Origin of the sequence: Sulfitobacter sp. 1A13496, assembly GCF_043557225.1 — a bacterium.
Classification (GTDB): Bacteria; Pseudomonadota; Alphaproteobacteria; order Rhodobacterales; family Rhodobacteraceae; genus Sulfitobacter; species Sulfitobacter faviae.
Window position 1 is genome coordinate 227,092 of sequence record NZ_JBIFFP010000003.1, and the last position, 110,908, is coordinate 337,999.

General features: G+C 60.9%; 114 protein-coding genes, 2 tRNA genes and 1 pseudogene (2 of these 117 running past the window's edge). 54 read left to right on the top strand and 63 right to left on the bottom strand.

Going from position 1 to position 110,908, the window contains the following annotated elements:
- A protein-coding gene (locus ACGYLX_RS09795; RefSeq protein WP_394449089.1) for an amidohydrolase family protein crosses the window boundary here: on the top strand, positions 1-928 show its 3' portion. Its footprint begins 353 nt before the window's first position; only the last 928 of its 1,281 coding nucleotides appear in the window; its start codon lies off the left edge, out of view; it ends in the stop codon at positions 926-928.
- A 147-nt stretch (positions 929-1,075) separates the two neighbouring features.
- Positions 1,076-2,077 carry a type I glyceraldehyde-3-phosphate dehydrogenase gene (gene gap, locus ACGYLX_RS09800; protein ID WP_271689316.1) on the top strand — a complete coding sequence of 334 codons (1,002 nt, stop codon included), beginning with the start codon at positions 1,076-1,078 and terminating at the stop codon, positions 2,075-2,077.
- A 39-nt stretch (positions 2,078-2,116) separates the two neighbouring features.
- On the opposite strand, the gene ACGYLX_RS09805 is transcribed toward gap, so the two are convergent.
- Positions 2,117-2,644, bottom strand: coding sequence for a winged helix DNA-binding protein (locus ACGYLX_RS09805; protein WP_394419125.1), 528 nt, complete (start codon positions 2,642-2,644; stop codon positions 2,117-2,119).
- A gap of 198 nt (positions 2,645-2,842) precedes the next feature.
- Between ACGYLX_RS09805 and ACGYLX_RS09810 the strand changes: the two genes are divergently transcribed.
- Complete coding sequence (locus ACGYLX_RS09810; protein ID WP_394449091.1) at positions 2,843-3,910, top strand: Hint domain-containing protein; 1,068 nt, start codon at positions 2,843-2,845, stop codon at positions 3,908-3,910.
- Positions 3,911-3,940: 30 nt separating this feature from the next.
- Here ACGYLX_RS09810 and ACGYLX_RS09815 read toward each other — a convergent pair whose 3' ends face one another.
- Positions 3,941-4,510 (bottom strand): TlpA family protein disulfide reductase, encoded by a 570-nt coding sequence (locus ACGYLX_RS09815; RefSeq protein ID WP_394449094.1) that lies wholly within the window; start codon positions 4,508-4,510, stop codon positions 3,941-3,943.
- 23 nt (positions 4,511-4,533) lie between these two features.
- On the opposite strand from ACGYLX_RS09815, the gene argH reads away from it, so the two are divergent.
- Genes argH through ACGYLX_RS09845 form a run of 6 tightly spaced genes read left to right on the top strand, consistent with a single transcriptional unit; the run spans position 4,534 to position 10,457 of the window.
- On the top strand, positions 4,534-5,925 hold the full coding sequence (gene argH, locus ACGYLX_RS09820) for an argininosuccinate lyase (RefSeq protein ID WP_394449097.1): 1,392 nt from the start codon (positions 4,534-4,536) through the stop codon (positions 5,923-5,925).
- Positions 5,922-6,101, top strand: a complete 180-nt coding sequence (locus ACGYLX_RS09825; RefSeq protein ID WP_271689320.1) for a hypothetical protein — start codon at positions 5,922-5,924, stop codon at positions 6,099-6,101. Before argH ends, ACGYLX_RS09825 begins: the two co-directional genes overlap by 4 nt.
- 8 nt (positions 6,102-6,109) lie before the next feature.
- Positions 6,110-6,259 (top strand): hypothetical protein, encoded by a 150-nt coding sequence (locus ACGYLX_RS09830; RefSeq protein WP_394449100.1) that lies wholly within the window; start codon positions 6,110-6,112, stop codon positions 6,257-6,259.
- Positions 6,259-6,576, top strand: coding sequence for a DUF2834 domain-containing protein (locus tag ACGYLX_RS09835; protein ID WP_067262174.1), 318 nt, complete (start codon positions 6,259-6,261; stop codon positions 6,574-6,576). The genes ACGYLX_RS09830 and ACGYLX_RS09835 overlap by 1 nt, the downstream gene beginning before the upstream one ends.
- A gap of 27 nt (positions 6,577-6,603) precedes the next feature.
- On the top strand, positions 6,604-7,869 hold the full coding sequence (gene lysA, locus ACGYLX_RS09840) for a diaminopimelate decarboxylase (protein ID WP_394449103.1): 1,266 nt from the start codon (positions 6,604-6,606) through the stop codon (positions 7,867-7,869).
- Positions 7,870-7,904: 35 nt separating this feature from the next.
- Positions 7,905-10,457 carry a DUF4175 domain-containing protein gene (locus ACGYLX_RS09845; protein ID WP_394449105.1) on the top strand — a complete coding sequence of 851 codons (2,553 nt, stop codon included), beginning with the start codon at positions 7,905-7,907 and terminating at the stop codon, positions 10,455-10,457.
- 6 nt (positions 10,458-10,463) lie between these two features.
- Here ACGYLX_RS09845 and ACGYLX_RS09850 read toward each other — a convergent pair whose 3' ends face one another.
- Positions 10,464-11,444 carry a zinc-ribbon domain-containing protein gene (locus ACGYLX_RS09850; protein ID WP_394449108.1) on the bottom strand — a complete coding sequence of 327 codons (981 nt, stop codon included), beginning with the start codon at positions 11,442-11,444 and terminating at the stop codon, positions 10,464-10,466.
- A gap of 162 nt (positions 11,445-11,606) precedes the next feature.
- On the opposite strand from ACGYLX_RS09850, the gene ACGYLX_RS09855 reads away from it, so the two are divergent.
- Genes ACGYLX_RS09855 through ACGYLX_RS09865 form a run of 3 tightly spaced genes read left to right on the top strand, consistent with a single transcriptional unit; the run spans position 11,607 to position 13,923 of the window.
- Positions 11,607-12,284 carry a cell division ATP-binding protein FtsE gene (locus ACGYLX_RS09855; protein WP_394449111.1) on the top strand — a complete coding sequence of 226 codons (678 nt, stop codon included), beginning with the start codon at positions 11,607-11,609 and terminating at the stop codon, positions 12,282-12,284.
- A complete protein-coding gene (locus ACGYLX_RS09860; protein ID WP_271689330.1) occupies positions 12,281-13,189 on the top strand; it encodes an ABC transporter permease in 909 nt (302 codons plus the stop codon). Before ACGYLX_RS09855 ends, ACGYLX_RS09860 begins: the two co-directional genes overlap by 4 nt.
- Positions 13,186-13,923 carry a lysophospholipid acyltransferase family protein gene (locus tag ACGYLX_RS09865; protein ID WP_394441801.1) on the top strand — a complete coding sequence of 246 codons (738 nt, stop codon included), beginning with the start codon at positions 13,186-13,188 and terminating at the stop codon, positions 13,921-13,923. Before ACGYLX_RS09860 ends, ACGYLX_RS09865 begins: the two co-directional genes overlap by 4 nt.
- Positions 13,924-14,309: 386 nt before the next feature.
- On the opposite strand, the gene lpdA is transcribed toward ACGYLX_RS09865, so the two are convergent.
- The 15 genes from lpdA to ACGYLX_RS09940 form a co-directional block, all read right to left on the bottom strand.
- The gene (gene lpdA / locus ACGYLX_RS09870; protein WP_394449114.1) at positions 14,310-15,698 is read right to left on the bottom strand and encodes a dihydrolipoyl dehydrogenase; all 1,389 of its coding nucleotides are present in this window, start codon (positions 15,696-15,698) and stop codon (positions 14,310-14,312) included.
- 94 nt (positions 15,699-15,792) lie between these two features.
- The gene (locus ACGYLX_RS09875; protein WP_067261925.1) at positions 15,793-16,188 is read right to left on the bottom strand and encodes an MAPEG family protein; all 396 of its coding nucleotides are present in this window, start codon (positions 16,186-16,188) and stop codon (positions 15,793-15,795) included.
- Positions 16,185-16,448, bottom strand: coding sequence for a hypothetical protein (locus tag ACGYLX_RS09880; RefSeq protein ID WP_394449117.1), 264 nt, complete (start codon positions 16,446-16,448; stop codon positions 16,185-16,187). Before ACGYLX_RS09880 ends, ACGYLX_RS09875 begins: the two co-directional genes overlap by 4 nt.
- A gap of 11 nt (positions 16,449-16,459) precedes the next feature.
- The gene (locus ACGYLX_RS09885) at positions 16,460-16,843 is read right to left on the bottom strand and encodes an MAPEG family protein (RefSeq protein WP_322329214.1); all 384 of its coding nucleotides are present in this window, start codon (positions 16,841-16,843) and stop codon (positions 16,460-16,462) included.
- Positions 16,840-17,061 (bottom strand): hypothetical protein, encoded by a 222-nt coding sequence (locus ACGYLX_RS09890; protein ID WP_271689337.1) that lies wholly within the window; start codon positions 17,059-17,061, stop codon positions 16,840-16,842. The genes ACGYLX_RS09885 and ACGYLX_RS09890 overlap by 4 nt, the downstream gene beginning before the upstream one ends.
- A gap of 130 nt (positions 17,062-17,191) precedes the next feature.
- Entirely contained in the window at positions 17,192-18,775 is a 1,584-nt protein-coding gene (gene odhB / locus ACGYLX_RS09895; RefSeq protein ID WP_394449120.1) for a 2-oxoglutarate dehydrogenase complex dihydrolipoyllysine-residue succinyltransferase, read from the bottom strand.
- A gap of 3 nt (positions 18,776-18,778) precedes the next feature.
- Positions 18,779-21,739 (bottom strand): 2-oxoglutarate dehydrogenase E1 component, encoded by a 2,961-nt coding sequence (locus ACGYLX_RS09900; RefSeq protein ID WP_394449123.1) that lies wholly within the window; start codon positions 21,737-21,739, stop codon positions 18,779-18,781.
- A gap of 305 nt (positions 21,740-22,044) precedes the next feature.
- Positions 22,045-22,932 carry a succinate--CoA ligase subunit alpha gene (gene sucD / locus ACGYLX_RS09905; RefSeq protein WP_067261915.1) on the bottom strand — a complete coding sequence of 296 codons (888 nt, stop codon included), beginning with the start codon at positions 22,930-22,932 and terminating at the stop codon, positions 22,045-22,047.
- 52 nt (positions 22,933-22,984) lie between these two features.
- Complete coding sequence (locus ACGYLX_RS09910; protein WP_168613029.1) at positions 22,985-23,671, bottom strand: hypothetical protein; 687 nt, start codon at positions 23,669-23,671, stop codon at positions 22,985-22,987.
- Positions 23,672-23,744: 73 nt separating this feature from the next.
- On the bottom strand, positions 23,745-24,038 hold the full coding sequence (locus ACGYLX_RS09915) for a hypothetical protein (protein ID WP_168613030.1): 294 nt from the start codon (positions 24,036-24,038) through the stop codon (positions 23,745-23,747).
- Positions 24,039-24,170: 132 nt separating this feature from the next.
- Positions 24,171-25,364, bottom strand: a complete 1,194-nt coding sequence (gene sucC, locus ACGYLX_RS09920) for an ADP-forming succinate--CoA ligase subunit beta (protein ID WP_168613028.1) — start codon at positions 25,362-25,364, stop codon at positions 24,171-24,173.
- Positions 25,365-25,587: 223 nt separating this feature from the next.
- The gene (locus ACGYLX_RS09925) at positions 25,588-26,619 is read right to left on the bottom strand and encodes a MaoC family dehydratase (protein WP_168613027.1); all 1,032 of its coding nucleotides are present in this window, start codon (positions 26,617-26,619) and stop codon (positions 25,588-25,590) included.
- Positions 26,619-26,822 carry a DUF1737 domain-containing protein gene (locus ACGYLX_RS09930; protein WP_067261906.1) on the bottom strand — a complete coding sequence of 68 codons (204 nt, stop codon included), beginning with the start codon at positions 26,820-26,822 and terminating at the stop codon, positions 26,619-26,621. Before ACGYLX_RS09930 ends, ACGYLX_RS09925 begins: the two co-directional genes overlap by 1 nt.
- Positions 26,823-26,836: 14 nt before the next feature.
- Positions 26,837-27,394: an NnrU family protein gene (locus tag ACGYLX_RS09935; protein ID WP_168613026.1), complete on the bottom strand. Its 558-nt coding sequence runs from the start codon at positions 27,392-27,394 to the stop codon at positions 26,837-26,839.
- Positions 27,391-28,257, bottom strand: a complete 867-nt coding sequence (locus ACGYLX_RS09940) for a CoA ester lyase (RefSeq protein WP_168613025.1) — start codon at positions 28,255-28,257, stop codon at positions 27,391-27,393. The genes ACGYLX_RS09935 and ACGYLX_RS09940 overlap by 4 nt, the downstream gene beginning before the upstream one ends.
- A 303-nt stretch (positions 28,258-28,560) precedes the next feature.
- On the opposite strand from ACGYLX_RS09940, the gene ACGYLX_RS09945 reads away from it, so the two are divergent.
- The 10 genes from ACGYLX_RS09945 (at position 28,561) to ACGYLX_RS09990 (ending at position 37,247) form a co-directional block, all read left to right on the top strand.
- Complete coding sequence (locus ACGYLX_RS09945) at positions 28,561-28,887, top strand: hypothetical protein (protein WP_067261901.1); 327 nt, start codon at positions 28,561-28,563, stop codon at positions 28,885-28,887.
- 177 nt (positions 28,888-29,064) lie between these two features.
- A complete protein-coding gene (locus tag ACGYLX_RS09950; RefSeq protein ID WP_168613024.1) occupies positions 29,065-30,180 on the top strand; it encodes a PRC-barrel domain-containing protein in 1,116 nt (371 codons plus the stop codon).
- Between the two features lie 154 nt (positions 30,181-30,334).
- Positions 30,335-31,297 carry a malate dehydrogenase gene (mdh, locus tag ACGYLX_RS09955; protein WP_067261933.1) on the top strand — a complete coding sequence of 321 codons (963 nt, stop codon included), beginning with the start codon at positions 30,335-30,337 and terminating at the stop codon, positions 31,295-31,297.
- Positions 31,298-31,549: 252 nt separating this feature from the next.
- Entirely contained in the window at positions 31,550-31,933 is a 384-nt protein-coding gene (gene sdhC, locus ACGYLX_RS09960) for a succinate dehydrogenase, cytochrome b556 subunit (protein ID WP_067261898.1), read from the top strand.
- Between the two features lie 11 nt (positions 31,934-31,944).
- Complete coding sequence (sdhD, locus tag ACGYLX_RS09965) at positions 31,945-32,316, top strand: succinate dehydrogenase, hydrophobic membrane anchor protein (RefSeq protein WP_132446572.1); 372 nt, start codon at positions 31,945-31,947, stop codon at positions 32,314-32,316.
- Between the two features lie 28 nt (positions 32,317-32,344).
- The gene (gene sdhA / locus ACGYLX_RS09970; protein ID WP_322329225.1) at positions 32,345-34,150 is read left to right on the top strand and encodes a succinate dehydrogenase flavoprotein subunit; all 1,806 of its coding nucleotides are present in this window, start codon (positions 32,345-32,347) and stop codon (positions 34,148-34,150) included.
- Positions 34,150-34,485, top strand: coding sequence for a hypothetical protein (locus ACGYLX_RS09975; RefSeq protein WP_168613312.1), 336 nt, complete (start codon positions 34,150-34,152; stop codon positions 34,483-34,485). Before sdhA ends, ACGYLX_RS09975 begins: the two co-directional genes overlap by 1 nt.
- Before the next feature lie 10 nt (positions 34,486-34,495).
- The gene (locus ACGYLX_RS09980) at positions 34,496-35,275 is read left to right on the top strand and encodes a succinate dehydrogenase iron-sulfur subunit (RefSeq protein ID WP_067261891.1); all 780 of its coding nucleotides are present in this window, start codon (positions 34,496-34,498) and stop codon (positions 35,273-35,275) included.
- A gap of 54 nt (positions 35,276-35,329) precedes the next feature.
- The gene (locus tag ACGYLX_RS09985; protein WP_067261889.1) at positions 35,330-35,545 is read left to right on the top strand and encodes a hypothetical protein; all 216 of its coding nucleotides are present in this window, start codon (positions 35,330-35,332) and stop codon (positions 35,543-35,545) included.
- Positions 35,546-35,597: 52 nt separating this feature from the next.
- Positions 35,598-37,247, top strand: coding sequence for an FAD-binding dehydrogenase (locus tag ACGYLX_RS09990; protein WP_168613313.1), 1,650 nt, complete (start codon positions 35,598-35,600; stop codon positions 37,245-37,247).
- 191 nt (positions 37,248-37,438) lie between these two features.
- On the opposite strand, the gene deoD is transcribed toward ACGYLX_RS09990, so the two are convergent.
- The 3 genes from deoD to ACGYLX_RS10005 all read right to left on the bottom strand — a co-directional run bounded on the left by deoD (position 37,439) and on the right by ACGYLX_RS10005 (position 40,738).
- Positions 37,439-38,143 carry a purine-nucleoside phosphorylase gene (gene deoD, locus ACGYLX_RS09995; RefSeq protein WP_394449131.1) on the bottom strand — a complete coding sequence of 235 codons (705 nt, stop codon included), beginning with the start codon at positions 38,141-38,143 and terminating at the stop codon, positions 37,439-37,441.
- 199 nt (positions 38,144-38,342) lie between these two features.
- The gene (locus ACGYLX_RS10000) at positions 38,343-38,687 is read right to left on the bottom strand and encodes an H-NS histone family protein (protein ID WP_271689351.1); all 345 of its coding nucleotides are present in this window, start codon (positions 38,685-38,687) and stop codon (positions 38,343-38,345) included.
- Between the two features lie 83 nt (positions 38,688-38,770).
- Positions 38,771-40,738: a methylmalonyl-CoA mutase family protein gene (locus tag ACGYLX_RS10005; protein WP_394449134.1), complete on the bottom strand. Its 1,968-nt coding sequence runs from the start codon at positions 40,736-40,738 to the stop codon at positions 38,771-38,773.
- Positions 40,739-40,903: 165 nt separating this feature from the next.
- Here ACGYLX_RS10005 and ACGYLX_RS10010 point away from each other — a divergent pair, with 165 nt between their 5' ends.
- From ACGYLX_RS10010 to ACGYLX_RS10030, 5 genes are all read left to right on the top strand, one after another.
- Positions 40,904-42,301 carry a 1-acyl-sn-glycerol-3-phosphate acyltransferase gene (locus tag ACGYLX_RS10010; protein WP_394449137.1) on the top strand — a complete coding sequence of 466 codons (1,398 nt, stop codon included), beginning with the start codon at positions 40,904-40,906 and terminating at the stop codon, positions 42,299-42,301.
- 125 nt (positions 42,302-42,426) lie between these two features.
- Positions 42,427-43,707 carry a crotonyl-CoA carboxylase/reductase gene (ccrA, locus tag ACGYLX_RS10015; RefSeq protein ID WP_209217441.1) on the top strand — a complete coding sequence of 427 codons (1,281 nt, stop codon included), beginning with the start codon at positions 42,427-42,429 and terminating at the stop codon, positions 43,705-43,707.
- Positions 43,708-43,898: 191 nt separating this feature from the next.
- Positions 43,899-44,105, top strand: a complete 207-nt coding sequence (locus ACGYLX_RS10020) for a hypothetical protein (RefSeq protein ID WP_082851964.1) — start codon at positions 43,899-43,901, stop codon at positions 44,103-44,105.
- The gene (locus ACGYLX_RS10025) at positions 44,053-44,772 is read left to right on the top strand and encodes a LuxR family transcriptional regulator (RefSeq protein ID WP_067261877.1); all 720 of its coding nucleotides are present in this window, start codon (positions 44,053-44,055) and stop codon (positions 44,770-44,772) included. Before ACGYLX_RS10020 ends, ACGYLX_RS10025 begins: the two co-directional genes overlap by 53 nt.
- Before the next feature lie 80 nt (positions 44,773-44,852).
- Entirely contained in the window at positions 44,853-46,391 is a 1,539-nt protein-coding gene (locus ACGYLX_RS10030; RefSeq protein ID WP_394449140.1) for an ATP-dependent RecD-like DNA helicase, read from the top strand.
- Here the strand turns inward: ACGYLX_RS10030 and ACGYLX_RS10035 are convergent.
- The 12 genes from ACGYLX_RS10035 to ACGYLX_RS10090 all read right to left on the bottom strand — a co-directional run bounded on the left by ACGYLX_RS10035 (position 46,388) and on the right by ACGYLX_RS10090 (position 56,587).
- Positions 46,388-47,155 (bottom strand): TIGR02186 family protein, encoded by a 768-nt coding sequence (locus ACGYLX_RS10035; RefSeq protein WP_394449143.1) that lies wholly within the window; start codon positions 47,153-47,155, stop codon positions 46,388-46,390. The two genes, ACGYLX_RS10030 and ACGYLX_RS10035, sit on opposite strands and share 4 nt — an antisense overlap.
- A complete protein-coding gene (locus tag ACGYLX_RS10040) occupies positions 47,152-48,066 on the bottom strand; it encodes a sulfite exporter TauE/SafE family protein (protein WP_067261874.1) in 915 nt (304 codons plus the stop codon). Before ACGYLX_RS10040 ends, ACGYLX_RS10035 begins: the two co-directional genes overlap by 4 nt.
- A gap of 114 nt (positions 48,067-48,180) precedes the next feature.
- Positions 48,181-49,149: an ABC transporter permease gene (locus ACGYLX_RS10045; protein ID WP_394449146.1), complete on the bottom strand. Its 969-nt coding sequence runs from the start codon at positions 49,147-49,149 to the stop codon at positions 48,181-48,183.
- Between the two features lie 35 nt (positions 49,150-49,184).
- Entirely contained in the window at positions 49,185-50,321 is a 1,137-nt protein-coding gene (locus ACGYLX_RS10050) for an ABC transporter permease (protein WP_271689359.1), read from the bottom strand.
- Position 50,322: 1 nt separating this feature from the next.
- Entirely contained in the window at positions 50,323-51,924 is a 1,602-nt protein-coding gene (locus tag ACGYLX_RS10055; RefSeq protein WP_394449149.1) for an ABC transporter ATP-binding protein, read from the bottom strand.
- 136 nt (positions 51,925-52,060) lie between these two features.
- Positions 52,061-53,062 carry a BMP family ABC transporter substrate-binding protein gene (locus ACGYLX_RS10060; RefSeq protein ID WP_322329236.1) on the bottom strand — a complete coding sequence of 334 codons (1,002 nt, stop codon included), beginning with the start codon at positions 53,060-53,062 and terminating at the stop codon, positions 52,061-52,063.
- A gap of 107 nt (positions 53,063-53,169) precedes the next feature.
- Positions 53,170-53,625, bottom strand: coding sequence for a GNAT family N-acetyltransferase (locus ACGYLX_RS10065; protein ID WP_394449154.1), 456 nt, complete (start codon positions 53,623-53,625; stop codon positions 53,170-53,172).
- Positions 53,622-54,245, bottom strand: a complete 624-nt coding sequence (tsaB, locus tag ACGYLX_RS10070; RefSeq protein WP_394449157.1) for a tRNA (adenosine(37)-N6)-threonylcarbamoyltransferase complex dimerization subunit type 1 TsaB — start codon at positions 54,243-54,245, stop codon at positions 53,622-53,624. The genes ACGYLX_RS10065 and tsaB overlap by 4 nt, the downstream gene beginning before the upstream one ends.
- The gene (locus ACGYLX_RS10075; RefSeq protein ID WP_067261530.1) at positions 54,238-54,798 is read right to left on the bottom strand and encodes a NifU family protein; all 561 of its coding nucleotides are present in this window, start codon (positions 54,796-54,798) and stop codon (positions 54,238-54,240) included. The genes tsaB and ACGYLX_RS10075 overlap by 8 nt, the downstream gene beginning before the upstream one ends.
- Positions 54,799-54,911: 113 nt before the next feature.
- On the bottom strand, positions 54,912-55,370 hold the full coding sequence (locus tag ACGYLX_RS10080) for a universal stress protein (RefSeq protein ID WP_040700546.1): 459 nt from the start codon (positions 55,368-55,370) through the stop codon (positions 54,912-54,914).
- A 97-nt stretch (positions 55,371-55,467) separates the two neighbouring features.
- Entirely contained in the window at positions 55,468-56,346 is an 879-nt protein-coding gene (locus ACGYLX_RS10085; protein WP_394449160.1) for a branched-chain amino acid aminotransferase, read from the bottom strand.
- Positions 56,347-56,356: 10 nt separating this feature from the next.
- Positions 56,357-56,587: a hypothetical protein gene (locus ACGYLX_RS10090; protein WP_394449162.1), complete on the bottom strand. Its 231-nt coding sequence runs from the start codon at positions 56,585-56,587 to the stop codon at positions 56,357-56,359.
- 132 nt (positions 56,588-56,719) lie between these two features.
- Here ACGYLX_RS10090 and ACGYLX_RS10095 point away from each other — a divergent pair, with 132 nt between their 5' ends.
- Complete coding sequence (locus ACGYLX_RS10095; RefSeq protein WP_394449165.1) at positions 56,720-57,445, top strand: M48 family metallopeptidase; 726 nt, start codon at positions 56,720-56,722, stop codon at positions 57,443-57,445.
- A 4-nt stretch (positions 57,446-57,449) separates the two neighbouring features.
- Positions 57,450-57,806, top strand: coding sequence for a YigZ family protein (locus ACGYLX_RS10100; RefSeq protein WP_394449168.1), 357 nt, complete (start codon positions 57,450-57,452; stop codon positions 57,804-57,806).
- Here the strand turns inward: ACGYLX_RS10100 and ACGYLX_RS10105 are convergent.
- From ACGYLX_RS10105 to ACGYLX_RS10115, 3 genes are all read right to left on the bottom strand, one after another.
- A complete protein-coding gene (locus ACGYLX_RS10105) occupies positions 57,803-58,423 on the bottom strand; it encodes a hemolysin III family protein (protein WP_394449171.1) in 621 nt (206 codons plus the stop codon). The two genes, ACGYLX_RS10100 and ACGYLX_RS10105, sit on opposite strands and share 4 nt — an antisense overlap.
- 69 nt (positions 58,424-58,492) lie before the next feature.
- Positions 58,493-58,876 carry a hypothetical protein gene (locus tag ACGYLX_RS10110; RefSeq protein ID WP_394449173.1) on the bottom strand — a complete coding sequence of 128 codons (384 nt, stop codon included), beginning with the start codon at positions 58,874-58,876 and terminating at the stop codon, positions 58,493-58,495.
- Between the two features lie 138 nt (positions 58,877-59,014).
- The gene (locus ACGYLX_RS10115; RefSeq protein ID WP_394449176.1) at positions 59,015-59,905 is read right to left on the bottom strand and encodes a LysR family transcriptional regulator; all 891 of its coding nucleotides are present in this window, start codon (positions 59,903-59,905) and stop codon (positions 59,015-59,017) included.
- A gap of 95 nt (positions 59,906-60,000) precedes the next feature.
- On the opposite strand from ACGYLX_RS10115, the gene ACGYLX_RS10120 reads away from it, so the two are divergent.
- The gene (locus ACGYLX_RS10120; protein ID WP_067261541.1) at positions 60,001-60,495 is read left to right on the top strand and encodes a lactoylglutathione lyase family protein; all 495 of its coding nucleotides are present in this window, start codon (positions 60,001-60,003) and stop codon (positions 60,493-60,495) included.
- 18 nt (positions 60,496-60,513) lie between these two features.
- Here the strand turns inward: ACGYLX_RS10120 and rimO are convergent, their stop codons facing one another.
- Positions 60,514-61,887, bottom strand: a complete 1,374-nt coding sequence (gene rimO / locus ACGYLX_RS10125; protein WP_394449179.1) for a 30S ribosomal protein S12 methylthiotransferase RimO — start codon at positions 61,885-61,887, stop codon at positions 60,514-60,516.
- Between the two features lie 62 nt (positions 61,888-61,949).
- Here rimO and ACGYLX_RS10130 point away from each other — a divergent pair, with 62 nt between their 5' ends.
- The 6 genes from ACGYLX_RS10130 (at position 61,950) to ACGYLX_RS10155 (ending at position 67,259) form a co-directional block, all read left to right on the top strand.
- A complete protein-coding gene (locus ACGYLX_RS10130; RefSeq protein WP_394449182.1) occupies positions 61,950-63,887 on the top strand; it encodes an AsmA family protein in 1,938 nt (645 codons plus the stop codon).
- 96 nt (positions 63,888-63,983) lie between these two features.
- Positions 63,984-65,216, top strand: coding sequence for a tryptophan synthase subunit beta (gene trpB / locus ACGYLX_RS10135; protein WP_394449185.1), 1,233 nt, complete (start codon positions 63,984-63,986; stop codon positions 65,214-65,216).
- Between the two features lie 434 nt (positions 65,217-65,650).
- The gene (locus tag ACGYLX_RS10140; RefSeq protein ID WP_394449189.1) at positions 65,651-65,899 is read left to right on the top strand and encodes a tryptophan synthase subunit beta; all 249 of its coding nucleotides are present in this window, start codon (positions 65,651-65,653) and stop codon (positions 65,897-65,899) included.
- A gap of 51 nt (positions 65,900-65,950) precedes the next feature.
- Positions 65,951-66,217: a tryptophan synthase subunit beta gene (locus ACGYLX_RS10145; RefSeq protein ID WP_271689370.1), complete on the top strand. Its 267-nt coding sequence runs from the start codon at positions 65,951-65,953 to the stop codon at positions 66,215-66,217.
- A 39-nt stretch (positions 66,218-66,256) separates the two neighbouring features.
- Positions 66,257-66,523: a tryptophan synthase subunit beta gene (locus ACGYLX_RS10150; protein ID WP_271691952.1), complete on the top strand. Its 267-nt coding sequence runs from the start codon at positions 66,257-66,259 to the stop codon at positions 66,521-66,523.
- A gap of 202 nt (positions 66,524-66,725) precedes the next feature.
- Positions 66,726-67,259: a LuxR C-terminal-related transcriptional regulator gene (locus tag ACGYLX_RS10155; protein ID WP_209217422.1), complete on the top strand. Its 534-nt coding sequence runs from the start codon at positions 66,726-66,728 to the stop codon at positions 67,257-67,259.
- Between the two features lie 15 nt (positions 67,260-67,274).
- On the opposite strand, the gene ACGYLX_RS10160 is transcribed toward ACGYLX_RS10155, so the two are convergent.
- From ACGYLX_RS10160 to trpA, 8 genes are all read right to left on the bottom strand, one after another.
- Positions 67,275-67,853 carry a DUF4893 domain-containing protein gene (locus ACGYLX_RS10160; RefSeq protein ID WP_394449192.1) on the bottom strand — a complete coding sequence of 193 codons (579 nt, stop codon included), beginning with the start codon at positions 67,851-67,853 and terminating at the stop codon, positions 67,275-67,277.
- 2 nt (positions 67,854-67,855) lie between these two features.
- Positions 67,856-68,239: a DUF2237 family protein gene (locus ACGYLX_RS10165; protein ID WP_394449195.1), complete on the bottom strand. Its 384-nt coding sequence runs from the start codon at positions 68,237-68,239 to the stop codon at positions 67,856-67,858.
- A gap of 16 nt (positions 68,240-68,255) precedes the next feature.
- Entirely contained in the window at positions 68,256-69,431 is a 1,176-nt protein-coding gene (locus tag ACGYLX_RS10170; protein WP_394449198.1) for a serine hydrolase domain-containing protein, read from the bottom strand.
- Between the two features lie 102 nt (positions 69,432-69,533).
- Entirely contained in the window at positions 69,534-70,232 is a 699-nt protein-coding gene (pth, locus tag ACGYLX_RS10175) for an aminoacyl-tRNA hydrolase (protein WP_394449201.1), read from the bottom strand.
- A 175-nt stretch (positions 70,233-70,407) separates the two neighbouring features.
- Positions 70,408-71,061, bottom strand: a complete 654-nt coding sequence (locus ACGYLX_RS10180; RefSeq protein ID WP_271689377.1) for a 50S ribosomal protein L25/general stress protein Ctc — start codon at positions 71,059-71,061, stop codon at positions 70,408-70,410.
- Between the two features lie 113 nt (positions 71,062-71,174).
- On the bottom strand, positions 71,175-71,795 hold the full coding sequence (locus ACGYLX_RS10185) for a hypothetical protein (RefSeq protein ID WP_394449204.1): 621 nt from the start codon (positions 71,793-71,795) through the stop codon (positions 71,175-71,177).
- The gene (locus ACGYLX_RS10190) at positions 71,789-72,979 is read right to left on the bottom strand and encodes an L-lactate dehydrogenase (RefSeq protein WP_394449207.1); all 1,191 of its coding nucleotides are present in this window, start codon (positions 72,977-72,979) and stop codon (positions 71,789-71,791) included. The genes ACGYLX_RS10185 and ACGYLX_RS10190 overlap by 7 nt, the downstream gene beginning before the upstream one ends.
- Before the next feature lie 139 nt (positions 72,980-73,118).
- Positions 73,119-73,910 (bottom strand): tryptophan synthase subunit alpha, encoded by a 792-nt coding sequence (gene trpA / locus ACGYLX_RS10195; RefSeq protein ID WP_271691945.1) that lies wholly within the window; start codon positions 73,908-73,910, stop codon positions 73,119-73,121.
- Between the two features lie 156 nt (positions 73,911-74,066).
- On the opposite strand from trpA, the gene ACGYLX_RS10200 reads away from it, so the two are divergent.
- Positions 74,067-74,258: a hypothetical protein gene (locus tag ACGYLX_RS10200; RefSeq protein WP_394449210.1), complete on the top strand. Its 192-nt coding sequence runs from the start codon at positions 74,067-74,069 to the stop codon at positions 74,256-74,258.
- A gap of 59 nt (positions 74,259-74,317) precedes the next feature.
- The gene (gene ychF / locus ACGYLX_RS10205; RefSeq protein ID WP_394449213.1) at positions 74,318-75,415 is read left to right on the top strand and encodes a redox-regulated ATPase YchF; all 1,098 of its coding nucleotides are present in this window, start codon (positions 74,318-74,320) and stop codon (positions 75,413-75,415) included.
- Positions 75,416-75,500: 85 nt separating this feature from the next.
- On the opposite strand, the gene ACGYLX_RS10210 is transcribed toward ychF, so the two are convergent.
- On the bottom strand, positions 75,501-75,803 hold the full coding sequence (locus ACGYLX_RS10210) for a hypothetical protein (protein WP_394410728.1): 303 nt from the start codon (positions 75,801-75,803) through the stop codon (positions 75,501-75,503).
- A 434-nt stretch (positions 75,804-76,237) separates the two neighbouring features.
- Between ACGYLX_RS10210 and ACGYLX_RS10215 the strand changes: the two genes are divergently transcribed.
- Positions 76,238-76,327, top strand: a tRNA-Ser gene (locus ACGYLX_RS10215).
- A gap of 587 nt (positions 76,328-76,914) precedes the next feature.
- A complete protein-coding gene (locus ACGYLX_RS10220; RefSeq protein ID WP_394449217.1) occupies positions 76,915-78,501 on the top strand; it encodes a gamma-glutamyltransferase family protein in 1,587 nt (528 codons plus the stop codon).
- Between the two features lie 60 nt (positions 78,502-78,561).
- Here ACGYLX_RS10220 and ACGYLX_RS10225 read toward each other — a convergent pair whose 3' ends face one another.
- Positions 78,562-78,951 (bottom strand): DoxX family protein, encoded by a 390-nt coding sequence (locus ACGYLX_RS10225; protein WP_271689384.1) that lies wholly within the window; start codon positions 78,949-78,951, stop codon positions 78,562-78,564.
- A gap of 276 nt (positions 78,952-79,227) precedes the next feature.
- Between ACGYLX_RS10225 and ACGYLX_RS10230 the strand changes: the two genes are divergently transcribed.
- The 4 genes from ACGYLX_RS10230 (at position 79,228) to ACGYLX_RS10245 (ending at position 81,650) form a co-directional block, all read left to right on the top strand.
- A tRNA-Asn gene (locus ACGYLX_RS10230) sits at positions 79,228-79,302 on the top strand.
- Between the two features lie 124 nt (positions 79,303-79,426).
- A complete protein-coding gene (locus ACGYLX_RS10235; RefSeq protein ID WP_394449220.1) occupies positions 79,427-80,683 on the top strand; it encodes a tyrosine-type recombinase/integrase in 1,257 nt (418 codons plus the stop codon).
- A gap of 204 nt (positions 80,684-80,887) precedes the next feature.
- On the top strand, positions 80,888-81,337 hold the full coding sequence (locus ACGYLX_RS10240; protein ID WP_394449222.1) for a hypothetical protein: 450 nt from the start codon (positions 80,888-80,890) through the stop codon (positions 81,335-81,337).
- A 4-nt stretch (positions 81,338-81,341) separates the two neighbouring features.
- Positions 81,342-81,650: a hypothetical protein gene (locus tag ACGYLX_RS10245; protein WP_394449225.1), complete on the top strand. Its 309-nt coding sequence runs from the start codon at positions 81,342-81,344 to the stop codon at positions 81,648-81,650.
- Positions 81,651-81,862: 212 nt separating this feature from the next.
- Here the strand turns inward: ACGYLX_RS10245 and ACGYLX_RS10250 are convergent, their stop codons facing one another.
- The 4 genes from ACGYLX_RS10250 to ACGYLX_RS10265 all read right to left on the bottom strand — a co-directional run bounded on the left by ACGYLX_RS10250 (position 81,863) and on the right by ACGYLX_RS10265 (position 85,302).
- Positions 81,863-82,531, bottom strand: a complete 669-nt coding sequence (locus tag ACGYLX_RS10250; protein ID WP_394449228.1) for a hypothetical protein — start codon at positions 82,529-82,531, stop codon at positions 81,863-81,865.
- On the bottom strand, positions 82,518-83,003 hold the full coding sequence (locus ACGYLX_RS10255; protein ID WP_394449231.1) for a hypothetical protein: 486 nt from the start codon (positions 83,001-83,003) through the stop codon (positions 82,518-82,520). Before ACGYLX_RS10255 ends, ACGYLX_RS10250 begins: the two co-directional genes overlap by 14 nt.
- A 262-nt stretch (positions 83,004-83,265) precedes the next feature.
- Positions 83,266-83,880: a hypothetical protein gene (locus tag ACGYLX_RS10260; protein WP_394449234.1), complete on the bottom strand. Its 615-nt coding sequence runs from the start codon at positions 83,878-83,880 to the stop codon at positions 83,266-83,268.
- Between the two features lie 966 nt (positions 83,881-84,846).
- Positions 84,847-85,302, bottom strand: a complete 456-nt coding sequence (locus ACGYLX_RS10265; RefSeq protein WP_394449237.1) for a hypothetical protein — start codon at positions 85,300-85,302, stop codon at positions 84,847-84,849.
- A gap of 176 nt (positions 85,303-85,478) precedes the next feature.
- Here ACGYLX_RS10265 and ACGYLX_RS10270 point away from each other — a divergent pair, with 176 nt between their 5' ends.
- Together ACGYLX_RS10270 and ACGYLX_RS10275 are read left to right on the top strand one after the other, a co-directional pair.
- On the top strand, positions 85,479-85,805 hold the full coding sequence (locus ACGYLX_RS10270) for a hypothetical protein (protein WP_394449240.1): 327 nt from the start codon (positions 85,479-85,481) through the stop codon (positions 85,803-85,805).
- The gene (locus ACGYLX_RS10275) at positions 85,792-87,321 is read left to right on the top strand and encodes a hypothetical protein (protein ID WP_394449243.1); all 1,530 of its coding nucleotides are present in this window, start codon (positions 85,792-85,794) and stop codon (positions 87,319-87,321) included. Before ACGYLX_RS10270 ends, ACGYLX_RS10275 begins: the two co-directional genes overlap by 14 nt.
- 332 nt (positions 87,322-87,653) lie before the next feature.
- Here ACGYLX_RS10275 and ACGYLX_RS10280 read toward each other — a convergent pair whose 3' ends face one another.
- The gene (locus tag ACGYLX_RS10280) at positions 87,654-88,295 is read right to left on the bottom strand and encodes a recombinase family protein (RefSeq protein WP_394449246.1); all 642 of its coding nucleotides are present in this window, start codon (positions 88,293-88,295) and stop codon (positions 87,654-87,656) included.
- A gap of 452 nt (positions 88,296-88,747) precedes the next feature.
- On the opposite strand from ACGYLX_RS10280, the gene ACGYLX_RS10285 reads away from it, so the two are divergent.
- Positions 88,748-89,218 (top strand): hypothetical protein, encoded by a 471-nt coding sequence (locus ACGYLX_RS10285; RefSeq protein WP_394449249.1) that lies wholly within the window; start codon positions 88,748-88,750, stop codon positions 89,216-89,218.
- Between the two features lie 1,043 nt (positions 89,219-90,261).
- Here ACGYLX_RS10285 and ACGYLX_RS10290 read toward each other — a convergent pair.
- Complete coding sequence (locus ACGYLX_RS10290; protein ID WP_394449252.1) at positions 90,262-91,758, bottom strand: hypothetical protein; 1,497 nt, start codon at positions 91,756-91,758, stop codon at positions 90,262-90,264.
- Positions 91,703-94,270 (bottom strand): hypothetical protein, encoded by a 2,568-nt coding sequence (locus ACGYLX_RS10295; protein ID WP_394449255.1) that lies wholly within the window; start codon positions 94,268-94,270, stop codon positions 91,703-91,705. The genes ACGYLX_RS10290 and ACGYLX_RS10295 overlap by 56 nt, the downstream gene beginning before the upstream one ends.
- A gap of 760 nt (positions 94,271-95,030) precedes the next feature.
- Between ACGYLX_RS10295 and ACGYLX_RS10300 the strand changes: the two genes are divergently transcribed.
- A complete protein-coding gene (locus ACGYLX_RS10300; RefSeq protein ID WP_394393574.1) occupies positions 95,031-97,016 on the top strand; it encodes a DUF6538 domain-containing protein in 1,986 nt (661 codons plus the stop codon).
- A 292-nt stretch (positions 97,017-97,308) separates the two neighbouring features.
- On the opposite strand, the gene ACGYLX_RS10305 is transcribed toward ACGYLX_RS10300, so the two are convergent.
- The 5 genes from ACGYLX_RS10305 to ACGYLX_RS10325 form a co-directional block, all read right to left on the bottom strand.
- Positions 97,309-97,761, bottom strand: coding sequence for a hypothetical protein (locus ACGYLX_RS10305; RefSeq protein ID WP_394449258.1), 453 nt, complete (start codon positions 97,759-97,761; stop codon positions 97,309-97,311).
- 163 nt (positions 97,762-97,924) lie between these two features.
- On the bottom strand, positions 97,925-98,194 hold the full coding sequence (locus ACGYLX_RS10310; protein WP_394393579.1) for a hypothetical protein: 270 nt from the start codon (positions 98,192-98,194) through the stop codon (positions 97,925-97,927).
- Positions 98,191-99,516 carry a hypothetical protein gene (locus ACGYLX_RS10315; RefSeq protein ID WP_394393582.1) on the bottom strand — a complete coding sequence of 442 codons (1,326 nt, stop codon included), beginning with the start codon at positions 99,514-99,516 and terminating at the stop codon, positions 98,191-98,193. Before ACGYLX_RS10315 ends, ACGYLX_RS10310 begins: the two co-directional genes overlap by 4 nt.
- Positions 99,513-99,881: a hypothetical protein gene (locus tag ACGYLX_RS10320; protein WP_394393585.1), complete on the bottom strand. Its 369-nt coding sequence runs from the start codon at positions 99,879-99,881 to the stop codon at positions 99,513-99,515. The genes ACGYLX_RS10315 and ACGYLX_RS10320 overlap by 4 nt, the downstream gene beginning before the upstream one ends.
- Before the next feature lie 418 nt (positions 99,882-100,299).
- Positions 100,300-101,190, bottom strand: coding sequence for a LysR family transcriptional regulator (locus tag ACGYLX_RS10325; RefSeq protein ID WP_394393588.1), 891 nt, complete (start codon positions 101,188-101,190; stop codon positions 100,300-100,302).
- A gap of 90 nt (positions 101,191-101,280) precedes the next feature.
- On the opposite strand from ACGYLX_RS10325, the gene ACGYLX_RS10330 reads away from it, so the two are divergent.
- The 6 genes and pseudogenes from ACGYLX_RS10330 to ACGYLX_RS10355 all read left to right on the top strand — a co-directional run bounded on the left by ACGYLX_RS10330 (position 101,281) and on the right by ACGYLX_RS10355 (position 106,431).
- Positions 101,281-102,468: an MFS transporter gene (locus ACGYLX_RS10330; protein ID WP_394393591.1), complete on the top strand. Its 1,188-nt coding sequence runs from the start codon at positions 101,281-101,283 to the stop codon at positions 102,466-102,468.
- An 11-nt stretch (positions 102,469-102,479) separates the two neighbouring features.
- A complete protein-coding gene (locus ACGYLX_RS10335; RefSeq protein WP_394393594.1) occupies positions 102,480-102,614 on the top strand; it encodes a hypothetical protein in 135 nt (44 codons plus the stop codon).
- A gap of 15 nt (positions 102,615-102,629) precedes the next feature.
- Positions 102,630-103,085: pseudogene (locus ACGYLX_RS10340) on the top strand (aldo/keto reductase); the annotation flags it as partial.
- Positions 103,086-103,116: 31 nt separating this feature from the next.
- Positions 103,117-103,404 carry a hypothetical protein gene (locus tag ACGYLX_RS10345; protein WP_394393597.1) on the top strand — a complete coding sequence of 96 codons (288 nt, stop codon included), beginning with the start codon at positions 103,117-103,119 and terminating at the stop codon, positions 103,402-103,404.
- A 676-nt stretch (positions 103,405-104,080) separates the two neighbouring features.
- Positions 104,081-104,659: a YceI family protein gene (locus ACGYLX_RS10350; RefSeq protein ID WP_394393599.1), complete on the top strand. Its 579-nt coding sequence runs from the start codon at positions 104,081-104,083 to the stop codon at positions 104,657-104,659.
- 218 nt (positions 104,660-104,877) lie between these two features.
- Entirely contained in the window at positions 104,878-106,431 is a 1,554-nt protein-coding gene (locus tag ACGYLX_RS10355) for an ISL3 family transposase (protein WP_394393602.1), read from the top strand.
- Between the two features lie 368 nt (positions 106,432-106,799).
- Here the strand turns inward: ACGYLX_RS10355 and ACGYLX_RS10360 are convergent, their stop codons facing one another.
- From ACGYLX_RS10360 to ACGYLX_RS10375, 4 genes are all read right to left on the bottom strand, one after another.
- A complete protein-coding gene (locus ACGYLX_RS10360) occupies positions 106,800-107,771 on the bottom strand; it encodes an alpha/beta hydrolase family protein (protein WP_394393604.1) in 972 nt (323 codons plus the stop codon).
- A 422-nt stretch (positions 107,772-108,193) separates the two neighbouring features.
- Positions 108,194-109,780 (bottom strand): tripartite tricarboxylate transporter permease, encoded by a 1,587-nt coding sequence (locus ACGYLX_RS10365; protein ID WP_394393606.1) that lies wholly within the window; start codon positions 109,778-109,780, stop codon positions 108,194-108,196.
- A gap of 10 nt (positions 109,781-109,790) precedes the next feature.
- Entirely contained in the window at positions 109,791-110,414 is a 624-nt protein-coding gene (locus ACGYLX_RS10370; RefSeq protein ID WP_394393609.1) for a hypothetical protein, read from the bottom strand.
- A protein-coding gene (locus ACGYLX_RS10375; protein WP_394393612.1) for a tripartite tricarboxylate transporter substrate binding protein crosses the window boundary here: on the bottom strand, positions 110,411-110,908 show its 3' portion. 441 nt of this gene lie beyond the right edge of the window; only the last 498 of its 939 coding nucleotides appear in the window; the start codon falls outside the window, past its right edge; it ends in the stop codon at positions 110,411-110,413. The genes ACGYLX_RS10370 and ACGYLX_RS10375 overlap by 4 nt, the downstream gene beginning before the upstream one ends.

Sequence of the window (110,908 nt, forward strand, 5' to 3'; positions counted from 1 at the left end):
CGACACCTGCGACGACCGGCTTCTGGGCGTCGAAGCCCTGCTCGACGTGCGCGAGACGGTGAAGGACTACATCGACCTGCAACTCGTCGCCTTCCCGCAAGACGGCCTCTACCGCGACCCGACGGCGCATGAGAACACCATCCGCGCGCTGGACATGGGCGTCGACGTGGTGGGCGGCATCCCGCATTTCGAGCGTACCATGGCCGACGGCGCGCGCTCCGTCACTGCCCTATGCGAACTCGCCGCCGAGCGCGGCCTCATGGTCGACCTGCATTGTGACGAGACCGACGACCCCCATTCGCGCCACATCGAGACGCTGGCTTATGAGACTCAACGCCTCGGGTTGCAGGGCAGGGTGGCCGGATCGCATCTGACCTCAATGCATTCGATGGACAATTACTACGTCTCGAAACTGCTGCCGCTGATGGCCGAGGCGCAGGTCGCGGCGATCCCCAACCCGCTGATCAACATCACTCTCCAGGGTCGCCACGACACCTACCCGAAACGCCGTGGCCTGACCCGCGTGAAAGAGATGCAGGCCATGGGCATCGACGTGGGCTGTGGGCAGGACTGCGTGATGGACCCGTGGTATTCCATGGGCACGGGCGACATGCTCGACGTGGCCTTTATGGGTCTGCACGTGGCGCAGATGACCTCGCCCGAGGAGATGCGCCGCTGCTTTGACATGGTGACGAATGTGAACGCGCGGATCCTCGGCTTGCAGGACTACGGGCTGCGCGTTGGTGCGACCGCCTCGCTGGTGGTCCTCGACGCAGGCAACCCGATCGAAGCGCTGCGCCTGCGGCCCGATCGGCTCTGCGTCGTGGCCAAGGGGCGCGTGATCTCACGCCAAGCGCGCAACGACGCGCGGCTCAGCCTGCCGGGGCGGCCCGACAGCGTGCGCCGCCGCCATAGCGCGCATTCGTAAAACCGGGCTGAAAACAGGCCCAAAATCGGCGCCTTGAAACCGGGTGCCGATTTCCTACCTCAGGCCAATTGAACTCCGTCGCACCCGATGCTATGTTAGCGCTAACCGCGCCAATCCGCCCGAAACCGGGCCACCGGAGGACTCACCATGACCACTAAAATCGCCATCAACGGCTTTGGCCGCATCGGACGCTGCGTGCTGCGCGCGCTGATCGAGAACGGCTTTGACGGGATCGAAGTCGTTGCCATCAACGACCTGACCGATGCCGAGAACCTGCTGCACCTGCTGAAATACGACTCCGTCCATGGCCGCCTGCCGGTGGATGCGGAATTGAAGGACGGCACCCTGCATGTGGCGGGCCAGAGCATCCGCATGACGGCAGAGCGCGATCCGGCGAAGCTGCCTTGGGGCGACGTCGATGTGGCCTATGAATGCACCGGTTTCTTCACCGCCCGCGACGCGGCGGCGAAACATCTGGAGAATGGCAGCAAACGCGTGTTGATCTCGGCCCCCGGCAAGGGTGTGGACCGCACCGTGGTCTACGGCGTCAACCATGATGAGTTGACCGGTGAAGACGTGATCGTCTCCAACGCGTCCTGCACCACCAACTGCCTCGCCCCCGTGGCCAAGGTGCTGGACGATACTTTCGGGATCGAAACCGGCTATATGACCACGATCCACGCCTATACCGGCGACCAGCCGACCCACGACAGCCCGCACCGCGACCCGTATCGTGGCCGCGCCGCCGCCCTGTCGATGGTGCCCACCTCAACCGGGGCCGCCGCCGCGATTTCCGAGGTGATCCCGCACCTTAAAGGCGTGCTCGAAGGGTCCGCTGTGCGGGTGCCGACGGCCAATGTCTCGCTCGTGGACCTGTGCATCATGCCCAAGAAACCCGCCACGGCAGAGGCGGTGAACGCCGCGATGCAAGAGGCGGCCGATGGCGCGTTGAAAGGCGTGCTGGCCTATGAGCCCGCGCCGCTGGTCTCGACCGATTTCAACCACGATCCGCATTCCTCGACCCTCGCGCCCGATCAGACGCGGGTGACCGATGGCGGCATGATCCGCGTGGTCAGCTGGTATGACAATGAATGGGGTTTCTCGAACCGCATGAACGACACCGCGCGCGCCATTGCCGCGCTGATTTAAGCTATTGCCGGCGCGGGGGGCAGCCCTCGCGCCCGCGCTCTACAGCGAGGCTGCCGCGCGGCTCGCTTGGTCATATTGCCCCGACATCGCCCGAAGCTGCGCCGCAATCTTGCGCAGTTCCTCGCCCGAGATATCGGTGCGCGGCAAGCCATCCAGAAAGCACGCCTGACGGATCGCGCGATAGGCTTCGCACAGCTCGGCGCCCGCAGGCGAGGTGCGATAGAACACCTCCTTGCCGCGCTTCTCTGCGGTCAGCAATTCGGCCTTCACCAGCTTTCGAAGGGCGTAGTTCACCGTATGCGTGTCTTCGATGTTGAGCAGGAAGCAGATATCCGTCAGCCGCTTCTCCCGGCCCCGGTGGTTGGCGTTGTGCAGCACGAGGATTTCCAGCGGCGTAAGATCGCCGTTCCCCGCCGCCGCCATGCAACGCGACATCCAGCGCGTGAAGGCGTTATAGGCAATGATCATGCCATATTCGAGTTCGGAGGCCTCCCAGCCATCGCCCTCGGCCAAGTGACGCGAAGAGACGATCCGGCGTGACGGGGTGGGGGGTACTTCTTCCGACATGCGGTGCCTCCGGCTGATTGACCCCCCTGACGTTACCAAGACGCTGACAATTTACAAGCGTTTCGCGGCGCTTCGCCGGTCCGGCGGGGACAAAGATCAATTTGCAACAGGTTGCGCCGCCACATTTGCTCCATCTTTCGCGCGGCCCCCGGCTTTGCTAGGCTGCTGGCAATAATAAACGAGGCAGGCAGAGCAGTTATGAAAACGGGCTTTCGAGGCACGTTTGTCATCAGCTGGTCGCAAACAGAGATCGACGGTCTGGAGGCCGCGCCGGTGCAGTCGCTCGAACTGGGCTCGGCCTGGGCGTGGCGCGGGGATACCATCCGGGTGGATGGGCCGAATGATGTGCTGCGGCTGGATATGTCGGACGGGGCAGAGCGGCTGCGCAAACGCGCGGCCCGCAAGGTGCAGCGCCTGATCGGGGCAGCGCTTGAGGAGGGGGGCATGATGCCGCCCGCGCCGCGGCGCGATCTGGGCACGGCCCCGCTGCCCGACGACAGCTTCATGGTCACCAATGGTGCGCGGACCTACACCGTCACCCTGATTGACGCAGGCCCGGGGCGGATGCCGCTGCTGATGTTCGTCGATGAGCTGCCCCCGCGCGACAGTGAACTTTGGGTGATGCACAGCACCCTGACCCCCGCGCGCGCTGACCGGCCCGAGCGCGGTGGGGTGATCTGTTTCACCCCCGGCACCCGCATCCGCACCCCCAAGGGCAGCGCCCTGATCGAAGAGTTGCGCGAGGGCGATCTGATCCAGACCAAGGACAATGGGGCACAGCCGCTGGAGTGGATCGGCAGCCGCCGGATGACCGGCGCGCGGCTGCATGCCATGCCGCATCTGCGCCCCGTGCGCTTCCGCCCCGGTGCCTTAGGGCTCGCCCGGCCCGACGCCCCGCTGCTGGTCTCGCCCGACCACCGGATCGTGCTGCAAGGCGCTCAGGCCCGTAATCTGTTCAACTGCGACGAAGTGCTGGTCGCAGCCAAAGATCTGATCAACGGCCACAGCGTGGCCAGCGATATGTCCCTGCGCGAGGTGACCTATGTCCATGTGTTGCTGGCCGAACATCAGGTGATGTGGGCCAATGGGATCGAGACGGAAAGCTTTCACCCCGCCTCCGCCCCCCTGACCAGCCTTGGCGCGCAGGACCGGGCGCGGCTGCTGGCCGCATATCCGCAGCTTGAGACGGATCCGCACAGCTATGGCGGTTTCGCGCGGCGCAATCTCAGCACATCGGAGGCGGCGATCCTGCGGCATGTGGCGTGAGAGCCGGGCGCGGGCGCCCGACTTGGCCGCTTAGCTATCGGCGCCTTCTTCGATCAGGGCCGCGATGATCGCCCGCGCGCTGTCGGAATCCCATTTTGCATCGCCCTGCAACCGGGCAATCTCGCGCCCCTCGCGGTCTAGGATCACGCTGATCGGCAGGCCGAACACGCCCATCTGGCTGGCAAGCTTTTGCTTCGGGTCTTGGTGGCGGGGCAGGCTGTCGACGCCCGCTTCCTCGAAGAACCGTTTGATCCCTTCCTCAGAGTTGCGCCCCGTGGCGATGGTCAGCACCTGAAAGTCATCGCCGCCGAATTCCTTTTGCAAGGCGTTCAACTGCGGCATCTCCTTGCGGCAGGGCGCGCACCATGTGGCCCAGAAGTTCACCAGCACGACCTTGCCTTCGTAATCCGCCAGCGACATCGCCTCGCCATCGTCCTCACGCTCAAAGGTCACGTCAGACGCTGCCTGCGGCGCGTCATGGATCACGAGTTTCTTCATGTCCCCTTCGCGCAGCCCCGCGATGTCAGCCGTTCCGGCAAGGGCGGGGTTTGCACCTGCGACAAGCAGCGTATAAACGAGGCCGAGCACAAGATTTTTCATACGTCCCTCCAAGGGTATTCAACATGACCGACACGACCTCGAACAAAATGTGGGGCGGGCGTTTCGCCGCCGGACCGGATGCGATCATGGAGGCGATCAACGCCTCGATCGGGTTCGACAAACGGATGGCCGCGCAAGACATCAAAGGGTCGCGTGCCCATGCCGCCATGCTGGCAGCCACAGGCATCCTGACTGATAACGACGCTGACGCGATACGGGAAGGGCTTCTCACAATCTTGTCAGAGATCGAAGAGGGCCGGTTCGAATTCTCCGCCGCGCTGGAAGACATCCACATGAACGTGGAGGCACGGCTGAAAGACCTGATTGGTGAGCCCGCAGGCCGCCTGCACACGGGCCGCAGCCGTAATGACCAAGTCGCCACCGATTTCAAACTCTGGGTGCGCGACCAATTGGACGCCGCCGACGAGGGGCTGCAAGCCCTGATCCGCGCGCTTTTGTCTCAGGCCGAAGCGGGGGCCGATTGGGTCATGCCGGGCTTTACGCATCTGCAAACCGCGCAGCCCGTGACATGGGGCCACCACATGATGGCCTATGTGGAGATGTTTGGCCGTGACCTGTCGCGCATCCGCGATGCGCGGGCGCGGATGAACGAATGCCCGTTGGGGGCCGCCGCACTGGCGGGCACCTCCTTCCCGATCGACCGCGAGATGACGGCAGAGGCGCTTGGTTTCGACCGCCCCGCCGCGAACTCCCTCGACGCGGTGAGCGACCGCGACTTCGCGCTGGAATTCATGTCAGCCGCCAGCATCTGCGCCATGCACCTGTCGCGCTTCGCCGAGGAACTGGTGATCTGGTCCTCCGCGCAGTTCCGTTTCGTGGCGCTGTCGGATCGTTTTTCGACCGGCTCCAGCATCATGCCGCAAAAGAAAAACCCCGACGCTGCCGAGCTTATCCGCGCCAAAGTGGGCCGCATCTTTGGCGCCAACACCGCGCTGATGATGGTGATGAAGGGGCTGCCGCTGGCCTATTCCAAGGACATGCAAGAGGACAAAGAGCAGGTCTTTGACGCCGCCGACAACCTGATGCTGGCGCTGGCCGCGATGACCGGCATGGTGGGCGACATGACCGCCGAGCGTGAGAACCTCGCCGCCGCCGCAGGCTCGGGCTTTTCGACCGCCACCGATCTCGCCGACTGGCTGGTGCGCGTGCCGAACCTGCCGTTCCGCGACGCGCATCACGTCACCGGCACGCTGGTCGCCATGGCCGAAGCGCAGGGTTGCGATTTGCCGGACCTGACGCTGGAGCAGATGCAATCGGTCCATGCCGAGATCACTGCGGATGTTTTTGGTGTGCTTGGCGTCGAAAAATCGGTAAACTCGCGCATGTCTTATGGCGGCACCGCGCCTGTGCAGGTGCGTGCCCAGATCGCGCGTTGGAAGGGAATCCTGAAGTGAAACGCCTCCTTGCGGCCCTTTCCCTGTTGAGCCTTGCCGCCTGTGGCGCGGATGGCGAACCGGTGCGGCCCACGGCGAGCAGCAGCATCACCATGTCCTCGTCGGGCGTCTCGGTAGGCACAGCGGTGGGGCTGCGCCGGGGGCCGTTCTCCGTCTCGCTTGGGGCCGGGTCGTGAGGCCGCTGTTGCAGATCACACTGGTGGCCGGGGCGCTTGCCTTGGCCGCTTGCACCCCGCCGCAGTCCAGCCCACGGCAGGCCGCGCCGACACCGCCGACCGAGCCGGGGATCAGCCTGTCGGGCTATGCCACCGTCGGCGTGGTCAAGAGTTTCTGATGTCGCTTTTGCGGATGCTCTACCTCGCCCTCGCGGTCTGGGGGGCGGTGCATCCGATGTATTACTTCGTCACATGGTTCAACGCCGAAGGCTGGAGCCTGAGCGCCATGGTGGACGCATGGCACGCCAATGCCGCCGCCAGCGGGCTGGTCTGGGACCTGACCATCGCCGCCGTCACTTTGACCATCTGGATCATTGCCGAGGTCGCCGTGCGGCGCAATTTCCTCAGCCTGATTGCCATTCCCGCCACGTTCTGTATTGGGGTGAGCTGTGGCCTGCCGCTCTATCTTTTCCTGCGGACAGCGCCCATCAGATAAGCGGCGACGACATGGGGCCAAGCGCAGATGGATCATTTTCTCTATAAAGACGGTGTGTTGCACGCCGAAGACGTAAGCCTGGCCGAGATTTCCGCCGCCGTGGGCACGCCTGTCTATGTCTATTCCACCGCCACGCTGCTGCGCCATTTCCACCTTTTTGACGACGCGCTGTCGGGGATGGACCATCTGGTCTGCTATGCGATGAAGGCGAACTCCAACCAAGCCGTCTTGCGCACGTTGGCGCAGGCGGGCGCGGGGATGGATGTGGTCTCGGGCGGGGAATACCGTCGGGCGAAAGCAGCAGGCGTGCCGGGCGATAAGATCGTCTTTTCCGGCGTTGGCAAGACCCGGGAAGAGATTGAGCTGGCGCTGACGGGGGGCATCCGCCAGTTCAATGTCGAGAGCGAGCCGGAGATGATCCTGCTGGATGTCGTGGCGCGTGAATTGGGCAAAGTGGCCCCGATCACCATCCGCGTGAACCCGGATGTGGACGCGAAAACCCACGCCAAGATCGCCACCGGCAAGAGCGAGAATAAGTTCGGCATCCCCATCGCCCGCGCCCGCGAAGTCTATGCCATGGCGGCCAAACTGCCGGGGCTCAATATCGTCGGCATCGACGTGCATATCGGCAGCCAGTTGACCGATCTCGCCCCCTTTGAGCAAGCCTATGGCAAGGTCGCGGAACTGACCGAGGTGCTGCGCGCCGATGGCCATGACATCCGGCGGCTCGACCTTGGCGGCGGCTTGGGGATCCCTTACGAGCGGTCGAATTCCGCCCCGCCGCTGCCCACGGATTACGGCGCGATGGTGCAGCGCACGCTGGGGCATCTGGGCTGCGAGGTCGAGATCGAGCCGGGCCGCCTGATCGCGGGCAACGCAGGTGTGCTGGTGAGCGAGGTGATCTATCTTAAATCCGGCGAGGGCCGCGATTTCTTGATCCTTGATGCCGCGATGAACGATCTGATCCGCCCCGCGATGTATGACGCATGGCATGACATTGTGCCGCTGAACGAACCCGCCCCGGGAGCCGAGCCGCGCCCCGTCGATATCGTGGGCCCGGTCTGCGAATCCGGGGATACTTTTGCGAAACAGCGGATGATGCCGGTGCTGGGCTCAGGCGATCTGGTGGCCTTCCGCTCTGCCGGGGCTTACGGCGCGGTGATGAGCAGCGAGTATAATTCGCGGCCCCTGATCCCCGAGGTGCTGGTGAACGGCGATCAATTCGCGGTTATCCGCCCACGGCCAAGCTTTGACGAAATGATAAACCGCGATACCATCCCTGAATGGCTTTGACGGCATCCCGCCGCCGGGCCACCGGAGCGTGACGCATGGAGACTTCCACTGACAGGACAGACGGGCTGCGCGCTTTGCGTTGGCCCCTGCGGCTGACCTGGGCGGGGATGCTGGCCGAGGCGCTGGTGCAGGCGCTTTGGCCCATGTTGGCGCTAGTGCTGGCGGTGCTGGCGGCGCTGATGATGGGGGCGCAGGATGCTCTGGCAGGCGGCGCGCTTTGGACCGTGCTTGCCGTCATCGGTCTTGCGGCCCTCTTTGCTTTGTTCTTTGCCCTGCGCCGTTTCCGCCTGCCATCCCGCGCGGCGGCGCTGGCGCGGTTGGATGCCAGCCTTCCGGGGCGGCCCATTCGGGCGCTCTTGGACGATCAGGCGATTGGCGCGGGCGATGCCGCCTCGGCGGCGGTCTGGCAAGCGCACCAGCGGCGCATGGCCGCGCGGGCGGCTGCGGCGAAACCGGTGAAGGGCGACCTTCGGGTCGCGCAGGCCGATCCCTATGCGCTGCGCTATGTGGCTTTGCTTGGGTTCATCGTGGCGCTTGTCTTTGGCTCCGTCTGGCGGTTGGGCGAGGTGACGCATCTGGCCCCCGGCGGGGCGGGCGGCACGCTCGCCTCCGGCCCCGTTTGGGAAGGCTGGGCCGAGCCGCCGCGCCATACCGGCAAGCCGACGCTCTACCTCAACGATCAGAAGGCCGGCGCGCTGTCGCTGCCTGAGGGCACGCTGATCACCCTGCGGCTCTATGGGGAATTGGGCGCGCTGACGGTGGCGGAGAACGTCTCGGGCCGGGAAGTGGCGGCATCCTCGGAACCCGCGCAGGATTTCACCCTGCGCCAAAGCGGTGAGATCAGCATCGACGGGCCGGGGGCGCGGGCGTGGCAGATCACGCTTTTGCCCGATGCCGTGCCGCAGGTCGAACGGCTCGGCCCGCCTGAGGTGACCGCCTTGGGAGAGATGAGCCTGCCGTTCCTTGCGCGCGACGACTATGGCGTCGAAGCCGGAGAGGCGCGGATCAGCCTCGATCTGGCCTCCGTCGACCGACGCTATGGTCTGACCGTCGACCCCGAGCCGCGGCCTGAGATCGTCGTGCCGCTGCCCATGCCGATCAGCGGCGACCGGCGCGATTTCGAAGAGACGTTGATCGAGAATTTCTCGAAACACCCATGGGCCAATCTCCCGGTGTCGCTGCAACTTTCGGTCTTGGACGCCTCCGAACAGCAGGCCGTGACCGAGGTGAGCCGGTTGACCCTGCCGGGGCGGCGTTTTTTCGATCCGGCGGCGGCGGCGGTGATCGAGATGCGGCGCGATCTTTTATGGTCGCGCGCAAATGCGCCGCGCATTGCGCAGGTGCTGCGCGCGGTGAGTTATGCCCCCGGCGATGACCTGCGCTCGGAGGTGACGGCGCTGCGGCTCAAGCAGGTGATCCGGCGGCTGGAACTGCGGGCGCGCTACGGGCTGGACGAAGAGCTGCAGACCGATCTGGCCGAAGACCTTTGGGCGCTGGCGATCGAGTTGGAAGAAGGCGTGCTGGCCGATGCGCTTGAGCGGATGCGCCGCGCACAGGACCGGCTGAACGAGGCGATGAAGAACGGCGCCTCTCAGGCCGAAATCGCCGAGCTGATGGACGAGCTGCGCCGCGCCACCGAAGACTACCTTGAGCAACTCCAGCGGCAGCAGGCGCAGGAGGGCGCGGGCGAAGACCAGCAGCCGCAGGGCGAGGCGATGCAGATGACCCAAGACGATCTGCAACGCATGATGGACCGCATTCAGGAGTTGATGGAGCAGGGCCGCATGGCCGAGGCCGCCGAGGCGCTGCGCCAGTTGCAGGAAATGATGGAGAACATGCGCGTCACCGAAGGCCAGCCGGGTCAGGGCGGCAATTCGCCCGGTGAGCAGGCGATGGAGGGGCTGTCGGACACGCTGCGCGAACAGCAGGGGCTGAGCGATCAGGCCTTCCGCGATCTGCAAGAACAGTTCAATCCCGGCACCGGCGCGGGCGAGAGTGACGGCAACGAAGGCCGCAACGGCGGGCAGGGGCGCGGCGAGAGCCATGAAGGCCAGCGCGGGCAGGGCGGCCCCTCTGGTGAAGAAGGGGGCGAGGAAGGGCTGGCCGGACGCCAGCAAGCACTGCGCGACGAGCTGCGCCGCCAGCAGGGGCGTTTGCCCGGGCAGGGCACGGCTGAGGGGGACGCGGCCCGCGACGCGCTGGACCGCGCGGGCGAGGCGATGGACCGCGCCGGAGAGGCGCTGCGCCGCGATGAACTGGCCGAGACGATCGACAATCAGGCGCAGGCGATGGAGGCGCTGCGCGAGGGCATGCGCGCCCTCGGTGAAGCAATGGAGCAGGAGCAACGCGCAGGCCAGCCGGGCCAAGGCACGGCAGAGGGCGGGGATCAGCGTGGCGAGGGGCGCGATCCGCTTGGGCGAGAGCAGGGCGGCAGCGGGGCCAACAGCTCGGACGCGCCGCTGGCGCAGGGGCCGGATGATCAGGGCCGCGCGCGGCGGTTGCTGGACGAAATCCGCCGCCGCTCGGGCGAGGCGGAGCGGCCCGAGGTCGAGCGGGATTACCTTAACAGGCTGTTGGATCGGTTCTGATCGGGGTTAGCCCTGAGATTGGGTCGCCACGGTGTCGAGCCAGACCAGCAGGTCTTGCAACTGCCCGTCGAGCCAGAGCCGCGCATCGTCCATCCATGCCACATAGGATGACAGATAGGGATCGGCCTGCGGCAGGGACTGCGCGATCTCGGGCGCGTAGACATAGACCGCCGCGAGCAGGGCCGCTAAAACGATCATTATGGTGAACCCCCGCATGAACCCGCCGGATTTCTGCGGCTTTTCGGGGCGGTCGAGCGCGGCGGTGGGGGTGGGCCCGGCCTGCGCGCCCTCTTGCCCGTCATGGCGCAGAGTCGAGTTAATCTCTTCGATATCGGGCAGAAGATCGCGGCGCGAGGCGCTGCCATAGGCGTCAACCTCGCTTTCCGGCACCGGCTCTCCGCGCATTTTGGCCATGCGCAGCCGGGCCTCATGGGCGCGGCGGGCGTCTTCATCCTCGGGCACATGGTCGTCCGCGGCGATCTCGGGCGTGCGCTGCGGCTGGGGCCGGGGCGCGTCATCAAGGCCGAGGTCCGGCTGGCTTTCCAGCGGTTCCGACTGGCGGCGGCGGCGGGCTTCTTGCTCTGCCGCGGCCTCTTGACGGAGGATCTCTGCGATGGCGGGGTCGAGGGGGCGGCGCACCGGCGCGGCGGGGGCGGGCTGGGGCGTTTCCTCCTCGGGGTCGAATTCGTCTTCGAAGTCGTCGTCTTGATCGTCTTCAAAGGGCGCGTCTTCCTCTTCATCGCCGAAGGGCTGCAAATCGGGCAGGCTGGCCGCTGCGGCGGCTTCCGTGTCCTCATCCGGGCCGCGCTGCTTCATCCGCATCACGTCGTCGGCGAAATCATCCTCTTCGGCCTCTGGCGCATTGTCGGGGTGATGCTGGAACCAAGTCTGCCCGCAGTTGGAACATTGCACATCACGCCCCGCTGCCGGCATCACATCGTCGGGGACTTCGTATTGCGCGTCGCAGTTGGGGCAGATCAGCCGCATGGTCATTCCTGGGTTCGTTCGGTGCTCTGAGATCGTAACGGGCAGCATATGTCCTAGAATAACGTAGGAAAAGTGATATCTGGGCAGGGTGCTGGGGTTCTGAGTGATTGAATCCTTTCCGGTGCTGAGGCACAACAGGTCGAAGTTTTTTAAGGTGGATGCGTGATAGAGCTCGAAAATGTGGCCTACAGCTATGGCGGGGGCGAATTGCTGTCCGACATCACGCTGAAACTCGCCCCCGGATCGTTCCATTTTCTGACCGGCCCTTCGGGCGCGGGCAAGACCACCTTGATGAAGCTCTGCTACGGGGCGCTTTTGCCCACGGCGGGGCATCTGCGGATGTTTGGGCAAGACGTGCGCGGGCTGGGGCGCGATGACATCGCGCTGATGCGCCGCCGTGTCGGCGTGGTGCACCAAGACGTAAAATTCCTCGACCATCTCCCCCTGACCGAGAATGTGGCCCTGCCGCTCAATGTCTCGGGCCGCGGGGCCGAGGCGGGGGGCACGGATCTGGAAGAATTGATGTCTTGGGTTGGCCTCACTAACCGCGTCGATGCCTTGCCGCCTGAGCTTTCGGGCGGGGAGCGGCAGCGGGCCGCATTGGCGCGCGCGGTGATCATGTCCCCCGATGTGATCTTGGCGGATGAGCCGACAGGGAACATCGACTGGGACATGTCCCAGCGGCTGCTCCGGCTGCTGATCGAGTTGAACCGCATGGGCAAGACCGTGTTGATCGCCACCCATGATCTGGGCCTCATCCGCGCCACCAAGGCGCATGTGCAGGCCCGCGTGCTGCGCATCGCGAACCGGCGCATCCAACTGGCGGGGGCGGATCTGTGAAGCGCTTCGATCTGGGCGCCCTGCGCGCGATTTTCAAAGGCGACCGGCAGGCCGACCGCGTGGTGCCGCCTTCGGGGTTCACCGCGCAGTTGACGCTTTTCGCAGCGGGGGCGATGGCCTTTCTGGCGGTCTTTGCCTTGGCGCTGTCGCTGGCCTCGGGCCGGTTGGCGCAGGTCTGGGGGCAGGAGTTGGCGCAGTCGGCGACGGTGCGGATCGTGGCGCCGCTGGACCAACGGGCGGCCCAGACGGAGGCAGCTTTGAAGGTGTTGCAGACGACCAAGGGTGTGGCCTCGGCCCGTGCGCTGACGGATGCGGAGCAGGAAGAGCTGCTCGCCCCGTGGTTCGGCCCGGAACTGGCGATGGAGAACCTGCCGGTGCCGCGCCTGATCGAAGTGGTCGAGGAGGGTGAGGGGTTGGACCCCGTGGGCCTGCGCCTGCGTCTCTCGGCTGAGGTGCCGGGCGCGGTGTTGGACGATCACAGCCGTTGGCGCGCGCCGCTGGTGGCGGCAGCGAGCCGCCTGCGCCTCTTGGGCTGGATTTCGACCCTGCTGATCGGGGCTGCAGTGGCCGCGATGGTGACGCTTGCCGCGCAGGCGGCGCTTGCGGCCAATGCGCAGGTGATCGCGGTGCTGCGGCTGGTGGGGGCGACCGATGATTATATCGCGCGGGCCTTCATCCGCCGTTTCACCCTGCGCGCGCTGCTGGGTGCGGCGGCGGGCACGGCTTTGGGCATGATCGCGGTGGTGTTGCTGCCTGACGCGGGCGAGGCAGGCGGATTTCTGACCGGCTTGGGCTTCCAAGGCTGGCATTGGGCCGTGCCGCTGATGGTGCCGCTTCTCGTCGGCGCGGTCGCCTTTGCCGCCACCGGGGCCGCCGCGCGGCGTACATTGAGGGAGTTGACATGAAGCTGCTGCAATGGGTCCGCTCGATCCTTTATATCGTGCAGGTGACCGTGGCGATGCCGGTGATCGGGCTGGCCTTCGCGCCTTGGGCGATGTTTTCCAAACGCGGGGCCTATGCGGGCTGCAAAGCCTATGCCGCTTGGGCTATGTGGACGGCGCGTTGGCTGATCGGCTTGCGCTGCGAAGTGCGCGGCCAAGTCCCCGAGGGTGAGGTTCTGATCGCGGCCAAACATCAATCGTTCCTCGATATCATCATGATCTTCCACGCCCTGCCGCGGGCCAAGTTCATCATGAAGCGCGAGGTGCTTTGGACGCCGGTGATCGGGCAATACACCAAGCGGATGCAAATGATCGCCGTGAACCGGGGCAAGCGCGGGCAGGCGATTACCAAGATGATGGAAGACGTAAACGCGGGCCGGGTGGAGCCGGGGCAGATTGTGATCTATTCCCAAGGCACCCGCGTCGCCCCGGGGCTGAGCGCGCCTTACAAAGTTGGCACGGCGGTGCTTTACGATCAACTGGGGCAGGTCTGCGTGCCTGCGGCGACCAATGCGGGCTACTTCTGGCCACGCCGGGGCCTCTACCGCCGCCCGGGCTTGGCCGTGGTGGAGTTTCTGGAGCCGATCGAGCCGGGGCTGGACAAGCGCACCTTCATGGCGCGGTTGGAGCAGGAAGTGGAGAGCCATTCCGACGCGTTGCTGCGCGAGGCGGGGTGGCGGCCTGCGGAGGCAGGGTAGGCGCGGGGCGCTCGTCTTTTTGGTCTGAGGCCTCTCGGAACGACCCGCCCGGCCGCAGGCCGGGCAGCGCCGACCCGCCCCCGCCGGTCGGCGCTGCCCTTTGCGATTTGTCGGCATGCCGTAGTGCCCGCTGAAACGATGGCTTCGCGGGCTGCAATCTTAGAAATTTAGGAAGCCGTTCGAAAGTGGCGGCGCCGCCGAGGGTGGTGGAAAAGACAGGCGTCACCCTGCATGTCTCTACGTATCGACATGACCCGCGAGGGGCCTCGTCTTCCGTGAATGTCGCGACGGGGGCGGTTGTAGGGCAGGGATGTTAACGCGCGATAGCCGCGGCGTGCGCCGCCTGCGCAACGAAAAGGGGCGGACCCTTGGCCCGCCCCTCTGTCTTACATGTGGATCGGCCCGTCGCCGCAGGCCAGCGCGGCTTCGCGCACGGCTTCGGAATAGGTTGGGTGCGCGTGGCAGGTCATCGCCAGATCCTGCGCCGAGGCGCCGAATTCCATGGCCACACAAACCTCATGGATCAGATCGCCCGCGCCGGGGCCGATGATGTGGCAGCCGAGGATGCGGTCGGTCTCCTTATCCGCGATCAGCTTGACGAAACCGTCGCCGGCAAAGACCGCCTTGGCCCGCGCGTTGCCCATGAAAGAGAACTTGCCGACCTTATAGGCCCGGCCCGCTTCCTTCAGCGTCGCCTCGGTCTCGCCCACGCTGGCGACTTCCGGGTGGGTGTAGATCACGCCGGGGATCACGCCGTAGTTCACATGGCCATGCTTGCCCGCGATGACTTCGGCGGCGGCCATGCCTTCGTCCTCGGCCTTATGGGCCAGCATCGGGCCTTCGATCACGTCGCCGATGGCATAGACGCCTTTGACGGAGGTCTCCCAATGCTCGTTGACGGCGATCTGGCCGCGCTCGGTCATCTTGATGCCGAGATCGTCGAGCCCCATGCCTTTGATCACCGGCTTGCGGCCTGTGGCGACGAGCACGGCATCGGCTTCAATCTCATGTTCGCTGTCGTCCTTGCGCAGCTTGTAGCTGACCGTGGCCTTGCCTTTGGCGACTTCGGTCTTCTGCACGGCAGCGCCCATGACGAAGTTCAGCCCCTGCTTTTTCAGCATGCGTTGGAAGGTCTTTTGCACCTCGGGGTCCATGCCGGGGGTGATCACGTCGAGATATTCGACGACCGTAATCTCGGTCCCCAGACGCGCGTAAACGCTGCCCAGTTCCAGCCCGATCACGCCTGCGCCAATCACCACCATCTTCTTGGGGATCTTGCCCAGTTCCAGCGCGCCGGTGGAGGTCACGACGGTCTTCTCATCGACTTCGACACCCGGCAGCGCTGCGGCTTCGGAGCCGGAGGCGATGATGATGTTCTTGGCCTCATGGACCTCATCGCCGACCTTGACCTTGCCCGCTTCGGGGATCGACCCCCAGCCCTTGAGCCAGTCGATCTTGTTTTTCTTGAACAGAAATTCGATGCCCTTGGTGTTGGTCTCGATCGTCTTGTCTTTGTAGGTCAGCATCTGCTTCCAATCGACGGTCGGCGCTTTCGCCTTCAGACCCATCTCTTCGAAATTATGCTCGGCCTCATGCAGCATATGCGTGGCGTGCAGCAGCGCCTTGGAAGGGATGCAGCCCACGTTGAGGCAGGTGCCGCCGAGGGTCTCACGGCCTTCGACACAGGCGGTTTTCAGGCCCAGTTGCGCGCAACGGATGGCGGCGACATAGCCGCCGGGGCCGGAGCCGATCACGATGACATCATAGCTCGACATGGGGGGTCTCCTTAGCAGTCGGGTGGTGCAGGCAAGGTATGAGGCGCGGGTTTCAGGTGCAAGCGCCGCTGCCTGCGGGTGTCGGGGGAAAGGGTTAAATGAGGGCCGCCAGCAGCATCAGCATGGTCGCGGCGAAACCGACGATCCAGATGAACGACCGATGCGGGCGCAGGCCAAGCGCATAGGCGGGAACATAGAGCAGCCGGGCGATGAGATAGACCCAAGCGCAGGCGGCGGTGAAGGCGGTGTTTTGGGCCGACATCTGCACCACGCCCACGGCGATGCCGAAAAGGATCAGCCCTTCGAAATGGTTGTCGAGCGCACGGCCCAGACGGGCGGTGCGGTCGCTCATCGCGCGCGACGGCTCACGGTCGCGCGCCGACATGGTGTAGCCGGGGCCAAGCTCGCGGTTGGCGGGCACGGCGTAGAGCACGAATTGCAGCCCTTGCAACAGTGCCGCGAGGGTCAGGACGGTCAGCTCGGCGCTCATGCGGATTTCACGAAATAGGCGGTGGAACTGGTCACGGTGCCCTTGTCATCGCTGCTGAGCGCATCGGACCGGGTGAGCCAATCGTCGGCTTTTTTGCGGTCGTTCACATCCAAGAGAACGGAGGCTTTGGTGCTGCTGTCGGCGTGTTGCCAGATTTGCAGCACCGAGAGCCCCGCATTGCGCCGCGCCTCGGCATCGGCGTCGAATGCGTCTTTCCAAGCGGCGAAATCGGTGACGTCGAAGTGGCAGATCATCTGCATGGGAATGCCTTTCAGAGCGCGTGGAAATAAAGAACGGCGGTGGCGGCATAGCCTGCGAGCCACGCTAGCGTGCGGATCGTCGGCACGCCGAGGGCGTAGACGATCAAATAGATGATCCGCGCCAGCAAAAAGACCTGTGCGGCGAGCAAGGTGGCGCTGTTGTTGCGGCCCATGATCTCGACCAGCAGCACGGCGGGGGCGAAGATCGCCATGGCCACGACGGAGTTATCAAGCGCGCGGCCCAGACGGGCGGTCATGCCAGTGGTGGTGCGCGTCTCGTCGCGCGAGGACATCAGGTAGCCCATCGACAGCTGCCGGGTCGCGCCCAGCACCTGCAAGAGGATCGTCAGCATGACCAGAAGGCCATAGGCGGCAAGGAGGGTGGTTTCGGTCATTTCTTTAGCTCCACATGAGGGGCCAATCGCATACCTTTTCGAATCTCGGTGCCATATGATTTCGGTACTCTTGCGAGCTCACAGATCTCTTGAATGTTCTGGCCTTTGAGTTGCTCGGCAAACTCAATCCCGAAGAGGTGAATCGACACGACCACCTGTCGTTCTGCGGCATTGTGATATCGATCGGCAAATGTATTGGCTAAATCTGCGGTTCTCATGGCCTTCTCCTTAAATAGAATGATGCAACAACTTCAGACTACATAATTCGATCTGAAACTTCGCCTATCATTCTTCTAAGAGCGACGGGCCGTATAGCGATAGGGCGGGGGTCGCCCCCCGCCCATAGTATCACAGATCCATCAACAGACGGCGCGGATCTTCCAGCATCTCTTTGACGCGGACGAGGAAGGTCACAGCGCCCTTGCCGTCGATCAGGCGGTGGTCGTAGCTGAGCGAGATATACATCATCGGACGGATCACGACCTCACCGTTGATCGCCATCGGGCGGTCCTGAATTTTCGCCATGCCGAGGATGCCGGACTGCGGCGGGTTCAGAATGGGCGCGGTCATCAGCGAGCCGTAGACGCCGCCGTTGGAGATGGTGAAGGTGCCGCCGGTCATGTCGGCCATGGTCAGCTTGCCGTCACGGGCTTTCTTGCCCATTGCGTTCACGGCCTTCTCGATCTCGGCAAAGGACATCGCGTCGGCGTCCTTGATCACCGGCACCACGAGGCCCGTGGGCGTGCCCGCGGCAACGCCCATGTGGACGTAGTTCTTGTAGATCACGTCGGTGCCGTCGATCTCGGCGTTGACCTCGGGGATCTCTTTCAGCGCGTGGCAGCAGGCCTTGGTGAAGAAGGACATGAAGCCCATCCGCACGCCGTGCTTCTTCTCGAAGTCGGCCTTGTAGGCGTTGCGCAGGGCCATGACCTCGGTCATGTCGACCTCATTGAAGGTTGTCAGGATCGCGGCGGTGTTCTGCGCTTCCTTCAGGCGGCGCGCCATGGTCTGCTTGAGGCGGGTCATCTTGACCCGCTCTTCGCGGGCGGCGTCATCGGGGGCGGAGGCTGCGCGGGGTGCGGCGGGTTTCGCCCCGGCTTTCGGCGCGGAGGCGCCTACGGCCACGGCTTTGGCCACATCTTCCTTCATCACGCGACCGTCACGGCCCGAGCCTGTGACCTGATCGCGGCTGATGCCTGCTTCGGCCATCGCTTTCTTGGCGGAAGGCGCGTCTTCGACATCTTTGCCGTCGGCGGGCTTGGTCTCAGGCGCGGCACCGGCACCGGATTTGGCGTCTTCACCCTTGGGGGCAGCAGCGCCTGCGCCGGTGGTCAGCGCGGCCAGCGTGGCGGACGCTTCGACTGTGCTGCCTTCTTCGGCAAAGATTTCGGCCAGCACGCCTGCGGCGGGGGCGGGGACTTCGACGCTAACTTTGTCGGTCTCCAACTCGCAGAGCATTTCATCGGCTTCGACCTTGTCGCCGACCTTTTTGAACCAAGTGCTCACAGTCGCTTCGGTCACCGACTCGCCCAAGGTGGGCACCTGCACGTCGATGCTTTGACCTTCGCGGGCGGCGACTTCGGTAGCGCCTGCGTCGATTGCTTTGGGCGCATCGCCGCCACGGTCGGACTGGGAGGCGGCACCGGCATCTTCGGCGGCTTCCTTGGCCTTGGGCGCGGCGGCGGTGCCGCTGTCGCCTTCGCTGACATTGGCCAGAAGGGCGTCGACACCCACGGTGTCGCCTTCCTGCGCCACGATCTCGCTCAGGGTGCCAGCGACGGGGCTGGGCACTTCGACGGTGACCTTGTCGGTTTCCAGCTCGCAGAGCATTTCATCCACCGCAACGGTATCGCCGGGTTTCTTGAACCATGTGGCAACGGTGGCTTCTGTGACGGATTCGCCCAGCGTCGGGACGCGTACTTCGCTTGTCATGGTTTACTTTCCTTTGATGGTCAGCGCCTCGTCAACGAGGGCGGCTTGTTGTGCTTTGTGCTGGCTGGCCAGACCCGTGGCGGGCGAGGCCGAGGTGGCGCGGCCCACATAGGAGGCGCGGCCATGTTTCGCGTCGATGCGGCCCAGAACCCATTCGATATTGGGCTCGATGAAGGACCATGCACCCTGGTTCTTGGGCTCTTCCTGACACCAGATCATCTCGGCTCCTTTGAAGCGTTCCAGCTCCTTCACGGCGGATTGCGCGGGGAAGGGGTAGAACTGCTCGAAGCGCAGGAGGTAGACGTCGTCGATGCCGCGGGCGTCGCGCTCTTCCAGCAGGTCGTAATAGACCTTGCCCGAACACATCACCACGCGCTTGATCTTGTCATCCGCGACCAGTTTGGTGTCGGAGTTGCCTTTTTCGGCGTCATCCCAAAGCACCCGGTGGAAGCTCGACCCGGTGGTGAATTCGTCGGCCTTGCTGATGGCCAGTTTGTGGCGCAGCAGCGATTTCGGTGTCATCAACATCAGCGGCTTGCGGTAGCTGCGGTGCAACTGACGGCGCAGGATGTGGAAGTAGTTGGCGGGCGTCGTGCAGTTGGCCACGATCCAGTTGTCGCCGCCGCACATGGTGAGGAAACGCTCCAGACGGGCGGAGGAGTGTTCGGGCCCCTGACCTTCGTAGCCATGCGGCATCAGGCAGACGAGGCCCGACATCCGCAGCCATTTGCTCTCCCCGCTTGAGATGAACTGGTCGAACATGATCTGCGCGCCGTTGGCGAAGTCGCCGAACTGCGCTTCCCAAAGCGTCAGCGCGTTGGGTTCGGCCAGAGAGTAGCCATATTCGAAACCCAGCACCGCATATTCGCTGAGCATGGAGTCGATGACCTCATAGTCGGCTTGGCCCTCGCGGATGTGGTTCAGCGGATAGTAGCGGTCTTCGTTCTCTTGGTTGATGAAGGCCGAGTGGCGTTGGCTGAAGGTGCCGCGGGTGCTGTCCTGACCCGACAGGCGGACCTTGTAGCCTTCGGTCAGGAGGGAGCCGAAAGCGAGCGCCTCTGCCGTGGCCCAGTCAAAGCCCTCACCGCTTTCGAACATCTTCTTCTTCGCGTCGAGCAGGCGACCGATGGTTTTATGCAGGGGGAAGCCCTCGGGCGCGGTGGTGATCGCCTTGCCGACGTCTTGCAGCGTCTCGGGGGCGATGGCGGTTTTGCCGCGTTGGTAGGACTTGTTCTTTTTGTCCATGCCGGACCACTTGCCGTCGAGCCAGTCTGCCTTGTTCGGGCGGTAGTCTTTCCCGGCCTCGAACTCATCATTCAGATGGTTCTGGAAGGCGGTTTTCATGTCTTCGATCTCACCCTCGGGGATCAGACCGTCGGCCACCAGACGCGAGGTATAGAGGCTCAGCGTGGTTTTCTGTTTCTTGACGCTCTTGTACATCACCGGGTTGGTGAACATCGGCTCATCGCCTTCGTTGTGACCAAAGCGGCGGTAGCAGAAGATGTCGATGACCACGTCTTTGTGGAACTTCTGGCGGAACTCGGTGGCGACGCGGGCGGCGTGGACCACGGCTTCGGGGTCATCGCCGTTGACGTGGAAGATCGGCGCCTCGACCACAAGCGCGTTGTCGGTCGGATAGGGCGAGGAGCGCGAGAAATGCGGCGCGGTGGTGAAGCCGATCTGGTTGTTCACCACGATATGCATGGTGCCGCCGGTTTTGTGGCCCTTGAGGCCCGAAAGCGCGAAACATTCGGCCACGACACCTTGACCCGCAAAAGCCGCGTCGCCGTGCAGCAGCACGGGCATGACGGCGGTGCGGTCCTCGTCGTTCAATTGGTCCTGCTTGGCGCGGACCTTCCCCAGCACCACGGGGTTCACCGCCTCTAGGTGGGAGGGGTTCGCGGTGAGCGACAGGTGCACGGAGTTGCCGTCAAACTCACGGTCGGACGAGGCGCCGAGGTGGTATTTCACATCGCCCGAGCCATCCACATCGTCAGGTTTGAAGCTGCCGCCTTGGAATTCGTTAAAGATCGCGCGGTAGGGTTTCTGCATGACATTGGCAAGGACCGAGAGGCGGCCACGGTGCGGCATGCCGATGACGATGTCCTTGACGCCCAACTGGCCGCCGCGCTTGATGATCTGCTCCATCGCCGGAACAAGGCTTTCGCCGCCATCAAGGCCGAAACGCTTGGTGCCCATGTATTTGACGTGCAGGAACTTCTCGAAACCTTCGGCTTCAACCAGCTTGCTCAGGATCGCCTTGCGGCCTTCCTTGGTAAAGGCGATTTCCTTGCCGTAGCCTTCGATCCGCTCTTTCAGCCAACCGGCCTGTTCGGGGTCGGAGATATGCATATATTGCAGCGCAAAGGTGCCGCAGTAGGTCGAGCGGACGATGCCGACGATCTGCTTCATGGTGGCCACTTCGAGGCCGAGCACATTGTCGATGAAGATCGGGCGGTCCATGTCGGCATCGGTGAAACCGTAGGACTTGGGGTCAAGCTCGGGCTGTTCGCCCATGTCGCGCATGCCCAGAGGGTCGAGCGTGGCGGCGAGGTGGCCGCGGATGCGGTAGGCGCGGATCAGCATGAGCGCGCGGATACTGTCGAGCACGGCGGCCCGGATTTGATCGTCGGAAACGGGAACGCCCTTTTCCTCGGCCTTTTTCTTGATCTTCTCGCCTGCGGCCTTCGCCTCGGTCGGTTCGGGCCAGACGCCGGTCAGCGCGCCCATCACCTCGCTCTGCGGGGCGGGGGGCCAATCGGGGCGCGCCCAAGAGGGGCCAGCGGCCTCGGCCTGCGCGGTTTCGGCGTCGTCGCCCATCGCCGCAAAGAACGTTTGCCATGCCTCGTCAACCGCGTTGGGGTCGTTGGCATAGCGGGCGTACATCGCCTCAAGATATTCCGCGTTGTCGCCTTCCATAAAGGAAGAGGCGTGGAATTGTTCGTTGGCGGGTTGGTCGGTCATTGGGTCACCTTTGTTCGGCGGGGCAGACGGGACAGGGTCAGAATCAGGGTCGGTCTATAGTCAGGCCCGGGGCGGGGGGCCATAGGTATCAGAGGCGGAGGTGCAGGGCCCTGCGGAGCCGCCGGATCGGGCGCTTGCCCGCGGGTCGGCGCCGGGCGAAAGCGGGCAGAGATTGACCGCGGTCTGAATGTGCATCTTGCCCTCCTTCGCTGTCGGCGGCGCCGGGTGGTTTTTATCAAGACCCCGAAAAACATAGTGCTTTGCGGAGTGGGTCAATGGGCGGGCCATGGCCCGCCGGGCAGGCATCAGCCCTTGTCGATCGCTTCTTTGACCGCTTCGCCCAATGTGGCGGGGCTGTCGGCCACGACGATCCCGGCTTCTTTCATCGCTTCGATCTTGCTCTCCGCGTCGCCCTTGCCACCGGCGACGATCGCGCCTGCGTGGCCCATGCGGCGTCCGGGAGGGGCGGTGCGGCCTGCGATGAAACCAGCTGTGGGCTTCCAACGGCCCTTCTTCTTCTCATCGGCGAGGAACTGTGCCGCTTCCTCTTCGGCGGAGCCGCCGATTTCGCCGATCATGATGATCGACTGTGTCTCGTCATCGGCAAGGAACATCTCCAACACGTCGATATGCTCGGTCCCTTTGATCGGGTCGCCGCCGATGCCCACGGCGGAGGACTGGCCGAGGCCCATGTCGGTGGTCTGCTTGACGGCCTCGTAGGTCAGCGTGCCCGAGCGCGACACAACGCCGACGGAACCGCGGCGGTGGATGTGGCCCGGCATGATGCCGATCTTGCAGGCGTCGGGCGTGATCACGCCGGGGCAGTTCGGGCCGATGAGGCGCGATTTGGAACCTTCGAGCGCGCGGGCGACGCGGGCCATGTCGAGCACCGGGATGCCTTCGGTGATGCAGACGATCAGTTCCATCTCGGCGTCGATCGCCTCAAGGATCGAGTCGGCGGCGAAGGGGGGCGGGACGTAGATCACGGAGGCATTGGCCTCGGTCGCGTGTTTGGCTTCGTGCACGGAGTTGAAGACCGGCAGGTCGAGATGCGTTTGACCGCCTTTGCCCGGGGTCACGCCGCCGACCATCTTGGTGCCATAGGCGATGGCCTGTTCGGTGTGGAACGTCCCCTGCGAGCCGGTTAGACCCTGACAGATGACTTTGGTGTTTTCGTTGACTAGTACGGCCATGATTTCTTCCTTGGTCGGTGATGTTTAATCCCGGGGGCAGGCCCCGGGGGCGTCAGACGCGGTGCGCCCGGTTGGTGGGATGGGCCGTGGCAGGCGCAGGGCCGGGCCACAGCAGGATGGCGGCGAGGAACATGACCGGGATGCCAAGCTCCCCGATCTCCTCGACGACGAAGGCGGTGCGTTCGGCATCGGCACTGACCTCGATCCCCAAGGGGGCGAGTTTGCGCGCGATGCCGTCGAGCAGTTTGTAAGCGACGGTGAAGCCGATCCCCAGCAGGACGGCCCCCGCCCAAGCGCGGCCCCGAAACAGGGCCGTGAGATAGGGCCGGGCATGACGCCGAAGCATCAGCAGGATCGCGGTGACGATCAGCGCAAGGATCAACCCGGCGATCAGCCTTTCGCCCAGCGGGACCCCCTCACCAGTATATTGCCGGGCTTTGAACAGGCCACGGGTGAACAGGCTTTTGTCGAGGTCCAACTCACGCGCCGCCATGACCGCGAGTACCAGCGGCAGAAACCAGACCCGCAACACCGCGCCGCGCAGGGTCCAGATCAATGCGAGAATGCAAAGGATGTAACCCACGACGGAGAGGCTTTCGTAAAAGCCACCTTCGGCCAACAGGGTGGTTTGGCTGGCGGCGGGCAGGCCGTTCACGACGACCATCTGCGCGGCAAAGGCCACGATCAGGGCGAGGATCAGCCACCAGCCGGTGCGGGAAGAGGCAAGCGCCTGTGTCATAGGCCCGCCTTTCGCGGGGCGCTGTCGCGCTTGGCCGCATGTTGGATAAGGGGGGCGAGCGACAGCGCAGGCATCAGTAAAGCTGCTCATCTTGATCGACCAGCAGGTCCAGCACCCGCAGGGTCAGCAGACCCGCGCCCATGACCATGAGGCTGCGGCCAATGGAGCCGGTGAGGTTCGACGGCAAGATCATCGCCAGCCCGTTGCGGGATTTCCGTGCCGCGCGGCTGAACCCGCGGTCGCGGCGGCGGTGGTTGGCGGCTTCGGGCAGACGCAGGGCGCCGGGTTGCCATTGCCGGATCAGAATGCCCGCCCCCAATAGCGCAATACCCGTCAAAACGGGGGAGGATTTGGGAGATTGATCCATACTGACCTCATTGCGTGATCGGGTGGGCGCGGCGCGGTGTCGTCGCATCTGCCCCCGCCGCCGCATGGCGGCGGGAACGGTGATATAGGCCATGCCCGCTGCGCGAAGCCCTGCGGGAACGGCCAAAAAGGCTTAGCCTTTGACCGCTTTCACGATCTTCTGCGCGCCATCTTTCAGGTCGTCGGCGGCGATGACGTCGAGACCGGAGTTGTTGATGATCGCCTTGCCTTCTTCGACGTTGGTGCCTTCGAGACGGACAACCAGCGGTACCTTCAGGCCCACTTCCTTGACCGCGGCGACAACGCCCTCGGCGATGACGTCACAGCGCATGATGCCGCCGAAGATGTTGACGAGGATGCCTTTGACGTTCTCATCGGAGGTGATGATCTTGAAAGCTTCGGTCACCTTCTCCTTGGTCGCACCGCCGCCTACGTCGAGGAAGTTGGCGGGCTCCGCACCGTAAAGCTTGATGATGTCCATCGTCGCCATGGCAAGGCCCGCGCCGTTCACCATGCAGCCGATCTCACCGTCGAGCGCGATGTAGTTCAGGTCATACTTAGAGGCTTCGAGTTCCTTGGCGTCTTCCTCGGTCTCGTCGCGCAGGTTTGCGATGTCGGACTGGCGGTACATGGCGTTGCCGTCGAAACCGACCTTGGCGTCAAGCACTTTCAGGTCGTTGCCGGGCATGACGATCAACGGGTTGATCTCCAGCATCTCCATGTCCTTCTCGATGAAGGCTTTGTAGAGCTGACCCATCAGCTTGACGCATTGTTTGACGGCAGCGCCTTCGAGGCCCAGCGAGAAGGCCACGCGGCGGCCATGGTAGGGCTGGTAGCCGGTCGCCGGATCGACGGAGAAGCTGAGGATTTTTTCAGGTGTCGCTTCGGCGACTTCTTCGATGTCCATGCCGCCTTCGGTGGAGCAGACAAAGGAGATGCGGCTGGTCTGGCGGTCGACCAGCAGGGCGAGATACAATTCACGCTCGATGTCGGAACCGTCTTCGATGTAGATGCGGTTGACCTGTTTGCCTGCGGGGCCGGTCTGGTGCGTGACCAGCGTCTTGCCCAGCATCTTCTTGGCTTCCTCGGCCGCTTCTTCCACGGATTTGGCAAGGCGCACGCCGCCCTTTTCGCCGGCAGCGGCTTCTTTAAAGCTGCCCTTGCCGCGACCGCCTGCGTGAATCTGCGCTTTGACAACCCAGAGAGGCCCGTCCATTTCGCCGGCTGCGTTCTTGGCGTCTTCTGCCTTCAGCACAACGCGGCCGTCGGAGACAGGGGCGCCATAGCTGCGCAGGAGGGCTTTTGCCTGATATTCGTGGATGTTCATGAAAACGGTCCCGTTTCTGTTCCAGTTGCCCCGTAGTATGGGGATGACTTTCGTTCCTGTAAGGGTTTTTTCGGAGAAAGCCGGGTTTGGCCAGCTAAAAATGGCTTTTGTGATCACACGATAAATACGTGTGATCACATTTCCGCTCAGCGGCTCCGAATCGGCTGATTCTTGCTTGAATAAGGGGGGATAGGCCGCCCCACCGAAGGGGCGGACCGGCTGTTTAGCGCGGCATGAGCGCCCAATAATCGAGGTCAAGCAAAACCTCGGGGCGGTATTTCCCGGCCTCGTCGCGCAGCTCGAAGGGGGCGCCGCCCTTGGTCGCCACAAGGCGCAGACGCAGCGCACCGACACCGGGGGCCGACGTCTCGGCCTTGTCGAGCACTTCGGTCCAGGCCCGGACGGTATCGCCCGCAAGGCAGGGGTTGGCATGGGCGCCGCCGTTCAGCCCCACGACCATCTGCGCATTGGCCAGCCCGTTGAAGGACAGCGCGCGGGCCATGGAGATCACATGGCCGCCATAGATCAGCCGCGAGCCATCCGGGCGGGCGGAGGTGTCGAAATGCACCTTGGCCGTGTTCTGCCACAGGCGCGTGGCCATCATGTGCTCGGCTTCCTCGATCGTGACGCCGTCGACATGGTCGATCTTTTCGCCGACCTCGTAATCGCCCCAGCGGTGCGGCTCCCCGGCGCGGGCGAAGTCATAATTGGTAAAGTCGAGGCCCTGCGGGATGTGCAATTGATCCACGGTAAGCGCATCGGGCAGATCCGGCAGGGTGGTCTCGGGCGCGGGGGCGTCGAGGTCGCCTTTGCGCACCATGACCCAGCGGACATAGTCGAGCACCGTTTCGTCATTCTGGTTCAACCCGGTGGTGCGGACCCAGACGACGCCGGTCTTGCCGTTGGAGTTTTGCTTGAGGCCGATGACCTCGCTTTCGGCGCGCAGCGTGTCACCGGGCCAGACGGGGCGCAGCCAGCGGCCTTGCGCATAGCCCAGATTGGCCACGGCATTGAGCGAGACATCGGGCACGGTTTTACCAAAGACGATGTGAAAGGCGATCATATCGTCGAGCGGGCTGGCCTTCAGCCCGCAGGACTGGGCGAAACTGTCGGCGGAATAGAGCGCGTGCCGGGCGGGGTAGAGCGCGTGATAAAGCGCACGTTCGCCCGCGCCGACCGTGCGGGGCACCGCGTGATGCAGCACCTCGCCCAGCTTGTAGTCTTCGAAAAAGCGGCCCCGGTTGGTCTTGCTCATCACTGTTCGCCCAATTTGGTGTCGGGCGAATAGGTGCCGGGGGCGTCTTTCACCACGGCTTGGCCGCAGCGCATGACCCCGGCCTTGTGGTCCCATGTTTGGGTGGGGGAGCCGTAAAGCTCCCAACCTTTGTTCAGCGCGTCGGTGACCTTGTGGCAAAAGGCGGATGTGTCTTCTTCGGAGAGGAAGCGGTAAACTTTCATGAAAGGCTCCGGGATCAATGGGGGAAGGGGATGACGCCGAGCCATGTGTGAATGCCGGCGACGAGAACGAAGAGGATCGTGGAGATCACGATGAGGCGGATATAGGTGGCGCGGCCTGCGTGGGGCGGGGGTGTCCAGCCCGGCTCGGCGCGGTTGATCAGGATCACCTCGCTCACCGCCCAGCCGAGCATGGTGCCAAAGAGCAGGATGGAGGCGAGATCGCCGTTGACCAGAAGGTGTGCCGTGGCCCAAATCTTCACCGCCAGCAGTTGCGGGTGGCGGGCTTTATAGGCGGGCCATGCCTTGGCGCCCTTGGCGGCGCTGGAGCCGAAGACCCAGAAGGCCAGCACCATCAACAGGTTGTTGATGTGGATAATGAAGCTGGGCGGGGTCCAGACCGGAATGAACTCCGCCGCGCGGTAGCCCCAGATGATGAGGGCCAGCGCCAGGACCAATGCGGCGGCCACCGCGCCCCGGCCTGCGGTGCCCATCTGCGCCCGTTGGGCAGGCATCAGGCGTTTAAAGAGATGGGCCCCGATCCAAAGGATCAGGCCGAGGATGAGGATTGTCATGGCGAAGGCTCCGGGCTCATGGCTGCAATTGCCGCCAGTTTTGCCAGTGTTTCGCGGGCGGTGGCAACATGAAGATTTTCCACGATTTTACCGTCGACGACCGCCACGCCCTGACCTGCGGCCTGTGCCTCTTCATAGGCGTCGATCTGGCGGCGGGCGAGGGCGGCTTCTTCCTCTGACGGGGTGAAGGCGGCATTGGCGATGTCGAGCTGTGCGGGGTGGATCAGCGTCTTGCCGTCGAAACCCATGTCGCGGCCCTGTTCGCATTCGGCGCGCAGGCCGTCTTCGTCTTTGAACGCGTTATACACCCCGTCGATGATCGCCACGCCATGCGCTTTGGCGGCCAGCAGGCAAAGCCCGAGGCCGGTCATCAGCGGCAGCCGGTCGGGGCGGAAGCGGGTTTGCAGGTCTTTCGCCAGATCGTTGGTGCCCATGACCATCGCCTGCAACTGGCGGTGGCCGGCGATGGCGGCGGCATTCAGCATGGCGCCGGGGGTTTCCATCATCGCCCAAAGGGGGATGTCGCCCACGATCTCGGCCAGCGCTTCGAGATCGGCGGGGGATCCGACCTTGGGCAAGAGAATCGCATCGGGGTTCATCGCGGCGGCGGCGCGGGCGTCATCGGCGCCCCATTCGGTATCGAGCCCGTTGATCCGTACCACCCGCATCCGAGCGCCGTAGCCGCCTTCGGCCAGTGCCTCGGCCAATGTTTCACGTGCAGCGATTTTCTCATCGGGGGAGACGGCATCTTCGAGGTCGAAGATCACCGCGTCGCAGACCAATCCGCGGGCTTTGTCCAAGGCACGGGGCTTGGAGCCGGGAATGTAGAGAACGGAACGCAGGGGGCGGGTTGTGGCGGTCATGAAAGGCTCCTCAGGCAGGGCGGCGCGCTGGCCGCCTAACATTGTTGCGCACAGAGGGGCATTTTTGTGCGAAAACTTCAAGACAAAACATGCCGCGACGCAGCGAAGCTGTTGCGGTGATTTCCGCGCGGCGGATTAACCAGTCTTTCAGCCTTGGGGCGCACTCTCTGTTGCGTCGCATCTGAGGCAGTTTCCAGCGCAGCGGATGCAGTTATTTCAACCAAGGCTGCTTTGGGGCCGGTGCGAAAGACGGCGCATTGCCATCCCCCAAGGATCACGCCTTTCGATGCGAAGGCAGATGCTATGACAGGTTTCGTTAAATTTCTTCACCTCGCGGCGCTCACCGCCGCTTCGGCGATTGTGCTTGCCACCACGACCGAGGCGCAGACGCCGCGCAATTGCGCGCCGCGCGATCATGTGGTGCTGCGGCTGGCCGATGGCTATGGCGAGACGCGCCAGTCCATGGGGCTGGGCGGCGATAATGCAGTGGTTGAGGTTTTCGCCTCTGACCAGACGGGCAGTTGGACGATCACGGTCACCGGGGTCAACGGCATCACCTGTCTTGTCGCCTCGGGCCAAGGGTTCGAGGCGCTGGCGGAGGAGTTGCCCGCCAAGGGCGAAGACGCCTGAGGGCGGAATTTATTGGGAAAGCGCAGGCGGCCTGGGGCCGCCTATTCCGTGTTTGGGGCTTGCCGCTGCTTGGGCGAAGTTCCGCCATTTATTTGTGCCGCCGTGGAACTGGAAAGGGCCATCCGGGTTGTGGTTCCAGAAGAGCAAGCAACGCTCATTTTTGGAAGGAGACCTACAATGAAACGTTTTCTGAGCACCACGGCCATCGTATTGACTATGACCGGCGCAGCCTTTGCTGATGCGCATTCCGAAGGCTTTGGCAACGTTGCCGTAGAGCAGACAGATTTCCTTGCATCCGACCTGATCGGCATGCGCATCTACAACTCCGAAGCCGAAGTTGACGCGGCCACCCCCGTTGCCGATGGCGCCGAGCAGGAGTGGGATGACATTGGCGAGATTAACGACATCATCGTGTCGCAGGACGGCGAAGTGACTGCCGTGATCCTCGGCATCGGCGGCTTCCTTGGCATGGGCGAACGTGACGTTTCCATCTCCATGGACAAGATTCGCATCCTGAACGACGAAGGCGGCGAGCGCTTCCTCGTTGTGAACACCTCGAAAGAGATGCTGGAGCAGGCGCCTGAGTTCGAACGTCCCATGATGGATGGCGAGCAGATGGAAGGCGACGCCATGAACGAGACTGACGCGAACGTCACCGTCATCAATGGCGAGACCGAAGCCGAAGAGATGGCGAACGATGTCGAAGCCGAGACCGAGGAAATGGCCAATGACGTAGAGGCCGAGACCGAGGAACTGGCGCAAGACACCGAGAACGCGGCCGAAAACCTTGAAGCCGAGACCGAAGAGATGGCCAATGACGTAGAGGCCGAATCCGAGGAAATGGCGCAAGAAGCCGAAACCATGATGGAGAACGCCGAAGCCGAGACAGAAGAAGCTGTCAACGAAGCCGAAGCCAACACCACCGTGATCACAGGTGACGAAACCGTTGAGCGTGAACTGCTGCCGCGCCCCGAAGTTGAGCGTGAAGGCTATGCCAACGCCGAAGCCGAGATGATCGAGCAGATGAGCGCCGAAGACCTCGAAGGCTCCTATGTCTATGGCGCCAACGATGAGACAGTCGGTGAAATCGACTCGCTGCTGATCGGCGACAACGGCCAGATTGACCGTGTTGTTATCAACGTGGGCGGTTTCCTTGGTCTGGGCGAAAAGCCGGTGGCCGTGACATTTGACGAACTTCAGGTTCTGCAAAACGTGGAAGGCGACGACGTGCGCATCTACATCGACAGCACCGAAGAGCGTCTGGAATCGCAGCCCGAGTACCAAGGCGACTAATTCTTCGCCTTAAAGTTCAGCAATTGGCCGCCCTTCGGGGCGGCCTTTTTCGTGGTGACGGCAGGGGTTAGCCGCCCGCCAATGCTGCAACTTGCACGGGACCGTGCATTTCGGTATCTCCGGCGCAAATGAAACCTCTGTCGGAGACATGACCATGGCCAGACCCAAAATCGCGCTTATCGGCGCGGGGCAAATCGGCGGCACTCTCGCCCATCTCGCAGCGTTGAAAGAATTGGGCGATGTCGTCCTGTTCGACATTGCCGAGGGCACCCCTGAGGGCAAAGCTCTCGATATCGCGTCGTCGGGCCCCTCGGGCAAGTTCGACGCCACCATGTCGGGCACGCAAGACTACGCCGACATCGCGGGCGCGGACGTCTGCATTGTCACAGCCGGTGTCGCTCGCAAGCCGGGCATGAGCCGCGACGACCTGCTGGGCATCAACCTCAAGGTTATGAAATCCGTGGGCGAGGGCATTGCCAAGCACGCCCCCGACGCCTTCGTGATCTGCATCACCAACCCGCTCGACGCGATGGTCTGGGCGCTGCGCGAATTCTCGGGCCTGCCGCACAACAAGGTTTGCGGAATGGCTGGCGTGCTCGATAGCGCGCGTTTCCGTCACTTCCTCGCGACCGAGTTCAACGTGTCGATGAAAGACGTCACTGCCTTCGTTCTGGGCGGCCACGGCGATACAATGGTGCCGCTGGTGCGCTACTCCACCGTTGCAGGCATCCCGCTGCCCGATCTGGTCAAGATGGGCTGGACCACGCAAGACAAGCTCGACGCGATCGTGCAGCGCACCCGTGATGGCGGTGCCGAGATCGTTGGCCTGCTGAAGACCGGTTCGGCCTTCTACGCGCCTGCCACTTCCGCCATTGAGATGGCCGAAGCTTATCTGAAGGACCAAAAGCGCGTGCTGCCCGCAGCGGCGCATGTCGATGGTGCCTATGGCCTCAACGGCTTTTACGTCGGCGTGCCCACCGTGATCGGTGCTGGCGGTGTCGAGCGCGTCGTCGAGATTTCGATGAACAAAGACGAGCAGGCGATGTTCGACAACTCCGTCAACGCGGTCAAAGGTCTGGTCGAAGCCTGCAAAGGCATCGACGAAAGCCTCGCCTAAGCTTCACGGCATATGCGTTCGAAAGCGCGTCCCAATCGGGGCGCGCTTTTTCGTTCGGGGGTGGGGCAGTTTTGTGATCACACGATAATCTGCTGTGATCACAAAAGCGGGCAGGACCACATCACTCTGTCATTTTTACACCGAAACACCGGCCAAACCCCGCAGATTCCCCGCAGTTCCCCGTGACAGTCCTGTAAAAACCGCTATCAAGATGCAAAGCACAGGACAAAGCACAGGACAAAGGACCGCGCCATGGCCGATGTGAACCGGGGTAACCGCCCGCTTTCCCCGCATTTGACGATCTACCGCCCTCAATTGACCTCCATGACGTCGATTCTCACCCGGATCACCGGCAACGCGATGCTGATCACCGCGCTGCTTATCGTGTGGTGGTTCCTCGCCGCGGCCACGTCTCTTGAGTATTTCGACACCGTGAACGGAATTATGACCAGCTGGTTCGGTGATCTGGTCTTTACCCTGTCGCTCTTGGGCCTGTGGTATCACACGCTGGCCGGTGTGCGGCACCTGATCTGGGATACGGGCCGCATGCTCGATATCCCCACCGCGGAAAAGCTGGGCTGGACCGTGCTGATTGGATCGGTCGTGCTGACCATCCTGACCATCATCATCGTTTGAGGAGCGACACCATGGCATACATGACAGATCGCAAACGCGCCCGCGGCCTTGGCTCGGCGAAAACCGGCACCGCGCATTTCTGGGCGATGAAAGTCTCTTCGCTGGCGCTGTTGGTCCTGATCCCGCTGTTCGTCTTTACCTTCGGCAGTGCGCTCGGCGGCACATATGAAGAAATCCTTGCCTATTACGCGCGTCCTTTCCCGGCCATCGTGGCGGCGCTGACGCTGATCGTGGGCTTTAAACATTTCAATGACGGCGTGCAGGTGCTGATCGAGGACTATGTCCATGGGCTGGCCAACAAAGTCGCCCTCATCGTGATGACCATCATCAGCTACGGCGCAGCAGCGGTCGGCGTTTTCGCCATCGCCAAGCTCGCCCTGTAACAATACGCCCAAACGGGAGACCGATTAAATGGCAGCATATGAATACGAAACCCACGAATATGACGTTGTCGTGGTGGGGGCAGGCGGTGCTGGTCTGCGCGCGACTTTGGGCATGGCGGAGCAGGGGCTGCGCACGGCCTGTATCTCTAAGGTATTCCCCACCCGCAGCCACACCGTGGCGGCGCAGGGTGGCATCGCCGCGTCCTTGAGCAACATGGGCCCCGACAATTGGCAGTGGCATATGTATGACACGGTCAAGGGCTCGGACTGGCTGGGCGATACCGATGCGATGGAATACCTCGCCCGCGAAGCGCCCAAGGCGGTTTACGAGCTTGAGCATTACGGCGTGCCCTTCTCGCGCACCGAAGAGGGAAAAATCTATCAGCGTCCCTTCGGCGGCCACACCACGGAATTCGGCGAAGGCCCGCCTGTGCAGCGCACCTGTGCCGCCGCTGACCGGACCGGCCACGCGATCCTGCACACGCTTTACGGCCAGTCGCTGAAGCAAAGCGCGGAATTCTTTATCGAATATTTCGCCATCGACCTGATCATGTCGGACGACGGTGTCTGCCAAGGTGTGCTCTGCTGGAAACTCGACGACGGCACCATGCATCTGTTCAGCGCCAAGATGGTCGTGCTGGCGACAGGCGGCTATGGCCGCGCGTACTTCTCTGCCACCTCCGCACATACCTGCACCGGCGACGGCGGCGGCATGGCGGCCCGTGCGGGTCTGCCGCTGCAAGACATGGAGTTCGTCCAGTTCCACCCCACCGGCATCTACGGCGCGGGCTGCCTGATCACCGAAGGCGCGCGCGGCGAGGGGGGCTACCTCACCAACTCCGAGGGCGAGCGCTTCATGGAGCGCTATGCGCCGACCTATAAGGATCTGGCCAGCCGCGACGTGGTTTCGCGCTGCATGACGATGGAAATTCGTGAAGGCCGCGGCGTGGGTGAGAATAAGGATCACATCCACCTGCACCTCAACCACCTGCCGCCGGAAACGCTGGACCTGCGCCTGCCGGGCATCTCGGAATCCGCACGCATCTTTGCCGGTGTGGACCTCACGAAAGAGCCGATCCCGGTGCTGCCCACCGTGCACTACAACATGGGCGGCATCCCCACCAACTACTGGGGCGAGGTGCTGAACCCGACCGCCGACAACCCCGATGCCATCGCACCCGGCCTGATGGCCGTGGGTGAGGCGGGCTGTGCTTCGGTGCATGGTGCGAACCGTCTGGGCTCCAACTCGCTCATCGACCTCGTGGTCTTTGGCCGCGCCGCCGCAATCCGCGCGGCCAAGATCGTCGATGCCGACAGCCCGGTGCCCGCGCCGAACCTCAAATCGGTCGAGAAGGCTTTCGATCGCTTCGACGGTCTGCGCAATGCCAAGGGCGGCACGCCGACAGCCGAACTGCGCCTTGAGATGCAAAAGACCATGCAGGCCGATGCCGCCGTCTTCCGCACCGACAAGACGCTGGAGGAAGGCCGCAAGAAGATGATCGACGTGGCCGACAAGCTGAACGATCTGCATGTCACCGACCGCAGCCTCGTGTGGAACTCGGACCTGATGGAGACGCTGGAGCTGACCAACCTGATGCCCAACGCCACCGCCACGATCACCGCCGCCGCCGCGCGGAAAGAGAGCCGCGGCGCGCATGCGCATGAGGATTACCCGGACCGGAACGACGACGAATGGCGCAAACATTCGCTGGCCTGGTTCGACGGCAACGATGCCAAGCTGACCTACCGCGCCGTGCACCTTGATCCGCTGACAAAAGAGGATGAAGGCGGCATCGACATGAAAAAGATCGCCCCCAAGGCACGGGTGTATTGATGGTCCGCACAGCACTCATCGCGGCCACGATGCTCGGCCTTTCGGCCTGTGTCGAGGTTCAGCAGGCGGTGGATGACACCGCCCGCCAGACCTCCAAAGGCGTGGTGACCGAGGTTCTGGCCACCCGTTTTCCGCAGGTGCCGAAAGAGCTGATCACCCCCTTCACCGATTGCATCATCGACAATGCCGACGCGCTGGAGCTGCGCGAATTGGCCCGCGCCACCGTGGTTGGCGTGGATGACACAACAACGGGCACCGTGCGCACCATCCTGTCGCGCCCCGAGACCCGTACCTGCCTGCTGGCCGCCGCGCCCGCAGCCGGTCTGACGCTTTAGGAGACGCATAATGGTTCAACTGACGCTTCCGAAAAACTCCCGCATGACCAGCGGGAAGACATGGCCCAAGCCCGAAGGGGCAACCAACCTGCGCGAGTTCCATATCTACCGCTGGAACCCGGACGACGGGAAGAACCCGGCGCTCGACACCTATTTCGTCGATATGGACGATTGCGGGCCGATGATTCTCGACGCGTTGATCAAGATCAAGAACGAGATCGACCCGACACTGACCTTCCGCCGCTCCTGCCGCGAGGGCATCTGCGGCTCCTGCGCGATGAACATCGACGGGATCAACACGCTGGCCTGCACCTACGGCATGGAAGAGATCAACGGCGTGGTAAAGATCTACCCGCTGCCGCATATGCCGGTGGTCAAGGATCTGATCCCCGATCTGACCCACTTCTACGCCCAGCACGCCAGCATCCAGCCTTGGCTTGAGACCGACACGCCCGAGCCGCGCAAGGAGTGGAAACAGTCGATCGATGACCGTGCCAAGCTCGACGGTCTTTATGAGTGCATCATGTGCGCCTGCTGCTCGACCTCCTGCCCCAGCTACTGGTGGAACGGCGACCGCTACCTCGGGCCAGCAGCGCTGCTGCATGCCTACCGCTGGATCATCGACAGCCGGGACGAGGCGACGGGCGAGCGTCTTGATGACCTTGAGGATCCGTTCAAGCTCTACCGCTGCCACACGATCATGAACTGCGCCAAGACCTGCCCCAAGGGGCTGAACCCGGCAGCGGCGATTGCCAACATCAAGAAACTGATGGTCGAGCGGACCGTCTGATCCACCCAATCCGACAGGAAGGCCCGGCCAAGCGCCGGGCCTTTGGTTTTTCCCATGATCCTGCCCTTTGTCATCGTTATCGTCTTTGTGATCGTGCTGATCTTTGCCCGTCGCAACGCGCCCACGCGTGACTGCCGCTGGCGCGAAGACCGGGCGGGGGACAAGGGTGCCCTGCGCAAATACCACTGCGTCGCCTGCGGGGCCGAAGCCTACCGCAGCGAAGGCCCGCCCGACCGCTGCCTCAAAGGGCTCGACACCCCGCGTCTCTGACTTGCTTTTGCCCCCAGCCCGCCGCAAGCTTGCGGGAACAGGGGAGGCAGCAATGGGTGAGCGTTTCAAAGCAGATGTGATCGTCGTGGGGGCGGGTCTGGCTGGCATGGTTGCCGCCCATGAGGCCGTGCTGCGTGGCCGCCGGGTGCTGCTCATGGACCAAGAAGGCCCGCAAAGCCTTGGCGGGCAGGCCTATTGGTCGCTCGGCGGTCTCTTCATGGTCGACACGCCCGAACAACGCCGCATGGGCATCCGCGACAGCGCGGAACTCGCCTATCGCGACTGGATGGGCTCGGCGCAATTCGACCGCCCCGAAGACGCCAATCCCCGCAAACTCGCGGAAGGGTTCATCGACTGGGCAGCAGGCGACATGCGCGCTTGGCTGCACCAGATCGGCCTGCGCTGGTTCCCGGTCGTCGGCTGGGCCGAGCGCGGCGGGGCAGGTGCCCATGGCCACGGCAACTCTGTCCCGCGCTTTCATATCACCTGGGGCACCGGCACCGGCGTCGTCGCCCCTTTCGCGCGGCTGATGCAGGAATACGGGGCAGCGGGCAGGCTGCGCCTCGCCTTCCGCCACCGCGTCACGCGGCTGGTCACCACCGACGGCGCGGTCACCGGCGTGGCGGGCGAGGTGCTGGAAAACAGCGACGCCCCGCGCGGTCAGAGCACATCGCGCAATGTCACCGGCGACTTTGAGCATACCGCCGAGGCCGTCATCCTCACCACCGGCGGCATCGGCGCCAACCACGATCTGGTGCGGCAACACTGGCCCAAAGACCGTCTCGGACCCGCGCCGCGCCGGGTGGTCAGCGGCGTGCCCGACTATGTCGACGGCAAGATGCACGCCATCGCCGCCGACGCCGGGGCCGGCCTCATCAACGAAGACCGCATGTGGCACTATTGCGAGGGCGTGCAGAACTGGGACCCGATCTGGCCCAATCACGGCATCCGCATCCTACCCGGTCCCTCGTCCATGTGGTTCGACGCGCGCGGCGACCGGATGGAGGCCCCCTGCCTGCCCGGCTTCGACACGCTCTCGACCCTGGGGCGCATCCTACAGGCGGGCGAACACAGCTGGTTCATCCTCACGCAAAAGATCATCGAAAAGGAATTCGCCCTCTCGGGATCCGAACAGAACCCCGATCTCACCTCCGGCAGATGGGGCGAAGTCCTGAAAGCACGGCTCGGGAAGGGGGCAACCGCCGCAGTCGAGGCTTTCAAAGAAAAGGGCGCGGATTTCATTGTCGCCGAGGACTTGGAAACCCTCGTCACCCGCATGAACGCCCTCACACCCGAGGCCCCCGTCGCCCTAGAGCACATCCGCGCCCAAATCGCGGCCCGCGACGGCCAATTGGGCAACCCCTTCGCCAAAGACGCCCAGATCACCGCGATCCGCGGCGCCCGCAACTACCGTGGCGACCGCCTGATCCGCACCGCCAAAGCCCACGCCATTCTCGATCCGGCCAACGGCCCGCTTATCGCCGTGCGCCTGAACATCCTCACCCGGAAATCCCTCGGTGGATTACACAGCGACACCCAAGGCCGCGTGCTCACGCCTGCGGGCACCATCCTCCCCGGTCTCTTCGCCGCCGGAGAGGTCTGCGGCTTCGGCGGCGGCGGCTACCACGGCTACAACGCCCTCGAAGGCACCTTCTTGGGCGGCTGCCTCTACTCCGGCCGCCTCGCCGGTCAACACGCCTGAAAGACGCACCACACCCCCTCCCTTCATCCTTTCCCAAATACCTTCCGCACTCTCCCCACACGCGAGCGCCAACCAACGAAGCACCCCCTCGCTCAAACCACCCGCCAAGCCACGGAAAAAAGGCGCGACCCCCGCCGCGCCCCTTCATCCTTTTTCAAATACCAATCCCGCCCTCTCAGCAGGCGCCGCACTCAAGCAAAGGCCGCCTCCAGCGCAATCTCAACCATATCGCCAAAACTCTTTTCGCGATCCTCCGAAGGCAGCGCCTCGCCGGTCTGCAAATGATCGCTCACCGTCAGCACCGCCAAGGCACGCCGCTTGTGCCGCGCGGCCAGCGTGTAAAGCTCCGCCGCTTCCATCTCGACACCGAGGATGCCATGGCGCACCATCTGCTCGTCAAGGTCGGGGCGCTCCGCATAGAAAACATCCGAGGAATAGATCCCGCCCACATGGGTCTTAGCTTCGAGCTTTTCGGCGGCAGCCACGGCGGCGCTCAATAGGCCGTAATCGGCGCAGGGGGCGTAGTTCAATTCGCGGAAAATGCCGGAGGAGGGTGAAGTGATCGTGCTCGCCGTCATGGCGATGATCACGTCGCGGATGCCGACATGGGATTGCATGCCGCCACAAGAGCCGATGCGGATCAGGGTCTGCGCGCCATATTCGGTCATCAACTCATTGGCGTAGATCGACAGCGACGGCATGCCCATGCCCGAGCCTTGGATCGTCACCCGGTTGCCGCGCCATGTACCGGTGTAGCCCAGCATGCCGCGCACTTCGTTGACCAGTTCGGCCCCTTCGAGAAAGGTCTCCGCCGCCCATTTCGCGCGGTAGGGGTCGCCGGGCATCAATACGGTTTCGGCGATATCGCCGGGTTTCGCGCCAATATGGACGGTCATTTCTGTCTCCTGATGTTTGGCGCATTTTGCCCGCGCAAGGCGGGCTTCACAAGGGCTGCGGTGGGGCAGGGGGCGTGACGTAAACTCCCGCTCGGTGCCGTGCAGGGGATGGGTGCCGAATTCACATTTCCGTTAGCAATAAAAAAGCGCCGGTGAATTGCTATTCAACCGGCGCGAAATTCCCGTATTTCGGGAAGTATTAAACCCGCATCGTTTCCGGATCGGCTCCATTCTCTACTTGGGCGCGGAACCAATTCGGCTGGCGGCCTTTTCCAGTCCAAGTCTGGGACGGGTTCTCCGGATTGGCGAACTGGGGTTTCGATTTCGGACCGGCAGGCGCTTTGCGAGGCTTCTTGGCCTTCTTGGGCGCGGGGGCCTCATCAGCTAACTCATTCAGGGAAAAGCCGTATTCCGCCGCTGCCTTTTGCGCCGCCTTGCGTGCGGCGCGGCGTTCGCGCGCCTGTGCGGCCTGCAATGCCTTTTTGACATCCGACAGAAGTTTCTCCAGTTCCTTGCGGCTCATGGATTTCAGGTCTTTTTCCATATCTGATATTTCCTTTCCAGATTGTGCTGGTAGAGGGAATTATAGAGGCAATACGTTAATTGCACGATGTATTTTGTATCAGCCTATTCCGCCGCCACCGCTTTGGGATCGGCAAGCGTAATAATATCCTGCATGATGACGTTCAATTCGAAGTCCTTCGGCGTATAGACCTGCGCCACCCCGACGGCGCGCAAACGGGTGGCGTCGGCCTCGGGAATGATGCCGCCGACGATGACGGGAATATGGGTCAACCCGGCCTCGGCCATGCGTTTCATTAGGTCTTCGACCAAGGGCACATGGGAGCCCGAGAGGATTGACAGGCCGACCACATGGGCGGCTTCCGTTTGTGCTGCTTCGACGATCTCCGCAGGCGTCAGACGGATGCCTTCATAGCTGATATCCATGCCGCAATCGCGGGCGCGGACTGCGATCTGTTCGGCCCCGTTTGAGTGGCCGTCGAGCCCCGGTTTGCCGACGAGGAATTTTAATCTGCGGCCCAATTTGTCGCTGACCGCGTCTACCGCATCGCGCAGGTCGTCCAGACCTTCGGTCTTGTTGGACTGGCCTGCGGAAACCCCTGTGGGGCCACGATATTCCCCGTGAACGGCGCGCATCTGCGCGGCCCATTCGCCGGTGGTCACCCCGGCTTTCGCGGCGGCGATAGAGGCGGGCATGATGTTCTCGCCCGCCTGCGCCGCGGCGCGCAGATCGGCCAGCGACTGTTTAACGGCACCGTCGTCGCGCGCGCTGCGCCATGCGTCGAGCCGGGCGAGCTGGTCGGCCTCGGCGCCGGGGTCGGATTGCATGACATCGCCCGCGCCGGTCATCAGGGGCGAGGGTGCGCCTTGCTGCCATTTATTGACGCCGACCACGACGGTTTCGCCGCTTTCGATACGCCGCAGCCGGTCGGCATTGCTTTCGACCAAACGTCCTTTCATGTAATCGATCGCGGAAATCGCGCCGCCCATACCGTCGAGATTCGCCAATTCGGCCCGTGCGCCTTCTTTGAGCAATTCGACCTTGGCATCGACCGCCGGGTTGCCGTCGAATAGATCGTCGAATTCCAAAAGATCCGTTTCATGGGCCATGATCTGCTGCATCCGCATCGACCATTGTTGATCCCAGGGGCGGGGCAGGCCGAGGGCTTCGTTCCATGCGGGCAATTGCACGGCGCGGGCGCGGGCTTTTTTCGACAGGGTCACGGCCAGCATTTCGATGAGAATACGGTAGACGTTATTCTCGGGCTGTTGTTCGGTCAGCCCCAGTGAATTGACCTGCACCCCATAGCGGAAACGACGGAATTTGGGGTCTTCGACGCCATAGCGCGCGCGGCAAATCTCGTCCCAAAGGTCTACAAAGGCGCGCATTTTGCACATCTCGGTGACGAAACGGATGCCTGCGTTCACGAAGAAGGATATGCGGCCCACCAATTTCGGGAAATCCTCTGCCGGGACGCGGGGTTTCAGCGCGTCGAGCACGGCGGTGGCGGTGGCCAGCGCGAAGGCCAATTCCTGTTCCGGCGTCGCGCCCGCCTCTTGCAGGTGGTAGGAACAGACGTTCATCGGGTTCCATTTCGGCACATTCGTATAGCAGAATTCGGCCACATCCGCGATCATCTTGAGCGATGGCGCGGGCGGGCAGATATAGGTGCCGCGGCTGAGGTATTCCTTGATCAGGTCGTTTTGCACCGTGCCTTGCAGCTTTGAGACATCCGCGCCCTGTTCCTCGGCCACCGCGATATAGAGCGCCAGCAGCCATGGGGCGGTGGCGTTGATCGTCATCGAGGTGTTCATCTGTTCCAGCGGGATGCCATCAAACAGCGCGCGCATATCGCCGAGGTGGTTCACCGGCACGCCCACCTTGCCAACCTCGCCGCGGCTGAGCACATGGTCGCTGTCATATCCGGTTTGGGTCGGCAGGTCGAAGGCCACGGAAAGCCCGGTCTGCCCGCGCTCAAGGTTCGAGCGGTAGAGCGCGTTAGACGCGGCGGCGGTGGAATGGCCCGCATAGGTGCGAATGAGCCAGGGGCGGTCTTTCTGCGGTTGGGTCATCGTGGCCTCTTGAATCTGGGTTGCAATAAAGTTGCGTCATGGCGTTGATAGGGGAAATAATATGCCTCTGTCAATTCGCTGCGTTGCGGCATCACTCGGGCCGCTTGGGCGGGCGGGAAACAGATAAATATTGTCCTCTCGCCCCTGCACTGTAAGGGTTAAGCCATGACGCAGACTGTGCAATTGCCCCTTTGGCTGTTCATCCTCATCGTGGTTTTCGCAGCCGTCACGGCGCTGAGCCATTTTCTGCTGCCTTCGGTGCGTTGGTTCTTTCGCCGGCGGCTTGAGCGGGCGGTGGCGCGGTTGAACAAGCGGCTGACGCGGCCCATCGAGCCCTTCAAACTGGCGCGGCGGCACGACATGATCCAACGGCTGATCTATGATCCGGAGGTCAGCCAAGAGATCGTCAACTATGCCCGCAGCAACGGCGTGCCCGAGAACGTGGCCTTTCAAAAGGCGCGGGAATATGCGCGTGAGATCGTGCCGCGGTTTTCGGCCTTTGCCTATTTCAGTTTCGGCATCCGCTTGGCGCGGTTGTTGACCAATACCGTCTACCGGGTCGAGACGGCGGTCAGCAATGAGACGACATTCGCCGCGCTGCCGCGGGATGCCACGGTGGTCTTCATCATGAACCACCGGTCGAACATGGATTACATGCTGGTGACCTATCTCGCCGCGCGGTCTTCGGCGCTGAGCTATGCGGTGGGGGAATGGGCGCGGGTTTGGCCGCTAAGCACGTTGATCCGCTCGATGGGGGCGTATTTCATCCGCCGTCGGTCGCGCGGGGCGCTTTATCGCAAGGTTTTGGCGCGCTATGTGCAGATGGCCACGACGGGCGGGGTGACGCAGGCCTTCTACCCCGAGGGCGGCTTGAGCCTGACCGGGGCCTTGCAGCCGCCGAAGGTCGGGCTTCTGTCCTATGTCGTGGATGGGTTCGACCCCGAGGGCGAGCGAGACATCATCTTCGTGCCCGTGGCGATTAACTATGACCGGGTGCTGGAAGACCGCGTGTTGATCGCCGCCGGGCAGCGCGGGGACCGGCGTTTCGGAGCGCGGATCACGGTGGTTGTGGGCTTCGTGCTGCGCAAGATGTGGCGGCGGCTGCGCGGGCGCGACACCCGTTTTGGCACGGCGGCGGTGACCTTTGGCGATCCGCTGTCGCTGCGCCGTACCGGGGCCGGGGTGCCGGTCTCGGAGTTGTCGGAGATGTTGATGGACCGGATCGCGCAGGCGATGCCGGTGCTGACCGTGCCGCTGATCGCGCGGGTGATGTTGCAGGCCGCGCGCCCGATGAAGGAGTCCGATCTGCTGGCCGAAGTGGCTGCCACTTTGGAGAAAATGCCGCCGCGCAACCGGGTGCCGAAGCCGGAGGTCCTGCCCGAACGGGTCGCCCGCGCCACCGCGCGGCTCAAGAAACGTGGCGTCATTTCCGAAGGCCCGGAGGGGCTGGAGATCGTCGAAGGGCAGGGGCCTGTTTTGGCCTTCTACGCTAATTCCATTGCACATTTCCCCTCGGAGAATGTTGCACCTGCGGCAGAAATTGCTGCGACTGCTGGGTCATAAAATTACAAACAACGGCATCTAGGGGTTGCATTGTTGCGCAGCGGATCATATCCCGAAAGGGAGCCACCGCGATTCTGCGGTGCGGCACAGACCTTGTAGACACCGATCACCGGCAGGAGGCCCACATGGCACTGGATACGAAACACGCCGAATATGACGCCCCGCAAAAGGACCTCTATGAAGTGGGCGAGATGCCCCCGATGGGGCATGTCCCGAAACAGATGTATGCTTGGGCGATCCGCCGCGAACGGCACGGCGACCCGGACAGCGCGATGCTGCAAGAGGTGGTCGACGTGCCCAAGCTCGACAGCCAAGACGTGCTGGTCCTCGTGATGGCGGCGGGCATCAACTACAACGGTGTCTGGGCCGCGCGCGGCGTGCCGATCAGCCCCTTCGACGGCCATGGCGAGCCTTACCACATCGCGGGCTCCGATGCCTCGGGCATCGTCTGGGCGGTGGGCGATAAGGTGACCCGTTGGAAGGTCGGCGATGAGGTGGTGATCCACTGCAACCAAGACGACGGCGACGACGAGGAATGCAACGGCGGCGACCCGATGTATTCTCCCAGCCAGCGGATCTGGGGCTACGAGACGCCCGACGGCTCTTTTGCGCAGTTCACCCGGGTGCAGAGCCAGCAGCTGATGCCCCGGCCCAAGCACCTGACATGGGAGGAAAGCGCCTGCTACACGCTGACGCTGGCGACCGCCTACCGGATGCTCTTTGGCCACGAGCCGCATGACCTGAAGCCCGGCCAGAACGTGTTGGTCTGGGGCGCCTCCGGTGGCCTCGGCTCCTATGCGATCCAGCTTATCAACACTGCGGGCGCCAATGCGATCGGCGTGATCTCGGACGAGAGCAAGCGCCAGTTCGTGATGGATCTGGGTGCGAAAGGCGTGCTGAACCGCAAGGACTTCAACTGCTGGGGCCAATTGCCCACCGTGAACACGCCGGAATATGCCGAGTGGTTCAAGGAGGCGCGGAAGTTCGGCAAGGCGATCTGGGACATCACCGGCAAGGGCGTGAATGTCGATATGGTCTTTGAGCACCCCGGCGAGGCGACCTTCCCGGTCTCCACCTTCGTGGTGAAGAAGGGCGGCATGGTGGTGATCTGCGCAGGCACAAGCGGGTTCAACCTGACCTTCGACGTGCGCTACATGTGGATGCACCAGAAGCGCTTGCAGGGCAGCCACTTTGCCCACCTCAAACAGGCGAGTGCGGCCAACAAGCTGATGATGGAGCGGCGGCTCGACCCCTGCATGTCAGAAGTCTTTAGCTGGGCCGATCTGCCCGAGGCGCATATGAAGATGATGCGTAATGAGCATAAGCCGGGCAATATGTCGGTGCTGGTGCAGGCCCCGACGACCGGGCTGCGCACGTTGGAAGACACGCTGGTCGCCCGCGACTAAGCGACACGGATCGGCTAAGATGAGACCCCCGTGGCTTCGGCTGCGGGGGTTTTGCGTGGTGCCCTGTCGAAACAGAGGCTTAGCGCCCGAAGCCCCGCTATTTATGGGGGGGCAGAAAGCGCGGATGGTGCAAAATAATGTACATGCTATGGTTGTATTAATCTGCCATTAACCAAAGCTGGGCGACCCTCATGCGAGATGATTGGATATTGGACGTTTTGGCCGATCTCAGGGCTTTTGCCATGGCGAACCAACTGCCGCGCACGGCGGAGCAGTTGGACGACGCGGCGCTGATCGCTCTTGCCGAGATGTCCTTGCAACGCGAAAGGGCCATGGGCCGCACGCATGAGGATAGAGCCGCATCTGGAACGGATTTGGGAAAGGCTGGCGCAGGCTGATGGCCAGCCCGCCCTTGGGCAGGCCTGCAAAGACCTGCGCGATCACTATGGCATTTTGCATGTCGTCTATCACTGGGTCGACACGGCGGGGGTGCAATATGGCTGCGGCACCTATGGCGCGCTTTGGTCTGAGCGCTATCAGGCGCATAACTACCTGCGCATCGATCCCGTGGTCGCGGGCTGCTATCGCCGGTTCGAGCCGGTGGATTGGAAAGACCTCGATTGGTCCTCTCGCGCGGCGCGGCAGTTTCGCCGGGATGCTTTGGACCATGGCGTCGGCGATCAGGGGTTCTCCGTCCCGATCAGGGGGCCGCATGGGCAATTCGCGCTTTTCACCACGAACCACAGTTGCACCGATCGGGTTTGGGCCGCTTTCACCGCGCGGCACCGGCGCGATTTGATCTGGGCGGCCCATTGCTTCAACGAAAAGGCGCTGGCGCTGGCCCCAGAGCGGGCGCCGGGTGCCGTGCAGGCGCTCTCCCCGCGCGAGGTGGATGCGATGACCCTGCTGGCCGTGGGCTACAGCCGCGCGCAGGTGGCTGACCGTCTGTCGATCTCGGAACATACGCTGCGGGCCTATGTGGAAAGCGCCCGCTTCAAACTGGGGGCGTCTAACACCACCCATGCCGTCGCCCGTGCGCTCAGCCGGGGGCTGATTGTCGTCTAAGGCGGATAATCCACATGAATCACAGGCGCGCGGGGCAAAGCCATCTGGCCCCCGGCGCGGGGCTCATTTAGGGTCGCCCAATGACATCTACCGCGCTCACCTATTCCGAAGACCAAGCCGCCGCCCATGACAAGGTGGCCGATATGCTGCGCTCGGCGGGCATCGATCTGGACGACTCGCTTTTGATGCCGCCTGCGGGCGGGCCGGATCAGGTGATGGCGGTGACCGGCAAGGCCGGATCGGGCAAAACCCTGCTGCTGGCCGAGCTTTACCGCGCGCTGGAAGGGGCCGGGGTCGAGATCGTCTCGGGCGATTACGAATCGCGCAAGAAGCGCGAGAAGCGCACCTTGGCGATCCTCGCGCCCACCAACAAGGCGGCGAGCGTGCTGCGGTTGCGCGGGGTGCCCGCGACGACGATCCACCGCATTCTCTATACGCCGGTCTATCACCCTGAGTATGAGCGCATCGCCGAATGGCTGACCGGCAACGGTGAGAAGCCCGAGATCGAGGGCCTCAGCGAAATGGCGTTGGACCGGGCGGCGGCATTTTTCGCGAACAACAAGTCGGTGCCCGGGGCGTTGGCGGCGGCGGGGCTGCGCGGCAGTGATTTCATCACCGGCTGGAAGCGGCGGGAAGAGCCCTTGGACATTGGTTTCGTCGACGAAAGCTCGATGCTGGACGACAAGCAGTTCGAGGATTTGAAAGAGATTTTCCCGACGCTGCTGTTGTTCGGTGACCCGGCGCAGCTGGCGCCGGTGGGCCAGTCGGGCACGATGGTCTTCGAGAAACTGCCCGAAAAGCGCGTGTTGAACCTCAACCGCATCCACCGGCAAGAGGCCGACAACCCGATCCTTGATCTCGCCCATGCGCTGGCCGATCCGCAGTTGGAGTTTCATGACTTCGAGCGGATGATCGAAGACGCGGCGCGCAAGGATGACCGCGTGGTCTGGGGCCAGCGTGTCGAAGTCGACCTGATGGCGCGCAGCCCGGTGCTGGTCTGGCGCAACGCGACGCGCATCCGGCTCATCAATGCGTTCCGCAGCGTACATGGCGCGCCGGAGGATGCGTTGCTGACGGGCGAGCCGCTGATCTGCGACGGGATCGAACTGCCGCTGAAACACCGGAAGAAACGGCTGGATCTGGAGGCGCGCGGCCTGATCAAGGGGGCGCAGGTGGTCTATCTGGGCGAGGGGCGCAAGCCCGGCTTCAGCCGCTTGCATGTGATCGGGGCCGAGGACCCGCAGGTGAGTGCCGCCTCGATCGTAAAGATCGAGAAACCCGACGAAGAAGAACCCTTCATCCCCTTCGCCGCCCGCATGGGGGCGACCTTTCTGCACGGGGCGGCGGTGACGATCCACAAGGCCCAAGGCAGCCAGTGGGAGAATGTGCAGGTCTTCGCCCCCGATCTCTATGCCGCCGCGCGGATGGGGCGGAGCGAGGCGGGGCAGCCGCTGTGGAAGCGGCTGGCCTATGTCGCCATCACCCGCGCGCAGGAACGTCTGATCTGGGTGGTGCGCAACCGGCTCAGCAAGCCTTCGGGGCCGTTGCGGGTGGATGATCTGCGGGCCGCGCCAGCGGCGGCGCTGACGCTTGAGGCGACCGAGGATGGCGCGGCTTAGCGGCGCATGAGGCCGAATACGGCCGAAGCGCCCCAGCCCGCCGCGACCGCGATGAAGAGCGACAGCAGCCCGTAGAGAAACGCCCGTTGGTGGGCGAGGTTGAACAACCAACGCTCCATCCCGACTTTGCGCACGTCGATGATCGTCTCATATTGCGCTACCACATCGCCGCCGCGCGTGAGGAAAATCCGCGTGTCATAGGCCCCTTCGGTGAGCGAGGCGGGCAGGGCGACGGCGGCGCGGAAAAGGGTTTGCTCATCCACCTTCACCCCGTCTTCGATGACTTGGTACAGGTTCGCATCCTTGCGCACGCGGATCAGCGCGTCGGTGAATTGGGTGGGGTCCGCGATCTCCATCGGGGCGCCGACCGACCGGATGGCGCGGGGGATGGAGATGCGGTGACGCAGGTCTTCGATGCGTTTGAGCACCTCGGCCAGCGGGCCGGAGGTGACCACGGCGTAGAAGCTTGGTGCGCGGTCGACCTCAACCGCGGCGGTGTTCACCCAGATGCCAAAGCGCCGCTCTTTCCGGCGCACCATCACCGGGGCCGAGGGGCCGGAGACGGTGATGACGACTTCGAGCGGCGCGCCATCGGGGATCGGGGTTTCGCGTTTGACGGCCCCGTAGACGAGGATCTCGGACCCGTCGAAATTGGTGGTGATGGAGACTTCGGCCTGGCTGAGGCCAAGCACGATTTCCTCTTCCGCCGTGGCGGTCAGGGCCGTGAAACACAGGCCAAGGAAGGCGATTAGCGCGCGCATCATTCCGCCGCCACCGGGCTGAGTGAATAGAGTTCCGCCGGTTCCAGCAACAGGTCGAGCGCCAGCTTGCCGCAGACCGCCAAGACCAGCACCGCGAGCAGGATGCGCAGCTGTTCGGCCTGCATCCGCACGCCGATCCGCGTGCCCACCTGCGCGCCGAGCACGCCGCCCACCAGCAGGAGCACCGCCAGCACGATGTCGACCGTCTGGTTGGTGGTCGCATGCAGCATGGTGGTAAAGCCGGTCACGAAGATGATCTGCAACAGCGAAGTGCCGATCACCACTTTGGTCGGCATGCCGAGCAGGTAGATCATCGCGGGCACCATGATGAAACCGCCGCCCACGCCCATGATCGCGGAAAGCATCCCGACCGCCGCGCCGACCAGCACCGGCGGGATCACCGAGATATAGAGGCCCGAAACCCGAAAGCGAATTTTGAACGGCAACCCATGCACCCAATAGTGCTTCTTGCGTTTGACCCGGCCCCCCTTGCGCGTACGGCGGATGGCGCGGAGCGATTCCACGAACATCAGCCCGCCGATAATGCCAAGGAAAACGACATAGCAAAGCGTCACCAGCAGATCGACTTGGCCCAGCGATTTCAGGTAGTTAAAGATGAACATGCCGATGCCGGAGCCGATCAGGCCCCCGGCCAGCAGCACCCAGCCCATTCGGAAATCGACCGTCTTTCGCTTGAGATGCGCGAGCAGGGCCGAGAAGGAGGATGCGACGATCTGGTTGGTGGAGGTCGCCACGGCCACGGCAGGCGGGATGCCGACGAAGAACAGCAGCGGTGTGATCAGAAACCCGCCGCCGACGCCGAACATGCCCGACAGGATGCCCACGATGCCGCCCAACCCCAAAAGGAGGAAGGCGTTAACCGATACTTCGGCAATGGGCAGGTAGATTTGCATGACGTTTCCTAGCCCCGAACGGCCGCGCAGTTCAACATAGCTTGTCGCGGTGAGGCGACCACTTTGACAGGTTGCGCCGATCCGGCCCTCGGGTGCAAGGGCCGGAAGGAAGTGTCAGCGTTCTTTCACATAGGGCTCGCCACCCGCGCGCGGCGGGATCGCTTTTCCGACGAAACCGGCGAGGATCACCACGGTCATCAGGTAGGGCAGGGCGCCCAGAAGCTGGCCCTGCACCTTGATGCCGATGACCGACTGGATCACGTCCGGTCGGGTCTCCAGCGCGCCGAAGAGGCCGAAGAGCAGGGTGGCCCAAAGGGCGTACCACGGCCGCCACTTGGCGAAGATCAGCGCGGCCAGCGCGATGAAGCCGCGGCCCGCCGACATGTCCTTGACGAAACCCGCCTGCAGCGCGGTGCTGAGGTAGGCCCCCGCCACGCCGCAGAGCAGCCCCGCGATGGCCACCGCGGCATAGCGCAGACCCACGACCGAGACACCGGCGGTGTCGACGGCGGCGGGGTTCTCGCCCACGGCGCGCAGGCGCAGGCCGAAGCGGGTGCGGAACAGGATCCACCATGTCAGCGGCACGGCGAGGAAGGCGGCGTAGACGAGGATCGAATGGCCGGAGATCAGCTCTTCGTAAAGCGGGCCGATGACGGGTACGCTCTCCATCGCCTCAGCGAAGGGCAGGGTGATCGGCTCGAACCGCGCGCCGCCGAAGAGCGAGGGGGTGCGGCCCCCTTGGGCGAACCAGTCCTGCGCGATCAGCACGGTCATGCCGGCGGCGAGGAAGTTGATCGCCACGCCGGAAATGAGCTGGTTGCCGCGGAAGGTGATCGAGGCGAGGCCATGCACGGCGCTGAGCGCCAGCGAGGAGGCGATGCCCGCCGCCAGTCCGATCCAGACCGATCCGGTGATTGATGCGAGCGCCGCCGAGAAGAAGGCCGCGGCCAGCATCTTGCCCTCAAGCCCGATGTCGAAGACGCCCGCGCGTTCGGAGAAAAGACCGGCAAGACAGGCCAGAAGCAGCGGCGTGGCCAGCCGCACGGTGCTGTCGAGCAATTGGATGAGCGTGATGTAGTCCATAGGTCAGACCCGCTTTCTCAGGGGGGTATAGGGGCTCATTCCGCGCTCTCCGACTGGGCGCTGCGGGGGCCGGGTTTGGGCGGGCCGGGGCGGCGGAACATCAAGAAGAGACGCTCCAGCGGCATCCGCACCATATTGTCGAGCGCCCCGGTGAAGAGGATCACGAGCGCTTGGATGACGACGATCAACTCGCGCGGGATCGAGGTCCAGAGCGCCAGTTCCGCGCCGCCTTGGTAGAGAAAGCCGAAGAGCAGCGCGGCAAAGAAGACGCCCACCGGGTGCGAGCGGCCCATCAGCGCCACGGCGATGCCGATGAAGCCCGCGCCCTCGGTCGCGTTTAGCACCAGACGCTCGCTTTCGCCCATGACGTTGTTGATCGCCATCAGCCCTGCCAGCGCGCCCGAGATGATCATGGTGATCATGGTGATGCGCACGGGCGAGATGCCGGCATATTTCGCCGCCGGCTGCGAATGGCCGTAGGCGCGGATTTCATAGCCCAGACGGGTGCGCCAGATCAGCATCCAGATCGCCACGCAGGCGCCGACGGCCACCAGCAGCGAGACGTTGGCGGGTGCGGATTTGGAGAAGGCGATGCCAAGGGGGGCAAGCAACTCGTGCAGGGTCGGCAGATGCACGGCCTCGGGGAAGCGGGCGCTGGCCGGGTCCATGCTGCCCGGCGGGCGCATGACGTTGACCAGCACGTAGTTCAGCAGCGCCGCGGCGATGAAGTTGAACATGATCGTGGTGATCACGACGTGGGAGCCGCGCTTGGCCTGCAGCCAGCCGGGGATCGCGGCCCAGATGGCGCCCAGAAGACCGGCCATGACGCCGCAACCGATCAGTGCCAGCGTCCAATGCGGCCACGGGATGTAGAGCGCGGCCAGCGCCACGCCAAGGCCGCCCAGCATCGCCTGACCCTCGCCACCGATGTTGAACAGCCGCGCGTGGAACGCCACGGCGACGGCAAGGCCGGTGAAGATGAAGTTGGTGGCATAATACAGCGTGTAGCCCCAGCCATAGGTCGAGCCGAGTGCGCCCTTGACCATGAGATTCACCGCCGCGACCGGGTCTTCGCCGATCGACAGGATCACCAGCGCTGAGAGCACGGCGGCCAGCAGCAGGGAGATCAGCGGCACGAGGATCACCTCGGCCCATTTCGGCATCACGTCCATCTCAGACCTCCTTGCGCGCGTCGCCGCCCGCCCGGGCGAGATTGGCCTCGACCTCGGCCACGCTGTGTTCGTTCTCGGTGTCGGTGATGCCTGCCATGAGCAGCCCAAGCTCCTTTTCGTCGGTCTGATCAGCGGCGCGTTCGCCCATGATCTGCCCGTCGAACATCACCGCGATGCGGTCCGACAGGGCGAGGATTTCTTCCAACTCGACCGAGACCAGCAGGATCGCCTTGCCTTGGTCGCGCAGGGCGATGATCTGCTCGTGGATGAACTCGATCGCGCCGATGTCGACGCCGCGGGTGGGCTGGCCGATCAGCAAAAGATCGGGGTTGCGCTCGATCTCGCGGGCCAGAACGATCTTCTGCTGGTTGCCGCCGGAAAAATTCTTGGCGGCCAGCGTCGGGTCGGGCGGGCGCACGTCGAAACGGGCCATCTTGTCCTCGGCATCGGCGCGGATCGCGGCGTGGTCCATCAGCATGCCGCTGTTGAAACGGTCGTCGTGGTGGTAGCCGAAGACGTTGTTCTCCCAAGCCTGAAAATCCATGATCAGGCCTTCGCGCTGGCGGTCTTCGGGCACATGGGCCACACCGCGCGCGCGGCGCGACTGGCCGTCGCTCTTCTTGCCCGAGAGGTCCAGCGGCGTGCCGTTGAGCGTGACGCTGCCGGTGCCGTCGGCATAGCCGCCCAGCACTTCCAAGAGTTCCGACTGGCCGTTGCCCGCGACGCCCGCGAGGCCCAGCACTTCGCCGGCGCGAATCTGCAGGTCGATCCCGCGCAGCCGCTCGACACCCTTGTCGTCGACCACCCGCAGACCCTTGATGTCGAGGATCACCTCGCCCGGGGTGGCGGGCTCTTTGTTGACGCGCAAGAGCACCTTGCGCCCGACCATAAGCTCGGCCAGTTCCTGCGGCGAGGTCTCGGCGGTTTTCACGGTGGCGGTCATCTGGCCGCGGCGCATGACCGACACGGTGTCGGTGATCTCCATGATCTCGCGCAGCTTGTGGGTGATCAGGATGATGGTTTTGCCCTCGGAGCGCAGGCGGCCGAGAATGCGGAACAGCTGGTCGGCCTCAGCGGGGGTCAGCACGCCCGTGGGCTCGTCGAGAATGAGAATATCGGCCTGCCGGTAGAGCGCTTTCAGGATCTCCACGCGCTGCTGCATGCCCACGCCGATGTCTTGGATCTGCGCGTCGGGGTCGACGTTCAGGCCGTAGTCCTTCGACAGTTCGATCAGCGTCTTGCGCGCCTTCGACAGCGAGGGCTTCAAGAGGCGGCCATCCTCGGCGCCGAGGATGATGTTCTCCAGCACGGTGAAGTTTTCCACCAGCTTGAAGTGCTGGAACACCATGCCGATGCCTGCGGCGATGGCGGCTTGACTGTCGGGGATCTCGGTCTTGCGGCCACCGATGAAGATCTCGCCCGCATCGGCCTTGTAGAAGCCGTAGAGGATCGACATCAGCGTCGATTTACCGGCGCCGTTCTCGCCGATGATGCCGTGGATCGTGCCCGGCATGACGCGGATGGAGATATCTTTGTTGGCCTGTACCGGGCCGAAGGCCTTGGATATGCCCTTGAGTTCGATCGCGGGGGCGGTATCGGTCATGTCAAAAGGTCCTGCGGGCGTTGCAGCCCTTGATCTGGCGTTGGTCCATCGCTGCCCCGGTCACGCTGTGGGGTTTTAAAAGGGGCCGCGCCGATGATCGGCGCGGCCCCGGGGGTCGATTGTGGATAAATCGGGCTCAGAAGTCCAGTGCCGGGCAGCTGTCGTTCTCGTAGTAGGAGACGACTTTGATCTCGCCGTCGATGATCTTCTGGCGCGCTTCGTCGACAGCGGCCTTCATCTCTTCGGTCACGAGATCTTGGTTGTGCTCGTCGATGGCAACGCCCACACCTTCTTCGGCAAGGCCAAGGGTCACGACTTCGCCGACTTCGAGGTCTTCGCCCGCCATCATCGCGTCATAGACGGCGACATCGACGCGTTTCAGCATGGAAGTCAGCACCTTGCCCGGGTGCAGGTGGTTCTGGTTGCTGTCGACGCCGATCGACAGGATGCCTTCGTCGGCAGCGGTTTGCAGCACGCCCACGCCGGTGCCGCCTGCCGCGGCATAGACCACGTCAGCGCCTTGGTTGATCTGGGCCTTGGTGATCTCGGAACCCTTCACCGGGTCGTTCCACGCGGCGGGGGTGGTGCCGGTCATGTTGGCGATGACGGTGGCGTCTGGGTTGGTCGCCTTGACGCCTTGGGCATAGCCGCAGCCGAAGTGACGGATCAGCGGCACGTCCATGCCACCGACGAAGCCCACGGTGTTGCTCTCGGAGGCCATCGCGGCCATGACGCCGACGAGGTAGGAGCCTTCATGTTCGGCAAAGCTGACCTGACGCACGTTGGGCAGGTCAAGCCAGTTCACGTCGATCACGGCGAACTTGGTGTCGGGATAGTCGGGCGCGACGGTCGCCAGCGGATCGGCCATGGCAAAGCCCATGGTGATGATCGGGTTGGCACCGGATTCGGCGAAGCGGCGCAGGGCCTGCTCACGCTGCGCTTCGGACTGCATTTCGATCTCGGCGAATTTGCCGCCGGTTTCTTCGGCCCAGCGGGAGGCACCGTTGAAGGCCGCTTCGTTGAAGCTCTTGTCGAACTTACCGCCGAGGTCGAAGATCAGCGCCGGTTCAGCCGCTGCCGCGCCCGCGGTAAGCGCGAGGCCCGCAGCAGCGCCGAGGAATTTCGTCATGAGGGTCATTTGGTGTCTCCCGGGTTGTGGTGTCGGGCGGTCAATCAGATGCTGCCGCCACGGCGTTTGTGGATCATGTGATCAGGTATAATCTAGGGCGCAGGCGGGGGGTAGGGTCAACCGCTTTTTGAGGGCAAGCCGCCCGGATCGCCAGCGTGACCATGGGTCAAGACGCGTTGCAGGATGCAGGCATCCACAGGTGGAACGCCGCTGCGCGCGTAATAGGCACGGCGGGTGGCGATTTGGGCAAAGCCTTGATCGGTATAAAGTGCGCGGGCGGGTAGATTATCAGCTGCGACTTCGAGAAAGGCACTTTCGCAGTCGGCGGGCAGGGCGGCCAGCCAGTCGCGCAGCAGCGCCCGGCCCAGCCCCCGGCGCTGCTGCGCAGGGTCCACGGCAAGCGTCAGCAGTTCGGATTCGCCCGCGATGGTGCGGGTCAGGGCAAAGCCGCCGGGGCGGGTGAAAAGCTGCACGAAGGGGCTATCGAGCAGGCTTGCGAACTCCGCCTCTTGCCACGGCCTGTCTTGGGTGAAGGCCGCAGCGTGAATCGTGGCGAGGGCCGCCGGTGTCACGGCAGCAGAACCGGTGCCGCGTCGCGGGCGGGGGCGGCATCGGCGGGGCGCAGGTAAAGCGGCGCAGGGCGCGGCGGATTGCTGGCAAAGCGGCGCGCGGCGATGAGGGCGATGGCTTCGGCCACAGGCATCGCTGGCGGCTCTCCGCCGGCGCCGATCAGCGGGCCGGTGAAGGCCGGGAGGGCGGCGGCGTCGTGTAGTGCGGGTTCGGAAATGCCGGGGTTGTCAAAGCCTTGCAAGAAAACTTGATCACGGCGGGCATCCACCGCACAGGCACAGGGGCCATCATGGCCTTCGCGCAGCGCGTCGAAGGCATCGACCCCAACCGCCGGAATGCCAAGGCCAAGCGCCAGCCCACGGGCGGCAGAAACGGCGATGCGGATGCCGGTGAAATTGCCCGGCCCGATGCCGACGCCAAGCGCGGTGAGGTCAGCATAGGCCAGCCCGGCCTCGCTCAACAATTCCTCGCAAAGGACCATGATCCGCTCGGCCTGACCCTTGGTCATCGGCTCGGTGCGGGAGGCCAAGATCCGGTCGCCCGACAGCAAAGCGGCCGCGCATTGCGCGGCCGATGTGTCAAAGGCCAGAATCAGCGGCCCGCTCGCGCCATGCTCAGGCAACCGGGCGCACCTCTGTGACCTCGGGGATGTAGTGGCGCAGCAGGTTCTCGATGCCCATTTTCAACGTCAGGGTCGAAGAGGGACAGCCGGCGCAGGCGCCCTGCATATGCAGATAGACGACGCCACGCTCAAAACCGTGAAAGGTAATGTCACCGCCATCTTGGGCCACGGCGGGGCGCACGCGGCTGTCGAGCAACTCTTTAATTTGGCCGACGATTTCACCGTCTTCGCCGTCATGCGCGGCGTGGCCGGATGTGGGCTGGTGGTCCGAGGCCATGACCGGCTCGCCGGACTGGAAATGCTCCATGATGGCACCGAGCAAAGCGGGTTTCACATGGTCCCATTCCACCGCGTCCTGTTTGGTCACGGTAACGAAATCGGTGCCGAAGAACACGCCCGTCACGCCCTCAACAGCAAAGAGCCGTTGGGCCAACGGCGATGTCGCCCCGGCTTCGGGGGAGGGGAAATCAGCGGTGCCCATCTCCAGCACGGTCTGACCCGGCAGGAACTTGAGCGTTGCGGGGTTCGGAGTGGATTCGGTCTGGATGAACATGGGGTGTACCTCGCTTTCGGCGTGGCTCCTGATATGCGCCTGCGCGGGCGGCAAGTCAAGGTTTAGAACCGTTCTAAATTGTGGCGCCGGGCATTAGGCGGGGGGCAGAGCGCTTAGGTGATCGCTTCGAGCCGTTCCTTGCTCAGATCGCCGGGCACGATGGTGATCGGCACGGGCAGGGCGCCGGCAGAGCGCGACAATTGCGTGACCAGCGGGCCGGGGCCTTTCTTGCGGTCACCGCTGGCGCCGAGAACCAGAACGCCGATGTCGGGGTCGTCGGACAGCTGCTGGATGATCTCATCCGTGGGTTCGCCCTCGCGGATGATTAACTCAGGGTCGACGCCCTGTTTGTCGCGCATCCATTTGGCGAAAACCTCGAAATGCACCTCGATCCGTTCGCGGGCCTCTTCGCGCATCAGGTCGCCGACGCCGATCCAATGGTTGAACTCTTCGGGCGGGATCACCGACAGCACGGCCACGCCGCCCCCCGTGCGCGCCGCGCGCAGGGCGGCGAAACGCATGGCATTCAAACATTCGGTGCTATCGTCCAACACCACTAGGAATTTCCGCATCAAACCCTCTCTCCGCACCTCCTCCCGGTGCGGTGCGATCATGGCGCGGGCGGGCGGCGCTGGCAATTGCTTTCGCGCGCCGCTGCCGCCCGGACCTTCAGCCGCGCTGACTTGCGGCCCAATCCCAATACATTTCGCGCACCCGGCGCGTGACCGGGTTCTGGTTGTCCCCGGTGCCATATTGCGTCTCGTCAAAGGCGCTGACAGGCGTGACTTTCATCATATTGCCCGACAGAAAGACCTCATCGGCGGCATGGAAATCGTCAAAGCTGAGGACGGTCTCATGCACCTTCATCCCCGCCTCGCGCATGTTCGACATATGCCGCGCACGGGTGATCCCGGCAAGGAAGGTGCCGTTGTGGATGGGGGTGAAAACCTCACCATCCTTGACCATGAAGACGTTGGCGCTGGCGCTTTCGGCGACATTGCCCATGGCATCGGCCACCAGCGCATTGCCGAAGCCCTTGGACCGCGCCTCGACCATCATGCGGGCGTTGTTGGGGTAAAGGCAGCCTGCTTTGGCGTTGACCACGTTATCCTCCAGCACCGGGCGGCGGAAGCGGGTGCGGGTGAGGGTGGTCGCGGCCTCGGGCGGGGCCATGGGGATGGCCTCAAGGCTGATGGCAAAGCCGGTGGCACCTTCGCGCGGCACGATGCCCAGTTCGTCACCGGCCAGCGCCCAATACATCGGGCGGATATAGACCGCTTGATCACGCGAATAGCTCTTCAGCCCCTCGCGGCACATCTCAATCATATCCTCGGTCTCGACCGTCGGGGTGATCATCAGCGCGCGGGCCGAGCGGTTGATCCGCGCGCAATGCGCCTCGAGGTCCGGGGCCAGCCCGTCGAACAGCCGCGCCCCGTCGAAAACGGTGGTGCCGAGCCATGCGCCGTGATCGGCGGCCTTGATGGTGGGCAGATCGCCGTCGTGCCATGCGCCGTTGAAATAGGTCTTGATGTCTGTGCCGGTGGCCATGTGACGATCCTCAGGAATTGCTTCGGTAGATGCCCTCGGGCAGGTTCAGTGCCGCTGTCAGATCGCTCAGCTGCGCGGGGGACAGGGTGATCGTGGCCACACGGTCGGTCCGGGCGTCCCATTGCTCGATCGTGATCTGCCCCGCGAAAGCAGAGACGGTGACGTCCTCGCGCAGGGGGGCGTCGGATTCGTCGATCAGAGTGATGACGGTGGCGTCGAATTCATGCTCGATGGTAAACATGAGGGCACATTAGGCTTTGTGCTCGCGAGCGCAAGGCCGCCGTATGAGCGTCAAAGCTCTGTGAACGGGGGTGGCAGCGGCAGGGCGTCATGATAGATAGGTGGCGCAAGGAAAACCGAGCGAGGATCAGCCGTGAAATTGTTGAATGCCCTTGGCGCATTTGCCGTCATCGCCCTGCTTTCTGCCTGTGAGGTGGCACCGATCCAGACAGGCCCGATCCCGGTCGACAGGCCGCAGACCACGGGAGAGGCAAGCCCACGGTTGAGCGCGAGTGCGGCGGCGCGGAGCTTTGTTCAGGTGGTGCGCACGCTTGAGCCTGTGGCCGAGCGGGAGTGCCGCAACCGTACCACGGGGATGAACTGCGATTTCAATATCGTGGTCGATGACCGCCCCGGCCAACCGGCCAATGCATTCCAGACACTGGATGAAAATGGCCGCCCCATCGTGGCGTTCACATTGGCGCTGATCGCCGATGCCCGCAACGAAGACGAGCTTGCCTTCGTGCTGGGCCATGAGGCCGCGCATCACATCGCGGGCCATATCGGACGCCAGCAGCAAAACGCCATGGCGGGGGCGGTGATCTTTGCCGGTATCGCCACGCTGAGCGGGGGCGATGCGACTGCCGTGCGCACGGCGCAGGAGTTGGGCGCAGAGGTCGGCGCGCGGCGCTATTCCAAGGATTTCGAGCTTGAGGCCGACGCCCTCGGCACGATCATCACCGCGCGGGCGGGCTATAACCCGTTGCGGGGGGCTGAATTCTTTACCCGCATTCCCGATCCCGGTGACCGTTTCCTTGGCACCCATCCGCCCAATAACGCCCGGATCGATATCGTGCGGCGCACCATGGCGGGGCTGTAACGGTTTGCGCAAACTGGGGCAGGTGCTGAACGACCGTGGGTCGAAATATGCGGTGTCGGGCTGCCCTGCGCGCGACCGGGCTGAGGTCGATGCCGCGCTGAAAGACCTCAAACGTGACAAATCCTACGCCAAGGCCACCCATAACACTTGGGCGGTGCTGCTGTCGGATGGCGGCCCGCTCAAAGGCGACGATGGCGAATCCGGCGCGGGCATGGTGATCCTGCGGATGTTGGAGCGCGAGGGGCTGACCGACCATCTGATCGTCGTCACCCGCTGGTACGGTGGCAAACATCTGGGCGGCGACCGGTTTCGCCATGTACAGACCTGCGTGCGGGCCTATCTGGATGCGCCCACGGGCTAAAGGCTGAGCGCGATGGCGGCAAAGAAACAGGCCGTGGCGACCAGCACAAAGACATGCCAGATCGCGTTCTGATAGCGCATGCCGGGATGGGCATAGACCAAGGTGCCCGCCGAATAGGTCAGCCCGCCCGCGGCCACCAGCGCCAGTGCCGCCCCCGGCAGGTTGTGCCACATCGGGTAGATCAACAGGACCGAGAGCCAGCCCATGCCGAGGTAGAGCGCGAGTGACCCGCGCGCATCGGTGCGCCAGAACCAGAGCTTTGCCACCGCCCCGATCACCGCCAGCGCCCAGACCACGCCGAGGATGCCATAGGCAAAGCCTGAACCGATCACCATCACCAGCGGCGTATAAGTGCCCGCAATCTTGAAATAGATCGCCGCATGATCGACTCGGCCCAAAAAGGCGCGGCTGCGGTCGAAGGGCAGCAGGTGATAGACGGCAGATGCAGTGAAAGAAGCAAGGATGCAGCCTGCGTAGATCGCCGTGGCGGTCAATTGCCCCTCTTGCCCGGCGGCATGGATCATCAAAAGGATGCTGGCGGGAATGGCGAAGCCAAGGCTCAGCACATGCACGGCGCCGTCGGCCAAAGTCTCAGCGATGGAGGTCGGATAGCCCATGACAAAAAGGTACCAGCGAAACCGACCTCTGCCATGGGTGACGAAAGGTAAAGCGCAGGGCCCTATAGTTCAGCGCGGTTTGTTGCCATCGATCCAGCGCGACATCAGGGTTTTATCGCGAAAACACTCCTGCGGGACATCGCGGCGTTTCAACCGCGCGATGCGTTCGGCAAAGGCGACCTGTTTGGCGGAAGGGTAGGCGGCAAAGGGCCCCTCCAACGCTTGCGGTTTATGAGCGTCGATCCATTCCGACACCGCCGCGCGATCCGCTTCGATGCCTTTGGGAAGCTCTTCGCCCGTTCGCTTGGCGAGGGACTGAGCGTATTGCATCTGTTTTTCGGTCGCGGGCATGCGGCGGTCGGCCTGTTTGGGCTGCGCGCTATCGCCGCCACGGGGCGGGCGACCTTGCTGCTCAAGGTCGAAGATACCGGGGAACTGAGGTTGAAAAGACATGTGGTCATTCCTCTGCTACTGCGTTCTACATATAGAACAGAAAGGGAACATATTCAAGTCTCTCCGTAATCTCGCCCTTCCATGATGGTATATCTAGTATCGGGGGTGTTTTGTTCCGCAATATCTGCGATGCGTCCGCTATCGCAGCTGTTCCGCCGCTTCTGCGATCAGTTCCGCCGTCTTGACCATTCGCGCCGGCAGGGGCCGCCCGCGCCGCGAGGCGAGCCAGAGGTCATGCCAACGCCGCTTGGGCAGAGGCAGCAGCCTGAGCCGGTCCTTGGCGGCAAAGGTTTCGACCCCGCTGCGGGGCAAAAGCGTATAGCCTACGCCCCGCGCCACTGCCGCTGGGATCTGGCCGATCTGGTTCACATAGCCACGCAGGCGCATCCGGTCGGCCCCCGGATAGCTTTCCGGGAAATTGAGCTGGAGCAGATCGTCGGCATAGGCGAAGCCATCGGGGTGGGCGATGAAGCCCCGGCTTTCGAGATCGGCAAAACTTTCTATCCGTTCCAATGCATTAACCGGCAGCACGAGGCAAAGTTCCTCGCGCCCCAGATGCCGGGCCTCTAACCTTGCGTGGGCAGGGTCATCGGCCAGCACGCCCAGATCGAAGCGCCCATCGAGCAGCCCGGCGCGGATTGTGGCTTGGGGCGCGGCTTCGAGATGGAGGGAGAGGTCGGGCGCTTGGGTCATCCACCCCAGCAGGAGCGGCTGGAGCAACATGGCGAAACTGCCGGAGCAGGCGATATGCACCACGCCCCGGTCGGGCAGGTCGGTCGCGATGCGTTCGCGCAGGCGCTGCTCTTCGCGGCGGCGGGCAAGGCCGGTTTCAAACAGCGCTTCGCCCGCCGGGGTCAGGGTGAAACTTTTGCCATCGCGCGCGATCAGCGGCAGGCCCAACTGGTCTTCCAGCTTGCGCAGATGCTGCGACACCCCCGGCTGGGTCATGTTGAGCCGCTGCGCCGTGCGGGTGAAATGGCCGGTCTCGCAGAGGGTGGTGAAGCTCTCAAGCCAAGTGGCGTTCAGCATATCAAACGTTTCGTTATGATTTCGATGAGATTTGATAATTTCACATGTGAGGTGCGCCTGTCTATCTCAACCTCAACGCAAACAGGAGACCGCATATGACCACCCCCCGTACCTTTTCCCACATCGGCCTATCCGTGCCGGACCTCGACGCCGCCGTGAAGTTCTATTCCGAAGTTCTTGGGTTCTATGTCGTGATGCAGCCCACCGAAGCGGTGGAAGAAGACACCGCCATCGGCGTTATGTGCACCGATGTCTTCGGCCCCGGCTGGGGATCGCTGCGCATCGCCCATTTGGCGACAGCGGATGGCATCGGGATCGAAATCTTCGAGTTCCCCGGCAACTACGCCCCCGAAGAAAAGCTGGAGCATAAGCGCCACGGCACCTTCCACTTCGCCATCCAAGACCCCGATGTCGAAGGTCTGCTGGAGCGGATCATCGCGGCGGGCGGCAAGCAGCGGATGCCGGTACGGGAGTATTTCCCGGGCGAGAAACCCTACCGCATGGTCTATGTCGAAGACCCGTTCGGCATCGTCTTCGAGCTTTACAGCCACAGCTATGAGCTGACCTATTCGGCAGGCGCTTACGCCTGAGAGCAGCCTTTGGGGGCGTCAGGTGATCTGACGTCCCCAAAGATCGTATTCGCCCGCCTCTTCGACTTCGACGGTGACGATGTCACCGACCTTGAGGTTCTGGAAATCCTCGTCGATGAAGAGATTGCCGTCGATCTCGGGCGCGTCGGATTTGGTGCGGCAGGTGGCGGCGTCTGCGTCGATCTCATCCACGATCACGTCAAGGCGTTTGCCGACCTTGGCGGCGAGCTTGGCCTCGGAAATCGCCTGCGCCTTTTCCATGAAGCGCTCCCAACGGTCTTGTTTGATCTCGGGCGCCACATGATCCGGCAGCGCGTTCGACCGCGCGCCTTCGACGTTTTCGTATTGGAAGCAGCCGACCCGGTCGAGCTGCGCCTCGTCCAGCCAATCGAGCAGGGTCTGGAACTCCGCTTCCGTCTCACCCGGATAGCCGACGATGAAGGTCGAGCGCAGGGTGATGTCGGGGCAGGTGGCGCGCCATGCGGCGATCTCATCGAGGGTTTTCGAGGCGGCGGCGGGGCGGGCCATGCGTTTCAGCACGTCCGGATGCGCGTGCTGGAATGGGATGTCGAGGTAGGGCAGCACCAGCCCCTCGGCCATCAGCGGGATCAGCTTGCGCACATGCGGGTAGGGGTAGACGTAGTGCAACCGGACCCATGCACCGAGGGAGCCGAGGTCCCGCGCCAGATCGGTGATATGGGCGCGGTGGCCGCGGTCTTCGGCGTGTTTGATGTCGACACCATAGGCGGAGGTGTCTTGGCTGATGACCAGAAGTTCCTTCACGCCATTGTCGACCAGACGTTCTGCCTCTCGCATCACCGCCTGGGCCGGGCGTGACTGCAACCGGCCCCGCATGTCGGGGATGATGCAGAACTTGCACTTGTGGTTACAGCCTTCGGAAATTTTCAGATAGCTGTAATGCCGCGGGGTGAGCGAGACCTGCTGCGCGGGCAGAAGGTCGATGAACGGGTCCGGGTTGGGCGGCACCGCGCCATGCACCGCATCGAGCACCTGTTCGTATTGATGCGGGCCCGTGACGGCGAGGATGCGGGGGTGATGTTCGCGGATGTAATCCGGCTCGGCCCCCAGACAGCCGGTGACGATCACCTTGCCGTTTTCGGTCAGCGCCTCGCCGATGGCGTCGAGGCTTTCGGCCTTGGCGCTGTCGAGAAACCCGCAGGTGTTCACAATCACCGCATCGGCGCCCGCGTAATCGGGCGAAACGCCATAGCCCTCGGCGCGAAGCCGGGTCAGGATGCGTTCGGAATCGACCAATGCCTTGGGACAACCGAGGCTGACCATGCCGATGGTTGGCTGGCCGGGGCGGGCGGGATCGCTGATCTTCGCCTGCGGGGCGAGGTCGGGGCGCAGATTGGGTGGGTTTGTGCTCATGGCTTGCGCTATAAGGCAAGCGGATGAGCGGGGAAAGAGCCGCCGGGCAGGAGGAGAGAGCCATGAGATGGATTATACGGGTCATCGGCGCGCTGTTGCTGATCGTCGTGATCATGCTGGGGGCGCTGTTCCTGCTGCCCGCAGAGCGGGTCGCGCGGATCGCCAGTGAGCAACTCAGCCGGATGACCGGGCGGGAGGTGTCGATCACCGGCGATGTAGGCGTGACGCTCTGGCCGGTGCTGGGGGTGACCGCGGGCGGGCTTGAGGTCGGCAATGCCGATTGGACCGACAAGGGCGCGCTGCTGACGGCGGCCAATGCGGCGATAGGGGTGGACGCGGGCGCGCTTTTGCGCGGTGAGATACGCATCACCAATATCGCGGCGCAAAGCCCGGTGATCCGGTTGGAGCAACGTCTTGATGGGCGCGCAAGCTGGCAGTTCACCGACAGCGCCAGCGGTGCGCGGATCGAGACCGAGAGCGCGCCGAGCGCCAGCCGCCGCCCGCTGAGTATTCAGAAACTGACGGTGACCGATGCCACGCTGATCTATGACGCCGAAGGGGCGGATCTGCTGCGCTATGACGGTGTCAATCTGGCGCTGGACTGGCCCGAGCGGGGCGGGGCGGCGGAGATCACGGCCAGCATGGCGCCAGCGGGCGAGCCGGTTAAGCTTGCTGCGCGGATCGAAGGATTTGCGGATTTTCTGGAGGGCGGCGTGCAGCCGCTGCGGGCGGAGGTTGCGACGGGCGGGGGCGACGCCTCGTTTGATGGGCGTGGATCGCTCGACGGTGCGCTCGCCGGTGATCTGCGGGTTGATAGCGCCGACACGGCAAGGTTTCTGGCGTCCTTTGGCGCGGGCGGTATCAATCTGCCGCGCGGCTTGGGGCAGTCGGTTGATCTGCGAAGCGGGCTGACGCTGACGCCCGACCGGCGTTTGGCACTGCGCAATATCGCGTTGGACTTGGGCGGCAACAGCTTAACCGGGCAGGCCGATCTGGCGCTGAATGGCACGCCGCGGATCACCGCGAACCTGCGGACAGGGGCGCTGGACCTTTCGGCGCTGTCCGAGGAAAGCGACCAGGGCAGTGGCTCCGAAAGTCCGGCAACGGCGGGTCCAGAGGGCTGGTCACAGCAAGAGATCAACGCCGATTGGCTCGCCGCCTTTGACGGGAACATCGCCCTGAGCGCGGAAAGCGTCGATCTGGGGCAGCTCGACCTCGGCCCCACCCGCGCCGTGCTGCACAATGAGCGCGCGCGGATGGTCTTTGATCTGCAGGATATGAACGCCTATGGCGGCAAGGTTGCGGGGGAATTTGTGATGAATAACCGCGATGGCCTGTCCGTGGGCGGCAAGCTGCATGCGCAGAACGTGCAGATGCGCGACCTGCTGGAGGATACCGCCGGGGTGACGCGCTTTACCGGGGCGGGCGATGCCGAACTGTCGTTCCTCGGGGTGGGGCAGTCTATTGATGCGATCATGCGCTCGCTCAGCGGTTCTGGCGCGCTGACCATGGGGCGCGGCACGATTGCAGGGATCGACTTGGACGCGCTGCTTGGCTCCGTCGATGCCGAAGGCGGCAGCACGGTGTTCGATTCCGTGGAGGCGACGTTCGAGATCGCCAAGGGCGTCTTGCGCAACCACGATCTGCTGATGCTGCTGCCGAACTTCAACGCGACGGGGGCAGGGCAGGTCGATCTGGGGGCGCAGAGGCTGGACTATACGGTTACGCCCAAGGCCCTGCGCGTCAATGCGTCGCGCGGTGGGCTGGCGGTGCCGGTGCGGATCAGGGGGCCATGGGCGGACCCTGAGATCAAGGCCGATCTGCGTGCCGCGATTGATCTGAACTTTGCCGAAGAAAAGCAGCAGGCCGAAGATAAAGTACGCGAAAAGATACAGGAAGAGTTGAATATCTCACCGGATGACAGCCGCTCGACCGAAGATATCGTCAAGGATGAGTTGGAGAACGCCGTCAGGCGCGAATTGTTCAAACTCTTTGACTAGCCCAAGGCCGCCCCGCTCTGGGGCACCTGCGAAACTCATGGTGGCGTAGGCGGGCGGGCTGCGGTAAGGCTGACGCGACATTCTAGGAGAGGCGCAATGGCCAACGATCTTTTCAACAGCTTCATGACCGGCCCCGACGAACAGGGCCGTTTCGGCGATTTCGGCGGGCGCTTTGTCTCGGAAACGCTGATGCCGCTCATTCTTGAGCTGGAAGAACAATATGAGAAGGCCAAGACCGACGACAGTTTCTGGGCCGAGATGCACGACCTTTGGACCCATTACGTTGGCCGCCCCAGCCCGCTCTATCACGCCGAGCGGCTGACCGAGCATCTGGGCGGTGCCAAGGTCTATATGAAGCGCGACGAGTTGAACCACACCGGCGCGCATAAGATCAACAACGTGCTGGGGCAGATCATCCTCGCCCGCCGCATGGGCAAGAAACGCATCATCGCCGAGACCGGGGCGGGCCAGCACGGTGTGGCCACGGCGACGGTCTGCGCCAAGTTCGGCCTGAAATGCGTGGTCTACATGGGCGCCCATGACGTTGAGCGTCAGGCCCCCAACGTCTTCCGCATGCGGCTTTTGGGCGCCGAGGTGGTGCCGGTGACGAGCGGTCGCGGCACGCTGAAGGACGCGATGAACGACGCGCTGCGCGACTGGGTGACCAATGTGCGCGACACCTTCTATTGCATCGGCACCGTGGCCGGGCCGCACCCCTATCCGGCGATGGTCCGCGACTTTCAGGCCATCATCGGCAAGGAAGTGCGCGAGCAGATGGACGCCGCCGAGGGCCGACTGCCCGACACGGTGATCGCCGCCATCGGCGGCGGGTCGAACGCCATGGGCCTGTTCTACCCCTTCCTCGACGACAAGTCGGTGAACATCATCGGGGTCGAGGCTGGTGGCAAGGGCGTGGATGAGAAGATGGAGCATTGCGCCTCGCTCACCGGAGGCCGCCCCGGCGTGCTGCATGGCAACCGCACCTATCTGCTGCAGGACGACGACGGGCAAATCCTCGAAGGTTTCTCGATCTCTGCCGGGCTCGACTATCCGGGCATCGGGCCTGAGCATTCTTGGCTGCATGACATCGGCCGCGCGAAATATGTCTCGATCACCGACCGTGAGGCGCTGGAGGCGTTCCAGCTGTGCTGCGCGCTGGAAGGAATCATCCCGGCGCTTGAGCCGAGCCACGCGCTGGCCCATGTGCTGAAGATCGCGCCCGAGCTGCCGAAGGATCACCTGCTGGTGATGAACATGTGTGGTCGGGGCGACAAAGACATCTTCACCGTTGCCCGCGCATTGGACTTCGACATGGGTGAATTCACCTAAATTCCTATCCGAATCCGAGTCGAGTTTAACGGGCCCGCGTGAAAACGCGGGCCCGTTTTTTATGCGATAACGCGCGGTATGTGATTTGCGCATAAACTTTGGGCAGGGGGCGAACTTCTTTGCCGAAAAAGCACGAAAAAACTTTCACATCGCGAAAAGACCGGCTAGCCTTTCTTTGCAGCCCGCGCGCCTGCTCGCGAAACCCCGTTTCGCCCTTGCAGGCTTGACGCTAAGGCAATCCACCCCCGTTTTTCGCGCCCGATTGGCTTCGTAAACCAAAGTTTATGACGCTCTTACAGGGGTTTAGATCGGACGATTTAAACCCGGGACAGATAGCCAATCCCCCCTCGAATGCCCTTTTCCCTGTCATCCCAACGACGCCGCGTCACCGATGAGCGGCTCGCAACCCAACCCGGGACTGAAAGGAACACGATATGAAAAACGCATTCGCAACCGCCACACTGATCCTTGCCACAGCAGGCACCGCCGCTTTCGCACAGGGCATGGAAGGCCAGCAGGTCGGCTATACCGCAGATAACGCAGATGCCGCCTATTCGACACGCAACGTCACTTCCGACGCTCTGAGCTTTGACGACCTGCGCGCCGAGACACCTGCCGAAGCAACAGCGACCGTCTTCGTTACTACCCAAGACGCACAAAAAGATGGCCGTTTCGTCCGCTAATCGCGGCCGACGGCTCCTCCCCCTAACTTTCTCCCCCGAAAGGCTAAGACAATGAAAAAGACACTCGCAACAACCGCACTGATCCTCGCCACCGCAAGCACTGCTGCTTTCGCTCAAGGCATGGAAGGCCAGCGCATCGGCTATAACGACAAGACCGACAATGGCGTTTCCTACTCCAGCCGCAGCGAAGCCGTGGACGAGACCAAGCTGGAAGTCTTCAAAGAAGGCATCCTGCGCGCCGAAGACCTCTCCGACGTGACCATCACCGTCTTCCCGACCGCGCAGAGCGACGCTTCGGTCAACCGTTTCCCGCGCTGATCACTGCGCGACCCTAACTTTCCCCCGAAAGGACACGACATGAAAAAGACACTCGCAACCACCGCCCTGATCCTTGCCACCGCAGGCTCCGCCGCTTTCGCACAGGGCATGGAAGGCCAGCAAATCGGCTATAACGACAAAGCTGATGCAGGCGTTTCCTACGCCAGCCGCAACGACGCGGTCGACAATGTGAAACTGGACATCTTCAACAACGGCACCTTCCGCGCTGAAGACACATCTGACGTGACCGTCACCGTCTTCCCCGCCGCGCAAGACGCCGAGAAAGTGAACCGTTTCCCGCGCTGAGATCGGCCTGATGCCTGCTAAGGCATTGCGGTAAAACAGTCTTCCGGCCAGCCAAGCAACCCTGAACTGGCCTCAAGAGAATGCACTCGCCCCCCGGGGCGGGTGCCAAATCACTAAGGGTTGATCAAGGCGCATGTCCGCCATCTCTTGCACTTCGGTGCGCCGCGGTTAAATACGGCGAACACCAAGGCAAGGCTTCACCATGAATAATAAGAAAAAGATCGCACTGTGGGTTATCGCCGCTCTACAGTTCAACGCCACTGTCTATTTCGTGCTCGTTTTTGCACTGGAGGGGCGCGGCGTGACGCTTTTCGGCACCCCGCTGGCTGACATTGGGCCGAACAAGGGCATTCAGGTTTTGGGTTTGATTCTTGGGGTCGTTCTGGGCTGGATGGCGCTGCGGATGAGCCTCCAGCGGGCCGAGCGGGCAGAGACGGCGCTGCGTCATTGTACGGTGGAATTCGCCGATGTGCTCGAAGAACACTTTCGCGAATGGCACCTCACCCCGGCAGAGCGGGACGTGGCGATTTTCCTGACTAAGGGTTTGAATACACGCGATATTGCCGAGATGCGTGGCACGTCCGAAGGGACCGTGAAGGCGCAGACCAATGCGATTTACCGCAAGGCGGGCGTGACCGGGCGGACCCAGCTTCTGAGCACCTTTATCGAAGACTTGATGGACGATTCCCTGATGCCGCGTCCCAAGTCGAAACTGCATCTCTGCCACGCGGCCTAAGGGTGGCGTGGCGCCTCAACGCGTCAGTTCCAGAATATCGAAATCGCTTTCCACTGCCGGTGACGGGAACAGCAGCCGCGCGCGGGTGGGGCTAACCCGCTGAAACACGGCGACGTCGCTTTGTACTTTGCCGCCTGAGGTGAAATCTTCGGGCAGATCGGCATAATCGGGCGGCGTTTCGCCCCGGACATAGCCCACCCCGGCATAGATCGCGCGGCCTTCGCGCAGGGTGATCTCACCCTTGGTAAGCTGTGATCCGGTGAGTTTTTCAAAGGTGAAGCCACGATCACTGGCGGTAAAGCGGCATTTGAACGGGCTATAGGCCACAAGCGGGCTGATCCCGCCCAGCTTGATCGTGCGGCAAGACCAATCGCCCTGCAAATCGGCGGAGAATGCGACCTGAGGCTGCCCAGAGAGCGCGCGGGTTAAAATCGCCACATCCCCGGCGTCGCCCCCGTTCAGCGCTTGCATCATGGCATCGCCAAAGGCGGCGTCAAAGGTCTCTAACCGGGCGCTATCGACGGGGCGCAGGGTGGTTTCCGCCCAAGCGGTGACGGGCAAGAGCAGCAGGAGGGGCAAGAGGCGCAGGCGCATGGTTAATCCTCACTCGGGTCGATGGCATGGTCGCGCAACACCTCCAGCGGCACGATATCGAGCGCGCGCAGATGCGTGGCGGCCAGATGCACCCGCGGGGCGCAGCCCTCATCCGCGGCTTGCAGGAACCGTGCGGCACAGAGGCACCATGCGTCTCCCGGCTTCAGCCCGGCAAAGCCGAACTCGGGGCGCGGGGTGCTGAGGTCATTGCCGACATATTTCGAATAGGCCAGAAACTCCGCCGTCATCACCGCGCAGACCGTATGGCTGCCCTGATCCTGCGCGCAGGTGTTGCAATGGCCATCGCGGAAGAACCCTGTCACCGGGTCCGTCCCGCAGATCACCAGCGGTTGGTTCAGGACGTTGATGCTCTCGTCGGGTGTCATATCTTCCCTTTCTGCTTCAGGTCCCGCCCGAGACGGAGGCTGCGATCTCGCGGAAAATCTCTACATTCTTCGCGGCGACCCCGGCTTCACGGAATTTGCGGTCGGCGGCATTGGTGGCGATGACCACATCGCGGGCGCTGTCGACATAGATGTACTGCCCATAGATGCCGCGCGCCATATATTCCCCCTCGGGCGCGCCCTGCGGGATCCACCATTGGTAGCCATAGCCGATGTGGCCCTCGGCGGTGGGGGCGGTGGGGCTGGTTGATTCTGTTACCCAGTCTTCGGGCACGATTTGCTGGCCGTTCCATTGCCCACCTTGGGCGAACATCTGGCCGAAACGGGCATAGTCGCGCGTGGTCATATTGAGGCCCCCGAGCACGAAGGCGGTGCCGGAACCATCGACGATGTAATAGGGCGCATGTTCCAGCCCCAACGGCGCGATGACCTTCTCGCTCAGCAACTCCGGCACGCTCCGCCCGGTGGCACCGCGCACCACCATGCCGATCACATGGGTGTCAATCGACACATATTGCCACTGGCTGCCCGGCGCGGTGAAGGTCTCGGACAATTCGGCGGTGAAATCGTCTAGCCTGCCGCCAAGCGCCACCACCCGGCCCATGCGGTTGATGTCCGAATCGTAGTCCAGATAATCTTCGTCAAAGGTGACGCCGCTGGCCATATGCAGCACGTTGCGCAGGCTGGCCCCGTCATAGGCGCTGCCCTTCAGACTGGGGGCATATTTGGTCACCGGATCGTCGAGGGATGCGATCTGGCCTTCCTCTAGCAGGATGCCCACCAGCGCCGAGAGGTAGCTTTTCGCCACCGACCAGCTGATGCGGCGATCCTCGGGGCCGGTGCCTTTGAAGTAGTTCTCATAGACGATGGCGCCGTCTTTCAGCACCACCAACGCGGTCACGTCACGCGCCGCGATCCAGTCGTCCACCGCCTTTGGCAGTTCGGTTTCGGGGCCATAGGGAAGCTCGGTCGTCAGCCCGTCTCCGCGCGAAACGGGGGCGGAGAGGAAAGCGCCGTCCATATGGCTGAAGTTGTGGACGATCTTCTCTTCGGAGAAGAGAGAGTTCACCGCCAAGAGCCGTTCGATCTCTTCCCGCTTCCAAAGACCGATGACGATGGCCGCCAGCAAAAGCGCCAGCAAGATCCGGCCCAGCCATTTTCCAAATGTACGCATGATATTCCCCCTGTTGGCCCGCAGTGAACCACGGCGCGGGGGCGGGGGCCAGCCCGACATTGCGTCAGGATGGGCGTCAGCAGGGGCGTGAGGCCAAAAGCGTCAGCGGAAGCGGTCCATCAGCTTTTGCAGCGGCGATTGGGGCTCTGCCTCCGGCTCGGGTTTGCTGGGGGCGGGCTTTGGCTGGGTTTCGGTGGGCTTCTTTGACCCCTTGCTGCCGGTGCCCGAGCGGGGCGGGGCCACGCGCAGCGCCACGGCATTCATGAAACGGCCAGTGTCGCCTCGTGCAAGATCCGCCGCCCCGTCCGAGACGCCGCGCAGCACATCGTCGAGCCAACCTTCGTCTGCTTTGGGAAAGTCGCGCAGCACATAGCCCGCCACCGCGTCCTTATGGCCGGGATGGCCGATGCCCATGCGCACGCGGTCATAGTCCGCCCCGATATGCGCGTGGATCGAACGCAGCCCGTTGTGGCCTGCATGGCCGCCGCCGGTCTTGCATTTGACCTTGCCGGGGGCGAGGTCCAATTCGTCATGAAAAACAACCACATCAGCGGGGTCGATCTTGTAGAACTTCATCGCCGCCTGCACCGATTGGCCGGAGTTGTTCATAAAGGTTTCGGGCTTGAGCAGCACCGCCCGGTCAGAGCCGAAACGCCCCTCGCTGACGCTGCCCTGAAACTTGCCTTTCCATGCGGAAAACCCGTGATCTTCGGCAATGCGGTCCAGCGCCATGAAGCCGATGTTGTGACGGTTGCGGGCATATTTCGCGCCCGGATTGCCAAGGCCGACGATCAGTTTCATGGGCGGGGTCTCCTGTAGTTTCGTCTATCTTAACAAGCGGGGCGGGAGAATGTCCCCAAGGTCGCCGGAATTTTTTGTAAATTCCGGGGCGATTTCTTTGAAAGAAATCGGGCACCAAATGCAAAACGGGGCCGCGTGATGCGACCCCGTTTCAGCACAGCCTTGCGGCGTGCTATCATTCACCGTCGGGCGGGCCCATTTCGGTTGTCGGCACTTCGTCCGCTGCCGTGTCGTCATCGTCGTCATCCGACGCGGCCAGACCAGCAGGTGCAGAGATCGTGGCGACGACGAAGTCGCGGTCGATCGTGGGTTTCACACCTTCGGGCAGGTCGACGCGGCTGATGGTCGCGCTGTCGCCGATTTCGAGGCCGGTGATGTCGACGGTCACATGCTCGGGGATGTCCGCGGCGGTGACGACCAGTTCAACTTCCGGACGGACCAGAGTGAGCACGCCACCCTTTTTCAGGCCGGGGCATTCTTCTTCGCCTTTGACGTCGACGTTGATGAACAGGTTGATCTTGGTGGTCCGCTTGAGGCGCATCAGGTCGATGTGCGTGGGCAGGTCCTTGACAACGTGGCGCTGAACGTCGCGGCAGATCACACGAACGTCGTCGTGGCCTTCAACCTTGAGGTTGAACAGGGTCGCTTTGAAGCGGCCTGCGCGCAGCTTGGTCAGCAGCTTGTTGAAGGGGATGTTGATCGGCAGCGGCTCTTTGTCGCCACCAAATACGATACCAGGAACCATGCCGTCACGACGTGCTTGGCGAGCGGCGCCCTTGCCTGTCCCCGCGCGTACCTGGGCTTCAAGATCAGGAATCTCTCCGGCCATTTTAGTCTCCAAATTTGTTAGGGCGGGAATCCTCCAAGGCTGTATTCCCGCGTGAAGCCGCGCGTATAGACCGGTTTTGCCCGGCTGGAAAGGGCAAAAGGGCGGGGGCGTCGCTATTCCTGCGGCGTGCGCAGATAGCCATCCGCCGCCATGAGCCGGTCATAGAGGGCGAACTCCTTGGCGCGTGCGGCGCGCAGGCGGGATTCGACCTCCTGCGACAGGGGCGCGGGCAGATCGGGGGAGACGTTCTTGGGCTTGAGCTTGACCTCCCGCCCCAGTCTTTCGGCCAGAAAATCGCGAAAGGCCGGTTGGCGTTCATAGGCGAAGAGGTGCTCGACCAGCAGATCGCCATGGTCAGAGGTCAGAAAGGAAAACTGGCTGCCAATCTGTGCGCGGGGCGGGGGCGTGTCGGAAATGACTTCAAGCGCGAAGTCCTCGAAACTTAGCCCCTTGGTGCTGAGCGGTTTGCCATCCAGCCGGGGCTGGCTGCGGTAGCGATACCAGCTTCGGATTTGGTCGACAGGGTTGCGCATCACCGCCAAAGCCTCGGGGGAGGCCGAGAAGGTTTCCTGCAAAAAGGGCAGAACGCGCCGCCGATAGCGCAGGGCAGTCAGATGTTTGCGCCCCCGCGAAAAGATGATCTCGGCCTCGGGCTTCAGCGCCATTTCGACAGCGGTGGTCCCGGTTTTTGGCGTGGCGAGAAAGGTAAGGTTGCGGCTGAGAAAGATCAGCATGTGCCCGGATCGCGTGGCCGTTCCTGCCAATCACCGCCAAAGTTACGCGGGATCAGCAGGTTGTGCCGCCCGAGGTTGGCAATCTGCGTCTCTCCGCAGAGCGCCATGGTCAGATCCAACTCGCGGTGGATCACCTCCAGCGCGCGGGTCACGCCCGGCCGCCCCATCGCGCCCAGCCCATAGATGAAGGCGCGCCCGATGTAGGTGCCCTTGGCCCCCATGGCCATGGCTTTGAGCACGTCCTGACCCGAGCGGATACCGCCGTCGAGATGGACTTCGATCTGGTCGCCCACCGCATCGAGGATCTCTGGCAGCATGCGGATCGAGCTTAGCGCCCCATCAAGCTGCCGCCCGCCGTGGTTGCTGACGATGATCGCATCGGCCCCGACTTTCAGCGCCATGCGGGCATCCTCGGCATCCAGAATACCCTTGAGGATGACCTTGCCGCCCCATTGCTCTTTGATCTTGGCGATCTTGTCCCAATCGAGCGAGGGGTCGAACTGTTCCGCCGTCCAAGCGCCAAGATCGGCGTTGTCGGTGACCCCATGCACATGGCCTACGATATTGCCGAAATGCCGCCGTTTGGCACCCAGCATCTCGCGCCCCCAGCCCCATTTGGTGGCGAGGTTGGCAAGCGTTTTGACCGTCAGTTTGGGCGGGGCAGAGAGGCCGTTCTTCAGGTCTTTGTGCCGCTGTCCGAGGATTTGCAGATCGAGCGTGATGACGAGGGCCGAGCAGTTCGCGTCCTTCGCGCGCTGGATCAGGCGGCTGACATAATCCTGATCGCGCATGGTATAGAGTTGAAACCAAAAGGGTTTCGTCGTCGCTTCTGCCACGTCTTCGATGGAGTTGATGGACATGGTCGAGAGGGTAAAGGGCACGCCAAAGGCTTCGGCTGCGCGCGCGGCTTTGATTTCCCCATCGGCGCATTGCATCCCCGTCAGGCCCACGGGGGCGAGGGCCACCGGCATGGCCACGTCCTCGCCGATCATCTGCGTTGCGGTGCTGCGCCCCGACATATCCACGGCAACCCTCTGGCGCAGGCGGATTTGGTCAAAGTCGCTGCAATTCTCACGGAAGGTCTGTTCGGTCCAGCTGCCCGATTCCGCGTAGTCGTAGAACATCTGCGGGACGCGGCGTTTGTAGATACGTTTAAGATCGTCGATGCTGGTGATGACGGGCATGGGCCACCTGTGCTGAATGGGTTAACTTTTGGTAGCAACTGGTGGGGGGCTTGGCAATTGGGAAGGCTGCGGCGACGAAAAAGCCCGCGCGGCCAGGGGGGCAGCGCGGGCTTGGGGTCGTTTCCCAAGGCGAGGGGGGTTACGCCGAATGCGCCCCGTCGGCCAGTGACTTCACAAAGCCCAGCACATCCTCTGCGCTGTCGCCATTGGCGATCCGGCTGACGATGGCCGAGCCGATCACCACACCGTCGGCCACTTCGGCGATGGCGCGGGCTTTCTCGGGCGTGTTGACGCCAAAGCCCACGATGACAGGCAGGCCGCTGGCCTTTTGAATGCGCGCCACCTCGGGCGAGACATCGGCGGCATTCGCCTCGGCCGAGCCGGTGATGCCGGTGATCGAGACATAATAGACGAAGCCGGAGGTGTTCTGCACCACGCGCGGCAGGCGCTTGTCGTCTGTCGTGGGGGTGGCAAGGCGGATGAAGTTCAACCCGGCGTCCTGCGCGGGCAGGCAAAGCTCGATGTCTTCTTCGGGTGGCAGGTCAACCACGATCAACCCGTCGATCCCGGCGTCCTTGGCCTCTTTCAGGAAAGTCTCGACGCCCATCGAATAGATCGGGTTGTAATAGCCCATCAGCACGATCGGGGTCGTGTCGTCATTTTCGCGGAAGGCGCGGACCATTTCCAGCGTGCGGTTCAGCGTCATGCCCCCTTCGAGGGCGCGTTGACCGGCAAGCTGGATCGTTGGGCCATCGGCCATCGGATCGGTGAAGGGCAGGCCAAGTTCGATGATGTCGACCCCGGCAGCGGGCAGGCCGCGCACGATTTCCAGCGAACGGTCGAAATCCGGGTCGCCCGCCATCACATAGGAGACAAACGCCTTTTTGCCGCGGGCGCGGAGGTCTTCGAATTTGGCGTCGATACGGGTCATGTGGCTTGCCTCATTTGGTGCTTTCCTCGGCAATGCCGAATGTCGCGGTGAAAATCAATCCACCGCGGGGCAGGGGGCGGCAAAATTCGCCTCCCGTGGGTGCCTATGGCACGCCGCGCCCTTCCATTTTGCGCAAAGCCTCCTATCTATTGGGCCATGAATTATGTACTCGCCCTTTTCCTGCCGCCGCTGTCGATCCTGCTGATCGGAAGGCCGATCCTGTCCATCGTGGTCTTCCTGATCTGGCTGCCTGCGATCATCTTCTCGGGCGGGTTGACGCATCCGATGTTCATCCTGCTGGCGTGGATCTTGATCTATCAGGCGCAACAGGACCGCCGCGCGCGCTGAGCCTTGCGCTTTGCGGCCCTTACCCCTAACACACGCGCAGCTTTTATAGGGGTATCGTCATGGGTTTCAAAATGGGCATCGTCGGTCTGCCGAACGTCGGCAAATCGACCCTTTTCAACGCGCTGACCCGCACCGCTGCGGCGCAGGCGGCGAATTTTCCGTTCTGCACCATTGAGCCCAATGTCGGCGAGGTGGCAGTGCCCGACGCGCGGCTCGACACGCTGGCCGAAATCGCCAAGTCGAAAAGCGTCATCCCCACGCGCATGACCTTCGTCGACATCGCCGGTCTGGTGAAAGGCGCGTCGAAAGGCGAAGGTCTGGGCAACCAGTTCCTCGCCAACATCCGCGAAGTCGACGCCATCGCCCATGTGCTGCGCTGTTTTGAAGACGGCGACGTGACCCATGTCGAAGGCCGCGTTGACCCCGTGGCCGATGCCGAAACCATCGACACCGAACTGATGCTGGCCGACATTGAAAGCATCGAGAAACGCCTGCAAAACATCGTGCGCAAAGTGCGCGGCGGCGACAAGGAAGCGGTCCAGCAAGAGCGTCTGATGCGCATGGCGCTGGAAGCGCTGGAAGACGGCAAGCCCGCCCGCGTGGTCGAGGTCGATGAAGATGACGCCAAGGCTTGGCGCATGCTGCAACTGCTGACCACCAAACCGGTGCTCTATGTCTGCAACGTGGGCGAATCCGAGGCCGCCGAGGGCAATGAGCATTCCGCCAAGGTCGCCGAAATGGCCGCCGCGCAGGGTAATTCCCATGTGGTGATCTCGGCCCAGATCGAAGAAGAGATCAGCCAGCTCGAAGCCGAAGAGGCTGAGATGTTCCTCGAAGAAATGGGTCTGAAGGAAGCCGGGCTCGACCGGCTGATCCGCGCGGGCTATGAGCTTTTGCACCTAGAGACCTATTTCACCGTCGGCCCCAAAGAAGCGCGTGCTTGGACCATCAAATCCGGTACCTCCGCGCCCAAGGCGGCGGGGGTCATCCATGGTGATTTCGAAAAGGGTTTCATCCGTGCCGAGACCATCGCCTATGATGATTTCGTAAGCCTCGGCGGTGAGGGCCCTGCAAAAGAAGCAGGCAAGATGCGGGCCGAAGGCAAGGGCTATATCGTCAAAGACGGCGACGTGCTGCACTTCCTGTTCAACACCTGATCAGCGGGCAGGGGCCGAGCCCTCCGCCGACATAAAAAGCCCGGCAGCGTGCGCTGCCGGGCTTTTTATTTGTTGGGGGAACAGCTTACTTGCTGTCGTTGCCCGGGCCAAAGCCACCGTAGACATAGCCTTCACCGGGGCTGCGCAGGGCGTTGCGCGTGCTCATCACGGTGTCGCGGTTCTTGTCGGTGTCGGCGGTGTTCAGCATGATGTCGTTCGCCTTGGTCGAGGCATGCGGGTTCCGCATACGGTCGCTGTTGCCATAGACGTCGCTCGCGTCGGCGTTCACCGAAGTGTCGAGGAAAATGTCGTTGTGACGGGTGGAGTTGTCGGCAACGGCAGCGGTGGAGATCAAAGCGGCGGCGGCGGTGGTCATGATGAGTTTCATAGCGTGTTCCTTCAGGTTTCTATTAAATCGCGTCATTGCGATGTCATCGTTTGTGGTGAAGTAACGGGCGCTCCGCCTTGAAAGTTTCGCTGCGGTTGCGAGTTTGGGGGGATGGCGGGGCGTATTGCTTGTTCGAAGGAAGGCCGCGGTCTGTTTTTCTGTATATATTCAGTTGGTTGCTATATCCCTCGCATTGTTTCACAAGTTATTCACGCTGCCGTGTAAGTTGCTACAGCCGCGCCAAATGGCCGGGAAATGCCAGTGGTTGGGGCTGCTGGGATGGCTGCTTCTGCACAGCAGCACAGTTGATCACGCAGCATTCCGTCTCAGCGCGGCGGATCAGCGGTCGGAAAAAGAAACCCACCGCAAGAAATGCAGAGTTTCCCACGAATTTCACCTTGCCCCTCGGGCGCGACCTCTTTAGACGGGTCGACGGAGACGTGGCCGAGTGGTCGAAGGCGCTCCCCTGCTAAGGGAGTAGGCCCGGAAGGGTCTCGAGGGTTCGAATCCCTTCGTCTCCGCCACCCACACCTGCACGATAGCACCGCCCCCGACCGGGCCGTCATCGCATGCGCCCCCAGCGTACCCCCGCTTTGCAACTTCGTTACATTTGCCCGGCACGGTCTTACTAGCCCTCCGCCTTATTCTCGGCAGAATTTTCGGCCAGCATTCTAAACATCCGGGGGGACCAGATCCTTGGCGATGGCGGCGAGACGCCCCATCGCTCAGCGAAAGGGAGGTTCCAGATGTTGGTTAACGTAAGAGACTGGTCTCGCATCCTGCATAATTGTATCTTCTCTGATGCCGATCAGTCGCTCTGTGCAAGGGCGTGGCAATACCGGGAGGAGAGCGTTCTTTGGGCGCTGTGGGTCATGATCTTTACCCCGGGCCATTGCGAGCGGAGTTTCCGCCACCATCGCAAGATGCTGCGCCTCAAGGCAGGCAGCTCCGCGGGCAGCGGCGGGTAACAAAGCCGCCAACAAGCACGTTATCCCAGCGGAATTCTCCCGCTGGGCAGTTGCATGCAGATGCATTCACGTTCACTTTGCCGGCAACGCCGCAGGCGGCCGGTTTGACCGCGCCGCTGGCCTTACCCAAGCAAAGGACAGCCATGCTTCGTCACGATCCCATCTACCCGTCCCACCGATCTCCTGTGGTTGCCGACAACGTTGTCGCGACCTCTCAGCCTTTGGCCACGCAGGCCGGTCTCTTGATGATGCAGCAGGGGGGCAATGCGGTTGATGCGGCGATCGCCACCGCCGCGGCGCTGACGGTGGTGGAGCCTACGGGCAATGGGCTGGGTTCTGACGCTTTCTGCATCCTCTGGGACGGGGAGAAGCTGCACGGGCTCAATGCCTCGGGCCGCGCGCCTGCCGCTTGGTCGCCTGAGCGGTTCCCCGAGGGCATGGTCGAGCATGGCTGGGACAGTGTCACCGTGCCGGGCGCGGTCAGCGCTTGGGTCGAATTGATGGAGAAGTTCGGCAAGCTTGATCTGGCGACGGTGCTGGCCCCGGCGATCCGCTATGCCGAAGAGGGCTTCCTCGTCTCGCCCACCATCGCGACACTCTGGGCGCGCGGGGCCGAGGTTCTGGGCAAACAGCCGGGCTTTGCCGAGACCTTCCTCCCCGAAGGGCGCGCCCCGAAAGCGGGGGAGCGGTTCCGCAATCCCGGCGCGGCCCGCACCCTGCGGCTGATCGCCGAGACCAATGGCCGCGCCTTTTACGAGGGGGAGATCGCCGAAGAGATCGTGGCCCATGCCAAGGCCAATGGCGGCGCGATGACCATGGCGGATCTGGCGGCCAATAAGCCCGAATGGTGTGGCACGATCAGCCAGAGCTTCGACGATGTGGAACTGCATGAAATCCCGCCAAACGGGCAGGGGATCGCAGCGCTGATGGCGCTCGGCATTCTGGAACATAGCGATATCCGCGCGCATGGCGCAGACGACCTGATGGCGGTGCATTTGCAGATCGAAGCCTGCAAACTCGCCTATAGCGATCTGCATGCCTATGTGGCGGATCGGACGGCCATGACGGAGGTCAACGAAAAGGCGCTGCTCGATCCCGCGTACCTCAAGTCCCGCGCCGCGCTGATCTCGACCGAGAAGGCGCAGGACTTTGGCGCGGGCGCGCCCAAGCAAGGCGGCACGGTTCTGATGAGCACGGCGGATGCCTCGGGCATGATGGTCAGCTTCATCCAGTCGAACTACGCGGGCTTCGGCTCGGGCGTGGTGGTGCCGGGGACGGGCGTATCGATGCAGAACCGCGGCTTTGGCTTCACCACCGAGCCGGGGCATCAGAATATCGTGGCGGGGGGCAAGCGGCCCTTCCATACGATCATCCCCGGCTTCGCGATGAAGGACGGCCAGCCCCTGATGGCCTATGGCATGATGGGCGGCCCGATTCAGGCCCAAGGCCATATGCAACTGCTGTTGCGCACGCAGCTTTGGGGGCAGGACGTTCAGGTCGCCGCCGATGCGCCGCGCTGGCGCATTCTGTCGGGGCTGGAAGTGGCTTGCGAGCCGGCGATGGCGCCCGAGCTTTTGCAAGGGCTGCGCGATCTGGGCCATGTCGTTCATGTCGAAGCGCCCGACAACGCTTTCGGTTTCGGCGGCGCGCAGCTGGTGCAGCGTCTGCCCGAGGGCGGATATTCCGCCGGGTCCGATCCGCGCAAAGACGGGCAGGCGGCGGGTTTCTAATCAGGGCCGCTACCCCTGTGAGTTTGGCATGGCCCGTTCCAGGGCCATGCCGTTTTGTTTTCAGCCTTGCCCGCGCATCGCGTCGACCGACCACGGCCCCGGCCCGGCGGCTGCGAGGTAGAGAAAGCCAAAGCTGTAAAGCGCCGCCAGTTCACCGCCATTCAGCAGCGGAAAGAACCCCTGCGGCATATGCGCGATGAAATAGGCCACCGCCGTCAAGCCGCTCAGGATAAAGGCTGACAAACGCGAGAACAGGCCGATCACCAGCAAGACGCCAAAGACCAATTCGATCACGCCCGCGATTCCACCCATCGAGGCGATCGACACGCCGTTCATCGGTCCGGCTGGAAAGCTAAGGATCTTGGTCGTGCCATGTTGCAGCACCAAGAGCCCCGACATGATGCGGAAAAGCGAGAGTATCTGCGGCTGGTAGGGGGAGAGGAAGGTCATGTTTTCCCTTTCAGGACATTGGGTTGTTCATACGAGCCCAGTTTCAACCGCAGCCCGCGCAACCCGTCCAGCCCTAAGCGCCGGAGGAGGGGATGTGTCACGGACCTGTGATGCCGGCCCCCTGTGCGGAACCGTGTCGTGGGGCGCATTTCACGGGGGTTTGCAGATAATCGAAAAAAATTCACTTCAATCGGTCAATTGCTCTTGCGCACCCCGGACCGCCCGCGTTAAAGAGCCGCTGTCCGAGGGCGTTGCCCGAAAGACAGACATAGGCATTCCGGCGTAGCTCAGCGGTAGAGCAGTTGACTGTTAATCAATTGGTCGTAGGTTCGATCCCTACCGCCGGAGCCAACCTCTCCTAGTTTGTTGTTTAAAAACAAATTTCTAGGATTTTGGTCATAAATATCGTATCCTTTTTGCGCCCTTCGTGGGTTGTTGGCGTGGTTTGACTGCGCTCTGTGTAGCAGGATACTTGATGGCCAAACTTCCCCGCTATGTTCGGCAAAGAAGCTCGGGATCGTATGAATTCCGGCGAAACGTTCCAGCAGATTTAGTCGAAGTATTGCGTAAGACGCATGTGTACCGCTATCTCGGGACCGACTATAGGGGTATGCTCCGGGCGCTACCCGAAGTTGAACAAGAAGCTGAACTGTTCTTTCGCGAGAGCCGTGCCAAATGCCCTCGGGAAAAGACATTATTGATGGTTCGCCAGCACTTTGGGGATCAGGCTGCAGAAATACTGGCCAACTTTCATCACCAGGACGAACTCAACGTCATTCCAAAAGGCTCGATAGAGTGTGCGTTAGAGTCCCTACCACTTGAGGTCAGCACAAGAACCCAGGGCGCGTCTATTTCGCTGGCTGAAGCTTTCAAAATTTACGGGGATTTCAAGGGCTCATCGAATAACATAAAACTGGCGAACTCCCTCCGCCGAACAGAGCGTGATCTTCTAGATGCCCTCGGCGCTGATAAGGTGAAGCGGTACTCTATACAGTTTCTGAGCAGAGCTGACGCCACGCATTATCGAGATGAACTGCTGCAGCGTGTGTCTGCAAACAGCGCAGTTAGGTACATCAACATCGTAAAAGCGGTGATAAACTTTACTATTAATGAGAAGGGCATTAATGCCGCAAATCCGTTTCATAACCTCAGAATAAGGGGTGCTGGAAATAGCCAAGGTGATCGCCTTCCGCTTTCGAAAGAAGAGGCTGAAGCAGTTCTGGCTACGGTACCCCATCAAACAGATTTACATGCGATCTACACGCTGTTGTGTGACACAGGTGCAAGGGTGGCTGAGATTTCTGGACTTCAAGCCGGCGACGTCGACCTACAAAGACGATGTCTGATGATCCAAACGAACGGGATACGTTCTCTCAAGACCAAAAGTAGTCACAGAAGCGTACCTCTATCCCCACGGGTCTTAAAAGTTCTTGAGCCAAACCTGATAGGAAAAAAAGCGTCTGACCCTGTTTTCGAAAGGTATGGACGGGTTGGGGGTAACACCGCATGTAGTGCTGCGCTGATGAAATACCTTCGGAAAGTTATTATTGAACCTAAGAAGACAGTGCACAGTCTTCGCCATAAAAAGAAGGACGAACTGCGAAGCACGGGGTGTCCTGAAGAAATTTCCAAAGTTTTGCTAGGTCATAGCTCTTCTGAAGTTGCTTCTCGGTATGGCGCTGGCTTCGGTGCCGAGATTTTGACGAACTGGATGCAAAAGACATGGTGCTAGCGTGTCTTCCTACGAAAATTTTAATGCAGGGTGACGACAACGTGGGCTCAAGTCTATCCTTACAAAATTTTCCCATTCAGCCATCCCAAATTTTTGCTGGAAATACCCGTAGTAGCTGATCTCAAAATTCGATTTATTTGAACTGACCCGAAGGTGCTGATTTGCACCGGGAACCAATTTTCCTCAATGACTGTAAGGAGTAACATGAGACGACATTTATCATCCCTTTCTGATGATCCCGGAGTAAAGATAGACAACGCTTCGCTCAGCATTGAAGACAAGATCAGTACGGATCAACTTCAGCTTATGCGCTGGGCATTGCAGTGTCTGATTGAGAAGTATCAGGCCTTTAATGGTCGCGGTAGGCCCGTGGATTGGACGGAGTGGAAGCTCTTCCTTCAAGCGGGCTACGTCTGCGGGTTTGTCTGCAATGACTTGAATGCAGAGGAAGGCCATAGGATTTTCCGTAATTTACTTGAGGTGCCTAGTGATGCTGAACATCTGACCGTTCGAAAACTCAGAGCACTTGTGCATTACATCATACGCAGTGAGCGATGGGGCGACGCGGGCGGTGACAAAGGTGCCATCACCTTATGGGAGTTCTTGGAGTCTGATGCCGCTAAACGGGTCTGCGAGCGTTTGAGCGAGGTTTAGGGGCATGGCCGAAGTCGATGAGAAAGAGCTTCAGACATGGCTGAACCGCTGCTTGCCCATGCCAAGAAGCCATGCCGAGCAAGACCAGCGGTTTCGAGAAGGAAGGTCAGCGCCTTGGTCCGAAGATCAAACCGAAATCGAATACTATGCTGTCTGCATCTACCAGTACCTCGTCTTCAATAAAATTGAGAACACTAAGAGCGAACTAAGGCTTCGCATCATAGAGAAATTTCCAGATGCTCCAGGTAGCCGGGTTGAAGCTGCCTTCGTGTACGCTGAGCAACGGATGATGGAAGCATTCGGGTATGAGTGACCAGTCGTCATTTTAAACCCCTTGGCGAAATTAATGCTGTGGCCGTACTCCTTTGTGGATCGCTGTAGGTCCGACAGCAGTTGTCCGGCGCACAATGACCGAATGACCGGCCACAGCCCAAGGCAATCTCTCTTGCCGGAAGCGGCGCAAGCTTGCACACGACCCCAACTTAGCGTTTTGTTCAACGCGACGGCAGGGTAGGCTATCAATCGTTAGCTGTGATCAATTACGAAATTCCGGAAAGCACGCCCAAATCGAGTTTTCAGCTCGCTGGCTTCAGTTGCTGAAGGTATAACGCCAAAGTCCCATTCCGCTTGATGGTGACGGATAAGTTTTGCCACACTTGCTGACTGGGAATTTGTAACAAAGTACCTTTCCTTCGCATGAATGTCACGCGTGAGCCCCAAGAAACCGCGGCCCAAATGAAGCTGAAGCGCTGAAGTATAAAATTTACACTCTGCTGCAATTAATACTCGAGCTGCGCGAGGGTGTACATTTTCACTGCGACAAAACTGCGCCTCATCTCTGTAGAGAATAGCAACGTCACACTCATGGAGAACTCGTGATTTCCCTATTACGCGGATACCTACATGCACTTCAAGTTGTGGACAATTTTCAAACTCCAAAATTGCGTGTGTGTAATCCTGTGCCGTACTATAAATGTTACCTGGCGAAGTACGAAAGGTCAGAATCGAGGGGGTTACGCCAGAGACGGTTTCGTAGGAAATACTTGCGTGCTTTTCACGCGCTGCTTCAACGCAAAGAGCCCAAACATAGTTCTCGTAAACATCGTTCGTGGCAGTCGGATGGTTGTAGTTAAGTCCAGAAGCGCTTGCGATGGAGTTTTCAATTTCACTAATCAAATCTTCATGAACCGGCATCTAGAATCGCCCTGAGTTTTTGAAGCGTTGAGCTAAGGTTATCCTTAATCCTGTCGGCCACATCTATTTGTTGCCTTTCTAATGAGTGAGAGGGGCGATCATCTGAAAAGAATTCTTCGACGGATTCCTCGGGTATGAAAACAATTTGATTTACTCTCTTAGTCATACCAAAAATTGAATGCTCCAGCTCTGCGCGCGTAATAATTGCAGATTCAATGCCCCTGATTAAAACTTCCAATTGCTCTCTGGGCGAAAGCGATACTGTGGTAACCAGACTGGTACGACGCCGTTGCGGGGTTCGGCGGACCGTAGTTATCGGGTCAACTTCGGACTGTATGCTGGGCGCACTTACCTCTTTCGACACAGTGCGCCCTTCGGATATTTCAGCCTGCACCTGTGTCAGAACCCAATCAAAACCGTGCCTCCGTAAGATATCGGATAAGCGCTCAAAGTACTCACGTTCGTCCACCATCGGTTTATCTTACCTTCGTCTTTCTAAAAGCTATGCTTACGTCATACGACAGTGCTCCAGCGAAGCCAGCACAAAGCAATTTATAGAGATTTAGTTCCGATCACATATTGAATATTACTGTGCACAACATTGATGTCAGCCCCTTGGTAGTCCTACAAACGAGATGACAAAATCGACGCCGGTTCTGCGAACGGTCTCAACCAGCGATGCCAATAATGAACGTTTCTGAGACTCACTTAAGTTGAATGCCAGATGCTGGTTTTTACTTTTTCCAGTGAACGTAGGATTCACCGTCCACACCAAGTAGCTCTTTCATGTGTTGTTCAGCTTGATGTCGGAGGCAGCTATCTGCGCCGTCAGCACAATCAAAAACCGAAAGGCGAAATGCATCATTGAAAAGTAGAAATGCCTCCATTTTTCGTCCATCATTCAAGGCAAGAACTCCGAGGTTTAAATAGGCTTGATTTCGGATGCCCTTGAACTCGGAATCCAAACTTAACAGACTTGCTACGATTGGAGCTTTTTTGACTTCTTCGATTACAAAGTCATAGCGGCTATTGTCCCGAAGGTAGTCATTGTATTCGTCTGTAATCTTTGTAACCAAATTTGAGTAAGTGTTTGCCTCATTTGCAATGTCTTCGAGACGTTCTGCGTCTTGGTCGGCTGCCGGCTTTGCGAACTCAAACTCGGCGGAAGCTCGTATTGCAGCCGGATCAGGCAGTAAGAGCCCCAACTGTTGGAGTTGCTTTGTCCTTTCATCTCCTAGCGACACGCTCTCTTGCGCATGTGAAGAGCTAGAAAACACCGCTATAGCGCTGGATGACAGCAAGATTAATATCGCCCGCGAAAACAGGCTCCTATGTTCAAAATACTTCATATTCTGCTTTTTCTTCGCCAATAAATAAACGTGTTCACAACATAAAAGACAAAACATAGAAGCGGTCAAGATAGCACCGTCTTGTTTGTGACGCCGAAGCTTGCGGTGGTTAGGCCCAATACGGCGGGCAAGGCCTCGGTCACCTATGGCGCGCTCGCCCGATCAATTGATACAACGCATTGAAGGCGGTAATTGTCCTTGATGACTTGAACGGCAGTGAAGTCCGAAGCTAAGTCATTGAACCAATTTTGTTGAAAGACCGTGCCTGTCATTAAGGTGGAGGCAGTTTGTAACTCCTGCGCTTAGGTGTTCTCGCGACTATCGTGCTCCGCACCGGCCAAACATGGGTTGGTATCGGTTCCAGAGTGCATCTTCAGCGGTTTGAACCAATTCGGCGGGCATTTCGCCAATAGGAACTTGTATCTCGACCTTAAGCTGCTGAGATCCAGCTGGACACCATCTTGCCAAGTGTAGGGCGTAAGTACCGTTGGGGCCATGAACTAGGTGCTGGCAGAGTCTGTTGGCAATATTTCTTGAACTTCCGACGTAAATTGTCCGGCTTACTGGCACCTTATTTTTTCGTGGTAGGGCGAAAGAGGTCGAACGCTTTTCAGCGTCGAACGCGTCTGCGATAAGCCTTGCCGCGTCTATGCTCTCTACGGAGATTCTGTATATGGAAGATAGCGGTTTTTTGGCTTCGAACACGTCGTGCAACCAAGCTTTAATAACATCTTTCTCCAGTCCGCCCCTTAGTTGATCGAAGGTGAAATTTTTGACGACAGGAACTGAGAACTTCGCAGCCCGCAAAGACGCGGCTCTTTCTTGAAGCGCGTCACTTGCATCTGCTAATATGTGATTATCTAACATACTGGGCTTTCTGAACTTTTGACAGCAAGTTTGGCCAGCTTAAAACCAGAGTGCAATACCGTTGAGGGTCCTAAAGGACTTTTGGGCTTTCATTTGTGGCTAGTTAGCTGACCATCTGTTCAGTGCTTTCTGTGCCCTTCCAGGGTCATCTCTAATCCGGAGAACAGTCTGGCGTGAGAGGCTGCAAGCACGTGAAATGCTGCTGATAGATTTGCTTCCCATCTCTAGGAGCCTTTGCACCTTCTCGAGCGTTGCATAATCAAAAATTGGTTTCTTCCCACGATACTTGGTCTTATCCTCTTTTGCAGGAGGGATGCCGGCTTCCTGAGTTTCCTTGGTGGCTTCCGCCTGAGCCTGTGCGGTCGCTGCCACGAAGGCGATGAGAACATCCCCGAATGCTTTCTGGACCAGGGAAGACGTTGCGTCATCAAACGTAAAGTTGTTGATGACAGTTCGGATGATTACTCCTTTTTCGCATGAATCCCCCCAGGAATAGTCGTCTTCTAAAGTTCTTTGCCTGCCTTTATCCAATGCCAGCTCGCCGATGTGGCCCACTGTACGCCCAACTTAGGGGCGGAAGCGCTATCGGGGGGGAGCACTTCGGTCGCTACTCGACACACTTCAAAAAAAATTCTTGAACCCGCACAAGCATTGGCGGTAGTGGCGTAAGAGGGTGAATTAGTTGACCCAAGGCTGTAAGAATCGAAATTATACCTTTATGGAGCAATAATTTGGCTGAGATTGTGTTGCGAGTTCGGTCAGATTTGGTGGCTGACTTCCAGACCTTTTGGAAGGAGCTTCGAGTTGCCGAAGCACTAGAGCCAGAGGCTGACCTTACCGCACCAACTATTTCTGACAACTTTGACGGCGCTGCCGTCGGAGCGTGGGTCCTTGAAATCAAACCTTACTTGGCACCTGTGCTTTCCGCAGTATTCACTTACTTGGTTGCAAAGCGGGGTGAGCTAGAAATTCAAAAGGGTGACACAACTATCCGGATGAAAAACCTGAAGCCTTCACAATTGAAGGAGTTCCTGGCCGCATTAGATGAGCACCTATAGTGGCTTATCGGTAGCTGATCGTCGGAAGCTTAAGTCACTATACCGTCGAAAAACTGCTGGACGGGTGAGATTGCGTGACAGAGTGTCGATCAGGAGGACTATAGATTTCCTGACCTCCGAATATAATTTTGATCGGGAAGACCAAAATTTGGTCCCTGTTTCCACACTTGAATGGTCGAGCACTTCGTTTGCGTTTGGTGAAAAGCGGATTGCCTTACTGGATGTCGAACAAGCTAACGCCGTCAGTTTTCTTTTGGCCAAGAACCTGCTTCTTGAACGACCAATTTTTCCCTATGTGGAGTTTATGATCAGAGCGTCTGAGGCGTTTCACAGTTCTGGTCAACCAGGAACAGCGTTACTTGTCGCCAAGAAGGCAAACGATCGATTGCGTTCCTACGCTCGAGCAAATGGCCAGTTGCCTTACATACCAAGACCAATGGCCGCTAAACAGAGCTTGTTTGATGGTATTCTGGCTGATCTCGTGCTGCCTTTTGTGGTGGGGCACGAGTTGGGGCATCTCGCAGCAGGCCGAAGTGAGCATCAATCAGAAGTGATTGACTGGGTAAATGCTAAGTACGATGAACACAGGCTGGAACCAGGCCGATTTAACGAAGTAAAGCATGAGCGGTTTCTTAAACCTGAGTGCGTTCAGAAGTTTGACCAGCAAGGTAAGTTTCTGGGCGACATATTGCTAGGCACAAAATTTGCTAAACGCTTTGATCACATACGAAGATTGCAACTCGGGGAGGTGCACTCAGACTTTTGGGGTTTGCTCGCACTCACAAACAATGCTGCTGCCGCCCAAGTCGAACCTGAACTAGCGGCAACTATGGTCATCGGAATTCTGGAATACTCAGAGATGCTGATGGGTTTGAAACGGCTGATGCCAAGGTTGCCCAAGAGAGGTTCAGCCACCAATGTGACATTTGAGCATTCTGCTTTGGGGCTTCGTAGATTCATGTTAATTGAAGTCATCGATGCAATTCGTAGCAACAAGCTTGCTGTTCCCGATCCAGTTCGTGCTTACTGGCAAAGCCTATCAGATCAGTCGATGCAGAGATTCCAGCAGTTAAGTGCTTCAGGCGAGTTGCTTAGTGTCTCAAATCGCTCAACACATATCGCAAGGGGTGCACTTCTGGTGAGTTGCCTCGGGCACCTGCCCGAGGCTCCGACAGAGGAAATGGTCATGAATAGATACGGGCCCATGGCTGGTAATGGCTTCTTTTTAGCAAGTTGCTTAAAGATTCCGGAGCATTGGTTTAGGATTGATCAGCATCACAAGTGGGAACCAAACGAACAGGATGAAACAGTCCCAATAGGATTTGGGTCAGCAATTTGTGACATTGCAAATATAGTCAAGAAAAATGCCACAATACAAAGCGCAGAAACCTACCTTTCGAAAAAAGGCCTGCTGGAAGACGAAGTGATGTTAGGCTTGATACGGCACCCGAGGGTTCAAGTTTTCCAGAGACGTTTGATTGGCAAATGGCCGCATAAGATTATGAGTAGATTGTAGCTTTTCGCATTCGGTGCTTTTCCAGAGCCTTGACAGTGTTTGCAGTAACATCTGATCTTGGACTGGAAAACCTTGGCGCAACCGCCGCGAATTGCCGCTTTGTTCACGATTCAGTCATTGCGCCAGTTTCTTTGCACCATCGCTTTCAGTATGAAGGTGTCTTTAAGTTTACAGGCAGTTTGTAGGTCAGTCACTAGGTGTTCTCGCGACTAACTTTATCCACGTCGGTCAAACATGGGTAGGTGTCAGTCCCTGAGTGCATCTTCAGCCAGCTTGAGAAGGGCGCGATATTCTAGACGGTCCTAAAGGACTTTTGAGGCTTGAATTTAGGCTTAGTTGGCAGACCACCTGTTCAGTGCTTTCTGTGCTTTTTCTGGGTGATCCCTAATTCGCAAAACGGTTTGGCGTGAGAGGTCGCAATCACGTGCAATGCTGCTGATCGAAAAGCTTCCCAACTCTAGTAGCTTATGCACCTTCTCAAGCGTTGCCTGATCAAAACTTGGCTTCTTCCCCCGGTACTTGGTTTTGTCAGTTTTCGCGTGAAGTATGCCGGCTTTCTGGGCTTCCTTGGTGGCTTCCGCCTGAGCCTGTGCGGTCGCAGCCATGAATGCAATGAGAGCATCTCTGACTGCCTTTTGGACCGGGTCTGTCGTAGAGCCATCAAACGTAAAGTTGTTGATGACAGTTCGGATGATTACTCCTTTCCGCATGAAGGCCCGTATCGTCGTAGTAACGTCATCATAGTTGCGGCCCAGTCGATCCACCCATCGCACAACGAGCACGTCACCGGCACGTAGTATGTCGAATAGTCGCTTGGCTTCAGGCCGGTCACGGAAGGGGATGGAAACGCCGCTAACGCCATCGTCAGTAATGACGCGGTCAATATTAAACCCCGCGTTTTTTGCATGGGAAAGTTGATGTTCGGCGGTTTGGTCGTTGGTTGATACTCGGGCGTACAGAATTGTTTGATGCATCTACAGAATCGTCCGTTAGGGTCATGTCCGTATATTAGCATGTCCGATGAGGTAAACCAATGCTCTCGGACAGGGCAGGGGCGCAAATGACCCTGTCCGTCGGGGTATACCTTTATGGACGTTGGAGAGATGATAGCCACGCTCTAGAAGTCGTCCCGGTCTAGCGCTGAATTTTAGCGGTTCGTTGCAGTTCAAAAAAAAATCCAGAAAATTACATAAGCTATTGTATTAAATAGATAATTGTGGTACTTTGAAAAAGTCAATCTTGAGCGATTCGTGCGCGCTTAAGCTTCTTCCTCAGTATAGCTCGCATGTTTGCATCCTAGCTTTTTGGAGCAGTAAGTCGCCCAATTTCGACTGTGCTGCAGCCTGAAATTTTCATTTTACTAAATACAGATAGGTCAGTTTTTTTACTGGGTCCTGTGGGGCTCGTTGACTGGAAAGGAATTTATATGACTACAAATCAAAGCCACACAAATAATACAGTGGATATCCGCGCAGAACGCGAGCGCTATAAGAAGTGGCGTGGCAGTGATCATCAGCTGGCCCTCGCTATCAATGCCGCTTGCGCATCAGGGGGCGCACCAGCTCGTAAATACTTCGAAATGGCATTGACCCGGGGGAACAGGGTTGAAGACATCGAAGGTTGCCTGAAGCGGCTTAGCGCGGGCCTCATCATGAGATATGTTGGCAGCGTTTGGTATATCAATGCCAAGAGGGGTTTGTATAATGCTCGCATTGAGAAAATGCTTGCAAATATGAAGGAAGCGATCGCGCGGAAAGTTCAATATCAAACGCGCCGGGTACTGGTGGGAGCTTCAGCGACTTGTGTTCGCCCCATCTACGTACGTGTTCGTGGTTACTGTTCATGGACGGTTGAGGTCCTGCTAGCTTGGGAGGCGGCCCGGCTGGGCGTCCCCTAAGGTAAGAGGCCGTTGCCTCGAAACCCGAAGTAGTTCACCCCTAACCGGATACTGTAACGTCAGCAGCACCGAAAGACCGACAAGTTTTTATAATTCTAAGCACTGTTCGAAGAAGTGATTCCTCGTGCAGTGCGCAAGCGTATCTACTTAAAATAAATTCTTTAAATCTTAGAACGTTGTACGTTCGTAAAGCTGCTTCGCAGCAACCCCAAAGGGGTTGGGTTATTAAAACCTTTAGAAGCCGTGAGGCTTCAGAAATAGAGAGTTTGAATGATTATTAGGATTCAAAATTTACAATATTCATGAGCGTAGCGAATGGTTATAAGTCGAAGTACTTATAACACACTTATAAGGGTATAAAAATTCATGTTCGCTATGCTCACATGTTCGAAGGATCGAAGGTTTACATCAGCCCAATTGATCCTTCTGTACGAGTGAAACGAGTGCTAAGAAGAAGAAAAAATCAGTTCTAAACATCCTGGATTGCAGCCCGTTAGACGATCATCCCTACGGGATTTCATGTCTATAGAAGGGGCAGTGCTGTCTGTTTTTAGGGCCCTTGGCTAGATAAGAAAGGTATGCACCTGAATACTGTTCTGTAGCTGAAAGCTGGCGAGTAAATAGCAACGGTGTCGTTTCAGCCGTTTCGGCACCCTTAGGAGGCTCCATTCTGAGCTTAGCGGGACCTGGGCCGGCTTAGGATAGCCTGTGGTGTTATAGTAGTTCGAAGGTAATAGCAGGCGGGTCGCGACTGGTAGCGGAGCCAACTAACGTTCTGCACCTGACATTAGATACCTTGCCGTCCGATGGGGCGTTCCCGTTGCACGTGCTACGGCGCGAGAGTCATCTACGCGACCATCCTATCGTTCGTTACAGACCCTCAGTCTACGCCGCGATTGTGAAGACCATAGGGAGGAAGGGCGGATTGCCGACATTCGCTGCTTTCGCGAAATTTTATGCTTGATACAGACAAAGCAGACATTCAGGAAGTACATCCAGAGCTCGTCCCCCTTGTTTTCTCCCCCACAGGGCGTCCGCCGAATTCATGATCTTTTCTTTGAACTAACACCTTTTGAATAGGCGCTTGGCTTGGGGAAACCGCCTCTAACAACCACAACAACTATTGCAATAGCTGATTGACCGACTTGATGAACAAAAAACTCAATATCGTCCTCCGGCGCTCCCACTGGGGCAGCTTTCTCCGACGTTTCTAGAACAACAAGCACACCAATTCTCTTGCCGAGCCCAAGAGCATAAGCCGCTGTTTGATCGAAGTACTTTTTGAAGTCGTTTGGATAGAGAACTTTGTCATTCTCAACCTTAAGCTCGATGGGAACATCCATGAATGTGAGGTCGGTGATCCCGCCCGCAGCCTCTTGGTGACCTTGAAGGTTTTCGCCAATTTCGGCCCTATTCCGCAGCAATTCGGTCGCCTTCTCTTGGAACAAGCGTTCGGAGGTACCAGCTGAAAATGTTCCCTGCTTCAGGGCTTGAGCTGCGATGTTACCCAGCCCACCAAGAACTACCATCGTGTTGGCAAGGTCACTCGGGTGCAGGCCAGGGAAGCTGCGCAGTCTATCTCTCAAACCCAATAGATGCTGATCTACATTTGAGAAGCCCGTCAACGGATTAGAAGCAACATCGGTGCCTTCCAGGCGGAGTTGCCGGTGCCCGACTATCGCAACCTTACGACAAGACGATGTATCGTCGAATTCCGCAGCATACTTGAACTCGTAAGGCCGCGATCCAAAAGAATGGGCTACCTCTAAAATCGCCCGTTTGGTACCCGTGAGAGAAAACGGTCCTTTTCCTTCAGGCCTCTCAAATCTGAATTTTGGCAGCCATTCTTGCTCCCGAGTTTCCACAGTGACCGGTATTAAGTCTAGTGTGTGTGCTCCTTTGGGCCAGTTTGATACACGAACTTCGATTGTAAGGTCATAGGCAGTGCCGGGAACCATATAATTCCACTTTTGAGCAGGCTCTCCATCAATGTCGAATTTTAAGAAGGCAACTGTCGTATCGAGCTTCTCCGGCTTCTGGGCAGCCTTGTCGGAGATCGGCACTCGCAGACCTGTATGGCCCTGGTTCGGAACTTCGACAAACATTGGTAAAGGAAGCTGCCATCTAGACAAATGGCAGACAAGGTCCTTCAAATCTTCACTGTCAACAAGTGCTTCAACCTGATCGAGAAACCTAGAGAGTCGGGTACTTCCACCATATGCTGCGGCCACATCCATTTCAGAAGCTTTGATCTTCGCTGAAGATATGAAGCGCTGTGCATCGGGTTCTGCGCTTCGCAGCGCATGTTTCCATTCTGCCAACACTACAAAGAGACCCACGCCAGCGAGATAAGCTCGATATTGATTCTCAACTTCGCCTTGGCCGAGCTTTGAAACCTCGACTTCCAACCCTGAGACGGCCGTCTTCAAGCGATCCAAGTTATTCGAAGGCGGCTGCAAGGCGCTGCCGACGGCAGCAGCTACTTCAATCCTCGAAGAGAAAGCGCGGCGGAAAATCTCGAAGTTTAGCTCGTTCTTCATTCTCATTCTCCAGGTCAGCTGCGATCCCAGCCCAACGCTCACTTAAATCGGAAATTTCTTCGGCATCGCCAATGGCGTGTTCAATCTCCAGAGCTGTCGTAACCAACGCTGTTTCAATCCTCCAAAGCTCGTTTCGTTCTTCTTTCGGAATTTCGGCTAGCAATTGTTTGAACATTGTAGCACCGACGTTGAATGAGCCCGCTCTCGAAAACACAGCAGCCAAGAAGATGGTTTCTAGAAAGTCTTCTCTTCTGAATGGCTTAAGCGCCTCAAACGCTTTCTCTAGCTCTGCAGTGCTTTCCCGCAGCTCTTCAGGGGGAGCTCGTAAGATAGCGGCCACACAATCGTCTGTAGATATTGAGCGAGTGTAGTCATCCTGCAGTGCTTTAAGCGCTACCTTGGCGAACCCCGGCACATCCCGAAAACCATACAACAATCGATCAACTGCTCGGTACAAAGCTGCACCCTCAAGAGTAAGCAGGATGCCGGTCAGGACTTCTCCGAACCTTCCTTGCCGCTCATCCTGCGACAAGCACAAATATGCCAGAGCGTCGATGCAATCGACGGTAAATTCGTTCGTTTTATCCTCGTTGGCATAGTGAAGAATCAGGTTCAAAATACTGCTCTTAACCAATTCGCGTTTATCTTTGGGTATCGACCTACGCCGCAAAGCTTGAACTGCACTCCGGTGAACAATCACATAGGGGTCAGAGAAAGAAACGGCCAACGCTTCAAAGAACAAATCTGGAAAATGCTCGACAAGATCATAAGGTACTTTTCCCCAAGCCTGGACAGCGCTTGCTCGAACCAGAGTACTCTCATCCATAAGAGCTCTGTACCATTCAGAAAGGACCCAATTCAGGCTTTCTACGCCTGAGAGTAGTTTTGAAACGTGAGAAATCATGTTCCCGCGCATTTGAGTTTGGTCTTCGGGTAAGCGTCGATAAAGGTCCAAAAACTCTTGAACTCCATTGCGCCCCTTAGTGCGAGCGCCAACCGCTGCCCACTCGATCAGCGCACCCTGCAAACTATCAATTGCTGTGCGCTTGCTGCGGATATCCATCTGCGCGAGCGTATCGCTAGTAACCTCCAAGGATTTCTTCGTTCCAACTGCTTCATATTTCTCGCTGAGAGTTGCAGCGGCACCGATCAAATCATCGAAGTGTTCAACTGCCAAAGGCGCAAATTCATCCCATGAATGCCGAAAAAATTGGGTCGCATCATCCATTTGAGCATCTGGATTTTCCACTGCCGCCCACAGCAGTCTTTTGAAGGCAATCCGCTGCGCATCACCGATCTCGATCTCTTGATCGTATTTGTTCTTAAGGACGGACCGGTAAATTCGAAACGCTTCGCTCTTTCCCGTGTCATCTCCGTCGGCGAGAAATGACTGAATTATGCGGTCAGCCTCATCTGGGAAAAGATCAAGGCATCGAGAGGCCGCTTCGCGAAGATAGTATAGTACACTACTGTCTCTACGTTCACTCGGAAGAAGGTTTCGTCGCCGCATCAATTTGGCAAAGATCGTTCTAGAATGCTTTTGAAGGAGATCATCATCCCGTACGGAGAGTATGATCTCTACCGCGGCTCCAATCTTTGAGGGGTTGGTGTCGCCAATGAGCTTTTCAACGACATCGCAAATGTCAGCTCGCCTTTTGGAGTATAGGGTCTTAACAGGTGTCGCATCTAAACGAACGGGATCGTTACCCCCCATATGTATGCCAGGGGGAGGACCTAGTGCTAAGGACGTGAAACGGCGAAGAACATTGCTGAGATCGTCACTAGAAAGCAAGTCGGCATGTTCAAGCACAACTGCTGTCGCATCGGATGACTTGTCGTATCCGCCCACCAACTTGACCGCCACTGCAACTTTCTCTGTTTTTTCGAGAGACGTGCGCAGAAGTGCCTTAGCGCCAGGCGTCGAATACGGGAGCTGCTGATACAAAACATGCGGCAACAGATGGTCAATTATTTGCCGCGTGAATGACTCGGGAGCGAGATTTGCCAGTTGCTCTAGACGTGGATCATTTCGATCGACATCGTCTTCATCCAATTCGTCCAACAGATCGAGGACGAATGTCTCTTCTATTTTCAGGTGATCCCGGAGGAGCGCCCTTGCCTCACGCCGTGACTGTTGCTCTGCTTTGCGCTTCGAGTCTTCGGCTTCCCGAGCCTGCTTTCGAACTCTTGCAGCTTCTTCACGCGGAGTGATGAACTCCATGATATTAGGGATACCGACAGCAACTCGCTCAGAACAATCCTTGCAGTTGTTTAAATAGAAATCGTATGCGGAATCTTCCAAAAGCCAAGAGTGCATTGTGTTCTTTTTGGAAAATTTGCATTGAACACCCATTTGTCCAATTGGCAACCCGGTCGCAGCTTCAATCATTCCTCGACCTGCGGATCGAACAAATTCGGCGTGATAGCACCAATTGCTAAGTAGTTTGGTTGCCCGCAGATTGCGCCGTCCTGCTTCGACGGCATCTTTGTAACTTTCTTCGAAGTCTTCCAATGATCGCCCCACGCTTGAGATTACTGACTAGACCTTAGGGAGAACGTATCGTGGCACTCTAACACTTGCCACCCTCAACGTTTGATGCTGCACAATTCGCGAATGGCTGGTTTGCGGAAACCCCATCGCGGCGAACAAAATTGTTGCGAGTGTCCGGTATGAGGCCGATCTCTCTCGGCTGATTTTGCGGCGGCTGCGAAATGGTCGAGCTACTTGTTCATTAGAATGGGGAATATTCGCTCAGACGGCGAGACCAAGTAAAATTTTCCAAATACCCACAATCTTTAACCCGTTTTTTGAAATCGGTTATCAGTTCATGTGAGACAAAGGTGGATCGTGGAAATTTTGTTCAACTCTTTGTTGATTCGCATGTTAAAGTAGTAAACAGCTCAGCTTGTCGTATCGATACGACAAATTCGCAGAGACCTTACGCACCCTTATCGCATCCTTTTCTCAAAATGGAGTGATGCTTTCGGCAGACCATCTTTCGAGTTTTTCGGCTCTGGTCTCTGCTTTTATAATTTATTTGCAATGGCTTATGTGCATCTTCTGCCAGTCTTGTATGCCCTTGTCGAAGCTGTTTCGATCCCTACCGCCGGAGCCAATTTTCTGGTAAGCATCTGAGAATAAACGCATTTCGTGTTTGGCTCCGATGTTGTTCCCCCGAGTTGGCAGATTTGGTTGCACACGAGGTTGCACATCGGGTTGCCTCTGCTCCTTTTCACCCATCGAAGTAGGCTCTCCGAAACCCGGAGATTGCATGTCCCTGTCAAGTTACCTCTACCAGCAACGCGGACAATACTATTTTCGTCGGCGTATCCCTGAGTTATCCACATCTCGTTCGCCCGTCTTGGTCTCGCTAGGGACGAAAGACCCGAATCTTGCGCTTACATGTGTTGGGATGCTGACCATGGAGTTCGAAAACGTGCTGGATGCGTTTACCTTTGTTTTGGACGAGATCCCAGAAGATCTGCTGCACCGTTACATGAAGGTGCGGTTGACGCAGTCGATTCAGGAATCGCGTCGTCAGCGGCGGCTTGAATGGATCTTGGGCCGGTCCGGTTTTGCCGCTCCGGAAAACCGTGAGCCTCTCCGGATTGCATTGGCTTCTCTCTTGCAGAACGGCATTGGGAAAGCGTTTCCGCCTAGCCAAATCAATCCGGAATGGTCGCCCGACATGCTGGCGAACGTTATGCGGTGTCACCAAGCAGAGGGCCATGCGCTTTCGGCGCCGGAAACGATAAATGCACTGACAGAGGAGTTTACCAGGGCGACAGGAATGATTCCGAAGTCGATGGAGCATCGCGCTCAGATCATGGAGGTCTATCTGCAGGCGCGGCTTGCCTCTCTGGACTGCCTTGATACGGACAAGGTGTCTGTTCGTGAAACGTACCAGAGCATGCTCCGCGAGATCGCGAAGCCCGTGACCGAAGGCATCCCAATGCAGGAGGCCGCTAATCCGCAAACTACGGCACCACCAACGAATGTTGCCGTTGCGGCGAAACAGATCGAACCTGAACATGCGATTGCTGAGCCTACTCCCGTGTGTCTGACTCCCGGCGTTCAGCTTTCTGAGGAGCCGTTGACCATCCAAAGATTGACGGAGCAGTTCGAGGCAGCGCGAGACTGCAATGAACCGCTACACCGTTCGCCCGCCAAACAGCCTTACGGCGTAGACATCGCGGGCGCCTGCGAGCGCAGCATCAAGATCGCGCAGGCAAAGGGCGAAATGGACGACAAAACCGCCGACCAGCGGCGCTCTCGGGTGAAGACGTTTTGTTTGCTGACAGGCATCCAGACCGTCACGGAGGTGGAACAGTATCATTTCCGGATCTTCGAAGAGCGGATTGAGGACCTCAGGAATAATTTCTTGAAACGAAGAGACGATGCCTTCCTGACCTGGGCGGATCTCGAGACTGAAGCGCAGGAATTGGAAGATGAACAACTGGGTCGCGCTCCCTCGACGTATAATTCGTATCTTGATCAAATTGGTGCTGTGCTGAAGCATGCGCGGGCCAACGAGCGGTCTGCCGTAGATGTCGACCTTGATCCCTCACTGCTACGCCGGCGGGAGGATGTGCGCGCCCGCAGCAAGCGCTCTGCTTTCCAGCCTGACGAGATCAATGCGCTGTTTCAGCATCCCGTCTGGCAGGGCTGCCGCAGTGACGGCAGGCGGCATGAACGCGGTAATGAAGTCATCAAAGATGGACTGTTTTTCGTGCCACTGATGGTCGCTTATTCGGGCGGGCGGATGGAAGAAGTCGCCGGTCTGACCGTGGATGCGATCGTTGAGGTCGATGGCCAGTACGGGTTTGATATTCGCTCTCATGAGGAACGCCGGATCAAGAACGCGCACAGCGCGCGGCTGATCCCGATCCATGAGCATTTGCTCGAGCTTGGTTTGCTGGAGCATCGCGACCGGACGATGTCCGAAGGGGAGAGGTTGTTGTTTCCCGAACTGCGCCCGACCAGCGCCAAGAAAAAGTTCATGTCTGCCCTGAGATACAACTGGCGGAAGCTTCGCGAGTGTCAGCTGGATGGCAACCCAAAAGGCCTCGATGGTCATAGCTTGCGCCACAGTTTCAATCAGGCTCTTAAAGTACGGCCAGAGGTCCTGAAAGACGTCCGCCTTGACCTTCTCGGGCACGCCGGGGCGGACCTCAACGAGGAGGTGTATGGGGATGTGAATGGGATGCCGTTCGACCTTAAGAAAGCGGCAATCGATCTCTTGCCCCGGGTGTTCTGAATTAGCTCAAATCCTAGGGCTGTGGCGCCGCCCCCACGACAGTTTCGAGTTCGAACGGGCGGGTGACGTGGGCGCCTACCATTCAGGCCGTATTGATCCGTCTCAGGTGGTTTGCTGACAATGCCACGAGTGAAGTGGACCAGACGATGCCTCTACCTGAAATGCTTCCCGGTCGCGCTGCGTCCAGCGGTCAGAACTGGAGCTAGACTGGCTCTTCGGAGCTTCTGCAGTTTTTTTTAGTAGAGGGCGTCCTTACGGTGGAATAGGCCAATCCCCTCGCAGGTGAGCGCGATCAGCCTTCGAGACCTACCTTAAGAAATGCACGCGCCATAGCGTTGAGGTGCCCTTCCGCTTCCTGCCGCACTTCTTCCACAGCCTTGGCGATCTCTGCCGACTGCCTGGCGAGAAGGCGTTCCTGTGAGGCGCGAAGGTTACTGTTCTCGGTCTCAAGCCTCCGAGTCTTCTGGCGGAGTGTTTCGACCTCCTGACAGATTTCTTCGAACGTTGCCCGAAATTCCACCAGCGCGGCCGTAGGGAATTCTTTACTATCGCCTCCATCTGCCTTGCCGGTGACGTAGCCCCTATCTTCCGCCCGGCTCAGCGCCGACGAAATCCTGTCATTGGACACGCCAAGGGGACACATCTCCTTGATTTCCGAATATGTCGGTTTGCGACCTGCCGTGCCGAAGAAGTCGGCGATGAGTGCGTCCAGCTCCCGGTCAGTGTGCTTGGCCTTCCGGCTCATAATTGTCGATCCCATCCGTTGTTGTCGCAGGTTAGACTTATGCGCAGCGACAACGCACCGGAGAGGTTATCCACAATTTTCAGTCTTTTCTGCGCGTCTGGGCCTAAAGAAGGGTAGAGGCTGGGTGCAGACTCTACCTCCTTCACGAGTGTCGCACCCGTCCTCAGCACTCCGGGACCCCCATCTTGTCCAGCCGACGATGCAGCCGGGCGATTTCGTTCGTCGGATCGGTGCGGTTTGCAAGTGCCTGGACAGCTTCGGCGGTCCTGAACATCGCGGTGGCGCAGACCTCGAGATCGGTCTGGATCGCATGAAGGTCTGCGAGCATCTGTTCAATCGGAGCGGCGATCGGTGACGCACCGCGCTCCAACAGCGCCTCAATCGCATCCAAGAGGCGGCGCAGGTCGCGGTAAAGGATTTCAGTATCTGTCATGGTGTCGGGGTCTCCATATCGTGTTCGGCCGAGGGTGCCGGTGTTTGCTGTGGATTGTGGAAGTCGGGAATGTTGATGGGCGGCATATTCGCCAGTTCCGAAATCTGGTCGCGGGCTGCCCCGAAGCCGCCGCCGGGACGTTCAGCCCAACGGGTCAAGGCATCCGTGACCTGGGCCTGCTGAAGCATTGCAGCGATCCGATCGAGAATATCTCTGACACGCCTAGCTAGGCGATCCCGGATGGAGTGAGAGGTCGGACTCGGGCCGCGCAGGATGCCCATAGGGTCCGCTGGAGCAGGTGGCCGACAGAATGCGCGGTGGAGGATGCGGCGTGCATCATCCGCCCGCCGACTCATCGCCTCAGCCAGATGCCCTGAAGCCAGCGAAAGGATGCGCTGTCGCGCCAGCACCATGGCTGGGTCAGGTGTAGGCGGGGTCGGATGGCAAAGTGCCCCATGCAGGATCAACCGCTGATCACGTTCCTCACGCTCCGAGCACAGGGCGATGGAATCGGGGCGGAGATGATCGATGCGCCACCCGAGATCGGCGAGCACGGGCTCAATCCCGGCCAACAGCGCCTCGCGGTTGCCGACACCGCAGCGTGCCAGAATGCGGGCCGCGAGCATGATCTGGACCTTCGGGTCCTCGGCAGCCACGCGATCAGCGTCCCCACCAGCGATGTCGCCATCAGGGGTAAAGAGGCAGCCCGCCCAGCGATCCAAGGCTGCAGCCCGTTTGAGCACCCACGAGGGACCGCCGATCGCTGCCGTCCTATGGGGATCCCCAGGGTCATGCCATCCATAGGCATGGTTGACCGCATCCTGATACGCATCCCAGATCCTGCAGCTCTCGCCGGTTGGTGGATGAGGGTTCCAAGCCCGCGGCACGACCTTCCCGTAAACTTTTCGGAAAAGCGCCCGTGGTACCAAGATATTAATCTCAAGGTGACCGGCATGGAGATGTGTGCCAGCCAGCATTGGCGGGCGCGCCTCCGGCGCAATGCCGGACCAGGCCACTTCCGCCCAGAGAGCCAAAGCGGCATTGGTTTTCCGCCTCAGTTCGGGGTCGCCTGACCGCCACGCGACCATATCAATTTCGTCTGGAGCAAACGACAATGTGGCGCAGCTGTACCGGTGGCGCGTTTCCAGCGCCTCAATACATCCAGCGACCAGATGCCCGTCCCCCGCGATGAGTTCCGGCACGGGTTTCCTGAGCACCACCTCCCGCGTCCCCGCGATCTGTGCCACGTGGCGGTCAGACATCAGATAGCTGACCACGCGAGCCGCAGGCCCGGTAGAATGAGGCGACCAGAGCAGCTTCACAGCGCATCGCTCCCGTCCGTCCAGCCGTTTCCGGCGCCAAACTGGAGACCACGCCAGAGGATTTCGTTAAGCCGATCCAGCCTCTGCATGACAAACAAAATGTCGATCTCGTTTGGTGAGGCAAAGACGGCCTCAAGCAAAGCGTCCAATACGCGAACCGCTTCGCGATATGCAAAGAGCAAGTCAAAAATATCCCCACTGGCACTAGTGGGCCTACCGGATACCAATGTTCGTTCGGCGATGTACCTTGATCGTGATACGCCCTTCCTATCGGCCTGCCGTTTAATTTCGTGCCACTCAGCATCCGTCAGGGACACCTTCCGCGGCTTCGTTTTCTCATCGGTCCGAGCTCGACGTTTCATCATTGCAGTTTTCCTAGTTGGCCCTATCGCGGATTCTTGATCCACGGCGAACGCTGATCGTTTATCTAGCAAAACCAAAATCGCTCCGAGCGTTGCCCCGAAAAAGGGTCGCCGCAGTATTGGGTGTGGATAACTACGGCTGGAGCTGGCCGCGCCAAACGCGCAAGAGGCTTAGAAGCGCAGTGTATTAAGCGCTTGGCGTTCAATTGACGGCGGGCTCCCAACGGATCAGCAAGCCGCAGAAAAAAGCAGCAGGGGCATGTCGCCTGCCCCAGCAATGGGAATAAGCACTAAACTATTTGGCGAACTTTCCGCGCGCTCTGGTCCATTCGGCGGGACCACGCGGCAGGGCCTGCATGGATATTCTTGACTGCCAGGTATCCTGCAGGCCCCCCCCCAGCAGCGCGACCAGCCAGATCCCTCAACCCCCGTCCGGCAGCACCTCGCGTAGCCAATCGAGAAACACGGCAAGCCGTCGCAGGCCGGCGGTGCGCGTGAGGTAGAGCGCGGTGACGTCGAGCGGGAACGTGTCCAGCTGGCCGGGGAACAGCTCTACCAGCCGTCCTGCTGCAAGGTCATCAGCCACCATGTAATCGCTAAACCGCGCCACCCCCATGCCGCCCAGCACCAGCGCGCGGACCGCCTCACCGTTCTCCGCCTGCACAGAGGTGGGCAGCGTCACCTCACCAATGTCCTTGAACACCAGTCGATTGATATGCGCGGGCGCGGTGAAACCCACCTGTGACAGCCCCGCGAGATCCGCAGGCCCCGCGGGCCAGCCCGTCCGCTCCAGATAGGCGGGCGCGGCGCAGAGCTTCCACGCCGTGCGCCCCAGTCTGCGGTGCAGCACATCGCTGTCCTTCAGCGGCCCGAACCGGATTGCCAAATCAGCGTGGCTGTCGATCAGGTCCACGGGGCGGTCGGTCATATCCAGCGTTACCGCCACCTGCGGATACCGCGCGTGAAATTCCTCAAGACGCGGGGCAATGGCATGCAGCACGAAGGGCACCGGCGCGTTCACCCTCAGCGGTCCGCGCGGGGTGCGGCTGCCTTGGGCGATGTCCGACAGCGCCTCGGTCTGGCGGAGGATTTCCTGCGCCGCCGCCAACAGCTGCCGCCCCTCGGGCGTGAGTTCGATCGCGCGGGTGGAGCGGCGCAGCAGGGTGACGTTCAAGAGCGTCTCCAGCCGCGTGACCGTGCGCGACAGGGTCGAGGGAGCCACCCCCAGCCGCCGCCCGGCCTCGGCAAAGCTGCCGTCCTCGACCACAGCCGCAAAAGCCGCGAGCTCCCGTGTCTGGGGCAATTCGTGCATGTTGCGCAAAGACCCTTTGCAAACCCGTCTGTTCACGCAAAAACCTATCCCGTCCATCTGGGTCGGGACAAGCAAAACAGGAGATTTGCCATGCCCCTTGCCCTCTGGGCGCTGACGATCAGCGCCTTTGCCGTCGGCACGACCGAATTCGTTATCGTCGGCCTGATCCCCACCATCGCCGCCGACCTTGGCGTGAGCCTGCCCTCCGCGGGCCTGCTCGTCAGCCTCTACGCGCTCGGCGTGACCATCGGCGCGCCGGTGCTCACGGCGCTGACCGCGCGCCTGCCACGCAAGACGCTGCTCTTGTCTCTGCTGGTGCTATTCATCGCCGGGAACGCCTTTGCCGCCTTCGCACCGGGGTATAGCAGCCTGATCGCCGCGCGCTTCATCACCGGGCTGGCGCATGGGGTGTTCTTCGCCATCGCTTCGACCATTGCCACCGGTCTGGTCAGCCGCGACAAGGAAAGCTCTGCAATCGCACTGGTGTTCCTCGGTCTGACCGTAGCGTTGGTCACCGGTGTGCCACTGGGCACCTGGATCGGGCAAGCCTGGGGCTGGCAGGCGACCTTCCTCGGGGTCGTGGCGCTTGGCCTGATTGGGCTTGTGGCTTCGGCGCTGCTGGTGCCTGCCAACCTGCCGCAGGGCGCGGCCCCCGGTCTGCGCGCCCAGGCCCGCGTACTGACCTCGCCGCGCTTGCTGCTGGTCTATCTGATTACGGCCATCGGTTATGGCGGCAACTTCGTCGCCTTCACCTATCTTGCCCCGATGCTCACCGATGTGACCGGCTTCGGCGCGACCAGCGTGAGCGTCATCATCCTGCTCTATGGCGCCTCGGTCGCGGCGGGCAACATCTTTGGCGGCAAGCTGTCGGACCGCATCGGCCCGGTGCCGGCGCTCACGGTGATCTTTGCGGGCCTGTCTGTGGTGCTGCTGGGCCTCGGTCTGGTGCTGACGTCGCCAGTGGCCACGGTGGCGGTGGTCGCGGTCTGGGGTGGCTTTGCCTTCGCCAATGTGCCGCCGCTGCAAGCCTATGTGGTGCAGATTGCTCGCGAAGTGGCGCCGGAAGCAGTCGATGTGGCTTCGGGCCTGAACATCGGCGCCTTCAACCTCGGCATCGCACTTGGTGCATGGATCGGCGGGCTGATCGTCGAAGGCATGGGCCTTGCCGCTGCCCCCTATCTCGGCGCGCTGATCGTCGCCATCGGCATTGCGCTGACCCGCCTGTCGGGTCGGCTGGACAACGCCGCAACTCCGCGGCGCGCAGTCGCTGCTGAATGAAAGGACATCGCATGACAATTGACCATATCGGCCCCGCAGGAATTCCAGCGCTTGGCCTTGGCACCTTCAAGATGAATGCGGGCAAAGCGCGCGAGATCACCAAGGCGGCTCTCGCCGAAGGCTACCGCCATGTCGACACCGCGTAGGCCTACGAAAATGAGGCCGAGGTCGGTGAAGGCCTGCGTGCTGCCGCGACCCCGCGCGATCGGGTCTTCCTGACAGCCAAGATCCTGCCGCACGACTTCGCTGCCGGGAATTTCCGCAAAGCGGTAGAGGCGAGTTTGAAGGCGCTTGGGACTGACTACATCGACCTGCTGCTGCTGCACTGGCCCTCGCGTGAGGTGCCATTGAGCGAGACCTTGCCCGTCCTCGACGCGCTTATCGCCGAGGGCAAGGTACGCCATGGCGGCATGTCGAATTTCACGGTGCCGATGCTGAAGGAGGCGGCGACGATCCTGCAAGCCCCGCTGGCGACCAATCAGGTCGAGATGCATCCCTGTATCGATCAGCGCAATCTGCGCGCTCATATGGACGCTGTGGCCCTGCCGCCAACAGCCTACGCTCCATTGGCGCAGGGAAAGGTGATGACGGACCCGGTGCTGCACGGAGATTGCTGAGACACACAACATCACCCCGGCTTCCATCGCCGTGGCCTGGTTGCTGTCTCAGACTAATGTCATCGCCCTGCCTAAGACAGCCAAGCCGGAGCGGCTCGCCGAGAACCTCACGGCGGCGGAAATTACGCTGAGCGAGACCGAGATCGCCGCATCGCTGCGCTTGCCCAGCTTGATGGCCGGACTGTATCGCCATCGAGCCTTGCGCCCCGGTGGGACGATTGAGGCGACAGGCCTCGCCCTCGTGCGGGGCGTCTTTGCGCCCGGCTTGCCAGTTCCCTGGCCGCGACCGCAGAGAGGAGAGGCGGAAACCAGAACTTAACTTTCGCAGGATTGCTGAGCGATGAAAGACCTAACTATATCCCCCCGAACCTTCGCATCCAAGTGGCCTATTCTGCGCTTTGCCAGATTGACTAGACCATTTCGAGAGATCAACTTCTGGATCACCGCGATCGGTCGCGCTTAAACCATGGCCCTGCGTTGGTACTGTTCATGTTGCTCCACAACAAAGACCCATAGCTCGTGCCTTTCTGTTGACCACAGCTCTGCGGCTAGACCGGACCTTCGCCCCTGGTCATCTCTGCGGCGCAGGTATTCAAAACGGTCCTTCATGACCCTTCACAGCATCATCCGAGAGACACGAGTTGGCTATGTAGACGAAGCTGCCGTTCGCTGCACCTGCGCCTGAGTCCGCCTCCATCTTGATTGGGCGAACTTAAAGTTCTTCAAAGTTGTCATTCCTTTGTCGTGTCAGACCCTCACTACAGGTCAGAAATGAATGGATACTTGAGAGATTACGGTTTGAGGCGCTATTCGAAGTCTTCGAGATGAAACTCAGGGCTTCTTTGGGCAGATATCTTTGTGCCTGCTGGTAAACATTCTGCACGCTGTTCGATAACGCACAGAGTGTGTTTGAAGGTAGAGAGTTGCGTATTTTCGCGTCTGAATTAGGTGCATCTGACGTGACGTATGCATCTCAAACGGAGAAATAGATTTAGATGAAAAACTTCCTTCTTACGACGGCAATGGGCGCAACACTCGCGACTGCGGCGCAGGCTGAAACGATGACCTATGTGCTCGATCCATCCCATAGCCAGATCGTGTTCAGCTATAATCACCTGGGTTTCTCGACCACCACAGGCATGTTCTCTGGGTTCGAAGGCAGTATCAAGCTGGACCAAGAAGACCCGGCAGCATCGAGCGTCTCTGTTTCATTTCCCGCCAAGAGCCTCATCACCGGCTGGCCCGCCCGCGAAGCGCATTTTCTGAGCGAAGATTTCTTCGGCGCCGAAGCGAATCCCTTGGTGACATTCACCTCAACGTCGATCGAAATAACCGGCGAAGAGACCGGAAAGATCACCGGCGATCTGACCATGAACGGCATTACGAAGTCTGTCGTTTTGGACGCCACACTGAACCAGTTGGGCGATCACCCGATGGAAAATCGCCCCTGGGCCGGATTTGACGCGACAACCACGCTGCTGCGCTCGGATTTCGACATGGGCCAGTTCGCTCCGTTTGTCGGGGATGAGGTTGCGATCGATATCTCGATCGAAGCGATGGTGCCCGCTAAATAATCGAAGCCTCATACTTTACCACAAGGGTCGCGCGATTCCTCGCGCGGCCCTTTTTTTCGTCTCGATGGTGCAGGGTCTATTCTGGCTTAGTTGCCACCAGTTCTATCCGGACCTCCACAGCAAACCCGACAGAGCTTTCGTCGGCTCTGTCGCACATTGTGTGATTTTTGGCGGCCCCACTCCTACATCTGGCTTACATGCTGGAGGAGATGATCACCATGACAAAGCGTTTTGATACCGAGCTGTTGCCTGAAGGGCTTCGCGCCACCGGATATTACGTGGGCGGCGCGACCCTCGCGATTAACGCAGAGGTTACGGGCGCAGAAGTGATTTGCCCGGGTTGCGGACAGCGGTCTACTCGTCAGCATGGACGTTACGTCCGGCACCTCAAAGACTTTCCAGCGCATGGTCGCTCCGTTCAGGTGCGCTTGTCGGTGCGACGGTTCCGCTGTGTTACGTCGCAATGTTCCATCATGACTTTCAGCGAGAAAGTCCCAGATTACCTTGCGTGCCGTTATGGTCGTCGGACCGGTCGATTTCAGGACCTCGTTGCCTACCTCGGTCGCGCGTTGGGCGGTCGGCCAGCTCAGGCACTTGGACGCCGTCTCCGGTTCGGTGTGAGCAAGGATACCTTTCTCCGGGGGGCTGCGTCAGGTGCTCGGACCAAGGGCCATGAACCTCGCGTCATCGGGATCGACGATTGGGCCTGGCGCAAAGGACAGCGCTATGGAACGCTGATCTGCGATCTCGAACGGCGTGCCGTCATCGACCTGCTGCCGGATCGCGAGCCTGCGACAGTCGCTGCATGGCTGCGCCAGCATCCGCAGATCGAAATCGTCGCGCGAGACCGGAACGGCGGATACAGACAGGCGATTTCCGAAGCGCTTCCTTATGCGACCCAGGTTGCCGACCGTTGGCACCTTCTGCAGAACGCAAGCGATGCATTTCTGGCCGCCGTCCGTCGCGCAATCCCGGCCATACGAAGAACTGTCTGCGACGCCGAGCTGGATTCCGGTATTCTGACGTCGGCGGAACGTTTGCAATTCGAAGGCTTTGAACGGCGCCAGAAAACCAACGTGCTGATCCAGCGGATGGGTGCCGAAGGCGTGCCTATCAAGCGGATCGTCCGGGTCACTGGTCTAAGCCGAGGCCTGGTCCCGCGCGTCCTGCGCGGCGAACGGGAAGACGTCTTCAGGCTACGCCAAAGCAGCCTAACCCCTTGGTTCCCGCAGCTTGAGCAGTATTGGCAGCAGGGATGTCGCAATGGCGCTGAACTCTGGCGCCGGCTGCGAGCGGACGGTTTCCAAGGAAGTCTCCGCGTGGTCGGGGAATGGGCCACACGCCAGCGCCGAGCCGAGGCCGCCATCCCGCAGGGCACAGGCAAATGCCCTCCGAGTCGCAAGATCGCCCGCATGATGACCTCTGGTCGGCATCACCTCTCGAAAGCCGACAGCATATTCGTCGCTCAGGTTGAAAACGCTCTGCCGCAACTGGCGCAAGATCGTCGGCTCCTTGATGCCTTTACCTCCATGGTCCGCAGCGGCGAGGAAGACGGGCTGGCTGACTGGTTAGATCAGGCGAAGGCGTCTGGACTGGCGTCATTTTCGCGCGGCCTCTCTGCCGATCTCGACGCGGTTACCGCAGCGCTTCGTGAGCCTTGGTCCAACGGCCAGACAGAGGGTCAGATCAACCGGCTGAAATTGCTGAAACGACAGATGTATGGAGCCGCAGGCATCGATCTGCTCCTGGCGCGCCTTCAGCATTCGGCATGAAAGGCGCCACAGAAATTGAGTCGGACCCAAAATTGCATGCTTGTTCACAATCTGGACAAAGAGCAGCTTGAGATCATCAAGGAGGCTTGTGCGGTCCCCCACGCGGCGGCGAGCGTTGCCAATGCGATGTAGTGCATCACTGACAGGGACGGGCTCTCGTCGATTGCAGAGGTGCTGCGGACTCGCTGATGACATTGTAGGGGCCGGAAGCGCGATCCTTGTTCGTCGACTGCGATATCGCCTTGTTCCGTATCCTGCCTGGTTACACCTCGCGCAGTAGACGCATGACTGCAATGCGGGCTGCTACCACAGCATCAAGGCTGGCTTGTGGATGTCTCCTTCGGGCCGGTCTGACGGTCCGCCCCAGCTTATTCAGGGCTGCCATTCAGGAAGGATATGACTGCGTTAGAGACGTCCTGGTGGATCGCCCGGCGTGCGTCCGAAGATACACCACAGATCGATGCATCACCTTCTTCCTCCATCAGGATCTTCGGTCCGGCGAACGTGCAAACGGCGAAGGCATCGAATACCGACGCTTGGGGCATGGCAAAGGACGGAGCCTGCTGCCCATCAGCCGATGTGCGCGCGAGCTGGCCGAGGGAAATCGATAGCGCCCGAACATCCGCGGGCGCAGAGCCCAGGTCTTCCGAGTATTCCGGGTTTATGGCTATCACCGAAGTCACGCGGGGGTCTCGCGCCATTCCAGTTAGGCCGTCCAGGTTGGTGGCCGACATGTCGACTCCCTGGGCCGCAAACCACCCGCAATCCGGTCCGCGCGGCTCTCTGTCCGGCGCGCAAGAGTGAAGGTAGCTGGCGACATCTAGCTCCGCTCCGACGACGGACAGGGCAGCGGTCGCGCCAAGTGCAAATCCCGCGACTGACACTGTGGTTTCATCAATTCGCGGCCCCCAAGTCGAGTCGGCCAGCACCAAGTCAATCGCGCGGCTTATATACTGGGGTCTTTGCCAGATTTCGTTCACAGCAGCTTCGGCGTTGTCCGGGCGCGGCGCATTGACTTCGACCACAACAAAGCCTGCCCGTGCGATGGAGGAACTGAGCCAAGCACCTGAGTCAGTCGCGGATCGCAGGCCGCCATGTGATATGACCACCAGCGGAAGCGGGCTTTGCGTGAACTCCGCATCAGGTGCTGCTGCAACCCCCTCGAACACAGGATTTCCGCCGACAGTGCCCGATTCTTTTTCCTCGGACGGATACCAGATCGACATGGACAGAGGACGTGCGTCGTCGGATGTGTCCCGGAGATGGGCAAGTCCCGGAACGGTTTGAGCAAGAGAAGGCCCTGCGACCAGGATCAGTGCCAACGACAGACCAAATTTCATTCCGGAACTCCCCGTGCGGGCCAAAAGACTATTTTGCTTTATTACTGGCCTACTGAAAAGGCGAATGACCGCTCTGCCCGGGGAGCTGCCCTTGGCGTGCCAGATCTTGCTGCTGGATGCCACCGATGTCCGGTTTGGCGAAGCTGCGACGCAACGCGGCCAGTCGGACGAATGACCGCAGTGGGCCGGACGTGTCTCGGGCATCACCGACCAGAAGGAGCGAAACCAAGGAGTGCCCGCGGCCGTATCGAACGGTGAATTTGCCCAGAAGAACAAGTCCAAGTGCCTTCGCAAACGCCTACACATACTTAAATGGAGCACTTGGGCTTCCTGAGCATATTGATCAGGTCAACCCTCAAAGAAACGATCAGGCCTTCACATCTCAACTGACACAGAATGCTCGCATACTCTCATCGAAGAATTTAGGTTTGCGGACGGCTTTGCCGAAACATCCGCACCAGCAGCCAGACCGACAGCGCAAGCATCACAAGCGCGATGGGGGATTTCAGCAGGAACCACGGATCGCCGCCCGAGGCGGTGAAACTGCCACGGATCAGCCCCTCCAATGCCGGGGCCAGCAGGAAACCGATGACGAAGGGCAGGATCGAGATCCCCAGCCGTCGCAGCACGTAGCCGATTACGGCAAAAACGCAGGCGCTCAGCAGGCCGACATAGCCGCCGTCCTGCACATAGGCCGCGGTGAGCGAGACGGTCAGGATCACCGGCAACATCACGTCCTTCGGAATACGGATGAGACGGCCCAGCTGGCCCATTAGAAAACTGCCGACGCTCCAGTTGCAGAGGTTGGCGATTGCCATCATCGTGAAGAGGCCGAAGGCCATAACCAGATCGCGGTTCATGATCGTGTCGAACCCCTCGATCTCCTTGATCGGGGTGAAGCGGAAAACCTGCGGCCCGAAGGCAAAATCGCCGATGGTCTCCACCGCCAGAATGATGAAGACGGCGGCAAAATTGCCGGGGATGCCGAGGCTCATCACCGGGATCAGATTGGCGCCGGAGACGGCCGAGTTCGCCGATTCCGTCGCCACCACCCCCTCGATCGCGCCCTTGCCAAAGGTCTCGGGCGATTTTGAGCGGCGCCGCGCGGTGTCATGCGACAGGGTCGCGGCGGTGGTGGTGCCGATCCCCGGCAGCGCGCCGATCATCGTGCCGATCCCGGCGCCGCGCAGGATCGCCGGCATCATGCGCCAGCGCTCGCCCCAGCTCAGCCTCGGCCCCATTTCAGGGGCGGAGACCGGCCCCTTGGCCGCGGCACGGTCGCGGCGCATGTCTTCGACCGCGATCAGTACTTCCGAGAGGACCAGCACGCCCAGCACGCAGGAGGTCAACGGCAGCCCGCCGCCCAGCTCGGGGATGCCAAGCGTCATGCGCGGCCCGTCGCCCGACATCGTGGTGCCGACAAGCGAGACGAACATCCCCAGAAGGCCGCCGATCAGGCCTTTCAACGGGGCCTTGCCGACCACGGCCGCCATGAAGCAGAGCGACAGGATGATCAGGGCCGATTTCTCGGGCAGGTCCAGCACCCGCTCCACCGCAACCGCGAGCACAGGGGCGGCGATGAAAAGCACGAGGTCGGAAAAGTTGTCCCCCACGACAGAGGCGAAATGCGCTGTCTGGATCGCCCGGCGCCCCTGTCCCTTTTGCGCCAGCGGATAGCCGTCCACCGTGGTCAGGAAGGCATCGGGCGTGCCGGGGGTGTTGAACAGGATCGCTGGCACCGCGCCGCCCACGGTCGCGCCCTTCATGATGCCCAAAAGACAGCCCAGCACCGGATAGAGTGCCTCGTTCCCGTAGCCGAAGATCGAGACCAGAACCGGCAGGGCGATGGCCATGGCGAAGGGGCCCGAGAGCCCCGGGGTGGCGCCCACGAGGATGCCGATGACGACCCCGGTCAGCACCATGCCCATAGGCAAGAGCCACAGGCCACCATCGGCGGCCGTGAAGACGGAACTGATTCCGAGCGCGAGATATTGCAGCAAGAGGTCCAAGGGGTGTCCTTCAGAGGTCGGCGTTTGGCGGCAGTTGGATGTTGTCGAGCAACCCGGCAAACAGCAGGATCAGAAAGGCGGTCGTGAGCATGGCGACCACGAGATCGCGCGTCCGCAGCGCGCGGCGGGTGATGTAGATGTAACTGGCGCTCAACGCCGTGCCGCCGATAAAGAACCCGGCCACGTTGTAGGGAAACCGCCCCGACGCCGCGCGGTAGCCAGAGAAATCCGTGAGGCCCGCGGCGTTGCTGGCCCAGACCACCAGCGGCCCGCCCCATGTCATCAGCGTCAGCGATGCGGCGGTGACAAAACCAGCACGGGCCAGAAACAAGAGGTTGTCGAGGCCGATACGCCCAACGGGCTCTCCCACCTTAAGCCCTTTGGCGCGCAGCTCTCCCGCGATCAGCAAGAGCGCCAGCGGCACCATCAGCAGAACCAGCAGCGTGGGAAAGAAGGCGTCTCCGGGGATGGTATTGCCGGTCAGGCTCTTCTTGAGAAATCCGCTGCTGATGTCCCGCGGAAACCAGACCAGCAGGCAAAGCGCGACAAGCGTTAGCGTGCCCCCGCCCAGCCAAAGGTTCCAGCGCCCCCCGGAGGGGGCGCTTTCATCGGTATCCACGGGACCTCGGGTCATTCGGCCAGTGCTTTCATCATCGAGACGTTGGCCTCATAGGTCGAGAGGATCTGCTCGCGCAGCTCCGCGCCCTGCGTCACGATCGGCGCCGGTGGATACTGCTTTTCGATGAACTGGCGTGTCTCGCTCTCGGGGTCGGCGAGGATCTCGGCGATGACGCTGCCGATCTCGTCGCGGATTTCGTCAGACATGCCCGCGGGGGCGGTGATGATGTACTGGTAGCCAAGGTTCAGGTCGATGCCTTGATCCATCAGCGTCGGCATCTCCGGGGCCAGCGCCACCGGGCCGGTCTCGGCGGAGGAGAGGATCACCAGTTCGCCCGCCTCGACCAGCGGCTTCTGTACGCCGCCGCCCCAGGCGACATTGGCGTCCATCGACACCAGCGCATTGAGCGTGCCACGGCCACCCTTCATGCGCAGGTGGTTCACGTCGATCCCAAGAGCGCGGGCGACGATCTCGGCGCCGGCCTCGACCTGCGTGCCCCAGTTGGCCCA

What these genes read in the sequence shown, in the direction of transcription:
- gap (WP_271689316.1), top strand. Translation starts at nt 1,076, where the DNA reads ATGACCACTAAAATCGCCATCAACGGCTTTGGCCGCATCGGACGCTGC.
- ACGYLX_RS09805 (WP_394419125.1), bottom strand. Translation starts at nt 2,644, where the DNA reads ATGTCGGAAGAAGTACCCCCCACCCCGTCACGCCGGATCGTCTCTTCG.
- ACGYLX_RS09810 (WP_394449091.1), top strand. Translation starts at nt 2,843, where the DNA reads ATGAAAACGGGCTTTCGAGGCACGTTTGTCATCAGCTGGTCGCAAACA.
- ACGYLX_RS09815 (WP_394449094.1), bottom strand. Translation starts at nt 4,510, where the DNA reads ATGAAAAATCTTGTGCTCGGCCTCGTTTATACGCTGCTTGTCGCAGGT.
- argH (WP_394449097.1), top strand. Translation starts at nt 4,534, where the DNA reads ATGACCGACACGACCTCGAACAAAATGTGGGGCGGGCGTTTCGCCGCC.
- ACGYLX_RS09835 (WP_067262174.1), top strand. Translation starts at nt 6,259, where the DNA reads ATGTCGCTTTTGCGGATGCTCTACCTCGCCCTCGCGGTCTGGGGGGCG.
- lysA (WP_394449103.1), top strand. Translation starts at nt 6,604, where the DNA reads ATGGATCATTTTCTCTATAAAGACGGTGTGTTGCACGCCGAAGACGTA.
- ACGYLX_RS09845 (WP_394449105.1), top strand. Translation starts at nt 7,905, where the DNA reads ATGGAGACTTCCACTGACAGGACAGACGGGCTGCGCGCTTTGCGTTGG.
- ACGYLX_RS09850 (WP_394449108.1), bottom strand. Translation starts at nt 11,444, where the DNA reads ATGCGGCTGATCTGCCCCAACTGCGACGCGCAATACGAAGTCCCCGAC.
- ACGYLX_RS09865 (WP_394441801.1), top strand. Translation starts at nt 13,186, where the DNA reads ATGAAGCTGCTGCAATGGGTCCGCTCGATCCTTTATATCGTGCAGGTG.
- lpdA (WP_394449114.1), bottom strand. Translation starts at nt 15,698, where the DNA reads ATGTCGAGCTATGATGTCATCGTGATCGGCTCCGGCCCCGGCGGCTAT.
- ACGYLX_RS09875 (WP_067261925.1), bottom strand. Translation starts at nt 16,188, where the DNA reads ATGAGCGCCGAGCTGACCGTCCTGACCCTCGCGGCACTGTTGCAAGGG.
- ACGYLX_RS09880 (WP_394449117.1), bottom strand. Translation starts at nt 16,448, where the DNA reads ATGCAGATGATCTGCCACTTCGACGTCACCGATTTCGCCGCTTGGAAA.
- ACGYLX_RS09885 (WP_322329214.1), bottom strand. Translation starts at nt 16,843, where the DNA reads ATGACCGAAACCACCCTCCTTGCCGCCTATGGCCTTCTGGTCATGCTG.
- ACGYLX_RS09890 (WP_271689337.1), bottom strand. Translation starts at nt 17,061, where the DNA reads ATGAGAACCGCAGATTTAGCCAATACATTTGCCGATCGATATCACAAT.
- odhB (WP_394449120.1), bottom strand. Translation starts at nt 18,775, where the DNA reads ATGACAAGCGAAGTACGCGTCCCGACGCTGGGCGAATCCGTCACAGAA.
- ACGYLX_RS09900 (WP_394449123.1), bottom strand. Translation starts at nt 21,739, where the DNA reads ATGACCGACCAACCCGCCAACGAACAATTCCACGCCTCTTCCTTTATG.
- sucD (WP_067261915.1), bottom strand. Translation starts at nt 22,932, where the DNA reads ATGGCCGTACTAGTCAACGAAAACACCAAAGTCATCTGTCAGGGTCTA.
- ACGYLX_RS09910 (WP_168613029.1), bottom strand. Translation starts at nt 23,671, where the DNA reads ATGACACAGGCGCTTGCCTCTTCCCGCACCGGCTGGTGGCTGATCCTC.
- ACGYLX_RS09915 (WP_168613030.1), bottom strand. Translation starts at nt 24,038, where the DNA reads ATGGATCAATCTCCCAAATCCTCCCCCGTTTTGACGGGTATTGCGCTA.
- sucC (WP_168613028.1), bottom strand. Translation starts at nt 25,364, where the DNA reads ATGAACATCCACGAATATCAGGCAAAAGCCCTCCTGCGCAGCTATGGC.
- ACGYLX_RS09925 (WP_168613027.1), bottom strand. Translation starts at nt 26,619, where the DNA reads ATGAGCAAGACCAACCGGGGCCGCTTTTTCGAAGACTACAAGCTGGGC.
- ACGYLX_RS09930 (WP_067261906.1), bottom strand. Translation starts at nt 26,822, where the DNA reads ATGAAAGTTTACCGCTTCCTCTCCGAAGAAGACACATCCGCCTTTTGC.
- ACGYLX_RS09935 (WP_168613026.1), bottom strand. Translation starts at nt 27,394, where the DNA reads ATGACAATCCTCATCCTCGGCCTGATCCTTTGGATCGGGGCCCATCTC.
- ACGYLX_RS09940 (WP_168613025.1), bottom strand. Translation starts at nt 28,257, where the DNA reads ATGACCGCCACAACCCGCCCCCTGCGTTCCGTTCTCTACATTCCCGGC.
- ACGYLX_RS09945 (WP_067261901.1), top strand. Translation starts at nt 28,561, where the DNA reads ATGACAGGTTTCGTTAAATTTCTTCACCTCGCGGCGCTCACCGCCGCT.
- ACGYLX_RS09950 (WP_168613024.1), top strand. Translation starts at nt 29,065, where the DNA reads ATGAAACGTTTTCTGAGCACCACGGCCATCGTATTGACTATGACCGGC.
- mdh (WP_067261933.1), top strand. Translation starts at nt 30,335, where the DNA reads ATGGCCAGACCCAAAATCGCGCTTATCGGCGCGGGGCAAATCGGCGGC.
- sdhC (WP_067261898.1), top strand. Translation starts at nt 31,550, where the DNA reads ATGGCCGATGTGAACCGGGGTAACCGCCCGCTTTCCCCGCATTTGACG.
- sdhD (WP_132446572.1), top strand. Translation starts at nt 31,945, where the DNA reads ATGGCATACATGACAGATCGCAAACGCGCCCGCGGCCTTGGCTCGGCG.
- sdhA (WP_322329225.1), top strand. Translation starts at nt 32,345, where the DNA reads ATGGCAGCATATGAATACGAAACCCACGAATATGACGTTGTCGTGGTG.
- ACGYLX_RS09975 (WP_168613312.1), top strand. Translation starts at nt 34,150, where the DNA reads ATGGTCCGCACAGCACTCATCGCGGCCACGATGCTCGGCCTTTCGGCC.
- ACGYLX_RS09980 (WP_067261891.1), top strand. Translation starts at nt 34,496, where the DNA reads ATGGTTCAACTGACGCTTCCGAAAAACTCCCGCATGACCAGCGGGAAG.
- ACGYLX_RS09985 (WP_067261889.1), top strand. Translation starts at nt 35,330, where the DNA reads ATGATCCTGCCCTTTGTCATCGTTATCGTCTTTGTGATCGTGCTGATC.
- ACGYLX_RS09990 (WP_168613313.1), top strand. Translation starts at nt 35,598, where the DNA reads ATGGGTGAGCGTTTCAAAGCAGATGTGATCGTCGTGGGGGCGGGTCTG.
- deoD (WP_394449131.1), bottom strand. Translation starts at nt 38,143, where the DNA reads ATGACCGTCCATATTGGCGCGAAACCCGGCGATATCGCCGAAACCGTA.
- ACGYLX_RS10000 (WP_271689351.1), bottom strand. Translation starts at nt 38,687, where the DNA reads ATGGAAAAAGACCTGAAATCCATGAGCCGCAAGGAACTGGAGAAACTT.
- ACGYLX_RS10005 (WP_394449134.1), bottom strand. Translation starts at nt 40,738, where the DNA reads ATGACCCAACCGCAGAAAGACCGCCCCTGGCTCATTCGCACCTATGCG.
- ACGYLX_RS10010 (WP_394449137.1), top strand. Translation starts at nt 40,904, where the DNA reads ATGACGCAGACTGTGCAATTGCCCCTTTGGCTGTTCATCCTCATCGTG.
- ccrA (WP_209217441.1), top strand. Translation starts at nt 42,427, where the DNA reads ATGGCACTGGATACGAAACACGCCGAATATGACGCCCCGCAAAAGGAC.
- ACGYLX_RS10020 (WP_082851964.1), top strand. Translation starts at nt 43,899, where the DNA reads ATGCGAGATGATTGGATATTGGACGTTTTGGCCGATCTCAGGGCTTTT.
- ACGYLX_RS10025 (WP_067261877.1), top strand. Translation starts at nt 44,053, where the DNA reads ATGAGGATAGAGCCGCATCTGGAACGGATTTGGGAAAGGCTGGCGCAG.
- ACGYLX_RS10030 (WP_394449140.1), top strand. Translation starts at nt 44,853, where the DNA reads ATGACATCTACCGCGCTCACCTATTCCGAAGACCAAGCCGCCGCCCAT.
- ACGYLX_RS10035 (WP_394449143.1), bottom strand. Translation starts at nt 47,155, where the DNA reads ATGATGCGCGCGCTAATCGCCTTCCTTGGCCTGTGTTTCACGGCCCTG.
- ACGYLX_RS10040 (WP_067261874.1), bottom strand. Translation starts at nt 48,066, where the DNA reads ATGCAAATCTACCTGCCCATTGCCGAAGTATCGGTTAACGCCTTCCTC.
- ACGYLX_RS10045 (WP_394449146.1), bottom strand. Translation starts at nt 49,149, where the DNA reads ATGGACTACATCACGCTCATCCAATTGCTCGACAGCACCGTGCGGCTG.
- ACGYLX_RS10050 (WP_271689359.1), bottom strand. Translation starts at nt 50,321, where the DNA reads ATGGACGTGATGCCGAAATGGGCCGAGGTGATCCTCGTGCCGCTGATC.
- ACGYLX_RS10055 (WP_394449149.1), bottom strand. Translation starts at nt 51,924, where the DNA reads ATGACCGATACCGCCCCCGCGATCGAACTCAAGGGCATATCCAAGGCC.
- ACGYLX_RS10060 (WP_322329236.1), bottom strand. Translation starts at nt 53,062, where the DNA reads ATGACCCTCATGACGAAATTCCTCGGCGCTGCTGCGGGCCTCGCGCTT.
- ACGYLX_RS10075 (WP_067261530.1), bottom strand. Translation starts at nt 54,798, where the DNA reads ATGTTCATCCAGACCGAATCCACTCCGAACCCCGCAACGCTCAAGTTC.
- ACGYLX_RS10080 (WP_040700546.1), bottom strand. Translation starts at nt 55,370, where the DNA reads ATGCGGAAATTCCTAGTGGTGTTGGACGATAGCACCGAATGTTTGAAT.
- ACGYLX_RS10085 (WP_394449160.1), bottom strand. Translation starts at nt 56,346, where the DNA reads ATGGCCACCGGCACAGACATCAAGACCTATTTCAACGGCGCATGGCAC.
- ACGYLX_RS10090 (WP_394449162.1), bottom strand. Translation starts at nt 56,587, where the DNA reads ATGTTTACCATCGAGCATGAATTCGACGCCACCGTCATCACTCTGATC.
- ACGYLX_RS10105 (WP_394449171.1), bottom strand. Translation starts at nt 58,423, where the DNA reads ATGGGCTATCCGACCTCCATCGCTGAGACTTTGGCCGACGGCGCCGTG.
- ACGYLX_RS10110 (WP_394449173.1), bottom strand. Translation starts at nt 58,876, where the DNA reads ATGTCTTTTCAACCTCAGTTCCCCGGTATCTTCGACCTTGAGCAGCAA.
- ACGYLX_RS10115 (WP_394449176.1), bottom strand. Translation starts at nt 59,905, where the DNA reads ATGCTGAACGCCACTTGGCTTGAGAGCTTCACCACCCTCTGCGAGACC.
- ACGYLX_RS10120 (WP_067261541.1), top strand. Translation starts at nt 60,001, where the DNA reads ATGACCACCCCCCGTACCTTTTCCCACATCGGCCTATCCGTGCCGGAC.
- rimO (WP_394449179.1), bottom strand. Translation starts at nt 61,887, where the DNA reads ATGAGCACAAACCCACCCAATCTGCGCCCCGACCTCGCCCCGCAGGCG.
- ACGYLX_RS10130 (WP_394449182.1), top strand. Translation starts at nt 61,950, where the DNA reads ATGAGATGGATTATACGGGTCATCGGCGCGCTGTTGCTGATCGTCGTG.
- trpB (WP_394449185.1), top strand. Translation starts at nt 63,984, where the DNA reads ATGGCCAACGATCTTTTCAACAGCTTCATGACCGGCCCCGACGAACAG.
- ACGYLX_RS10140 (WP_394449189.1), top strand. Translation starts at nt 65,651, where the DNA reads ATGAAAAACGCATTCGCAACCGCCACACTGATCCTTGCCACAGCAGGC.
- ACGYLX_RS10145 (WP_271689370.1), top strand. Translation starts at nt 65,951, where the DNA reads ATGAAAAAGACACTCGCAACAACCGCACTGATCCTCGCCACCGCAAGC.
- ACGYLX_RS10150 (WP_271691952.1), top strand. Translation starts at nt 66,257, where the DNA reads ATGAAAAAGACACTCGCAACCACCGCCCTGATCCTTGCCACCGCAGGC.
- ACGYLX_RS10155 (WP_209217422.1), top strand. Translation starts at nt 66,726, where the DNA reads ATGAATAATAAGAAAAAGATCGCACTGTGGGTTATCGCCGCTCTACAG.
- ACGYLX_RS10160 (WP_394449192.1), bottom strand. Translation starts at nt 67,853, where the DNA reads ATGCGCCTGCGCCTCTTGCCCCTCCTGCTGCTCTTGCCCGTCACCGCT.
- ACGYLX_RS10165 (WP_394449195.1), bottom strand. Translation starts at nt 68,239, where the DNA reads ATGACACCCGACGAGAGCATCAACGTCCTGAACCAACCGCTGGTGATC.
- ACGYLX_RS10170 (WP_394449198.1), bottom strand. Translation starts at nt 69,431, where the DNA reads ATGCGTACATTTGGAAAATGGCTGGGCCGGATCTTGCTGGCGCTTTTG.
- pth (WP_394449201.1), bottom strand. Translation starts at nt 70,232, where the DNA reads ATGAAACTGATCGTCGGCCTTGGCAATCCGGGCGCGAAATATGCCCGC.
- ACGYLX_RS10180 (WP_271689377.1), bottom strand. Translation starts at nt 71,061, where the DNA reads ATGGCCGGAGAGATTCCTGATCTTGAAGCCCAGGTACGCGCGGGGACA.
- ACGYLX_RS10185 (WP_394449204.1), bottom strand. Translation starts at nt 71,795, where the DNA reads ATGCTGATCTTTCTCAGCCGCAACCTTACCTTTCTCGCCACGCCAAAA.
- ACGYLX_RS10190 (WP_394449207.1), bottom strand. Translation starts at nt 72,979, where the DNA reads ATGCCCGTCATCACCAGCATCGACGATCTTAAACGTATCTACAAACGC.
- trpA (WP_271691945.1), bottom strand. Translation starts at nt 73,910, where the DNA reads ATGACCCGTATCGACGCCAAATTCGAAGACCTCCGCGCCCGCGGCAAA.
- ACGYLX_RS10200 (WP_394449210.1), top strand. Translation starts at nt 74,067, where the DNA reads ATGAATTATGTACTCGCCCTTTTCCTGCCGCCGCTGTCGATCCTGCTG.
- ychF (WP_394449213.1), top strand. Translation starts at nt 74,318, where the DNA reads ATGGGTTTCAAAATGGGCATCGTCGGTCTGCCGAACGTCGGCAAATCG.
- ACGYLX_RS10210 (WP_394410728.1), bottom strand. Translation starts at nt 75,803, where the DNA reads ATGAAACTCATCATGACCACCGCCGCCGCCGCTTTGATCTCCACCGCT.
- ACGYLX_RS10220 (WP_394449217.1), top strand. Translation starts at nt 76,915, where the DNA reads ATGCTTCGTCACGATCCCATCTACCCGTCCCACCGATCTCCTGTGGTT.
- ACGYLX_RS10225 (WP_271689384.1), bottom strand. Translation starts at nt 78,951, where the DNA reads ATGACCTTCCTCTCCCCCTACCAGCCGCAGATACTCTCGCTTTTCCGC.
- ACGYLX_RS10235 (WP_394449220.1), top strand. Translation starts at nt 79,427, where the DNA reads ATGGCCAAACTTCCCCGCTATGTTCGGCAAAGAAGCTCGGGATCGTAT.
- ACGYLX_RS10240 (WP_394449222.1), top strand. Translation starts at nt 80,888, where the DNA reads ATGAGACGACATTTATCATCCCTTTCTGATGATCCCGGAGTAAAGATA.
- ACGYLX_RS10245 (WP_394449225.1), top strand. Translation starts at nt 81,342, where the DNA reads ATGGCCGAAGTCGATGAGAAAGAGCTTCAGACATGGCTGAACCGCTGC.
- ACGYLX_RS10250 (WP_394449228.1), bottom strand. Translation starts at nt 82,531, where the DNA reads ATGCCGGTTCATGAAGATTTGATTAGTGAAATTGAAAACTCCATCGCA.
- ACGYLX_RS10255 (WP_394449231.1), bottom strand. Translation starts at nt 83,003, where the DNA reads ATGGTGGACGAACGTGAGTACTTTGAGCGCTTATCCGATATCTTACGG.
- ACGYLX_RS10260 (WP_394449234.1), bottom strand. Translation starts at nt 83,880, where the DNA reads ATGAAGTATTTTGAACATAGGAGCCTGTTTTCGCGGGCGATATTAATC.
- ACGYLX_RS10275 (WP_394449243.1), top strand. Translation starts at nt 85,792, where the DNA reads ATGAGCACCTATAGTGGCTTATCGGTAGCTGATCGTCGGAAGCTTAAG.
- ACGYLX_RS10280 (WP_394449246.1), bottom strand. Translation starts at nt 88,295, where the DNA reads ATGCATCAAACAATTCTGTACGCCCGAGTATCAACCAACGACCAAACC.
- ACGYLX_RS10285 (WP_394449249.1), top strand. Translation starts at nt 88,748, where the DNA reads ATGACTACAAATCAAAGCCACACAAATAATACAGTGGATATCCGCGCA.
- ACGYLX_RS10290 (WP_394449252.1), bottom strand. Translation starts at nt 91,758, where the DNA reads ATGAAGAACGAGCTAAACTTCGAGATTTTCCGCCGCGCTTTCTCTTCG.
- ACGYLX_RS10300 (WP_394393574.1), top strand. Translation starts at nt 95,031, where the DNA reads ATGTCCCTGTCAAGTTACCTCTACCAGCAACGCGGACAATACTATTTT.
- ACGYLX_RS10305 (WP_394449258.1), bottom strand. Translation starts at nt 97,761, where the DNA reads ATGAGCCGGAAGGCCAAGCACACTGACCGGGAGCTGGACGCACTCATC.
- ACGYLX_RS10310 (WP_394393579.1), bottom strand. Translation starts at nt 98,194, where the DNA reads ATGACAGATACTGAAATCCTTTACCGCGACCTGCGCCGCCTCTTGGAT.
- ACGYLX_RS10320 (WP_394393585.1), bottom strand. Translation starts at nt 99,881, where the DNA reads ATGATGAAACGTCGAGCTCGGACCGATGAGAAAACGAAGCCGCGGAAG.
- ACGYLX_RS10325 (WP_394393588.1), bottom strand. Translation starts at nt 101,190, where the DNA reads ATGCACGAATTGCCCCAGACACGGGAGCTCGCGGCTTTTGCGGCTGTG.
- ACGYLX_RS10330 (WP_394393591.1), top strand. Translation starts at nt 101,281, where the DNA reads ATGCCCCTTGCCCTCTGGGCGCTGACGATCAGCGCCTTTGCCGTCGGC.
- ACGYLX_RS10335 (WP_394393594.1), top strand. Translation starts at nt 102,480, where the DNA reads ATGACAATTGACCATATCGGCCCCGCAGGAATTCCAGCGCTTGGCCTT.
- ACGYLX_RS10350 (WP_394393599.1), top strand. Translation starts at nt 104,081, where the DNA reads ATGAAAAACTTCCTTCTTACGACGGCAATGGGCGCAACACTCGCGACT.
- ACGYLX_RS10355 (WP_394393602.1), top strand. Translation starts at nt 104,878, where the DNA reads ATGACAAAGCGTTTTGATACCGAGCTGTTGCCTGAAGGGCTTCGCGCC.
- ACGYLX_RS10360 (WP_394393604.1), bottom strand. Translation starts at nt 107,771, where the DNA reads ATGAAATTTGGTCTGTCGTTGGCACTGATCCTGGTCGCAGGGCCTTCT.
- ACGYLX_RS10370 (WP_394393609.1), bottom strand. Translation starts at nt 110,414, where the DNA reads ATGACCCGAGGTCCCGTGGATACCGATGAAAGCGCCCCCTCCGGGGGG.